This is a genomic window from Kaistella rhinocerotis (assembly GCF_030243905.1).
Taxonomy (GTDB): Bacteria; Bacteroidota; Bacteroidia; order Flavobacteriales; family Weeksellaceae; genus Kaistella; species Kaistella rhinocerotis.
Window position 1 is genome coordinate 288,357 of record NZ_JASSYY010000002.1, and the last position, 115,343, is coordinate 403,699.

Consider the following 115,343-nt stretch of genomic DNA (forward strand, 5'->3'; position numbering starts at 1 on the left):
GTTTCTTTACCAAAGCCTACATAGCCGCGCTGGCCACCGATTCCGGGGATCTCGTACTTCTGCTTAGTCTCTACAGGAAGGTCGAAAAAATTCTTCACTTCGCTGTAGAGTTCATCCACCAACTCTTCGTCCAGAAAGTGACCTTTCAGGGCAACAAAGCCGATTTCTTCGTATGCTTTTCCGATTTCATTTACAAATTTTTGCTTGCGTTCCGGGTCACCCGAAAGGAAATCACGCAAATCCACACTGGGAATCTGTTTCATTTTGTTTGGATTAAAAATTGTCCCGCTAAATTAGGATTTTTTGCTTTATATCTTTCGCCTGCTCTTTGCTACATAATATTATCTTTAAATTTGCATACAGTCCACATCCAAACATGAAACAATACTCTTCTAAGCGAAGCATCCAGATCCTGACGCACCTTTTGAAAGAATACGGAATTTATAATATCGTCATCTCGCCGGGCTCTCGTAACGCACCGCTCGCCATCCATTTTTCGGAAACCGACGAACTGAACTGTTACAGCATTGTGGACGAAAGAAGCGCGGGGTTTGTAGGTCTCGGCATGGCCAAAAGTGAGAAAAAACCAGTCGCAGTGACGTGTACAAGCGGGTCAGCTGCAGCGAATTATTATCCGGCGGTGACGGAAGGTTTTTATTCAAATATTCCACTTTTGTTGCTTACAGCAGACCGGCCTGCGGATTTTGTGGATATTTTCGATGGGCAGACGATTCGCCAGAAAGACCTTTTCCAGCAACATTCCTACGGTGACTTTCAATTATTGGAAGACGATGAAGAAAACGCCGATGAAGAAAATTTTGCCCGAATCAAGAAAGCGATTGAAATCTGCATTGAAAAACAGGGCCCTGTCCATATCAATATCCCTTTGCAGGAACCTTTGTACGAACTTGTTTCGGAACTGCCGCTTTTTCCTTCCGTCGAAAAAACCTTTGCAAAAAAGAAGTTCGACCTTTCACCTACACTGCTTTCCGACTGGAATTCTTCGAAACGCGTAATGATACTCGTCGGGACGCGCGAACACAGTGAAGAACTTGAAATGCAGCTTTCGCAACTGGTGAAAAACCACAGCGCCGTTATATTTACCGAAGTCACCTCGAATCTTCATCATCCAAAATTCTTCGGGCATATCGACAGGTATATTTTTAATTTTACTGAAGATGATTTCAGGCATTTTGCACCGGATCTCTTAATAACAATCGGGCAAAATGTGGTTTCAAAGAAAATAAAGCAGTTTCTGCGTAAGGCAAAACTTAAAAACCATTGGCACATCCACGAAGTTTGGCAACCAGATACTTTCTTCGCTTTAACTCAGAAATTAGAAACACGTCCTGAAGTTTTCTTTGCTAAACTTCTAAGCCAAATCACTCCGGAACCACAATCTTATTTTAATCTTTGGGATGTTCTGCGCAATAAACAGGACGTACGTCATGACGAATATTGCCTCAAAGTGCCTTTCTCAGATTTTAAATTCTTCGAAGTTTTAGCCGGAAAACTGCCGGCAGATATCAATCTGCATTTCAGCAATTCTTCGGCAATCAGATACGCGCAATTGTTTGAATTTAATTCAAAAAACATTCACTGTAACCGCGGAACGAGCGGCATTGACGGATCTACGTCGACCGCGATGGGATATGCGATGCGCAATACAAACCAAACCGTACTTGTAACCGGCGATGTGAGTTTCCTCTACGACATCAATGGTTTGTGGAATGCTTACATTCCGCCATACACACGGATCATCCTGTTCAATAATGGCGGAGGTGACATATTTAAAATCATTCCGGGTCCGGAATCTACGAACGCTTTGGATGAATTTATCCTGACGCGTCATCACAAAAATGCGGAATTTTTAGCCAGACATTTTGGTTTCGGTTATACGAAAGTCGATGATGAGGATACACTGTCGCGTGTGCTTGACAATTTTTTCAGGCATGATGAAAAACCTAAAATCCTGGAAGTGGACACGCAGGAAATAGAGAACGCAGCGGTGCTGAAAAAGTATTTTGAATATTTAAAAAACTAGTTTCAATTCTTTTAAAATCAAAATGGTAATGTATTTGTTGAAGCTTTATTTAAATAATCATTAAATAAACTTCAACATGAAAAAATACGGAATTATGGCTGCAATAGGCTTGATCATGGCCAGCTGCTCACAGACCGAAACGAAAACGGAAACGATTAAAAATCCGGACGGAACTACTTCCGTAAAGACCATTGAGACGGAAAAGACCTCCGCGCTTGATTCTGCCACCATTCAGAACACGGTAAATACTGCCAAAGAAAAGCTGAATGTTGCCGGGGAAAAACTAGATGAAGCTGCAGACAACGTTCGGGAAGATTTACGCACCAAAAAAAGAGATACAGTTCGCTGATTTTACGCGTTCATTTCCAGTAGCGGCTCGATATACTCGCGGTCGTTACTCAGTCGCGGCACTTTATTCTGTCCGCCAAGCTTTCCGCGGGAAGACATCCAGTTATAAAACAAATCTGGTTTCGCCACGTGAACAACGGGTCTTTTCAAGGTCATGTTGTTGTAGCGTTTTGCCTCATAATCAGAGTTTAATGACTTTAAAGTATCGTCAAAAACATCAGTAAACTGTTCAAGGTCTGAAGGATTTTGGGAAAATTCAAATATCCATTCATGTGCGCCACTTTCCCCTTCTTTCATGAAGACGGGCGCGCCGGTGAAATCGGTTACGGTAGCTCCAGTCTCATCACAAGCTTTTGCCAACGCGTTTTCCACATTATCAATCATCAGTTCTTCTCCGAAAGCGTTGATATAATGCTTTGTACGTCCTGAAATTCTAATTCGGAAAGGCGAGATCGAGGTAAATTTCACCGTATCACCTATAAGATAGCGCCATAAACCACTGTTTGTAGTAATCACGAGCGCATAATTTTTGCCCAGTTCCACTTCTTCCAACGGTATTGCCTGTCGGTTTGGCGAATGGAAAGTGTCCATCGGGATGAACTCATAGAAAATTCCGTAATCGAGCATCAGCAACATCTCATCGCTGCCGTGACGGTCCTGTATCGCAAAGAAACCTTCAGAAGCGTTGTAAATCTCGTAGTAATTGATGTCTTTGCCAATCAACTTACGGTACTGCTCTTTGTAAGGCTTAAAACTGATTCCGCCGTGGAAAAAGACTTCGAGATTAGGCCAAAGTTCCGAAATCGTTGCATGGCCGGTTTCCTTCAAAGTGCGCTGAAGCAACACCATCATCCAACTCGGGACGCCGGTGATGCTGCCTACATCTTCATTTTTCACCTCGGTGACTATCGCTTTCAGTTTGCTTTCCCACTCAGACATCAGCGAGACTTTTTTGCTTGGCGTCGTGGTGATTTCTACCCAAAATGGCAGGTTTTCGATCATTATTGCTGACAGGTCACCAAATTTGGTATTGAAATCTTCGTACAGTTCTGAGCTTCCCCCCAGCCTCAGATTTTTATTCAAAAACAGCGTATTTTCAGGATGATTGTTGGCATAAATAGATAGCAGGTCTTTTCCGGCTTTGAAATGGCAGTCTTCCAGACATTCTTCGGAAATAGGAATGAACTTGCTTTTAGCATTGGTGGTTCCGGATGATTTCGCGAATTTCCGGATATATCCCGGCCAGAAAACATCGGGTGCACCACGGCGCGCCTTCTCGATAAACGGCTCGAAATCTTCATACGTAACCACAGGAACATTCCGCTGAAAATCTTCGTAATCTGATATCGAACTGAAGCCGTGAATCTTACCGTAATCGGTATTCTCGGCGTGGTAAAGTTGGGAAAAAAGTACACCCTTTTGTGTTTCGATCGGATTTTTGATGAAATTCTCAATCTGATCAATCCTTTGCCGTATGAACCAGTTTACTACTGTATTAAAAAGTGTTTTCGTTGCCATCAGTCACAAATATAATGTTTTTGACCAAAAGCTCCGGTTTGGCTCAAATAAAAAAATTCCGCTGAAAAGCGGAATTTTATATGAACTAAAGTGATCGTTAGCAATACTCGTCGTAAGCGGCCTGGAGGTTCGCAGCTATTGCTCCTGCCGGATTTCCTTCAATGTGATGTCTTTCGAGCATGTGAACCAACTCGCCATCTTTGAAAAGGGCTACACTGGGAGAGCTCGGTGGAAAAGGCGCCATAAATCTACGTGCTTCTGCAACGGCATCTTTATCGAAACCTGCGAAAACAGTTACCAAATTATCGGGTTTTTTGTCACCTGTAAGTGAAAAAACAACTCCCGGACGTGCCGCACCGGCCGCGCAACCGCAAACCGAATTCACCACTACAAGCGTGGTTCCGCTTTTGCCAATCGCTTCCGCAACTTCCTGCGGTGTACGAAGATCCACAAATCCTTTATCTGTAAGTTCAGCCTTCATTGGCAATACTAATTCTTCTGGATACATATCTGAAAACTTTAAAAATTAAAATTAAATTATTCCACAAATTTACGAAATTTTATGTCAAATATTTACCGGCAGTCCAGTGCGGAGATGCGCCGTCCTGTCAGTTGGCAAAATCGGGAGTTAAAGTTTTAAGGATGAAAGAAGCAGCCGCCATCATCTGATGATAAAGAAAATGCTGGATGCCGCGTGTGTACTGGATAAAGTATTCTGTTTCGGGTCGTTTGTAGGCGGGAGACTTTCGTTTCGGCCGGAATCACCGCTGCGGTAAATTCGGGAACGGGATTGGCATTTGGGCCAAACCTCTGCGGTGTGTGATGGATCAGAACCTGCGAACTGGCGGGGAAACTGTACAGCAAAACGATAATTATGAATTTTGCCAGAACGTAATTTTTATCATCGGAATTTATGTTTCTGAAGACAAAAAAGCCCCGGACAAGAATTGTCGCGGGACTTCAAATCAAATCGATATGCAAAGGTTGGATATCCAATTAAAATAACTGCGGATATCTGTGCAAAAAGCAATCACCGCAGTCTGTGCAGCTTAGGAAAGCAGTTTTTTGGCCATTTCGGAAATCGACTTACCGTCGCTTTTTCCCGCCAAGGTTTTGCTGGCTGTGCCCATAACTTTTCCTAAATCTTTCATGTCCGCAGCGCCGGTGTCAGCGATAATCTTTGCGATTTCCACTTCCAGTTCCTCTGAGGTCAGCTGTTTCGGCAAATATTGCTCAATCACTTTCATCTGTGCCGCTTCCACATCCGCCAAGTCGCTTCTGTTCTGTGCGGTGAACTGCTCCATTGAATCTTTGCGCTGCTTGATCATACGCTGAAGAATAGCGATTTCCTGCTCTGCGCTTACTTCGGCACCTTTGGCTTCGGTTTTAAGAAGAAGAATCTGCGCTTTCACGGCTCTTAAAGAGTCTAACGCAACTTTATCTTTCTCACGCATAGCGGTTTTTATCGCTTCGCTTATGGTATCTTCTAAACTCATAATTGTAAGTTTTAAATAATTAGATTTCGGCAGATGGTTTGAATATCCACCGAAATTTTTAGTCTACATCTTTGTTCAGGAATCTGTTTTCACGTACCTGCACTCTTCCGTTTTCATCGCTCAAGAAGCTGCTGATGCGCTGCTCAGATGGTTTGCTGGCCTCAATCGAAATGTTTTTGCGGCGGAAAGCCGGTATTTTTTCGAAATCATTGTCGGCTTCAGCGGTCTGGTAGCGGGAATTAAATTCTTTAAGTTTATTTCTTCTTTCAGTCACCTTTTCGCTTGATGCGGGCTTGGTGATAAACGTAAAATCGTCCTCAATCTCGAATTTCTCTACTTCAGCGCTTTTCTCTTCTGTCTTTTCTACGATAGCTTCAGAAGCGGGAACCGGCTGCACGCTGGCTTGTGCTTTCGGCTGTGCAATTTCAGCTTTCGGCTCATCAGTCGGTTCGTTTACGAAAAAATTGATTTCGTTTTTCTCTTCTACTTTAAAGAAGCCTGCCTCATCGTCTGCCGGCTTTGTATCGAATTCAAACGTGATCGCCTGAGATTCCGGAAAATCATTGTTCTGGTCAAATGAAAACAAGTCCACAGGGCGCTCCGGCGTATTCAGGTTGAAAGTTTGTTCCGGAAGTTCTGTCTCCGTCAGGCTGAAGAACTGTGCCTCCGAAGATTGCGTCTTTCCTGAGGTAGCACGTGCTTCCGGCGTTCTTGAACCTGAGCTTGGTGCCGGAGCATCATCTTCATCATCCAGCACAAAAAGTCCTTTTCGTTCTTCGCGTTTCATTTCTTCACGGCTGTCGCGGTAGTTGAACGGAGATTCCAGATGGCCTTTAGGTGAAATGGTATCAGATAGGGAAATCTTAATTTTCTCTGAAATACCTGAATGTTTTTCGTGCTCTTTAGCAAAACCCGTTGCAATCACCAATACGCTCACTGCATCGCCCAATTCTTCATCAGTACCCACACCGAAAATAATGTCAGCTGTGTTGCCGGCCTCTTTCTGGATGTGATCCATGATCACGCCTATTTCGTCCATCGTCACTTCCTCAGAACCACTGCGGATGAGAAGAAGCACGTTGCGTGCACCGGTAATCTTATTGTCATTAAGCAAAGGAGAATCCAGCGCTTTTTTCACCGCTTCTTCGGCTTTGTTTTCGCCTGAGGCGATACCGTTTGACATCAGTGCAGTTCCGGAATTCGCCAATACAGATTTGGCATCACGGAAGTCAATATTCACATCGAAATAACCGGTAATAACTTCAGCCATACCTTTTGCGGCATTCGTAAGCACCTCATCGGCTTTTGAAAATCCGGATTTGAAACCCAGATTTCCGTATTGTTGGCGAAGTTTGTCGTTATTAATGACAATCAGCGAGTCTACATTATTTCTTAATTTATCAAGACCTAATTCTGCCTGTTCCAGACGTCTTTTACCTTCGAAGCTGAACGGCACAGTAACGATTCCCACCGTAAGAATACCCATATCTTTGGCCACTTTCGCGATCACAGGCGCGGCACCTGTTCCGGTTCCACCGCCCATTCCGGCAGTAATAAACACCATTTTCGTATTCTGGCCCATCGCGGCCTTAATGTCTTCTATACTTTCTATTGCTGCTTTTTCGCCCACTTCCGGATCGGCACCTGCGCCCAGACCTTCGGTGATGGTAACGCCCAACTGCACTTTGTTGGCCACCGGGTTGTTATCCAAAGTCTGCGCATCTGTGTTGCAGATCACGAAATCTACGCCGTGGATACCACGCTCGTACATGTGTTTCAGCGCATTGTTTCCGCCGCCCCCTACACCGATCACTTTTATAATTGAAGAATTGCCTTTTGGTAAATCAAAGGAGAATCCTGCGGTATTCATGTTTTCCATAACTTAATTTTTTTTTGATAATGATTGATGGTGATGAAATCAATTATCATTCATCAGATGTTTCTTAATTTATTCTACCTCCTCAAAGAATTTTTTCACGCTTTCCATGATCTTTTCGCCAATCGTCAGCTTCTTGCGGCGCTTCTCGGCCGGCGATTTCTCCTGTGTCTCTTCCGCGGAATTTTCCAATATTTCTGCTGAAGTTTCTGCTGCAGCCTGGGGGGTAACCTCCATTTCCTGTTCCGGAACGCTGCCCGGTTTTTTGTCGCGGATCTTTAAACTTTCCATCAAAAGCCCGATGGATGTGGCGAATTCAGGACCTTTCAGCGACTGGTTTTTATCATTGGCGATGTACTCATTGGCAAAACCGATGCGGCTGTCGAAACCGGTGGTGTAGTTTGCCAGCTGACGTAGATTCTTCAGGTTTGAACCACCACCTGTAAGCACGATGCCGGCGATCAGTTTTTTCTTCTGTTCAAAGGCTCCGTAGGCTTTCAGTTCAGTGTTTACCATCTCCAGGATCTCTTCCACGCGCGCGTTCACTACCTGCGCAAGTGTCTTTAATGAAATTTCCTTATCCGGACGGCCATGAAGTCCCGGAATGGTAACGAAAGTGCTGTCTCTTTCAAGTTCTGGCACCGCAGATCCGAATTTTACTTTCAGTTGCTCAGCATGCGCTTCAATGATCGAGCATCCTTCTTTGATATCTTCTGTGATGATGCCGCCACCGTAAGGAATCACGCAAGTGTGACGGATAATATTGTCTTTAAAGATGGCGATATCTGTAGTTCCGCCACCGATATCTACGATCGCAACGCCGGCTTCTTTTTCTTCCTTTGTTAAAACGGCCTCCGATGACGCAAGCGGCTCCAGAGTTAAGGCTTCCATCTCGAGGCCCGCTTCTTTTACGCAGCGCGCAATATTCCGGATGCTGCCCATCTGACCCACCACCACGTGAAAGTTGGCTTCCAAACGTTTTCCGTGCATGCCGATAGGTTCATGGATTTCACCTTCTGAATCGATCTTATATTCCTGAGGGAGCACGTGAATAATTTCTTCGCCCGGGAGCATGACCAACTTTTTTACCTGCTCTTTCAGTTTCTCGATGTCGTCTTCTGTGATGTACTGGTCTGGGTTTTCGCGCATGATATAGTCGGAATGCTGCAGCGAACGGATGTGTTTGCCGGCAATACCTACAGTGACTTTGCGGATCTCTACTCCAGAACTGGCCTGTGCCTGCATCACTGCTGCCCTGATTGACTGAATTGTCTGCGAAATATTGTTCACAATACCTTTGTGAACCCCAAGACTTCTTGCTGTGCCCACACCCAGCACATCTATTTTACCGTGTGTGTTTCGGCGCCCGACGATGGCCACAATCTTTGTGGTACCGATGTCGAGGCCTACTGAATACTCGTGATTTTCCATTTTATGCCGATTTGATTTTTTTTAATTATTTAAATTTTATTCATCATGTGTTCGATTTCTTTTCCTTCGCTTTTGAAGCGCTGCTTTCCGGCTTTTTTTCCCGGCCTGAATTCGCTGCAGGCTGTACCGGAATCTTTGCAAGTTCGCGGTTGCCCACTTTCAGGATGCTGTCGTTTTCCGCGAAGTGCGGGTTCAGCGTCGTTACAATTTGGTTACTGTATTTTACCGAAACCCTCGTGTATTTTTCAGGTTGCTGATAAACCAAAAACTTTTCTACAAATGCTTTAAAACCTTTCACTTTCAAAGGAATATTATCAAGGTCACCAATCTCAACCTTATAGTTGCCCTGGCTTGTCAGCAGATTATAACCGCCTTTTTCTTTTGATATCCCGATGAAAAACTTTTTCCCGAATGGGTCTTTATCAATGGTCTGCACCAGTTCTGCAATACTTGTATAGTCTTCACGCGGCACATTACCGGTAACAAGCATGCACGGAAAGGAGTAGTTTTTCGATATCGGAAACTCCACACCGTTCTCATCCACATAGAAATCCTCATCACCTTTGGTGAGTCTGAAGGCCGGAACCTTCTGTTTGATGTCCAAATTCAGGTTTCCGTTCAGATTTAAATATACATTAGCGCTGTCCACAGCCGGCAAACTGTTGAGTTTCTTCTCGAGTTCCGGAATATTGATCTCACCTACGATGCCGGAAGGATTAGATTTCCGCACGATTTCGCGCACGTCCTTCTCATCGATGAAATACACGGGTTGCGAAGTTTTGATCAGATTTACCGCAACTTTTTCCATCGGTTTGCTGTTGAATCTCTTCAGTGAAAAGCTCAGCAAAAATCCGAAGATGATTACGGTGATCAATATCTTTAATATTCTGAACTTCTTTTTCATCCGTTTGTGTCAACTTTAGACAGACTATTCTGCCAGTTTACTATGTCATCATACAGCGTATCTATGTTTCCGGCGCCCACTGTAAGCAGCACGTCGAAATCTTTTTCTTTTATTTTTTCAAATGTTTCGGCGAGGCTGACCACCTGTTTTTCATTAATCTTGATCCTTTCCGCCAGCCAGTTTGATGTTACTCCCTGGTAATTTTCCTGCAGTTCACGCGCCGGATAGATATCCAGCAGTAAAAGTTCGTCTGCAGCTTCCAGACTTGCGGCGAAAGCGTCAGCAAAATCACGTGTACGGCTGAAAAGATGCGGCTGGAATACCACCAGAAGTTTCTTCTCAGGATAGAAAGTCTTTATCGAACCAATCACCGCTTTCAGCTCCGTTGGGTGGTGCGCATAATCATCGATGTAGATTTTGCCATTCGAAAATCTGTGTTTTGTATAACGGCGTTTTATTCCTTTAAAACTGGAAATTCCAAGCTGCAAAACTTCAGTTGATACGCCGTAAGTCTGGAGCAATGCGATAGCAGCCGTAGCGTTTTCCACATTGTGAATCCCCGGGATTTCCCATTCGAAAGTGGTCACCGCGGAATTTTTGGAATGAAAATCAAACGAAATCCTGTCGCCAACTTCGCGGATGTTGTCTGAGTAAAAATCTGCAGGCTCATTTACCGCATAGGTCACCGCAGGCCGACCGATATCGATGCCTTTCCGTACAAAAACCTGCCGGTCACTTTCCACCAGCGCCGCAAAATCGCGAAAGCCCTGTTCTATCGTGGCCGTATCGCCATAAATATCGAGATGATCTGCATCAATAGATGTGATCACGGCCCAATCCGGCGACAACTGAAGGAAACTGCGGTCATATTCATCGGCTTCCATCACGGAAATTTCGGTTCCGTTGTAGGCGAAATTTGATTTAAAATTCTCAGCGATGCCACCCAGGAAGGCAGAAAACGGCAAATCAGCCACTTTGCACAAATGCGCCATCAGCGAAGATGTAGTAGTCTTCCCGTGTGTTCCGGCCACGGCGATACTGACGGTATTTTCTGTTATCAGCCCTAAAACTTTAGCTCTTTTAAGAACCGTGAAACCATTTGCATTAAAATAATCTAAAATGCCAAGTTTTTTAATCGCCGGCGTGTAGATCACCAACGTATTTTCAGGATTCAACGCGCGAATATCATCACCAATTTCATCCACAAAAGAAATAGTGATACCTTCTGATACCAGTGTTTCCGTGAGTTTTGTTACCGTTCGATCATAGCCCAAAACCCTGTTGCCAGCCGCGTGGAAATAGCGCGACAGTGCACTCATGCCGATGCCGCCGATGCCGACAAAGTAAAAATTCTGGTATGATTCTAAAGTTTTCATTTCAGTTCTTAAGCTCTAATTTGTAGTGATGACAATACTTCGTCAACTATTTGCTCTGTAGCATTTGGTTTTGCAAAAAACGCGATGTTCTCAGCCATTTCGCGGCGTAGATTTTCATTTTCGGCAATTTCGGTCACCGTTGACCAAAATTTGGCCTCCATCTCTGAATCTTTTACCATTCGTGCGGCGTTTTTTTCTACCAACGTCTGCGCATTTTTCGTCTGATGATCTTCCGCGGCATACGGAAACGGCACCAACAGCACAGCTTTGCCGGCCATCGCCAGTTCAGAAATCGAGATTGCACCCGCGCGCGAAACGATAACATCAGCAGCCGAATACGCAAGATGCATGTTGCTGATGAATTCTGCGATTTGCAGATTACGGCACTGGCGGCTTTCGGTTTCGTGATATATCGTTTGATAGTCGGTCTTTCCGGTTTGCCAGATCAGTTGATAATCTTTATCGAGTATTTTCTGAAGATTGGCTTTCCAGGCATTATTCAATGTACGCGAACCCAATGAACCACCGACCGAAAGTATCGTGAGTTTGTGTGGATCCAAACCTAGTTTTTCTTTGGCCGTCGCAGAATCAATAAAATCCTGCACGATTGAATTTCTGATAGGATTTCCGAGGAATAAAGTTTTGGTTCCGGAGAAAAACTTTTCCATGTTTGGATAGGCTGTGAATACTGCGTGGGCTTTTTTAGCTAAAAACATATTCGTTTTGCCCGGGAGCGAATTCTGCTCCTGCAGGAAGATGGGTGCACCCGAAAACGCCGCTGCAAACAGGGCCGGACCACTTGCAAATCCTCCGGTTCCGATTGCAAAATCAGGTTTGAAAACCTTGATGATATGCCTCATCTTCACCAGCGCGGATACAATCTTAAATGGCAGATTGACATTTTTAAGCAGATTTCCGCGGTCAAAGCCCGAAATATTAAGGCCAAGAATCCGGTAGCCTGCCTGCGGAACTTTTTCCATCTCCATCTTGCCGTTTGCGCCAATGAACAGAAACTCGGCATCCGGAAATCTCTTTCGGAGTTCGTCAGCAATGGCAATCGCGGGAAAGATGTGTCCACCTGTTCCGCCGCCGCTCACTAATATTTTCAGTTTTCTGTTCATAATTCCGGCTTTTCGCCTTAATTTAAAATTTATGCGATATCGTTGATCTCTGCTATATTCTGCTTTTTGCCCATGCCTTCTTCATCGTAAATCTGTATTCTGGAACTTACGGTAAGGATGATTCCGAGCTGGATGTAAGTTACCAGCATCGAGGTTCCACCGTAACTTATTAACGGCAATGGCTGACCCGTCACCGGAATGAGGTTTACGGCTACAGCTATATTAACCGCGAGCTGTACGAAAATCATTATACCTAAACTCAGCACGAGCAGGCTGCCGAAAAATGCCGGCATCTTACTCGCGATCATTACAATTCGGATGATCATTATTAAATATAATCCGATGAGTACGAATGCACCGATAAAACCATATTCTTCTACGATGATTGCGAAAATAAAGTCGGAGGCCGATTGCGGAAGCATTTGCTTCAGCGCGCTTTTACCCGGACCCATACCGGCAATTCCGCCATGTACGATCGCGGCTTTCGCCTGCATTACCTGATAATTTTTGGCTTTATCTACTTCACTTTCGATCTGGTTAGGCTGTTTTGAGTTCATGAAAACTTCCACACGGCTCATCCAGGTATGTACACGGTTGTTTTCAATTAAATCTGTCTTTAATGCGACAAACATAAAAACCGCAATAGCTAACGTGGAGATTCCGACAAAACCGAAAATGTACTTTTTATTGAGCTGACCGATCAGCATTACAGCTAGTGAAACTATTAAAATCATTAAAGCCGTAGAACCGTTGTCTTTAGCTACAAGTCCGAAAACCAGCAGCACCGGCCCGAAAATGAACAGCAGGTTTTCCCAGGTCTGACGCTCTCTTTTAATTTTTTTGGTGAGGTAACGGCACAGATAAATGATGAGGAAAAGATACGCGAAAGACGACGGCTGGAACGAGATCGGCGTGCCGGGAATTTTCAGCCATCGTGAAGCCGATGCTCCGTCAATGGTCTGACCGGTAAAAAGCGTGACTCCCAAAAGCACGACCATGGCCACCAGCCCGATGCTGCTGAGTTTACCGAGATATTCGTATTTGAAAGACCCCATCATCCGCATTATCGCAAGACCCATGACCACGAAACCCGCATGCTTGATGAGGTGCGAAGTCGTGGTTCCGCTGTTTACGATATACTCCAAATTAGAACTCGCCGAATACACGGGAAACACCGAGAAGAACGAGATCAGCAGGATCACGCTCCACAGCACTTTGTCGCCTTTCAGCAGTTCATATTTGTTTTCTTTTTCCTGCATGTCGTTAGTTTGCGGCCTTTTCTATTTTTAATACTTCATTTTTAAACTGGTTGCCGCGGTCTTCATAGTTCTCAAAAAGATCAAAACTCGCACAGCACGGCGAAAGCAACACCGCATCACCTTTCTGAGCCAGCGAATGGGCAATATCCACAGCTTTTTCCATACTCGAAGAACTGTAAATGAGTTCTTTTTTATCTTTAAAGAAATCAATGATCTTCTGGTTATCTAGACCCAGACACACGATTGCCTTCACCTTCTTTTTTACGAGGTCTTCTATCTCCGAATAATCATTTCCTTTATCCACACCGCCAACAATCCACACGGTTGGCTGCTTCATGCTTTCGAGCGCATAATAAGCGGCATTTACGTTTGTGGCTTTGCTGTCATTGATGTATTTCACGCCGCCAAAATCTGCAACCTGCTCCAAACGGTGCTCCACCGCCTGAAAAGTCATCAGCGAATGGCGGATGCTTTCATTGCGGATATTCAGAATCTTTCCGGCGATCGACGCGGCAAGGCTGTTCGCTACATTGTGATTTCCTACGAGCGATAGTTCCGAGATATCCATCACAAACTCATCTTCAAGCCTCACCACCATTTTTTGGTTGGTAAGATAACCACCTTCACGCATTTTTTCCTTGATTGAAAACGGAATCATCCTGGCCTTGATTTCGAGCTTCTGCAGAAGATTCTGGCTCATCTCATCATCTTTATTATAGATGAAGAAATTGTCGTTTTCCTGATTTTCAGTTATTCTGAATTTTGCCAGCGCATACTCTTCATAATTGTAGTTGTACTGATCGAGATGATCCTGGCTTAAATTTAAAAGCAGTGAAATATACGGTCTGAAATTCTGCACATCATCGAGCTGGAAAGAGCTTACTTCGAGCACATAATAGTCGAAATTTTCATCCGCGACCTGTTTTGCAAAGCTTTGTCCGATATTTCCGCCCAAACCTACTTTCAAATCGTCATTTTTCAGGATATGATAAATGAGCGATGTTGTCGTAGTCTTTCCGTTTGAACCCGTGATCGCAATGATCTTTGCCTCAGTAAATTCAGCAGCAAATTCAATTTCGGAGGAAACGCGAATGCCTTTTTGGTGAATCTTATGCATGATTGCTGCCTTTTTCGGAATTCCTGGCGACTTGATGATCCAGTCTGCGGACAGAATTCTTTCTTCGTCATGCGTTCTTTCTTCGAATTCGATTCCGGATTCCGCCAAAAACGTTCTGTAGTTTTCTTTAATGGTGCCTTTATCGGACAGGAAGACGTCCAGCCCTTTCTTCTGAGCTAAATATGCCGCGCCACAACCGCTTTCTCCGCCGCCTAAAACTACAATCTTCATCTTATTTTTATCCTTTTTATCCACCGTTATTGCTTCTTGTTTCTTAACGTACTTTAAGCGTTATCAGACAGATAATTGCCAGCAAAACCCCCATGATGATCATGCGGTTCACGATCTTGCTTTCGTGGTAACCTTCTTTTTGGTAATGGTGATGGAGCGGCGCCATTTTGAACAGTCTGTTGTTCTGCGCATACTCCAGCCCATATTTTCTTTTTCTGTATTTGAAGACGGCCACCTGCAGCATCACCGAAATATTCTCAATGAGGAAAATTCCGCACAACACCGGGATCATCAGTTCTTTTCTTAAAATGATAGCCAGCACAGCGATGACACCGCCCAGCATCAAACTTCCGGTATCGCCCATGAAAACCTGCGCCGGGTAGGTGTTATACCAGAAGAAACCTATCACCGCACCCACGAGTGCAAGTGCAAAAATGGTAGTTTCGCCCATGTTTGGCAGAAACATAATATTCAGATAGTCTGCGAAAATAATGTTACCGGAAAGGTAGGCGAAGAAGGCAAGCGCAAGCAGAATGACCACACTCGCACCGGCCGCCAAACCATCGATTCCGTCGGCAATGTTGGCTCCGTTCGAAACCGCGGTTACGATAAAGATCACGAACGGGATAAAAACAATCCACGACCATTCCTCGGCTTCCTGGGGAGACATCCAAAAGAGCAATCCACTGTAATCGAACTCATTATTTTTCACAAAAGGCACGGTAGAAACTGTCGATTTTTCGGTTGGAAGGAAATTTTTCTCCACATTGTTTCGGCTCACTTCCCGAGCATCTGCATATTTTCTCTTCACGGTAATATCCGAATGGAAAAACATCGTAATGCCGACGATGAGACCCAAACCTACCTGCCCGATTATCTTGAACTTACCGCTGAGACCGTCTTTATTCTGCTTGATTTTCTTTAAATAATCATCTATAAAACCAATTGCACCCATCCAAATCACAGAAATAATAAGCAATACAATGTAGATATTAAGAACCCTCGTGAAAAGAATCACTGGAATGAGTGTTGCGAGTATGATGATGAGACCACCCATCGTCGGGGTGCCTTCTTTCTGCTTCTGGCCATCAAGACCCAAATCCCTTACCTGCTCACCCATCTGCTTGCGGCGCAGGAAATTGATGATTTTCTTACCGAACACCAATGCGATCACCAGCGACAGCAAAACTGCCATGCCTGCACGAAAAGAGATGAAACGGAACATACCGAGTCCCGGAACGTGAATTCCGTGGCTGGTGAGATATTCGTAGAGGTAATATAACATCGGTTTGTTTTTATTAAATATTTTACTTGGACATCATGCGTGCGAGTTCGAGCACGGTTTCTTTGTCATCAAAATGAACGCGTTCGCCATTGATTTCCTGATAATTCTCGTGGCCTTTGCCCGCAACCAGGATGATATCTTTAGGCTCAGCGAATTTTATCGCCATCTTGATTGCGTCTCTTCGGTCCGGAATCGAGGTGTACTTGCTGTAATTTTGCGGTTCTACACCGGCTTCTATTTCTTTGATGATATCTTCCGGCTTTTCTGTCCGTGGATTGTCTGAGGTAATGATCGCAAGTGTAGATTTCCGGGTAGCAATCTTCCCCATTTCGGGACGTTTTTCATGATCGCGGTCACCGCCACAACCGAAGACAGTAATTAACCTTTCGTTTTTTGTTCGGATCTCGTTGATGGATTCCAGAATATTGTCGAGTGCGTCGGGCGTATGTGCATAATCGATGACGAAAAAGATTCCGCCGTCTGATTTCAGTGTTTCAAACCTTCCTTTTACACGGCTTAAAGTGGATATTGCTTTAAGCACATCTTCCGTATCGAAACCGCATTCCACCGCCACGGCGTACGCCAGGAGAAGATTGTATGCATTGAATTTCCCGCTAAAAGTCGTACAGAACTCCCTGCCCTGAAAGTTCATCAGCATCCCATTAAAATCTGCTTCGATTACTTTCCCATGATAATCTGCCATTGTTTTCAGCGCATAGGATTTCTTTTTGGCCTTCGTATTTTGCAACATTACCGATCCGTTTTTATCATCTAGATTGGTGATGGCTACAGCATCAGGCGAGAGGTTATCGAAAAACTGTTTTTTGGTTTTAAGATATTCGCTGAAAGTATGGTGATAATCTAGATGATCATGTGAAATATTGGTAAAACCGGCGACTTTAAAATTTAAACCTTCCGTTCTGCGCTGATGAATGCCGTGCGAGGAAACTTCCATAAATGCATATTCACAGCCTGCATCTACAGCCTGCGAAAGCAGTTTATTTAAAGTGATAACATCCGGCGTGGTGTGTGTAGATGGCAGTATTTTGTCCGCAATTCTATATTCTACTGTTGAGATAAGGGCGGATTTAAAGCCTAAATTTTTAAAAATATCAAACAGCATCGTGGTGACCGATGTCTTTCCATTTGTACCGGTGATGCCGATCAGACTCAGTTTTTCCGATGGATTTCCGTAAAAATTAGCTGCAAGTTTGCCCAAAGCCCTGGCGCTGTCCTGCACAAGGATGTACGTCACGTCAGCATTGATTTCGCCCGGAAGTTTTTCACAGACAATGACCTCCGCACCTTTATCTGCAGCTGCATCAATATAATCATGTCCGTCCGCAAGCGTGCCTTGCACTGCCACATACAACGACGCCGGACCTGCCTGGCGACTGTCTGAAACGAGCGCTGCGATCTCCCGCTCCGTTTTAGCAACGATCTCGAGATACGGAACCTGTATTATTAATTGGTCTAATGTCATTATATCTGTATGCGGGCTTTAATTCTGTAAACTGAGGTAAATTTTCTGGTCTTTCTTGATGACAGTTCCTTCAAGCGGAAACTGCTCCATGATTCTTCCGACGCCTTTATAATCAACTCTATAGCCCAAATTTTCAAGTTGTGGAATGACATTTTTACCTATAAGTCCGACGACGCGGGGCATTTGCTTTCCGCGCACGGCTACTTTCACATTTGGCGCAACCATGCGGCTCAGATCCACTTTTTTGTCAACAAGAAGCTCCGGCTCTACATTCTGTGGCGTTTTCAGGAATGTTTTACCCGCTATTTCCTTAAATACTGGCGCTGCCACCGTGGATCCGTAAAAACTTTTCGAATTGTCCGGCTGATTGATCATGACAATACACGTATATTTCGGGTTGTCTGCAGGATAAAATCCGGCGAAACTCGCCTGATATTTCGGAGGGCCCGGTTTCCAGTATTCAAAACGTGCGGTTCCGGTTTTACCCGCCATTTTCAGGTTTGGTGTGAAGATACTTTTTGCCGTTCCTTTCTCCACCGCCTTTGTCAACGCACCTGTCATCATTGCAATCGCTTCTTTTGAAGCCATTTTTTTTACCATTACTTCCGGTTTAGCGACATAAAGCTGCTGTCCGTCTTTCAGAATCTTATCGATGAACAAAGGCTTCAGCATCGTTCCGTTGTTGGCGATCCCGTTATAAAAAGTGGTAAGCTGCAGAAGATTAAACCTCGAAGAATAGCCATACGCCAGTGATGCCAGGGTAGCGGCATTCCAACGTTTATTTTCAGGTGTTACGATGTAAGGTTTGGTAATTCCCGGCAGTTCAATGTCCATTTTATCAAACATTTTCCAACGCTTGAGATGATCAAGGAAAACCTGAGGTTTATCCGCATAATATTGAGTGATAAGTTTTGCCGAACCTACGTTACTCGATTTCGCCAGGACGTCTGCAATCTCATATTCGCCACCGCCATGTCCGTCGGAAATACGCTGCTTTGCGTAAGTCCATACGCCGTTGCCCACGTTCACAGTAGTTTTGTCATCAATAAAACCATCATCCATTGCCGCCAGAAGCGAAACTGTTTTAAATGTAGAACCTGGTTCAGTGGCGTCTTTCAGTGCATAATTGTAAGAATCTACGTACATTCCGGGCTCGGTGCGCTTCAGATTTACCATCGCTTTCACTTTACCTGTCGCCACTTCCATCACGAGCACGCAGCCGTGATCAGCATCGAAATTGATGAGTTGCTTCTCGAGTGCGGAATGTGCGATATCCTGAATTCGAAGATCAATTGTTGTATAAACGTCCTGTCCGTCAACAGGTTCTTTTACCTTCCAATAATCGATTGGTTTCCATTGGCTTGAGTTCACACGCTGTTCGAGCCGGGTCCCGTCTGTGCCGCGGAGATATTTCGAAAACGCGCCTTCAAGACCAGATTGCGAAACGCCATTGTCCATGCCTATGGTGCCTGCCCCGATTTGGGTGGTTGCAAGTTCCCGTTTGAAGTTCCGGTCAACGATGAATCCTCCTTTATTTTTACCTTTTTTGAAAATCGGGAATTTTCGGATGCGGTCATATTCATCAAAATCAAGACCTTTTACTAGTGAATAGTACTGATTTTGAGCTTTTCTCTGCTGATCGAGCCGGTCACGAAAATAGCTTCTGGGCTTTCCGAACATTGTGGAAAGTGAATCTGTAAGTGGACCGATATTATTGGTATAAGCGGTGTCTTTTATAGTTTTGAAATCAATATAGACATCATATCGCATCACCGTAGTTGCAAGGATAGAACCGTCCGCAGCGTAAAGGTTTCCGCGCGCAGCCATGAGCTTTGCTTCACGGTAATTTTTGCTGATATAATCGTCTTTGATGGCCTGCACATTGGTATTCTGCAGAACCAAAATCCTGGCGAGGAAAACCACAAATACGATAATTGCCACCGCCGCAAAGAGGTAGCCCCAACGCAATGTTTTGGAGCGCTTAGCTTCGAATTCATTCTGTATCGCCATCTGTACTGTCGAGTTTGATCAAAAGTTTATGCGGATGGTTTTCGAGAGACAGCAGTGAGTCCTGCACCATTTCTTTACCTAATTCAGATTCTAGTTTTACCTTGATAAGCCTGCTTTGGGCGTAGGCATTTCGGGATTTATACTCCTCCGTTTGTTCCTTCAGGTCATTTACCTGTTCTATCTTTTGGCTTACGAGGTGGTTGCTATAGATCATAATCATCAGCAGGACAAAAACCAGCAGGAAATAGCGATAGTGAATTTTCACCTCATCGCGGTTCAGGAAGTTCCCCTTCACAATATCAATGAAGGTGAGTCTCTTAGGGGCTTTGTATGTGCCTTTTTTAGCCAAAATTTATATTAAAATTAAATCTTAAAGTTTAGTTCCCACACGCATTTTCGCGCTTCTTGCACGGGAATTCTGTTCTATTTCGTCGTTATCCGGAACGAAAGCCTTGCTTTGCAGAAGCTCAAATGTTTTGCTGAAGTTGCCATAAATATCACGTGACGGCTCGCCTTCAAACATTCCGTTTTTCAGGAACCGCTTTACCAGCCGGTCCTCAAGCGAATGGTATGAAATCACTACAAGTCTTCCGCCCGGTTTCAAAATTCTGTGAGCTTGTACCAGCATCTCTTTCAGCGCTTCAAGCTCCTGGTTTACTTCAATTCGGATAGCCTGAAACACCTGCGCAAAAAATTTGTTCTGCTTAAATTGCGGAATATAACTGAACAGATTTTTTAGCTCGCCTGTTGTGTTAATGGGATTTAGCTTACGGTGATGAACGATCTCCCGAGCCAGTTTGCGGGCTTCACGCAGTTCGCCATAATAATAAAACAGGTCAGCGAGCTGCTCCTCCTCATATTCATTAATGACTTTTTTAGCATCAATCGATTGCTGCACGTTCATCCGCATATCCAGCGGAGCATCACTCCGCGTGGAAAACCCGCGTTCGGCTGCATCAAACTGATGTGAAGAAACACCAAGATCTGCCAAAACACCGTCCACCTGATTTACACCATACATTAATAAGGAGTTCTCTAAAAAACGGAAATTTTGGTTCACAAGCGTAAACCGCTGGTCTGCGATGGTATTTTTTAGCGCATCCAAATCCTGGTCAAAACTAAAAAGCCGACCTTCCGGCTTCAGCCTGCGCAGGATCTCGCCCGAATGGCCACCACCACCGAAAGTGACGTCCACGTAAGTACCCGCGGGATTCGTCACCAAATCATCCACACTTTTCGTCAGCAAAACCGGGTTGTGATACATTCTTACTATTTTTTTTAAAGAAGCCGTATTTTACAGCTATATTTGGTCATCAGCGAAACTAATGTCGCCCATGACGTCTTCTGCAAGTTTGGCAAAATCTTCTTCCGAGGTCGCAATCACACTTTCATAAGTGTCTTTATCCCAAATTTCGAAGAGTTCACCCGCGCTTGTGATGACGATTTCTTTTCTAAGTGAAGCAAAATTGATCAGGTCTTTCGGAATCTGAAGTCTTCCTGCATTGTCAGGCTCCACGATTTTTAAACCTGCCGTGAACTGCCTGATAAAATCTGCGTTTCTCTTCTGGAAGCGGTTCAGCCTGTTAATTTTTTCCATCAGTTTTTCCCAACCTGACATCGGATACACTTCCAAACATGATTGAAAAACTGAACGTTTCACCACATAAGTTGCACTTCCAAAGTTCTCCATCTGTTTTACCAGGGAGGATGGAAGTTTAAGACGGCCTTTATCGTCTATTTTGCATTCATATGTACCGATGAAATTCTTCATTTGGGACAAATTTATATAAAAAATTCTAAAAGCTCCCACTTTTTCCCACTTTTTGACTTAATGTTAATAAGTTTTACTTTACGGTTTAAAATATTGAATTCAAAGCACTTAAGGCAAACATGGAACGAGTGGATTTTTCGCTTAGCCAAATTCCGGAGTGGCTACTTTTTTATAATATTTCAATGATTAATTGACGACATAAATTTTATGGTCTTTAATTTGTATTTTTGCAAGGCTTAGGAAGCAACTTTATGAGATTCATTACGAAAAAAGAAAAAAAATTCTCTTTCATCGAGGCTGGAGAAGGGCATCCGCTGATTTTGCTGCATGGTCTGATGGGCGGTTTAAGTAACTTTGACAAGACGGTAAAATTCTTCTCGGAAAAAGGTTACCGTGTCCTGGTACCCGTACTCCCGATCTACGACTTGCCTGTTCTGCACACGAATCTTACAACTATTGCGAAATACGTTGCTAAATTCATTGATGAAAAATGCACTGAACCCGCCACCATCGTCGGCAATTCTATGGGAGGCCACATAGGTCTCATCCTCACGCTGGCGCGCCCCGACCTTGTGAAGAATCTGGTTCTGACCGGAAGTTCCGGGCTTTACGAACGTACTTTTGGCGACAGTTTCCCGCGGAAATCTGACAAAAGCTACATCCGAAAAAAAACTGAAGAAGTTTTCTATGACCCGATAGTAGCCACAGATGAGTTGGTGGACGAAGTTTTCGGCGTAGTGAATGACAGGATGAAAGGCATAAAGACCGTAATGCTGGCCCGAAGCGCAATCAAACATAACATGCTGAATGATTTGCCTAAAATCACCGCACCGGTTTGCCTGATCTGGGGGAAACAGGATAATGTGACGCCGCCGGAAGTGGCTGACGATATGCATAAATCTTTACCGAATTCCAGCCTGTACTGGATTGACAAGTGTGGACATGCCGCAATGATGGAAAAACCTGAAGAATTCAACCAGATTTTGTATGACTGGCTTCAGCAGAATGAGAAAAAATAAGGAAGCGATTGCTTCCTTTTTTGTTTAATACAAGTAATAAAATACCATGATAATAAAAACCGCTGAATTCTTAAAAAGCAGCTCGAAATGGCAGGAATGTCCAGAACCAACACTTCCCGAATACGCCTTCATCGGCAGATCAAACGTAGGAAAATCCTCGCTTATCAACGGAATGCTGAACCACAAGGACCTCGCAAAAACATCTCAAACCCCGGGTAAAACGCAGTTAATCAACCATTTTTTAATCAATGAAAACTGGTATCTGACTGATTTACCGGGTTATGGCTACGCACGTGTATCAAAAAGTATGCGGAAAGATTTCGAGAAACTGATCACTAACTATATTCTTAACCGGAAAAACCTGGTCAATCTTTTTGTTCTGGTAGACTCAAGACATACTCCGCAGAAAATTGATTTGGAATTCATCGGTTGGTGTGGCGAGAACGGCGTTCCATTTTCGATCGTTTTCACAAAAGCCGACAAGTTGAAACCCAATGCAGCCATCGACAATGTAGAAAATTACAAAAAGGAGTTACTTGAAACGTGGGAAGAATTGCCAGAAATATTTCTCACTTCAGCCGAAAAACGAACCGGTACAGACGACATATTAAAACTCATAACAACCACTAATGAGTTTTTGCAGAAAAATAAAGTAAACTTAGGCTAATGTTTTGTTCTGTATGGAAGATTAAAGAGTTCCCGGAGCTTTCCACTTCCGAATTGTATGAAATTTTGAAAGTCCGCCAGGAGGTCTTTGTGGTGGAACAGACCTGTCATTATTTAGATGCGGATGGCCGTGATGAAGCGGCAATCCATATCTGGTGCAAAACTGAAGGAAAAATTTCAGCCTACTGTCGCATTTTCCCGCCGGGACTTAAATATGAGGAGGCCTCGATTGGAAGAGTGCTGACGCACCCGGATTTCCGCGGAAAGAATTTGGGCCGGAGCTTACTTCAAATTGCACTTGATGCAATCGAAACACGCTTTGGTGCAGCCGGTATCAGAATTTCAGCGCAGGATTATCTTTTAAAGTTTTACAGTGAATTTGGCTTTGTAGATACTGGACACAAATATTTAGAAGACGACATTCCACATACTGAAATGTATAAACGCGGAAACTAAGGCTATATCGAGCTTTACAGCGATAACCGCCGAATTCCGCATTATACATGAAATATGAATATTTGATGAAAAAATAATAAAATAAGTTGCGTAATAGTCTTTAATTATATAATTTTACCGAAAATCATTCAATTTAAAAGATTATGAAAAAACTTTTACTTACTGGCTTAGCGCTAGTTTCTATGGCTGCCCAGGCACAAACCTGGGTGCCACAAGGCACAAAATTCCCCGCAAATTTTGGGGTTGACGAGATTGATATCGTAGACGCGAATACTGTTTGGACATTCGCTTACGACGGATCAGGAGCTGGAACTTATCCAAAAGTTGTTTCACGTACAACTGACGGAGGTGCTACCTGGACTGCAACAACTGTTGCCGGACCTGGTTCCAACGCACTTATTTCTGATATTTCGGCTTTGGATGCCAACACTGCATGGATCATCACTGCTCCGCATACTGCAGGAACTAATGCAAACAGAATCTGGAAAACAACTAACGGTGGCGCAAACTGGACCCAGCAGACGTCTGGTTATACATCAGGTTCATTCGGTAACCAGATCTATTTCTGGGATGCGAACGAAGGATGGACTGCCGGTGACCCAATAGGTGGCTTCTTCGAAATGTACAAAACCAGCAATGGCGGTACTACCTGGACATTAGTACCGGGAAGACCAGCTGCTTTGGGTGATTTCGGTTATGTAGCTCTAAAAGAAGTAGTAGGAGATAACATCTGGATCGGTACTGACATCGGTAGAATTCTTAGATCAACAGACAGAGGCGCAACTTGGACAGCTTCATTCAGCCCTGTACTTGACTTTGGTGGTGTTACAACTTCAGGATCTTCAGGTGCTTTTGCATTCAAAGATGCAAACAACGGTCTTCTGATCGCTGTAGATGGTGCAGACTCTCCGGGAACTACCACTGCCAGCCTTTATTCATCTGACGACGGCGGTGCTAACTGGGATCCTGTTGCCAGCACAGGTACCTGGTATTTTGGCGACATCACTTATGTTCCGGGAACTGCGAACACTTATGTTTCTACAGGTATCAATTCAGGTGATCCAAGCTGGATGGGTTCTTCTTATTCAACTGATGGAGGTGTTACCTGGGTGAGCATCGACACTGGCAGCCAGCGCGGTAAAGTTCAGTTCCTTAACCCTACAACAGGATGGGCAGGACAGTTCAGCGACGGACCAACAGGTTCTACAGGTATTCTGAAATTCAGCGGTAACCTTGCACTTGGAACTTCAGATAACGCAGTGAAATCTTCACTTAAAGTGTATCCTAACCCAGCAACTGATATCGTAACTGTATCTGCTGACAGAAAAATCGAAAACATTACAGTAATCGATATGTCAGGTAAAAAAGTTCAGTCTTTCAAAGCTGACAAGCAAATCAACGTATCCGCATTGGCAAAAGGAACTTACATCCTTCAGGTTTATTATGGCGGTGGCGCGGTAGAAAATACCAAGCTTATCAAAAAGTAATACTTTAAAGGTGACAACTTAATGGATGGGTGAAAAGGTCATCCATTTTTTTATGCCAAAAATGCAGATTTGAAAAGGTTTTTCTTAATTTAGCCCTCATTAAATAATTTATCAATGAAAAAAGTATTTTTACTGCTCACCTTTATGATGAGCTTTCTGCAGCTGAAAGCCGATGAGGGTATGTGGCTGATGACCATGATCAAAAGACTGAATGGTACAGACCTTCAGAAACAGGGGTTGAAACTCACACCTGAAGAGATATATTCTGTAAATCAATCCAGCCTTAAAGACGCCATCGTGCAGTTTGGCGGCGGATGTACTGCCGAAATGGTTTCTAAAGAAGGATTACTTTTTACAAATCACCACTGTGGATACGGACAGATCGCAGCACTTTCAACACCTCAGAAAGACCATCTTACGAACGGCTTCTGGGCAATGAAAAAAAGCGAAGAACTTCCGGCACCGGGACTTTCAGTTCGCTTTCTGGTAAGAATGGATGATGCTACAAGCCGCATCAATGCGAAACTGAATAACAACATGACTGCCGAGCAAAGAAAATCGGTGATTGATGCAGAATATAAAGCAATCCAGACAGAGAACTCTGAAAACGGAAAATACACCGTGGTTGTAAGAGATTTCTTTAACGGAAATGAATTCTACTACTTTGTATACCAAGATTTTAAAGATGTAAGATTGGTAGGAACACCTCCAAACGCGCTAGGTAAATTCGGTGGTGATACCGATAACTGGGAGTGGCCACGTCATACAGCAGATTTCTCTGTTTTCCGTGTGTATGCTGATGCAAACGGAAACCCAGCTGAATATTCGCCGACCAACGTTCCAATGAAGCCTAAGCATGCACTTCCGATTTCTCTTAAAGGTTATCAGCCTGGTGATTTTACTATGATCGTAGGTTTCCCTGGCCGTACTAACCGTTACCTTACTTCTTTCGGTATAGAGCAAATGGTGCAGAAAGATTATCCGGCTTGGGTGGAAGCGTCGAAAGTAGCGATGGACGTGATGAAAAAATACATGGACACAGACCAAGCCACGAAGCTTGACTATGCTTCACAGTACGCCTCTGTTGCAAACTATTGGAAAAACCGTCAGGGAACTATCGATGCGGTAAATAAAAACGGTACGATCGCTGACAAAAAGCGTCTAGAAGACAAGTTCCTCGTGTGGGCGCTTCTTCCGGAAAACGAAAAGATGTACGGCAGCGTTCTTAATGATTTAAAAGCCAATTACACGCAGTTCTCAAGCCGAAACGTGGAGCGTAACTATTCTTCACAGCTTCAGCGTAACGCAAAATACATCATGATTGCTTACCAACTTGGCTCCATGCTGAAATCGTATGCTGATCAGGATGCTGCAGGACAAGCTGCAATGAAACCTAAGGTGACTGAAGCAATCGACAGAATGTACGATGGTTTCAATACCAAGCTTGAAGGCGAGATGCTGAATTCAATGGTTGCACTTTATCAGCAGCGTGTGAAAAAAGAAGACGCATCACCATCTTTGATGGCAGTAGATGCCAAAACGCTTTCAAACACAGCTTACGCCTCGGTTTTTGCGACTAAAGAATCTGCAATGAATTTCCTTAACAACCCGGACAGACTGAAAATCGATGCAGATCCAATGATGAAAATTGCAAACGGTTTCGTAAACGACCAGAAACTTGCTGGCGAGAAATATGCAAAAGTAGATGAGGCATTCGCTAAGAACAGCCGCATATTTTTAGATGGTTTAAGAAAATCTCAGCCGGAAAAAGCGTTCTATCCGGATGCAAACTCTACGATGAGACTTACCACAGGTACAGTACAGACTTTGCCGGTACGTAACGACAGAAATTATTTCGGAATCAACCAAAAGAACAACTATTACACAGATATCAACGGAATGGTTGCCAAATACAAAAAAGGAGATGAGGAATTTGATCTTCCGCAGGATTTCCTTGATTTGGTAAAACGTAAAGATTTTGGTCAGTACAAAGACAAGAAAGGTTTCATGCCTGTAAATTTCCTTTCAGATAATGACATTACAGGTGGAAACTCAGGTTCGCCGATTCTTGATGGAAACGGACACCTTTTAGGTCTTGCATTCGACGGAAACAGTGAAGCATTGAGCGGCGATATCATCTTCGACCCGAAATTGCAGAAAACGATCAACGTTGACGTAAGAATGGTTCTGTGGATCATCGAAAAATATGGTAAAGCAGGTCACCTGATCAGTGAAATGACGTTAGTGAAATAATTAATTTTTAGACAATTATTCAGCCCACCGAAGTCTTTTGGTGGGTTTTTTATGAACGAAATTGATCTATATTTGAATAAGAAAAAAAATATATGTATTTCGAAAACTTTGAAAAGGAAGATAAAATTATTGATTTGATGAAAGCCAATCTGGTTTCAATTAAATTTCTCGTATTATTTACTGTAATCTTTGCAGTGCCATTTTTCATCATATGGCAGAACAGTTTTTCCGGTAATTTATTCGACAGCGATCATATTTTTGTGAATTTATTTTCACCTGTTGTCGGGATGATTATAGGAATCATAGTTCACGAATTAATCCACGGTATTTTTTTTTGCCATGTATGCGCGAAAGGGTCTTAAATCTGTAAAATTCGGAATTCTGTGGAAAATGCTCACACCTTATTGCCATTGCAAAGAACCTCTGAAAATCCGGCATTATATCATCGCTTTACTGGCTCCGTTCATTATATTGGGTATTATTCCGGGAATCATCAGTTTATTCACTGGAAATCTTATTCTACTCGTTTTCGGAATTGTATTTTCAGGTGCTGCGGCAGGTGATCTAATGATTTATCAGTTAATCAAAAAAGAAAATCCCGACGATTTTGTTCAGGATCATCCTACGGAAGCCGGTTACACGATTTTCAAACAAAAATAAAGCGGAGAAAATTCTCCGCTGTTTTTTATTGTTCATTTTCCGGTTCCAGCATGCCAAGTTCGCCGTAATGTTTTTTGAATTTGGCGATTTTCGGACCAACCACCGCGCTGCAGTAAGGCTGATTCGGGTTTGCGTTATAATAACCCTGGTGATACTGTTCCGCCGGCCAGAACTTCTCAAACTTTGTGATTTCAGTTACATATTTACCATTCCATCTTCCGGAGGCCTCAGAGGCTTTCATCGCAGCTTCAGCTTTCTCTTTTTCAGTCTCATCTTTATAGAAAATCACGGAGCGGTACTGCGTTCCGATATCATTTCCCTGACGGTTCAGTTGCGTAGGATCGTGAAGGAAGAAAAATACGTCCATCAGTTGTTCGTAAGAAATTATTTTAGGGTCGTAGGCTATTTCCACCACTTCAGCATGGCCGGTCTCGCCGGTGCAAACTTCTTCGTAGGCGGGATTCGCTTTGTGGCCGCCAGAGTAGCCGGATACCGCTGCATCTACACCTTTCAGCATATTAAAGCAGCTTTCCACGCACCAGAAGCATCCGCCACCAAAAGTGATATATTCCAAATTGTCTTTATCCATTTTCGGGGTTTTATTTAAAGGTTTTTTCGCCTCCTGACCGTTACATGAGGTCAGAATTAATGACATCAAAAATACTAAAATGTTTTTCATACTGTGATAACGGTTATCTATACTTAAAATTTTAAAAATTGTTCTTTTTTCCGATGACAGCGGATACTTGCATCATTCAGAAACAAAAATGAACATCTTAATGATGTTCATTTGTTATTTTTAAATCTCTACTTTTCCCAAACCAAAGCACTTGCACCCAGGATCGCGGCATCCGCTTCATCCAGTTCGCTGAACACGAGCCGCACTTTATTACGGAAAATAGGCAACAGGTTGCGCTCCATGTGCAGCTTTGTAGGTTTTAGTATGAAATCTTCTGCCTTGATCACGCCACCAAACAACAAGATCGCTTCCGGTGAAGAAAACATGACGAAATTTGCCAATGCTTCACCGAGCTTCTGGCCAGTATATCTGAATACCTCAATTGCTGTAGGATCGCCTTTCTTTGCACATTCGTGTACTACTTTAGAATTGATTGCCTCCTCCGGATAATCATTCAGCATTGAATCGGGGAATTCTGCGCGCATCTTTTTGGCAGTGATCGCGATTCCGGTTGCAGAAGCATACGCTTCCAAAGAACCTTCAGAACCAGTACTCCAATGTTTCCGGCCGCCCGGTTTTACAATCGTATGTCCGAGTTCACCGGCAAAACCATCGTGACCGTAGATAAGTTTTCCGCCAGAGATTATTCCGCTGCCCACACCGGTTCCCAAGGTCATCATGATGAAATCTTTCATGCCGCGCGCCGCTCCAAACATCATTTCACCGTAAGCCGCTGCATTGGCGTCATTAGTCATCTTGCAAGGAACACCGAACTTTTTCGTTATCAGTTCAGCAAATGGAATGACACCTTTCCAACGGAGATTCGGTGCCTGTTCGATCGTTCCTTTATAATAATTGGCATTCGGAGCACCCACGCCAATGCCGTCAAATTGCTTTTGGCTGGAATGTTTCGCAAGATGAGGGCTTACAGCCTCATACAGCGCATCGATAAAGTCTTCGGGATGTTCGAAACTGTCCGTGCGCATCCTCCCTTTCTCAAGGATTTCGCCACGATGGTTTACGATGCCGAATTTGGTGTTTGTACCGCCAATATCAACGCCTAATGCAACTTGCTTCGACAAATCTACTAATGCCATCCAATAATTATTAAGACACTAAAAATACGAAAAATTCATATTATGTTTAAAAAAACTTCACCATGCAATGCATGATGAAGTCGTTTAAATTAGTTGTTATGTACTGATTTTATGCGGGAATTTCGCCTTTGTAAAGGAACGAAACAATTTCCTTATTCACTTTTTCTACCATTTCGCTGAAGAGGTAGAAAGACTCTTGCTTATAAATTACCAAAGGATCTTTTTGCTCATAAACGGCACCTTGTGAAGAACGTCTCAGGTCGTCCATTTCTCTGAGGTGAAGTTTCCAGTTTTCGTCAATGATCGCCAATGAGATGTTTTTCTCGAAATCGTTTATCAGTGATTCACATTTAGTTTCGAATGCTTCTTTCAGGTCTGTAACCACGGTCATCGTCTTTATTCCGTCTGAAAACGGTACCTGAATCATCTTGAAGAGTGATCCCTGATTTTGGTATACATTCTCAATGATCGGGAACGATTTTTCTTTCAACAGATCCAGTTTCATCCGGTAATCTTCTGTAGCTGCCTTGAATACGATGTTTGCAAGTTCCGGAACCTGTTTTGTCTTAAAGTCGTTTTCAGAAACCGGCGCTTCCATGGTGAAATGTTTGATGATCTCATATTCAAACTCTTTGTAGTCGTTCTCCAGTTTTGTCTTTGTAACGATGGATTGTGACACATCAAAGATCATATTGGAGATGTCATATTTAAGATGATCACCAAAAAGTGCATTCTTTCTTCGCTTGTAGATCACATCGCGCTGCTTGTTCATCACATCATCATACTCCAAAAGTCTCTTACGGATCCCGAAGTTGTTCTCTTCCACTTTTTTCTGCGCGCGCTCAATGGATTTAGAAATCATGCTGTGTTGGATGACCTCGCCTTCCTTATGACCCATTCTGTCCATCATTTTCGCAATTCTTTCGGAACCGAAAAGACGCATCAAATTATCTTCAAGCGACACGTAAAACTGCGAACTACCTGGGTCTCCCTGTCTTCCAGCTCTACCACGAAGCTGACGGTCAACACGACGGGAATCGTGTCTTTCAGTACCGATGATCGCAAGACCACCGTTGGCTTTCACCTCACCCTGAAGCTTGATGTCTGTACCACGTCCTGCCATGTTGGTCGCGATTGTCACAACGCCAGGTCCACCGGCCATTGCTACGATTTCCGCTTCCTTTGCATGGAGTTTCGCGTTCAGTACGTTATGCTGAATCTTTCTTAACTGTAACGCTCTGGAAAGCAACTGCGAGATTTCAACCGAGGTAGTTCCCACAAGAACCGGTCTTCCGGCAGCTGTAAGCCTTTCGATTTCTTCAATTACAGCGTTATACTTTTCACGGTTGGTCTTGAAAACCAAATCCTGTCTGTCATCACGGATAATCGGCTTGTTGGTCGGAATTACTACTACATCAAGTTTGTAAATCTGCCAAAGTTCGCTTGCTTCTGTTTCCGCAGTACCCGTCATACCCGCAAGCTTGTTGTACATACGGAAGTAGTTCTGAAGTGTGATCGTAGCGAAAGTCTGCGTCGCAGCTTCAATCTTCACATTCTCCTTAGCTTCAATAGCCTGATGTAAACCATCAGAATATCTTCGACCTTCCATGATACGGCCCGTCTGCTCATCTACGATTTTCACCTCTCCGTCGATCACCACATACTCATCGTCTTTTTCGAAGAGTGTATAAGCTTTCAGAAGCTGGCTTAATGTATGTACGCGTTCAGATTTTACGGCAAAATCGCTGAAAAGTTTTTCCTTAGCTTCAAATTCTTCTTCTTTAGTTAAATTTTTAGCCTCCAGTTCAGCGATTTCGGTGGCGATGTCATTAAGGACGAAGAAATCTTTGTCTTCGTTGCCTGCTGACATATATTCCACACCTCTGTCGGTAAGGTCGATTTGGTTATTTTTTTCGTCGATTACAAAGTATAGATCTTTGTCAACCTTCGGCATTTCTTTGTTGTTGTCGGCCATGTACTGGCCTTCGGTTTTCTGAAGAAGTGCTTTGTTTCCGCTTTCAGAAAGAAATTTGATCAGAGGACGTGATTTTGGTAAACCGCGATACGCCTGAAGTAATTTGAAACCACCTTCTTTGGTGTTTCCGTTCGCGATTAATTTTTTGGCTTCATTAAATATAGCAGATACTGTTTTCTTCTGGATTTCTACAATTCTGTCTACAGAAGGCTTCAGCACATCATATTCCTGACGGTCTCCCTGAGGAACCGGACCTGAAATAATTAGCGGTGTACGCGCATCATCTACCAAAACGGAGTCTACCTCATCCACAATTGCAAAATTCAGCTCACCCTGAACGAGTTCTGTAGGTGAAGTCACCATATTGTCCCGCAGGTAATCGAACCCAAATTCGTTATTGGTTCCATAGGTGATGCTGCACTGATATGCTTTTCGGCGTGCATCAGAATTAGGTTGATGACGGTCAATACAGTCGATCGTCATGCCGTGGAACTGATATAGTGGACCCATCCATGCGGAGTCACGTTTAGCTAGGTAGTCATTCACGGTTACTACGTGAACCCCACGGCCGGTAAGTGCATTAAGATAAATAGGTAAAGTTCCGACAAGCGTTTTACCTTCACCGGTAGCCATTTCGGCAATTTTTCCGCTGTGCAGCACTACTCCACCGATGAACTGAACATCATAATGAACCATATCCCAAACTACCGGAGTCCCGGCAGCATCCCATTTGTTCTTCCAAACAGCGGTCTCACCCTCCAGTACGACGAAATCTTTAGTTGCCGCAAGTTCACGGTCAAGTTCGGTTGCACTTACTCGGATCTCGCCGTTCTGAGCAAGTCTTCTTGAGGTTTCTTTCACCAATGCAAAAGCCTCAGGAAGAATCTCATTTAAAATCTTTTCTTCGATCTGATATGAATCTTTCTTGAGTTGTTCAACCTTCGTGAACAGTTCTTCTTTCTCATCTACATTGGAAGAATTCTTAATCTGCTCCTGTACCTGCTCAATCTGAGTGGCGATGGAAGCTGTAGCTGTCTTAATTTTTTCTTTGAATTCTGCCGTCTTTCCACGTAACCCGTCATCGGTAAGTTCCTGAATCTTTGGTTCAACCAGCTTTATCTTTTGAACAACTTTTTTTACTTCTTTAAGGTCAGTTGCATTCTTATCGCCGAGAAAACCTTTCAGAACTGTATCTATAAAACCCATATGTCTGTCGCTTTGTGTCTGCCAAACCTGGCAAAAATGGTGGCACCGCAGTGCCTCATGTTAATAAAATAGGGCTATAGTAATTGCCTAAAGCCCTGAGAAAATTTAGTATTCGTCTTCATTCCAGAGGAAATCGTCATCGGTAGGGTAATCACTCCATACTTCTTCTATGGATTCATAGATTTCACCCTCGTCTTCAATCGCCTGAAGATTTTCCACCACTTCCATAGGTGCACCTGTGCGGATTGCATAATCAATCAATTCCGCTTTGGTCATCGGCCAGGGCGCATCGCTCAGGTATGAAGCCAGTTCTAATGTCCAATACATATCAAATAATTTTTTGCAAAAGTAAAAAAATAGGCGACATAAAAAAGTTTTTGTCGCTGATTTCCAATAATATTTGCGTGGTTTTTATTAATTTTTCACGATCCGTTTCTCAAAAACCATTCCACAAACTTTTTTATGCCAAAATGGAAATCTGTGGTCGGCCGATAGTGGAAAAGTGCGCGTGCTTTGGCGATATCTGCATTGGTTCGCAACACATCGCCAGGCTGCATCGGAAGCAACTCTCTTTTAGCATTGATGCTCAGATTTTCCTCAATGGTAGAAAGCATTTCATTTAAAGAGACCATGCGGCTCTCCCCCAGGTTAACGATCTCATAAACACCGGTATTGCGCTCCAGATAATGCATTGCGCCAGTCACTCCGGCAATGATGTCATCTATATAAGTATAATCCCGCGCTGTAGTGCCGTCCCCAAAAAATGGTACTGACTCTCTGCTGCTTATGAGTTTTGCGAACTTATGAATTGCAAGATCAGGTCTTTGCCGCGGACCGTAAACTGTGAAGAATCTAAGATGAATCATATCTATATGATAAAGATGATGATAAACATGACCTAAAATTTCGGCAGATCTCTTAGTGGCAGCGTAAGGTGAAACCGGCTGATCCACAGAATCCGTTTCGGTAAAGGGAATTTTTTCATTATTTCCGTAAACGCTTGAGCTTGAAGCGCATATCACTTTATTTACATTAAATTCAGCACAGATTTCCCACAGATTTATACTTCCGTTTACATTGACCTCACCATATCTGCCGGGCTGTTCGATTGATGGTCTTACACCGGCCAGTGCCGCCAGATGTACTACCATATCTATTTTATGTTTCCGGAAAATCTTCCGAAGTCCTTCAGCATCGCGAATGTCCTGATAATAAAGCCGGTAGCGGTCTGATTCGGTTTCGAAAATGAGTTTCTGAATATCATGTTCCTTTTCATTAAACGGGAATTCGAAACTTTTACCCACAGACTCCAGTGTGTTGCGGATTTTGATTCGATAATTATAAAAATCATCAAAGTTGTCAACATTAATGACAGAATGTCCGCTATGTAAAAGACACTCTACTAAATGCGACCCTATGAAACCGCTGCCGCCGGTGATCAGATAATTCATCTACTGTTTTTTGTGACAGACAAATTTAATTAAAAGCAAATCATTATTTTTACTGAAACAATAATGTTATGCAGTTTAGCGGCCAACTCCTAAAGATGTTCACGCAGAACGGAAAACCGATACAATATTTCCTTAATCTTTCACATGACCTCATCAACCTGAATCAGGTTATAGGAAAAAACCTAACGATAAAACATGTTGGATATGAGTGTGTATCGTGCCGCAGCGACGAAAAAATATACCGCATGGGCTTCTGCAAACGCTGCTTTTTCGAAAGTCCCTACGCCAGCGACACCATCATCCGGCCTGAACTTTCTACTGCGCATCTCGGCATCGGGGAGCGGGATCTGGAGGTTGAACAGCAAATTCAGCTGGCGCCGCACATCGTGTATCTGGCTTATACAGGCGAAGTAAAAGTTGGCGTCACGCGTGAATCACAACTGCCGACGCGCTGGATCGACCAAGGTGCTACATTCGCACTTCCGATTGCCAAAACAACGAACCGATACGAAGCCGGAATGATCGAAGTTGCGCTGAAAGAACATATCGCAGACAAAACCAACTGGAAAAAGATGCTCGAAGACGATTTCGAGGACGATCTCGATCTGGTGGATTTCCGCGAACGCATAAAACATCATTTCCCCGAAAATTTCGAGAATTTCTATACGATGGAGCGCGAGATGCTCCGCCTCGACTATCCTTATGAAGCTCCGGAAAAAATTTCATCCTGCACGCTAGATAAAAATCCGGAGGTTGGAGGCATCCTGAGAGGGATCAAAGGGCAGTATTTAAGTTTTGAGGGCGGAAATTTCATCAATGTGAGAGCACATGAGGGTTATGTAGTGGAAATTTCGATCACAAAGCCAGAAGAGACGTTGGCATAGTATTTTAATCAGCAAGCTGATGAAAAAAAAATACTTTCGGCTCGCTTCCATAATCCTCGCGGTAATAGTACTTATTACGCTGGTCATCAATTTTGGCGCTAATTTCTGGCTCCGAAATAATCTTGGGGGTTACATTAAAAAAAATTCGGATTACCAGATAGCCTATAAGTCGCTCAACGTCGACCTTTTCAGCGGTGATATTCTTGCGACCGAAGTAGAAATCGAAAACAAAAAAAGCGATGACCTCAATGTCATCGGGATTAAAGGAAAGGTCGATACCCTTTCAATCAGCCGCCTGGGCATCTACAGCGCACTTTTCAAAAAAGTTATCAGTTCAGATAACCTTTTGCTTGTCAATCCGGATTTGCAGATAAGACTTGCGAAACCTGTCGACGATAAAACAGGTAAAAAGCGAAATCCGGTCTCCATTGAAAACTTAAATATCCAAAACGGAAATATTGCAGTGACCCGGCATTCCGGCCAAAAGTTTATTTCGGTAAAAGATCTTGCGCTGAATGTAGAAAACATACAGATGAGCGAGGAAAGCGTCGAACGAATGCTGCCGCTTATCTTCGACCGTTACGACATACGTGGAAAAGAGTTTTTTTTCAGTCCAACGGAAGTTTACGCAATAACGGCGGAAACAATCACTACGGAAAATGCTAAAATGAGCGTGAGGAATTTCGCTGTGACGCCGCTTATTTCATTCCCAAATTTTGCCCGAACGCATCCAAACCAAAAAAATCTTTACCGTTTCAAGGCTGCTGAAATGAACTTCAAAGATATCGCACTTAGCGAAGAGAAAATTGCTTTGAGCAATGCAAATTTCGACAGTCCTGACCTTCAGATTTTCACCACAAACTCTAAAGCCGTCTCGAAAAAGAAAAATTTCAACCTTACGGTAAATATGGAAGATGTTCAGTTTAAAAATGCAAAAATCAGCGTTCTGCAGCCCAATGGCACACCAAAACTGAGCGCAGGAAACCTCAACGTCAACATCAATAAGTTTCTAATGAACAGCGAGACTTCAAAGTCTACGCTGCCATTCGAGTATGCAGATTTCAGTGTGGCGGGACGGCAAATCAGCTTCGTTTCCGAAAATCAAAATATCACGCTCGCAGCGTTAGCTTTAAACCCGAAATCTGCGGACGTAAGAAATATCCGTCTGAGTCCGGTTTCTGCCAACCGTTCGAAAACCGTAATGGACCTTGATGCGGAAAGGATTCAAGTAAAAATAAATGAACTGAAATTCATCGAACAAAAACTTAAACTCGATGTCGGCAATGTGCTTGTAAATTCGGTGAAGGGAAAAATATTAACCGCTAAAAATCAAGACAAAAAGAACGGATATTCCGGCATACAGTTTCCGCTGAAAATCGGCAATGTAGCACTACGCAACAGCAACATCATCATCGATGACGGAAAATCGCCGGTTGATTTCAGGTCTTTAAATGCCAATATCAGGAATATTGAAATGAATTCTTCGACGGTAAAAAACCGTTTTCCATTTAAATTCGGTGCCTACGATGTTACAACGCAGCACTTTGTTTACAATACAGAGTTCTATAATATTAAAGGTGACCGGTTCAAATTCACTAACAAATCCGTACAGATGTCGAATTTTGCCGCAACGCCCAAGCTTTCAAGCGCACAGTTCATCCGCCGAATTCCCGCCGAAAAAGACTTGTATGATATTAAAGTAAAGCAGGTTTCAGCAAGCGGAACGTGGGATTTTCTGTCTGAAAATAAATTTATGGACGCTTCACAAATCACTTTAAACGGGGTGAATGCCAACATTTTCCGCAGTAAGATTCCAAAAGATGACCTGACCGAAAAATTATTGTACTCTTCATTACTTCGAAATATGAAACTGCCGATGTATGTACAGAATCTGGAGGTGAAAAATTCGGTGCTCGAGTATGAAGAAGACACGAAAAAGAGCGATGGGCCGGGAAAACTTACGTTCGGAAACTTCAATATGAACGTGAAAAACATAAATTCCGGCAAGATGAAGGGAAAACCGACGCAGGTTTTAATCACGATAAACTGCCGGTTTATGAACGCCTCACCGATGAATGTAAAATGGAATTTTGATGTTTTGAATAAAACTGACGCGTTCTCCATCGCAGGAAACGTAGCGGACCTGCCGGCATCACGGGTGAATCCGTTCATCGAACCTTATCTGAAAGTGCGCGCAACGGGATTGATTTCCGATTTGATTTTTAATTTTAAAGGCAATTACAATGGCCTTGACGGCACATTAAATCTTAAACATCACGACCTGAAAGTCGCACTGCTGAAAGAAGACGGTGAAAAAAACAAACTTTTAAGTGCAGTAGCGAATATATTCGTGCGGTCAGATTCAGGGAAATATCCGGAGTCGGTACAGGTAGAAAACGTGGTTCGGGACCAAACCAAATCATTCTTTAATATGTTCTGGAAGGGGATTGAACAAGGTCTGAAGAAAACGTTGCTCGGCAACAATGCCGAAAAAACCGAGCAGGCCATGAAAAACACCGTTCAGAATACGAAAAACGCGCTCGAAGAAAACAAGGACGACCTGAAGAAAAGCAAGGAAGCGGTTTCAGAAAAAGTGCAGGATACAAAAGAAAAAGTCTCCGGGAAAACCAAAGGACTCAAAAATCTGTTCAGAAAAAAATCCGATTAAGAAAACCGGATTTTTTTTATTTTAGTTATCAAAATTATACCTTTCGTCCTCCTCCACAGGGATTTCACGGATAAAATTATCAAAGTCGGCACCTTCATAATTACTTTGCGCACCGTAAGAATCGATAATAATCCCAATATTTCCGTCTGTAGCCTGAGCTACATAAAGCACAGCATTGTCTTCAGGGCTACTGTCCGCCTCAAAGCGGTATGAGCGCAGTATTTTTAAATCTTGTGGCTGATAAGTTTCGCCATTATCCATCAGTTTCATTTCACCCGCCTCATTCATACAGAATTCGCGCGTCACGTCTTTTGCGGCGAGTTTGGCCAGTACCTGGCTTAGCGTAAGCATTGGTTTCGGTTGCATAATTTATTTTTTTGCTGTAACAACAAATATTGTGCAATCGTGTTCCCTTTTGTTTCAGAAGAGCCGAAAAACACCGCCATAAAGCACAAAAAAAAACGCTGGAAAAAATTTCAGCGTTTTTTTTAAGTACCTCGGACGGGACTTGAACCCGTACATCCTTGCGGATACAGGATTTTAAGTCCTGCGTGTCTACCAGTTCCACCACCAAGGCAGGTAGATAAATCTGAGCGAAAAACGGGATTCGAACCCGCGACCCCGACCTTGGCAAGGTCGTGCTCTACCAGCTGAGCTATTTTCGCAATATAGTGCGGATGAAGGGACTCGAACCCCCACGCCTCACGGCACCAGATCCTAAGTCTGGCGTGGCTACCAATTACACCACATCCGCATTAATTAAGAACTTCTTTTCTTTTTTTTGGTGAGTGCAAATATATAGACTTTTTACATTTGGTGCAAAAGAAATTTCGAATTTTTTTTATTTCTAATTTTTTCAGGCCTGCCATTTCTTTTACTCCTTTAATTTATTACTTTTACATTTTAATAATATAAGACAATGGAACTACAGGGAACAATAAAGAAAATAACTGACGTACAGACATTTGCGAGCGGTTTTCAGAAAAGAGAAATGATCATCCTTACTGAAGAGCAGTATCCACAGCCGATAAGCGTGGAATTTTTGCAGGACAAAGCAGACCTTCTGAATAACTACAGCGAGGGTGATAAAGTGAAAGTAAGCATCAATATTCGTGGCCGCGAGTGGACATCTCCACAAAATGAAGTGAAATATTTCAACTCAATCGTTGGTTGGAGAGTGGAGAAACTTGCAGAAGGTGGTTTCGAGAATGAACCTGTACAGGCCAGACCTCAGCAAAACGCTTCACAGAGCACACCTTCAGCGGGAACAGACGTTTTCGCGGAAGATGATGATGATTTGCCATTCTAATTTTTGGCTGACAGATAAAACAAAATCCTGCTTTCAGAAAGCAGGATTTTTAAATTTGAGCCTATGATTTACCTCAGTGCCGACGAAATTTCGTTTCCGGACCCTGAACTTTTAGATTCTGAAAGTGGCTTAATGGCAATTGGCGGCGATTTGTCACCTGAGCGGCTCCTTTTTGCGTATCAGCTGGGGCTGTTTCCGTGGTTCAATGAAGGTGAAGAAATTCTTTGGTGGTGCCCTGACCCGCGGTTTGTGCTGTTTCCGTCTGAAGTGAAAGTCAGCAAATCTATGCGGAAAATCTTAAATTCCGCGCAGTTTGTATTTACACAAAACAAGTGTTTTGAAGAGGTGATGCGACAGTGCCGAAGCGTTTACCGTAAAGATCAAGAGGGCACGTGGATTTCCGAAGCACTCATCAGGTCATTCAGTGTCCTGCATAAATTCGGGTACGCGAAAAGTTTTGAAGTGTGGCAAGATGAAGACTTGGTCGGTGGATTTTATGGGATCCAGATCGGACGTGTTTTTTGCGGTGAAAGTATGTTTTCGAAAGTGAGCAACGCCTCCAAAGCCGGTTTCCTGAATTTTGCATTAAATGCGCCGAATATCGAACTTATTGATTGCCAGGTACATTCAGACCATCTTGAGAGCCTGGGCGCAAAAATGATTTCAAAACACGAATTTTTAAAAATTTTAAAACAGAACAATGAATCCTGAAAAAGAAAAATGGATTTTACTGGTGGTCCTCTCTGTCATTTGGGGTTCTTCATTTATACTCATCAAAAAATCGCTGGAGCACTTCAATCCATACGAGGTTGGCGCATTACGTGTTCTGATCGCGGGCTTATTGTTGCTTCCGGTTGCCGTTCTGAATATCAAGAAATTCCCGCGCAAACATCTGAAATGGCTTATTCTGGCTGCAGTGACCGGAAATTTCATTCCGATGTTCCTTTTCCCAATCGCCGAAACCGCCATCAGCAGTAGTATCGCTGGCATCATTAATTCTATGATGCCCATCTTTGTAATCGTTGTTGGAGCATTAGTATGGAAATTTGAGACGACAAAACGACAAATCATCGGCGTGATGATCAGTTTTACGGGCGCGTGCATCCTGGCATTTTCGGGCGGCGAAGGCGGCGAATTCAAACTCATTCCTATTTTATTACTATTGCTTGCCACGTTTTGCTACGCAATCAGCACCACCACGGTGAAATCAAAACTCGGCAATATTCCCGCGAAAATCCTTTCAGCATTTGTATTTTCATTTGTGTTGATCATTCCATCAGCTGTCTCACTTGTTTTCGCTGGCTTTTTTAATGATTTTAAAAATGACGTCAATCTTTGGGCAGGTCTCGGCTTTGTGAGTTTACTCTCCATTTTCGGCACAGGCCTGGCGATGATGCTGAATTACAGACTTTTAAATATTTCCACACCGCTTTTCGCATCTACCGTGACCTTGCTGATGCCCGTGGTCGCCATAATCTGGGGCGTAATAGATGGCGAGACACTTACTTTATTGCAATGCATCGGCGCGCTGATTATCCTGGCCGGACTGATATTTTTAAGACAAAAATCGAGCGTGACAGCATTAAAAAAATTAAAAAAGTAAAACAGCTCAAAATAGGTTGCCAAGCGTAATTATTTTTAAATATTACCCGCTTTTTCTTTTTTTAATATTTCCTAAATTAGCCTAATGTTTATTACAGACTACATTTCCAAAGATTACCCCGCCTTCAACACGGGCGATTCTATAGAGGAAGCTAATGAAGTCGCAAAAGAATTTGGCTATTCACACGTCTTCATCAAGAAAAAAGGCATCTATCAGGGTGCACTGAGTCAACCGTTTCTGGAGGAAAGCCCGGACGGCACTTTAGCCTCATTAGCCATTCATTATGAAAAATTTGCGATCACTGAAGACAGCAATCTGCTTGATTCTATAAAGCTTTTTCACACGTTTAATTCCAATGTAGTTCCGGTCATCAATACAACTGAAAAATATTTGGGTTACCTATCGTGTGATGATATTTTCAATGAATTTTCAAAGTATCCACTTTTCTCGGAAAATGGCGCGGTGATGATCGTTCAGACGAGCGGGCGGCACTATTCTTTGTCTGAAGTTTGCCGAATTGTAGAATCGAACAACGGAAAGATTTACGGCTGCTTCATCAGCGCGGTGAGTGATGATTATATTCAGATTACTTTAAAATTCAATGCCGAAAACACCAGCTCGATAGATGAAACCTTCGAGCGGTACGGCTACAGCGTTGTGCAAAAATTCTATGATGATGAAAAAGAAGACCTGCTGAAAGACAGATTTGGTTTCTTAGGGAAATATCTTCAATTTTAAGCGCATGAAGGCAGCGATCTATTCTCAAAAAAGTGATCTGGACACCTTTCTATACCTGAGCAGATTTGTGTCTGAGCTTGAAAAACGCGGCATACAGTCTATTTTGTTCGAAGAAATGGCGAGTGCGATGGAATTTTCGAAGATCTTCGAAACTTTTTCGCGGAAGGAAGATCTTCAGGAACAGAAAGTGGACTGGTTTTTTACCTTCGGTGGCGACGGTACCATCGTAAATTCACTGCTATTCGTGCAGGATCTAGAGATACCTGTTGTTGGTGTGAACACGGGCCGGCTCGGATTTCTTTCCAGTTTTACAAAGGAAGAAGTTTTCCTTAAACTCGATGATATCATAAAAGGCAATGTAAACGTCAGCAGACGTTCCGTGATCGAAATCGTTTCGCCGGGGAAATCGATGTTTTTTCCGTTTGCCTTGAATGACATCACCATCTCACGCAAGGAAACCACGGCGATGATCACAGTAGATTCTTATATCGACGGTGAATTTCTGAATATTTTCTGGGGCGATGGTGTCATAATCTCCACCCCGACAGGTTCTACGGCCTACTCGCTGAGTTGCGGTGGACCCATCATTACACCGAACAATAATACTTTTGTCATCACGCCGATAGCACCGCACAACCTGAATGTGCGTCCGCTTATCGTGAATGATGATGTGGAAATCCGCCTGAAGGTTGAAAGCCGTGTTCCGCAATACTCGCTGTCTTTGGATTCGAGGCTGGTTCATATGCAGACCGACGTAGAAATCGTGCTTCGTAAAGCCCGATTCGAGATTTTGCTGATACACCCGAAAGACCTGAGTTTTTACGAAACCATTCGGCAAAAACTGCTTTGGGGCAAGGACAAGAGAAACTAAAGCTTTACCATAAAATTCTTAACTTTACAGACCTTTTTTAAGTACAATTATTCCTAAAAAAACAAATTATGAGCAGACGTTTCCCGGCAGGTGTTGCCACAGGCGATTTAGTGACCGAAATCTTCGAATATGCGAAGCAAAACAATTTCGCTCTTCCGGCGGTAAATGTAATTGGTTCAAGTAATGTGAACGCGGTTCTGGAAACGGCCGCGAAGCTGAACTCACCTGTCATCATTCAGTTTTCTAATGGTGGCGCGGCTTACAATGCAGGAAAAGGCCTTAGCAACGATGGCCAGAAAGCTGCAATTGCGGGTGCGGTTGCGGGTGCTAAACATATCCATACTTTAGCCGAAGCGTATGGCGCAACTGTGATTTTGCATACAGATCACTGTGCAAAAAAACTTTTACCATGGGTTGACGGTTTGATGGACGCAAACGAAGAATTCTATGCTCAAACAGGAAAATCGCTCTATTCATCACACATGCTTGATTTGTCTGAAGAACCGATTGAGGAAAACCTTGATATTTCTTGCAAATATTTCGAAAGAATGGCCAAAATGGGCATGACGCTTGAGATCGAACTCGGTGTAACTGGTGGAGAAGAAGACGGCGTAGACAACTCCGGTGTGGATTCATCTAAACTTTATACGCAGCCTGACGAGGTGGCTTATGCCTATGAAAGACTGAATGCAATATCTCCGAATTTTACCATCGCGGCAGCTTTCGGCAATGTTCACGGCGTCTACAAACCTGGTAATGTGAAACTTACTCCTAAGATTCTCGACAATTCCCAGAAATATGTTCAGAAAAAATTTGGAACATCAGATAAGCCTGTAAACTTTGTTTTCCATGGCGGATCGGGTTCTACTGTTGAAGAAATTCGTGAAGCGATTGGCTACGGTGCAATCAAAATGAATATTGATACCGATCTACAGTTCGCTTATACCGAAGGCATCAGAGATTACATGACCGGAAATATCGAGTATCTGAAAACACAGATCGGAAATCCTGAAGGTGATGATAAACCGAACAAAAAGTTCTATGACCCTAGGGTTTGGGTACGAAAAGGTGAAGAAACTTTCATGAAGCGATTAGTTCAGGCATTTGAAGATCTGAACAACGTAAATACACTTTAAAATATACTTTTTAAGTTTCTGAATTAAATTTAAGCTGCAAAAGTTGCCGTTTTTAAATTTAAATCTGGAACCTGAAAACCTAAAATTATACGAATGGCATTTGACTGGTTTAAAAGAAAAGCTAAAAACATAACCACTTCAACAGAGGACAAAAAAGATGTCCCGCGTGGGCTCTGGCACCAGACACCGACAGGCAAGATCATCGAGCATGAGGAACTGAAAGCAAACAACTATGTTTCGCCTGAAGACGGATTCCATGTAAGGATTGGAAGCCGCGAATTTTTCTCAATCCTTTTTGATGACAACAAGTACACAGAGCTCGACGCTAATGTAGAGAGCGTTGATATGCTGAACTTTAAAGACACCAAATCTTACACAGACCGTTTGAAGGAGGTGAAAGCCAAAACGAAACTCACAGATTCTATACGGAATGCTGTAGGAACAGTGAACGGCGAAAAAATAGTGATATCGTGTATGGATTTTGCATTTATCGGCGGGTCTCTCGGCTCGGTGATGGGCGAAAAAATTCGCCGCGCAGTAGATTACTGTATTGCAAATAAACTTCCGTACATGATCATTTGCCAATCTGGTGGTGCGCGTATGCAGGAAGCCACTTACTCGCTGATGCAGCTTGCCAAAGTTCAGGCAAAACTTGCCCAACTTTCAGAAGCAGGCTTGCTTTACATCGCCTATCTGTGCGATCCAACTTTCGGAGGAATCACGGCTTCATTCGCGATGACCGCAGACATTATCATGGCTGAGCCGGGCGCGCTGATCGGATTTGCGGGACCAAGGGTAATCCGTGAAACTATTGGTAAAGATCTGCCGGAAGGTTTCCAGACATCTGAGTTCCTTCAGGAAAAAGGTTTCGTAGATTTCATTGTAAAACGAACAGAAATCAAAGAAAAGGTATCGAAAACCGTGCGGCTTTTGGTTCACTAACAAACCATTAAAATTTACAGTCTCTCCTTTTCTAAAGGAGAGATTTCTTTATGAGAAAAACTTTACGCGTTTTTTACAATACTCTGAAAACCCTGAGCTTCACCAAGTTGCTGCGGATTCTCAAGTTGTGCCTTCCTAATCCGTTACTCACTATACTTGCGACTTACGCTACGCTGAGGAGCTTTGTACTGGCACAGAAGTTTTTCCCAAAGACCAGTTCAACTAATGGCGTCGGGAATGCGTTCCGCCATGCACTTTGGTGCTGCCTTATCATGATGTACTGCTGCAAGATCACATCGCCCGAAAAAGCGCTGAGTTTCTGTAAAAAACTTACGGATCTGCACGAAGAACTATTTCCGAATGAGCCACTGGAAAGACAAATGGACCTGCATAACAATGAGATTGGAATGCAGCTTTTCATGGAACTTTTGCCGGGCATTCACCGTCAGTTTTTCGAGAGCAGTTTTTTTATCGAGAAGCTTTTGGTAAAAATAAAAACCGCCAAAATCCTTTCAGATCCTGGCGGTGACTATAGTGGAAATTTGGTTTATCTTAAAAAATAGTGGCGCTTAGTTTTTCTTAATTCTGTAAAGTTTACCACTGTCTGAGATAGCATACAGGTTTCCGTCTTTAGCACTGTGCACATCGCGGATCCTGTCATTCTGATCAGTCATTAGCCATTCTTCGCCTACTACTTTATTATTCTCAATGACGAGTCGGATAATTTTCTGTCCGCTCAGGCAACCCACCATCAGATTATTCTTCCATTCATCGATGTTTCCTTTGTAGAAATCCATTCCACTCATTGAAATCGAAGGATCCCAATAATACACTGGCTGCTCAGTGCCCGCCTTCTGTGTGGTTCCATTATTGATTTTTTTTCCGCTGTACTCTATGCCGTAGGTTACATCGCCCCAACCATAATTCTTTCCAGGTTGAATCAGGTTGATTTCATCGCCACCTTTCGGCCCCATCTCCCCGTCCCAAAGCTGGCCTTTATGATCGAGCGCCAACCCTTGAGGATTACGAATCCCCGTCGCGTAAATCTCCGGTTTCCAGCCTGAAATTTTTGGATTACCAGGCGCAGGTTTACCATCGGTAGTGAGCTTAAGAACTTTACCTAAATACGCATCCTGACGCTGAGCATACGGCCGCATTTCCATATCTGACCGTTCACCGGTACTTACAAAAAGATGTCCGTCACGATCGAATACGAGGCGGCTGCCGAAATGTTTATCGCCATCATAAGTAGGTGTGGCGCGGAAAATTACGCTTGCATTCTCGATATTTTTTTCGTCCATTGAAAGTTTTCCTTTCGCAACAGCAGTATGATTTCCACTGGAAACAGGTTCAGAAAAGGACCAGTAGATCATTCGGTTTGATGCAAAATTCGGGTCCAGCGCCACGTCGAGGAGTCCGCCCTGCCCTTTTGAATCCACTTTAGGCAAACCTTCAACTTTCATTACGTTCTGTCCGTCAGCTGAAACGATACTCATGTAACCGGTTTTTGAAGTGATCAGCAAACGGCCATCCGGCAATGTGGTCATACCCCACGGCTTTTCAAGGCTTGAATTGATTACTTCCACTTTGTAAGGTGTATTGGTTTTAACGCCGGCAATGCGGGTCTGCCCTTCAAATGCAGGTTGATATTCCGGTGAATTTTTAGCGGCGGTTTCGGGATTGCTAAGGGTTCCGTTTGGCTGCGTTTTAGGTTCCTGATAGGAGTTGTGGTTGGTACCGCCACACGAACTTAGAAAAACGAGACCGCAAACGGGTAATACTTTCAGTAAATAAGTGATCATGATATAATTTTTTGCGCTTCGTAATGCAATAATTGTTCCGTGAAACATCTGGAAAGTTTAACTTATTTCTTTAAATATGAACAGGACGCAGATATACTTTTTCGTGCTGATAATGAAAGTGGTACAGTTATTCGGCACCAATTTTCGTATTTTTGCAGATTGGAAGAATATTTGTTCTTTCTTGAGATATATTATGAAATTTAAATTAAAATCTGAATTCAAACCCACCGGTGACCAGCCACAAGCCATTGAGAAACTGGTGAAAGGTCTTGAAATCGGCGAAAAATATCAAACATTACTCGGCGTTACCGGTTCGGGTAAAACCTTTACTGTAGCTAATGTTGTGAATGAAGTTCAAAAACCTACTTTGGTTTTGGCTCATAACAAGACGCTTGCTGCCCAGCTTTTTATGGAATTCAAAGAATTCTTCCCCGAAAATGCGGTAGAGTACTTTGTGAGCTACTATGATTATTACCAGCCCGAGGCATTTATCGCGTCCACAAATACCTACATTGAAAAAGATTTATCCATCAATGAAGAAGTTGAGAAACTAAGACTTTCGGCCTCTGCGAGTTTGCTTTCGGGCAGACGTGATGTACTAATCGTAGCCTCGGTTTCCTGTATCTATGGTATCGGTAATCCGACAGAATTCAATAAATCTTTAATCGAGCTGAAGAAAAGCAGCAAGATTACACGGACAGATTTTTTACACAAATTAGTCAATGCACTGTATGCAAGGACATTAAATGAGTTTACACGCGGTACTTTCAGGGTGAAAGGCGACGTGATCGATGTGTATCCGGCATATGCTGATAATGCGGTGCGCGTGCAGTTTTTCGGTGACGAAATAGAGAAAATCCACAGTTTCAATCCGCTTACCGGAAATGTGATGTCGGAGTTTGACGAAATTAATATCTATCCCGCCAACCTTTTTGTGACCTCGAAAGAAACCCAGCACAGCGCCATCCGGGAGATTCAGGACGATATGGTGAAGCAGGTCGACTTTTTTAATTCGATTGAAAAACCATTTGAAGCAAAACGACTGCAGGAAAGAACCGAACTTGACCTCGAAATGATGAAAGAACTCGGCTACTGCAGCGGAATTGAAAACTATTCGCGTTATTTTGACCGCAGATTGCCCGGTACCAGACCTTTCTGTTTGTTAGATTATTTTCCGAAGGATTTCCTAATGGTGATTGATGAAAGTCACGTTACGGTGCCGCAGGTCCACGCAATGTACGGCGGAGACCGCAGCCGTAAAGAAGTGTTGGTAGAGCACGGTTTCCGGCTTCCCGCCGCCATGGATAACCGTCCGCTGAAATTTGAGGAGTTTGAGGCGATGCAAAATCAGGTGATTTATGTCTCAGCCACGCCGGCAGACTATGAACTTGAAAAAAGTGGCGGCGAATATGTAGAACAGATCATACGGCCGACCGGACTTTTGGATCCCGTTATCGACATCAGACCGACGATCAATCAGATTGATGACCTCATCGAGGAGATCCAAAAGCGTACGGAACTGGACGAAAGGGTTTTGGTGACCACTTTAACCAAAAAAATGGCCGAGGAACTGACCAAATATTTCACACGGTTTGGCATCCGCACCAGATACATTCACTCCGATGTGGAAACGCTGGAGCGAATCCAGATCATGCAGGACCTTCGTGTGGGGCTTTTTGATGTGCTGGTGGGCGTCAACCTTCTCCGTGAGGGTCTCGATTTACCTGAAGTTTCACTGGTTGCGATTTTGGATGCTGATAAGGAAGGAATGTTGCGTTCACGCCGCTCATTAGTTCAAACGATTGGGCGTGCGGCAAGAAATGTGAACGGAAAAGCCATACTTTACGCTGATAAAATGACCGGTTCCATGCAGCGCGCGATTGATGAAACCAACTACAGACGTCAGAAACAGATGGAGTATAATGAGAAGAACGGATTGGTTCCGACCTCTTTAAACAAGAAAATTTCCGAAGTTTTGGTTGGTCGCAGCAAAGATTTTCCGGATCCTAAATACACGCAGAAGGAAATCCTTAAACAGGTTGCTGAAGACAAAGCCAATTTTGGCAAAGACGCCACCGTTCTGATTGCAGAAAAACAAAAAGCGATGGAGGCGGCCGCGCGGAACCTGGATTTTATAAAAGCAGCTAAATTAAGGGACGAAATCGCTGCGCTGAAGGCGTGATCAATAATTCAGAACTGATTCTTTGAAACTTAATCAGTTGGGATTAAGGTTATTGTTGCGGGAATAAAATTTAGATCTAAAACTTATAAACCTTATTTTTTGAAGTGGCAAAATTCACCTTTCCGCGAATCGGAATCAGCAAATCCATCAACCCGTTCACTTTTATCTCATAAATCGTACTCAGCTGCATGCCCAGCTTACCTTTTGGCATTCCCTGGCGGTGCATCCACTCCAGGTAATGCACCGGAATATCAGCAATTACAACGTCTTTATACTTGCCAAAAGGCATTTTCTGGATGCAGATTTCCTCCAGGATCTGCGGATTCATCATGTCCATCATCAGATAGTTAGGTCTATTTTTTCTTCAATTTCTTTAGGTTCAGGCATAATGAGTTCATTGTCTTCATCCGAAAACTCATCGCGGTAAACCTGAATCAGCATTACAGTGATGGAAACCATTATCGGCCCGAAAATAAGGCCCATAAACCCAAAGATATTCATCCCGGCAATGATGCCGAAAACGGTGTTCAGAGGATGAATGTTTTCGAGCCTTTTTAAAAGTGTAAAGCGTAAAAGATTATCAGTAAGTCCTACAGCGATCAGGCAATAGACTGCTAAACCCAGTCCCGGGCCTAAATTACCCTCCGCGATCATGAAAATGCAGACCGGCACAAAAACGATCGCGCCGCCCACAATCGGGATCATCGACGTCACTGCGGTAAGTGCAAATAAAAGAACCGGACTTGGCGCATCGAAAATAAAATAACCGATCAAAGCTACAATTCCCTGACCCAGCGCAACCACCGGTATTCCGATAGCGTTTGCAATCACCATATTCCTGAATTTATCGCCTAAAAGATTAACATTCGATTTTTTCAAAGGGGCTGAACTTTTTACCAACTTTTCGAAAAATCGCGGTCTTTCGAGCATGAAATAGAGGATAAAATACATCGACAGCACGACGGTAAGTGTATTGAAAGTACCGCTCAGCGCCGATGTGGAATATTTACCGACAGAATCTTTCAGTTTATCAAGGTTTTCTTTGCTCAGCAAATCCACTTTGGTTTTGGCATAAACGAAATCGTGAATCTTATCTACAAAAACATTGAATTTCTGCATGTATACCGACGCATTTCCGAGTTTCTCCAGCAGCAAGTCCGCGATGAAATATACCGGCAGAATAAGGATAACGAGCGTCGCAAAAATGATGACTGCCGATGCCTGCCACGGTTTCCATTCGCGTTCTTCCTGCAGATACAGATTGTATTTGCGGGATATGATGTATAGTGTTATCGCGCCGAGCAGCGACGGAATAAACAGAGAAAGATTATAACAGATCAAACCCGCCAAAATCAGGATGACCGCGAGCAGGAAGATCTGTTTGATTTTTACCTCGCTGATCTGTTCTTTTTTATTTGGCATTGGTTTTCTTTAATTTTTATTAATGCTCGCCCTAATGAAAATATGAAGCCAATATCATCAGGCATTAAGGCCCAATTGTCTTGGAGCGCCGCAGAACGCGCAATACGCCGCATACATCACTGTCATATAAAACGGAAATGATGCTATAACGCCAATTCCGCAGAGCAAAATACCCGCAATGCTGATTAAGAATCCGATGAAGGATACCAACAAAAATGTACCGTAATTGTCTTTTGCGATTTTAAATGATTTGCTGATCGCATCCGTGAAGCTTGCATTCTCAAACAACAGGATGGGATAACCCAACAGGAACAAAGGCATCACAAAAAATGCCGGAAGAAAACATAACGCAAACGAAATGGCCACGATCACCGTACTTATTAAGGTGTAAATCACGATGTTTACAAAATTTTGGCGGTAGCCGATGAACAGGTCATTCACGCGCAGCGGTTGGTTATAATGGTAGCGGTTTGCGAGGTATAAAATTCCTACATAAAGCGGTGCAAGCAACAGACTCAATATTCCCGAAAGTCCGTAGTAAAGCCGGAAACCGGGTACAGACCATACATCTATGTCACCAAAATCTCCGTCGGCGCTTATTATTTCATCTGAAAGTGTCTGTGAACTGAAACCGGTGACCGGCTGCAGCACCATCGATACGCCGAAATATATAATCATCGCCAATATACCGTACAGAAAGATTCCCTTATAAAGATCGAACGCGTGAGAAATGATATCGCTCCAGTTCTTTGATCGGTTTGTCTCGCTGAATTCCTGAAATGTGCTCATAAGTTTAGTTTTTTAATGTAACTCAAATTTAAAGTAAAAAGGAGAATATCACATTTAAAAAAAACAACAGTTACTTCACTTCATTGAAATATTGTCGGTAAAGCGTGTAGATCATCGCATGTATGAACGGGAAAGTGAAGAATATCCCAAAACCGCACAGCAGGAACCCGCTGAGTCCGAAGATGAGCGCCACCGCCATAGAGATGAAAATAACCGCGAAATTTTTCTTCAAAACTTTGAACGTCAGAGAAATCCCTTCAAAAGCCCGAATTTGCATGAAAAACATAAGCGGAATACTGAACAGTGTTACAAAATACCAAACTATTCCCAGTAGCAGAAGCGCGTTCGCATAAGTGAAAATGATAATCCAAAAAAGGTGGAACGCAAAAAAATTGAAGAAAGCAAATCCCTGATAACCTGCGAACACATCTGTAAAATTGATTTTTTCCTTAAGATCAATCTTACGGTAAATGGCATACAACCCCACCGCCAGCGGATTGATAAGCGCCATCAGAAACAGAAATGCAAGTGCGAAATTACGCGCCTGAGGCAAACGTGAGATCTCTTCCACTTTTTTGTTGAATGCGGCAATATCGGTCTGAACCAATTCTTTGTGTTCCATAAAAAGGTCCCATAAACCAAAATGCTGCAAAAGATACCAGTAGCCCACGAAAAAAAGCAGGAAATACCAAAAACTGAACATCAGCTGATACAGGAGCGTGCGGTTCCAATAGCTGAATGCTGTGCGAAGTGTGTAAGACAGGCCGTTGTCGGGCCTTTTAGAATTTTGCATGCGCAAAAATAGGACTTTAAGTATAAAAGCAGAAGTACAATTTCGTGCTGGCCGCGTTTTCAGTATTTTTGTGCCGATGTTTCCCGCTGCACATGCTCAATTCGATAAAATGGATCAACTGTCACAACAGCAGATTCCGTTTTTCTATATCATTGATTTTGAGGTTGAAAATATTGAAATATTTCGTGAAGATGAATTGCTATTTTCAGGCTTAATGATTGACTTTGAATACATTAAAACACCCAAACCACGACTTGATTTGGCGCGAAACTTTAAATTCAAATCAAACCCGGCAAGTCTTGAAGATTATGAAAAGGGCTTTCAACATATACAGAAACACCTGAAAGAAGGCTACAGCTACCTCGCAAATTATACCTGCAGCACAAAAATTGAAACCAACCTTTCTGCGGAAGAGATATTTGCGCGTGCAGAAGCCAAATACAAAGTATTTTACCCTGGAAAGTTTGTATTCTTCTCACCTGAGACCTTTGTGGAAACAGACGGGAATAAGATTAAAACGCACCCGATGAAGGGAACGATCGATGCAGCGGTAGAAAATGGGGCTGAACTTCTGAGAAAAGACCCCAAAGAGCAGGCGGAACATTACACCGTGGTCGATTTGCTTCGGAATGACCTCAGCATGGTAGCGGAACGAGTATGTGTGGATGAATTTCAACGCGTCGACCTTATAAGAACCAACAAAAAAAATCTGTACGCGATGAGTTCTGAGATTTCAGGAACACTGAAACCGGAATTTCGGGGAAAAGTTGGCAGTATCATGCGCACGCTTTTACCGGCTGGATCAATTTTAGGCGCTCCAAAAAAGAAAACTTCAGAGATTATCCTCGAAGCTGAAAACCACAAAAGAGGATTCTACACGGGTGTTTGTGGCTATTTCGACGGGAAAAACCTTGATTCCTGCGTGATGATCCGCTTCATCGAACTCCAGGGCGAAAAAATGTTTTTTAAAAGTGGTGGTGGCATCACACATTTAAGTAAATTGCCCGATGAATACGAAGAGATGAAAAACAAGATTTATGTCCCAATTTATTGAAAGCATCAGGGTTGAAGACCGAAAACTTCACCTGCCTGACCTGCACCAGCAACGCGTGAAACGCACATTCGAGCATTTTGGGAAAGAAAACCCAATAGATATTTCGAAAATTTACAGGGACCTTCATCATGATGGCGAAGGGCTGTTCAAGCTTCGGATCGTTTACGATTTTGAAAAGGTTTTACAGACTCAGCTAATTCCTTACGCGATTTCGGAACTGCACTCTGTGCGTCTTGTGGAAAATAATCTGTACGATTATGCTTTTAAATTCGCCGACCGAACAACCCTTGAAAACATGCGGCGCGAGGCAAAAAGTGATGAGATAATCATTGTAAAAAACAATCGTATCACCGATACTTCGTTCTCGAACTTACTGTTTAAAAAGGGTAAGACCTGGTACACGCCTTCTACTTTCCTGCTCAATGGCGTGCAGCGCCAGCATCTTTTGAAGACAAAAAAAATAAAAGAAACGGAAATCACTGTTCAAAATCTGCGGGAATTCTCTCACTTTCAAATCATTAACGCGATGAATGATTTCGATGATATGTTCATCTATCCATTAAGCATAATTCAAAATCTTCCTTAAAACACAGCCGTTTAAAACATTGATTTCCACTATTTAAGGTTGTTTTTGCTCTTCGTTTTTCTGCTCTGTTTTAGTTTCATTTTGCGCCGCCTTCTTTTTCTCTGCTGATTTGGCTTCTGCTTCCTTAGCTTTTTTAAGCTGTTCGGCCTGCGCAGCCTCGTTCTTTGCCTTATTTAATGAATCCTGATATTTTAATGATGATCTTCGGATCTGTGCAGCAATATCAACTGACGTAGCGCCCGTTGAAAACGAGTCTACCGCAATGGTGTCATACGGAGCAGCCTCCGAAATTTCGCGCTCGGTTTGCTGCTCGGCGAGCTTTTTATCACCACAGGAAATATTTAAAACCAAAAGGAATAGAAGTAGATATTTCATATTATTCTATTTTAAATTCCGCAATCGCAGGGTAATGATCAGACAGTTTTTTTCGCCGGTCCACACGGTAAGAAACGGGAATAATTTCAGGTGAACAGAAAATATAATCAATACGGATCGGCACTTTATAATCATGGAAACTGGTCGCATTTCCGCGGCCTACTTCCGCAAAAACGTCTTTCAATCCTTCAGAAAGCTGATAGTATTCGTAAGAATTCGGTACCGCATTGAAATCACCGGCTAAGATGACAGGGTACGGCGAATCTTTAATGGTTTTTTGAATGACTTCAATTTCACGCTGATGCGCCTTGAAGGTCGGAATCAGAGTTTTGCCAATATAGCGGAGTTTCTGAATGTTTGTATTATAATCTTCCGCAGGTTTCACTTTACTTTTATCAAAAGAAAACGGATTTAAGTATACATTGATAAAACGAATTATTTTTCCTTCAATCTTAATATCTGCAAAAAAAGCTTCGCCATTTTCAGAGGTCGGAATTTTTTCCTGATGAATGATTTCTGTTTTTGAATTTAGTGCCAGCAAATCGAAATTGCTTTTATAGCGGTAGCCAGGGACGTCAAAAAGCCCTAAATGCTCCTGTGCCATAGCGACTTGCGCCCTTGACTCCTCTATGTACCGGTAAATGGAGGGCCGGCCGTAAGTACCGCCTTTAATATTCATCGTCAAAACCTTTAGATTGGCTTTTTCTTCACTTGCAGGACTATAGTTCACCCATCGCCGAATCGGATTTATCATTAAAAGTGTCAGAACCAAAAACAAAATTGCGCGCTTTTTCCGCATGATAATCCAGATGATGATCAAAATTATGTTTAAAATCATCAGCGCCGGAAACGTAAGCGAAAGTATATTAAGCCATGGGAAGGTCTGCGGCGCAATAACCGAATTCAGCGTTGTTCCCGCAAGCAGTGCCAGGATAAAGAAGTGCGCAAGCGTGGAAATTGAGCGAATGATTTTCACGGTTTCGTATTAATTGAACCTGTACAGATGCTTTCGCCAAATGCGTGCTAAGATGAATCCTACCAGCGCGCCACCCACGTGTGCCAGATGCGCGATTCCGCCCACATTTCCGGAAACTCCCAGGTAGATGGAAACAAGGATGACGATGGGCATCAAATATTTAACTTTAATCGGAACCGGAATAAACATCAGCCCGATTTTAGCGTCCGGATAAAGGGTAGCGAAAGCTGCGATAACACCGAAAATCGCACCTGAAGCGCCAACCATCGGGATGGTGATGATGTTTCGCAATGAATTTACGAGCACTTGCTGTTCAGCCACTGCAGCCGCGTTGCCGGGAAAAGAGACGCTTTCGCCGGACAAAAACCCGTCCAGATCAAAGCCAAATGCGGTAAGCGATGATTTTATTTGTTCAATTTCAATGAAATTCCAGAGATTAAAGAGGAAAAATGCACCCAAACCACTAAGGAAATAGAGCAGCAAATATTTTTTGTCGCCCAAAACCTGCTCCAGCACCGGTCCGAAACTGAAAAGCGTCATCATATTAAACAAAATATGAAAAAAGCTTCCGTGCATAAACATGTGTGTAATGACTTGCCACGAATGGAAATAAGGCGAAAACGGATAAAAGGCCGCCAAGTTCATCGTAAGCTGATCGTTTTGCAAAAGCTGCACGAGTAAAAAGACTACAACATTCAGTATGATGATATTGCGGGTAAGCGGCGGTATGGTGTTGAACATTTTTTAAAATTTATTTTTAAGGTCATCCAGCGGAAGTTCTATATAGCAACGCTTTCCAGACGGTAGATACTCCGGAAAACCGAGCGCCGAAAAGTCTTTGATAAGCTGCTCAGCATCTGCTTTGTACAGGAAATCAAATCGCGATTTGCTGTGAATTTTGTTCCATTGGTTTTGGTAGAACTGCATGAATTCGTCTTCCGTCCTGTACTCCAGAATCTCAAAGAGCTGCTCCATGAACTTCATCACCTGAGATTCCTTAAGGCCTTCCGGAACGGCATCTATCCGCAGCACATTGTCATTGGCAATTATCATTTCAAAACCCAGCGCGGGCAGAAACTTCTTTATCGAACGGAACTTATTTTTCTCGGTTTCGTTCATGTGATACTCCAGTGAAAACAGCAACGTGTGCCGCTCGGTATTCTTAGTGAATTTTTGGTTGCGTTCCGAGACTACCAACCGGTGCATCCGTCCCAAATCGAGCATCAGCGTCTTGCCGTTCTTATTGTAAAGCCAGTATCCATTGGGCAAGCGCATAAGGTCCTCATCAAAATCTTCTTCTTCAAAAAGATTGATTTTTGAGGGTTCTGCGGAAGCAGTTGGCTGATACATTTCTAGCAGTGCGGCCTGTTCGCCCGGCACAATGCGCTCCTCAAGAAAAGGATTATAATCTCTGTCAACCGTTATTTCCGGCGCGCGGAAAATGGCGCTGCTTCCATTTTTTTGCTGCACAAAGGCTTCAAGACTCACATCTTTCTCAAAATCAAGGCTAGGCGCCACGTTGTAAATGCCTAAAGCTTTCTTAATGGTGGAACGCAGCAACGCAAAGATCAGGTTTTCATCCTCAAATTTTACTTCAGTTTTTTGTGGATGAATATTGACGTCCACCTTCTCTGGATCGAGTTCCAGAAAAAGGAAAAAAGTCGGAATATAACCAGGCAACAGAAGTCCCTCAAAAGCTTCCTGAACAGCTTTATTAAAATACGGACTGCGGAAATAGCGGCCATTCACGAAGAAAAACTGCTCACCACGGACTTTCTTGGCACCTTCGGGTTTGGCGGCAAATCCGCTGAGTTTCACCCAACCTAAATCTTCCTTAATCGGCACAAGAAGCGGATGCAGTTTGCGTCCGAAAATCTCAACGATCCGTTGTAGCAATCCCGATTTGCGTAATCTGAAAATCAAGTCATCGTTATGGAACAGTTCGAAATCTACGTTTTCATGCGCGAGCGCAACACGCTGGAATTCATCAATGATATGCCGGAATTCAACATTGTTATTTTTAAGGAATTTGCGGCGTGCAGGTACATTATAAAAAAGGTTTTTAACTAAAAAATTAGATCCAACAGCCGTCTGTATAGGTTCCTGAAACTGAAAACCGCCGCCTTCGATGTAGATATTGGTGCCCGTAAGTGATTCTGCGGTTTTGGTGCGGAGCTCAACCTGTGCTACCGCAGCAATTGAAGCTAATGCTTCGCCGCGGAAACCTTTGGTTGATATCCGGAAAATATCCTCAGTGCAGTGAATCTTTGAGGTTGCATGACGCTCAAATGCCAGACGCGCATCGGTGTCGCTCATGCCGCTGCCGTTATCTACCACCTGAATAAGGTTTTTACCTGCATCGCGGATGATAAGCTCAATCTTCGTGGCGTGCGCATCGATGGCGTTCTCCATCAGTTCTTTTACAATGGAGGCAGGCCGCTGCACCACTTCGCCGGCGGCAATCTGGTTCGCAACGTGATCGGGCAAAAGTTTAATTATATCTGACATCTAAAAATCTACAATGGCACAAAAATAACGATTAGATTTGGGATTAAATATTTAATGAATTGCTTTTAAAAGTTTAGACAAACACATGAGGTTGATAAGCATCGCAACAAAAAAGCTTCCCGACTAAAGCCGGAAAGCTTTTAATTATGACAAAATATTTATTTCTTCAAAGTCTTAAAGCCCATTTCATAGAGCGCAAAACTTAAAAGATCAGCATTTTCTCCGATTACCTGCTCGGTACTGCGCCCTGCGCCATGGCCGGCATTTACCTCAATTCTAACCAGCACCGGATTGCTGCACGACTGTTTTTCCTGAAGTTCAGCCCCAAACTTGAATGAATGCGCGGGAACTACACGGTCATCATGATCGCTGGTGATGATCATCGTCGAAGGATAGCAAACTCCTTTTCTAACATTGTGTACAGGCGAGTAAGATTTCAGATAATCGAACATTTCGCGGCTGTCCTCGGCAGTTCCGTAATCGTAGCTCCAGCCTGCACCCGCCGTAAATTTGTTATACCTCAGCATATCCAGAACGCCTACACCCGGGAAGGCAACTTTAGCCAGATCCGGACGCATCGTCATCGTAGCTCCTACGAGCAGACCACCATTCGATCGGCCGGAAAGCGCCATGTACTCAGGAGAAGTATATCCTTTTTGCTGCAGATACTCACCGGCTTCGATGAAGTCATCAAATACATTTTTCTTCTGCATTTTCGTACCCGCATCATGCCATTTTTTGCCGTATTCGCCACCACCGCGGATGTTCGGCACGGCGTAGATTCCACCATTTTCCATCCATATTGCATTCACAACCGAGAAACCTGGCTGCAGGCTGATATTGAAACCACCGTAAGAATAAAGGATGGTCGGGTTTTTACCGTCAAGCTTGATCCCTTTTTTGTAATTGATCATCATCGGGATCTTCGTGCCGTCTTTTGATGTGTAAAAAACCTGTTCTGAGACATAATTTTCAGGACTGAATTTTACGTTCGGTTTCTGGTAAATTTCAGATTTACCGCTTTCCAAATTGTATTTATAGATCGTTCCCGGCGTAATGTAATTCGTGTAAGAGAAATAAAGATCCTTGTCACCGTCTTTTCCGCTAAATCCAGACGCTGTACCAACACCCGGAAGTTCGATGGTGCGGACGAGTTTTCCGTCATAATCCATTTGGCGGACAGAAGTCACTGCATCTTTCATGTATTTGGCAAAGATGTATCCGCCTCCTGTGGAAACGCTGAGCACTTCTTCAGACTCCGGAATCACGTCCGTCCACACCGAAGGATTTTTGATGTCGAACTTCACCAAACGCATATTCGGCGCATCGCGGTCTGTAAGTGCGTAGATGATATCACCTTTTGAATCTATGAAATCGGTGTTGTGGCTATACCCTTTCTGGATCGGAATAAAATCTGTCTTATTTTTTAAATCTTTAATATAAAGCTCATTTCCGTTAGTCGCTTCAGACGCGCTGAGAATCTCGTAACGCTGGTCATCAGACACACCAACACCCATGTAGCGGCGCTTGAAACTGTCGCCACCGATCACAAGCCTGTCCTGAGACTGTTTGGTACCGAGCTTATGGAAATACACCTTGTGCGTATCTGTTTTTGCTGAAAGTTCGCTGCCGGTAGGTTTGTCGTAGCTTGAATAATAAAAACCTTCATCGCCGGACCACGAAACGCCTGAGAATTTCACGTCTTTAATGGTCTCATCGATGATGTGCTTGGTTTCGGCATCCATGATGATGATTTTGTTCCAGTCGCTGCCGCCTTCAGAAATAGAATAGGTAAGCAAATTGCCTTTTTTGTTGAATGAAATACCTGCGAGGGAAGTTGTTCCTTTTTCTGAAAATTTATTAGGATCTAAAAACACCTCCGTCTTCCCGTTTTTATCGGTTCTATATAGTACAGACTGTGCCTGAAGACCATCATTTTTGTAGAAATAGGTATAGTTTCCTTCCTTGAAAGGCGCGCCAATCTTCTCGTAATTCCAAATATTTTTTAGCTGCGAACGGATTTCTTCGCGAAACGGGATCTGCTCCAGATAATTATTGGTAAAAGCTACCTCGCGCTGCACCCAGTCTTTGGTATCATCTGCGCGGTCATCTTCTAGCCAGCGGTACGGATCCTCTACTTTCTGGCCGAAATATTCATCTGTGTGGGCAATTTTCTTTGTTTCGGGATAGATGCGGTTTTGTGTCATTTTTTGAGGTGAGCAGGCTGCAAGAAAAACAGCACCGGTCAAGATAAGTCCGTTCGCTTTCATTAAAAATCTGTTTTTTTCAAATTTATTAAATTATAATCAGTCGGTACCCTAAACATTTAATATTAACAAACTTTAAACTTTGATTTAGATTTTAAGGTACGCATTTTGCTAAAATCTTTTTGTTCTAACTATATTATTATGAAAAGAGAAACCGGAATTTTAGTTGCAAGCAGTTTGGGCTTGCTTGTTGGATTGGGAGTATATGGTTTTAAGTTATTCTTGAATAAAAAAGATACAGATTATAAAGCGTATTACGGAGATTATCACCGCCATTTTGATGACGGTTCCTATGATGATCACCACGGCGTAGAGCTTTATGCCATGCAATAACTCTGGAAAATTGTACATTTTCTTTCCTGTGTTCATTTGAAGACAGGATTTTTTTGTTTAAATATTTAATGCTGGCGAGCTAAAAATGCGGTTTTACCGTTGAATAAATATGGACAAAAACTTTATCAAAGGACAGGGCGCGCAGCGGAACGAACACAACCGTTTCGACCGTTTCAGCTGGGAACCTGAAGATGAGGAGCCTGAATCTCTAAAGGTCACTTTTACCGAAGTTTTTCCTAAAACCATAGTAAATGCGGTAAACAGCCCGGATATGCGGATGGATTATTCACTCAATCCGTATCAGGGTTGCGAGCACGGCTGCTCCTATTGTTTCGCGCGGCCGACGCATGAGTTCTGGGGTTACTCTGCGGGAGTTGACTTTGAACGCAAGATTATGGTCAAGAAAAACGCGCCCGAACTTCTGGAGAAATTTTTCCGGAAAAAAGGCTATACGCCAAAAACGATTTCGCTGTCCGGAAATACAGATTGCTACCAACCCACCGAGCGTAAATTTGAAATCACGCGTAAGCTGCTTCAGCTTTGTCTAGATTACCGTCATCCTGTTTCCATTCTCACCAAAAATGCGTTGGTACTGCGCGATCTCGATATTCTAAAACCTCTGGCCGAACAAGATCTCGTAACGGTTTCGTTCAGCATTCCCACCATTAATGAAGAAATCAGACGGAAAATGGAACCTCGCACTTCTTCTGTAAATAATAAACTTAAAGCCATTGAAACCCTGTCGCAGAACGGAATTGCCGTTGGTGTGATGGTAGCGCCGGTAATTCCCGGACTTACGAGCGATGAAAGCCTCCCGATCGTAAAAGCTATTGCTGACGCCGGTGCGAAAAGTTTCAGCTACGTCATTGTAAGGCTGAACGACACGGTGGAACCGGTTTTTGTGAACTGGATCAACGCTCATTTCCCTGACCGCGCACAGAAAGTTCTGAATCTAATCCGTTCGATGCGCGGCGGCAGTCTGGGTGAAAAGAGATTTCACGAGCGCTATAAAGGTGAAGGAAATATTGCTGAACTCATCCACAATACTTTTGCTCTTGCAAAACGGAAGTATTTCGCCGACCGTGAAATGCCGGTGTTAACTGCAGAAAACTTTACCGGAACACGCGCGCAGCAGCTTCGGTTGTTTTAAAGTTACCCGCACATTCGCTTAGATTCAAAAATATTTTGGAAGCAAGTTTTTGATTACTTTTAACAAAATTTTTTTCGATGGTTTTAAGCAGAATATGGAGTGCCTTTATTATTGTGGCCATTCTGGTAGCAAGTTTCAAATATTTATTCTCTGATCATTATAAAGCGATTTACAATGATATGGTGGTCGGCAAAAGCGGTGACACCATTCAGATTGCGACCAAAACTACAGGCGAACTCTCTACCAATGTGCAAAAAACATTGTTGCTAAAACCCGAAACCGAGGAAAACCGGATTCATTACCGCAAAGATTCCGCGACAAGCAACGTGAACGTTTACCGCGTACAGGGCAGCGACGGTGTGATCGGCACTTCGGAAACCGCTGTGAAGATATGTCTAGGTCTTATCGGTATCATGACGCTGTTTATGGGCTTTATGAGCATTGCTGAAAAAGCCGGTGGCATCAATCTGCTGTCGCGGATGATCCAGCCGTTTTTTTCGCGCCTTTTCCCCGAGATTCCGAAAAATCATCCGTCATTCGGGCATATGCTGCTGAATTTTTCAGCGAACCTCCTTGGTCTTGATAACGCTGCGACACCTTTCGGATTGAAAGCGATGGAAAGTCTGCAGACACTTAACGTTGATAAAGACCGCGCCAGCAACTCGCAGATCATGTTTCTGTGCCTTCATGCCGGCGGTCTCACACTGATTCCGGTTTCTATCATTGCAATTCGCGCATCGATGGGTTCAGAAACGCCTACAGACATTTTCCTGCCGTGCATGATCGCCACTTTTGCGGCTACGATGGCTGCGATGATCATCGTTTCGCTTTATCAAAAGATCAATCTGCTTCAGCCAGCTGTAATCGCTTACGTTGGCGGTATCTCCGCAATCGTCGGGTTATTAGTCGTTTACCTGGTAAATTTATCTAAAGAAGGCATTGACAATTTCTCTATGCTCCTCAGCAACGGAATTATCTTGCTGATTTTCTTTGCGATTGTTCTGGGCGGTGTTTATAAAAAAATAAATGTGTTCGACGCCTTTATCGATGGCGCGAAAGAAGGGTTCTGGACTTGTGTGAAAATCATTCCGTATCTGGTTGGGATGTTGATCGCCATCTCATTGCTGCGGACTTCCGGCGTTTTTGATGTGCTGATTGATGGAATGAAATGGTTTGCCGCGGTTGCCGGCTTTGACACCGGATTTGTGGATGGTTTACCTACGGCGCTCATCAAACCGCTGTCCGGATCAGGCGCACGCGGGATGATGGTGGATACGATGCAGACCTTTGGTGCCGACAGTTTCCAGGGCAGGCTGGCAGCGGTGCTCCAGGGAAGTTCCGATACTACATTCTACGTCATCGCGGTATATTTCGGCGCGGTGGGTATCAGAAACACACGCTACACCGTCACGGCCATGTTACTTGCGGACCTCGTGGGCATCATCACTTCGGTTATTTTGGCGTATATTTTCTTTGCTTAAATAATTTTAGTTCTAATTATTTTTGAACAATCAAACCCTTTTAACAACTTGAACATTGAACCCTTTGAACCCATTTAAATAAACCCATGATCCACGACAAAGATTACATCATAAGAATCGTAAAACAGTTTTCTGAATTTTTAGGCAAAATGATTCTGGGCGGCAAAAATGACGGCGACTCCACAGAACTTCAGCGCATCTTTGATACAAATATGAATGACACGTTCAAGATGACTTTTGAAAAGCTTGCCGAAAAAGACACGGCGAAAATCACTGGACTCATCGAAGCGAAAGAGCCCGCACACCAAGTTGCTTTTTACGAACTTCTTGGGCACCTTTTTTACTTTAAATTTAAGGAAGAGGAAACGCCCGGTTTTGCTGAAAAGTCAATTGTATTTTATGAACTGTTCCTTCAAAAGAGCGGTATCTTTTCTATGCCGATTGTTTCGCGGATCAGCGAACTGAAAGCCAACGTGTAACATTTAAAAAAAATTGCCGTCTTATTAATTAAAATTAATAATGAAGAAATCTGCTGCAGTTTTACTGGTTTTGTTCTCTGTCACCGCTTTTTCGCAGAAAAAATGGACGCTGCAGGAATGTGTAAATTATGCGTTGGAGAATAATCTGACCGTAATTCAGAATACTTTAAACACGCGGATCCAGGATAAATCGCTCGAAATTGCGAAGCGCGAATATTTACCATCAGTTTCCGGAAACATCAGCAACAGCGCTAGTTTTGGTCAGGGCCGAGATATTTTTGGGACCACGGACCGGAATGATAATTTCAACAACAATGCAAGCGTCGGCGCAGACATCCTTCTTTTCAATAAGGGACGTCTTGAAAAAAATATCCGCCGTACGGAATTTGAAGTCGCGGCTACAAAATACGATACCGAAAGAATAAAAAACGATATCTCGCTTCAGATTGCGCAGCAATATCTGTCTGTGCTTCTCAACCGTGAGATTGCTAAGATTTCCGCCAGCGCGCTCGAAAATGCAGACAGACTTTACCAGCGTGCAAAGATCACCACCGACGTCGGAACCACCGCCCGGACGGTATTAGCTGAAGCAGAAGCGGCACTGGCGCGTGAAAAACAGAACGTGGAAACCGCGCGTATCAATACTAACAGAAGTCTTTTTGCACTGGCAATGCTTCTTCAGCTCGAAGAATACAAAAACTTTGACATTCAGGATGTTCCGGTGGACGATACACTGGGAGCGCCACTTTTCACAGCTGAAAATATCATTGAAAAAGCATACGAAAACCAACCTCAAATAAAAGCGGCTGAGAGCCGAGTACAGGCCGCGGAGGCACAAACCCAAGTTACCGAAACTGCATTCTGGCCGGTGGTAAGCGCCAGCGCGGGTATTGGGACATCGTATTTTAATTCATTGGTAACCAATTACGCAGGTGCCGACATCAATGGAAACCCAATTCGTGAAAGTGGCTTTTTTAAGCAGTACAAAGATAATTTCGGGCAGCAGCTCGGGTTATCGGCCAACATCCCGATTTTCAACAAAGGAATTACAAAACTGCAAGTGGAGCAGGCTAAAATAAACGAAGATATTGCAAAAACGACCTTCCGGCAGCAGCGGCAGCAGGTGCTGCAGAATGTTCAGCAGGCGCAGTTTGACGCCGAAAGTAATTTCGCGGCTTTTTCAGCGGCCCGTGAGGCTGAACGCAGTGCGGAACTTGCACTCAATTTTGCCGAGAAAAGCTTTGCAGCAGGCCGTTCTACCGTGTATGACCTTAATGCAGCCCGAAACAATTATGCCAATGCGCAGGGATCTGTAGCTCAGGCAAAATACAACTATCTTTTCAGCCTGAAACTGCTTAATTTTTATGCAGGGATACCTTTAAGTCTTTAAATAATCATTGAATGCCGATCACTAATCTTGAAAGGTTTTTGCCTGAAGGCACGCTGCCTTTTCTGAAAACCTGGTTTGGTGAGCACATTATTCACATCAAAATTACGCGCAAGCGACAATCAAAGCTTGGGGATTACCGGAAAATGCCGGACGGTTCACATCAGATTACGGTGAACGGCACCCTACAACCTGAACTTTTCTTCTTTGTCCTCACGCACGAACTGGCGCACCTTATTGCATTTCAGGAATTCGGTTACCGCATTTCGCCGCACGGCCAAGAGTGGAAGCAAACGTTCCGAATGATGCTTGTGGACAGCAGTTCGGTGTATGCCAATGATCTGAAGCCCATCATATTAAAATTTGCAAAAGCGCCGAAAGCTAACTTTATGTCCAGCCCGGACCTTGTAAAATATTTCCATATAGAAGATTGCGAAGACGAGAGTTTATACATCGAAGATTTGGCTGATGGTGACCTTTTCATCTACCGCAATGAACGGTACTCCCTCGATGGAAAGCGGAAAAAGAACTATCTTTGCACCAACCTCGAAAACACGAAAAAATATATTTTCAGGCCGTTGGCGAGGGTAGAAAAAATCAGTTAAATAATATGTCCCAATCAAATAATTACTGCGTGATAATGGCCGGAGGAATCGGCAGCAGATTCTGGCCTCTGAGTACACAAAAATACCCCAAACAGTTTCAGGACATTTTAGGCACCGGCCGAACCATGATACAGCAGACCTATGACCGTATCAGCCAGATCGTACCGGCAGAAAACATCTACGTCATCACTAACAGCGAATATGTATCGCTCACCGAACAACAGCTGCCTGAACTTGACCTGGCCAATATCGTTGGAGAACCGATGATGAAAAACACTGCAGCATGTAATATCTACATGGCTAATAAAATTGCGGCCAAAAACCCGAATGCTAATATGATCGTGCTACCCGCAGATCATTTGATCCTTAAAGAAAAAACATTTCTCGAAAAGGTGGAATTGGCTTTCAGTTTGGCATCCCAAAACGATTTTCTCATCACGCTTGGTATCACACCAACACGTCCGGACACCGGTTTCGGCTATATTCAGTTCCTCGAAACAGAGAATTCAGATTATTTTAAAGTAAAAACCTTTACCGAAAAACCTGATCTCGAAATTGCAGAAAGTTTCCTCGAAAGTGGTGATTTTCTATGGAATGCAGGCATTTTTATCTGGAACACAAAATCGATTTTAGCCGCATTTGAAGAGTATCTGCAAGACATGTCGCAGCAGTTTATCAGTTGTGAATACAATACGGATGAGGAAGCAACATGCATCGAAACCATTTACCCGAAAGTTGCAAAAATATCCATTGATAACGGAATTCTAGAGAAGGCCCAAAATGTTTATGTAATACCCGCAGATTTGGGTTGGAGTGACCTTGGCACCTGGACTTCAGTTTTTGAAAACTCTAAAAAGGACGAGAATAAGAACGCAATTCAGTCCAAAAATGTGTTGACCTATCACACGCAGGGCAACATTATACAGATTAAAAACAAGAATAAAGCAGCAATAATCGACGGACTTAAAGATTACATCATTGTGGATACTGATAAGGCTCTGCTAATCTGCCCGCGTAAGAATGACCAGCGCATCAAAGAATACATCCACGATTTAAAAAGCACTAAAAAAGGCGACAAATTCCTCTAGAAAGTTTAGATTTGCGATTTTAAATTTTTGAGGTTATCTGCTGAATATCAACCTCGTGCAGACACGCCCAGTCACCACGGTAGCAGGGTTTATCTCCGAAGACCGAACATGGTCGGCAGGTAAGGTCCTTTACCTGCACCACATCTGCTTCCGCTTGTCCGTACCCCAAAAAACCCGCATAGGGATGTGTGGAACCCCACACTGAGATACAGCGCGTACCCACTAAACTTGCTAAATGCATATTCGCGGAATCCATCGAAATCATTACTTTCAGACGGGCAATTTGGTCGAGCTCTTCGGTTAACGATAGTTTTCCGGCCATATTCACGGAATTTGGGATTTGCGAAACCCATTTATCGAGTACTTCAATCTCCGTACTGCCACCTCCAAAAAAATAAACTTTGTCTTTTTGTGCAAGCAATCTGGCGAGTTCAAATGATTTCTCGAGCGGTAACATTTTCCCCGTATGCTGCGCGAAAGGCGCGAAACCAATTCCGGCTTTGTTGTCCGACAGAGTTCGGTAGGTGTGCGAAAGCTCAACGGTAAAACCCATTTTACGGAAAACATCGGCATACCGCTCGGTGTTAGGTTTCAGCGGCCCTTTTTCGATGTTCCAAATGTCTGTGAGATGATCTTTCGCGTCTTTGCCCTTGTCGATTATATGCACGGGAAAGCCTTTGCGGCGGAAGGCGCGACTCAAAATCTTCGTTCGGATCACATCGTGAAAATCCGCAACGTAATCAGGTGTGAATTCGGCATTAAGCTCTTTTGCGAGCTTCCGCATTCCCAGAAAACCTTTATAATCGTTGATGTCGACACCTTTAAATATAAAGTTCGGTAAACCTTTGAAAAGATCCCGAAAGTTGGCGCGGGAGAGAAAAACGATCTGTACGTAAGGATTCTGTTCCAGAAATTCGGTGAAAACGGGCACCGTCATTGCCACGTCACCAAACGCTGAGAAACGGTAAGCTAAGATGGTCGTCATTTTTTCAGTTGGAAAGCCACGGCATAGAACTTTATTTGCTTGGTCATCGCCATAAGGCCGTTGGCCCGTGAGGGCGAGAGAAATTCCTGCAGGCCAATTTCAGAGATAAAATCAAAATCAGAATCCAGGATTTCCTGTGTGCTGTGTCCGCTGTAGATGGAAACGAGCAGCGAAACAATGCCTTTAGGCAAAATACCGTCTGAATCGGCATCGAAATATAGCTTTCCGTCGCGGAAATCGGCATCAATCCATACCTGAGACTGGCATCCTTTGATAAGATTTGAATCGGTTTTCCGGTCTTCGGGCAAACCTTTCAGCTCTTTTCCGAGATCGATTATGTACTCGTATTTCTGTTCCCAATCTTCCAGAAAGGCGAATTCTTCTACAATTTCCTGCTGTTTTTCCTTGATTGTCATCTGCTCGCTTCAATTTGCACAAAGATAACGATTTCGGTTTTAGAAATTTGCGGCAGTTACTTTTGCGAACAAATCTGTGATTTTGTCTTCCTCGTTTTCCCAGCAAAGTTCAGTGGCGGCACGCTCAAGTTCGGGTTGGTAATGGGCACGTCCGTTCTGAAGAACGGTTTTTATTGCAGCAGCAATCGTTTCAGGCTCGTGATTTTCTACGATTTCCCCAATTTTAAAATCGCTGTAAACGCGCATCATCTCAGGGAAATTAATCATAACCAACGGTACGCGCGCCTGGATGCAGTCGGCAACTTTATTCGGCAGCGAGTAGAGATAACTCACACCACCGTTTTCTTCAAGACTTACGGCTACATCTGCGGTGCGAGTCACTTTTCGGAGTTCTGTAGGAATGAGCTTGCCTAAAAATTTTACTTTGTTTGATAGATTTTCACTGATAACCAACGCTTTGTATTCATTAATTTTAGGTCCGTCACCGGCAATTTTAAAGATAACACCTTCAAGATGTTTCATGGCTAAAATCGCCTGGCTGATACCGCGCGACTGATTGATAGCTCCCTGATACAACACAATTTTCGGCTGGTTTTCGGGGAATGTTTCGGGTTGCTTTAATTTTTTCGGAATATTTCGGATGACGACAGGATTCACACCATATTTTTCCGAAAACCACTGCGCATAACTCTCGCTTTCGGTCATCATATACTCAATTTTCGGCAGCAGGAAAGATTCCAGTTGGCGCCAGACTTTCTGTGTAAAACGGCCCTGAATAGCGGGCATTTCGGTGAAAATCTCGTGGCTGTCGAAAATCAGAGGTATTTTTAATGATTTTGAAACTAAATAATTCGGCAAAAGTGCATCGAGATCATTTGCGAGAAAGATGGTTTCGCTGTCAACGTTTTTCTTTAATTCAAAAAAGAGCTTCCAGTTAAATTCCGGATAGGCAAGTTTAAGCGATAAAGATTTTTGTTTAATGATTTTCACCGGATATGGCCGGCTGATCTCGCCGCTACCTCCATAATCATTACCGATTAAGATCACCTTGTAGCCTGCATTCCACAGTGTATCGCACACTTTCTCGATCCTTTGATCGGTATACAGATTGCTGAACGCAGAGACTACAACTTTCATTTCGGTCTTATGATTTCTTCAGCAGATGGTACACCTGGATAAAGCACAAAATGGCATTCGGAATAATGATTGGCCAAAGATAGTCGCTGAAAACACCATAAACTACAAACAGGATGCAGCCGATAAGGTTCACAATGCGGATTTTGGTAATATCTTTAAGTACAAAACTCAGCACGATAAAAAGCGAAGCGCCATAGCCAACAAAATTTGTAATTTCCGGGGTCATAAATGTAAATTAAAAGGGCACAAACCTACATATTTTCAATGAGATGCGAAAACTTTTTCCTGCCAATACGTCATTAAATGATTTTGGTCAAGTATTTGTAACTTTGATTGGCACTGGAAATCAAGAGTGATTTTCACTAAATTTTTCACAAATATTGAACAATTATATGGACCATAAATTTTCAAACGGTTTAGATCAGGTCTTCCAGCAAAGTAAAAGCGAGGCAAAACGCTTACAAAGCGAGTTCCTTAATACCGAACACTTTCTGCTGGGCATGATAAAAACCGAGAATTCCGCAAAGGAAATTCTGCAAAGTTTAGGCGCAGATCTTACGCAGATCCGCCGAAAAATAGAAAATATGTCAGCCGCAGGAATCAATCCGTTTGCAGCTGATACAGGGAAGATTTCATTTACTAAAATGGCTGACCAAGCCGTGAAACGTTCTGAACTGGAGTGCAGACAATACCAAAGTTCAGAGATCAACACAGTACACCTGCTTTTGGGTATGCTTTATAAAGCAGACGACCCTACTACTAGCATTTTAAGTTCTTATGACATTGATTATGAGCGCGTAACTGCAGAATACAGATTGCTGCTGAAAAACTCAGGTCAGGACCCAAAAATGAGCGCCTATGACGATGATGAAGAGCGCGAAGAATACAGCCAAATGCGTAAACCTACCGGAAACATCGGATCTGGTAAAAGCAAGACGCCCACCCTCGATAATTTTGGGCGTGACCTTACCTCTCTTGCAAAAGACGGGAAACTTGATCCCGTTATCGGCCGTGAAAAAGAGATTGAACGTGTTTCACAGATCCTGTCGCGAAGAAAAAAGAACAATCCACTCTTAATCGGTGAACCGGGAGTTGGTAAATCTGCTATTGCAGAAGGTTTGGCTTTACGAATCCAGCAGAAAAAGGTTTCACGTGTTCTTTACGGAAAACGTGTCATCACACTTGATCTGGCGAGTCTTGTTGCCGGTACAAAATACCGCGGACAGTTTGAGGAACGCATGAAAGCCATCATGACAGAACTTGAGAAAAACCGCGATGTGATCTTATTTATAGACGAGCTTCACACCATTGTGGGTGCCGGCAGTTCTACCGGAAGCCTTGATGCCTCAAATATGTTCAAACCTGCGCTCGCACGCGGCGAGATTCAATGCATCGGTGCTACAACGCTGGATGAATATCGCCAGTACATCGAGAAAGACGGCGCGCTGGAGAGACGTTTCCAAAAAGTGATGGTAGAGCCTACTTCGGTAGAAGAAACCGTGCAAATCCTTAATCAGATCAAAGACAAATACGAAGATCACCACAATGTAACGTATACCGACGAAGCCATCAATGCCTGTGTAAATCTCACGGCGAGATATATCACAGACCGTTTTTTACCGGATAAAGCGATCGACGCGATGGATGAGGCCGGATCCCGTGTCTACATCAAGAACATGAAAGTTCCGACTGAAATCATTGAGCATGAAAAACAGATTGAACTCATTAAAGATCAAAAGCAGAAAGCGGTAAAACGTCAGGATTACCTTGAAGCAAGAAAACTGAAAGATGAGGAAGAAAGGTTACAGATAGAACTGAACATCGCGCAGGAAAACTGGGATAAAAATGTAAAGGAAAAAAAAGAGGAAGTAACAGAAGAAAGCGTGGCAGAAGTAGTGTCAATGATGAGCGGAATTCCGGTGACGAAAGTGGGCAAAAATGAGCTCGACAAACTTTCGAATATGGATGAAATGATGAACGGAAAAGTCATCGGTCAGGAAGAAGCGGTGCGGAAAGTGGTGAAAGCCATACAGCGAAACCGTGCGGGCCTTAAAGATCCGAACCGACCAATTGGAACCTTCATTTTCCTTGGAACTACCGGTGTAGGTAAAACCGAACTTGCAAAAGTGATGGCGCGCGAATTATTTGATTCCGATGAAGCACTCATTAGAATCGATATGAGCGAATACATGGAAAAATTTGCAGTGTCAAGGCTCGTAGGTGCGCCTCCAGGATATGTAGGTTACGAAGAAGGTGGCCAGCTAACCGAAGCAATTCGCAGAAAGCCGTATGCAGTGGTGCTTTTAGATGAGATCGAGAAAGCGCATCCGGATGTATTTAATATCCTGCTTCAGATCTTAGATGAAGGTTTCGTCACAGATTCACTCGGTAGAAAGATTGATTTCAGAAATACGATCATCATTCTCACGTCGAATATCGGTACACGTGACCTTAAAGATTTCGGTGATGGTGTAGGTTTCGGTACATCTGCCAAAAAGTCCACCAGCGATGCACGCGCGAGAAGCACAATAGAAAATGCATTGAAGAAAGCCTTTGCGCCAGAATTTTTGAACCGTATCGATGATATCGTGATTTTCAACAATCTTGAAAAAGATCATATTTCGAAAATTATTGATCTTGAACTTAATAAGTTGTATCAAAGACTTGAAAAACTTAACTATAAGGTTGAACTTACGCAGGATGCGAAAGACTTTATTGCAGAGAAAGGCTGGGATAAAGATTTCGGTGCAAGACCGCTGAAGCGTGCCATCCAGAAATATATCGAAGATTTGCTTGCCGAAATGCTGGTAAACAAACAGCTTGCAGAAGGCGGAACGCTGGTCCTCACTGTAAATGAAAACCGTGACGGCCTTGTAGGCGAACCTGCGAAGAAAAAGCAAAGCGTTTAAACTAAATCATTAGAAGCAAAAAACCCTGTCTAAACTGACAGGGTTTTTTATTTGCTTTATTTCTTCTTAGTCTTCTCGCGTTCGGCTTCTTCACGCAGGAAAGGATACTTCTGTTTCATGTCTTCCAGCAGCTGCGGATCCAGCTTAAGGGCTTTTGCAAGTGCTGTACGGCCGCTTTTAGGATTGTTTATATGGAAATAGCAGTTGCTTAGCTGATAGAAGATTTCTGCACGGTTATGGAGCTTTGTGGCATTATTCAATACAACGACAGCTTCATCAAAATCGCCCGTAAGCATTAAAACTTCTGCATACGCATACCAGTTGTAAAAACGCGTTGGTTCTGTATCTACCAGTTTCTTCAGCGCAACCAAACTCTCCTCAAAACGACCGGAATCGATATATAAATAAGCCAGCCTCTTTTGGTAATCGAGGTTTGAATCATTCATCAGTACAGCTTCACGCGCAAAGTGCAGCGCCTCTTTCATGCCGCCCATCTCTTCATAAATGTAAGATTGCTCCATCATCGAAAGATAGAACTGAGGATCGTCCCGCAAAGATTTCTGGAAAGCCTGCAGAGCCAGCGCAAGCTGCTTGTTCTCCTTATAACACAGACCAATCTTGTAGTAGGTAAAAGATTTGGTATATTCAAGCACCAGCATTTCCTCATAAACCTCTACCGCTTTCAGCCACTCGCCCATCGCTTCATAGCACGCAGCTTTGTTGGCATAAACGCCCACGGATTGCGGATTGATTGCGAGCAGATAATCGAAACCACGGATCGCTTCATCGTAGTTCTTGCGGTTGAAATAAAACTGTCCATATTCATACCATGCGGTTTCCGAAAAGGCGAATTTATCAAGATAACCGTTCAAGAATTCGATAGCTTCATCCGTACGTTTGAGCTGATTGTAGCAAAACATAATGTTCTCCAGCGAATATTCGTCCTGTTGATCGAATGTAAGCGCCAATTTATAGTGTTTCAGCGCATTAAAAGGATCTTCAAGGTTCACAAACTCATCAGCGATGAAATTGTGCAGGAAATTTTCTTCTTCTTCCAGTTCCAGCGCTTTTTCGCAATATTCAATTGCCCGGCGCGGGTTTCCAAGATTAGAATAATATTTTGCGCAGCACACAAGAAAATCAGTGCTTTCCATTGAAGCTTCCTTCAACTCCATCATAAGTTCCTTTGCAGGCGCATAATTTTCAAGCTCCAGATAAACCTCGAATTTCTTTATCTTCAGTTCCAGTGAATTGGGGTGCAACTTCATTGCAAAATTGGTCGCCATTTCCGCAAAGGTAATGTCGCCCATTTCAAGGTAGTGAATGATGATCTCCTCGTACTCTTCAGTTTCGAAGTAGAGTTCATCATTGTTTTCTACCATTTCTTCGAACTTCTTTACAAGCTCGTTTTCAAAAAATTCTTCCAATATATTTTCTCAGTGTTATTTCCAATGTTTGAATTTTACTTACAAACCCCGAAAAAACTTTTTTATAAAATTTGTGCGGTTTTAAATCCAGTTTCGCGCCTTTATGTGTTTTAATCAACCATCTGACGCATTTAATAATGATATTTAAAAAATAATTTTACTAAAGTTCGCAAATCCGGCGGAATTGCACTTCAGTAATCCGCATTTTTATTGCAGACTTTTAATTTTAAGTATCATCTCATCTCCCAGACCATCCGCTTCGGTCTGTGAAAACGCTTCCGTGTAGATCCGGATAATCGGCTCAGTATTCGATTTTCTTAAATGAACCCAGTTCTCTTTGAAATCAATTTTTACACCGTCTACAGTAGAAACCTCATCATTTGGATACAAATCTTTCATCTTTGTTAAAATTCCGTCTACATCAATATCCGGCGTAAGCTCGATTTTCTTTTTCCCCATGAAATAATCCGGATAACTTGCCCGCAACTCAGAAACCGTCTTGTTTTCAAGCGCCAGATGACTCAGGAACAAGGCAATCCCAACCAGTGAATCGCGCCCGTAATGCAGTTCAGGATAGATAATTCCACCGTTTCCTTCTCCTCCGATCACCGCGTTTTTTTCTTTCATTACATTTACCACGTTCACCTCGCCTACTGCACTCGCAAAATAAGTAGATTCGTGTCTTGTGGCTACATCGCGAAGAGCACGACTCGAAGAAAGATTCGAAACTGCAACGCCAGGCTTATTTTTCAGGATATAATCGGCAACCGCCACCAGTGTGTATTCTTCGCCGAACAGATCACCGTTTTCATCCACGAGGGCAAGACGGTCTACATCAGGATCTACTACAATTCCCATATCAGCTTTTTCACTCTTCACGAGCTCACAAATATCTCCCAGATGTTCCTTTAAAGGCTCCGGATTGTGTGGAAAATGCCCGTTTGGTTCGCAATAGAGTTCCACCACTTCGCAACCGAGTTTTTCGAGAAGCATCGGTACGGCGATTCCACCCGTAGAATTCACCGCGTCTAGTACTATTTTAAATTTTTTCTGTTTGATGGCTTCAGCATCTACCATCGGCAAATCCAGAATTTTCTGGATGTGGATGTCAAAACCGTCTTCCTGCGTAGTGTAAGTTCCGAGTTCATCCACTTCAGCAAAATTAAAGTCGGCAGTTTCGGCAATTTTAAGAACTTCTGTGCCGTCTTCTCCGCTGATAAACTCACCTTTTCGGTTGAGCAGTTTCAAGGCATTCCATTGTTTCGGGTTGTGTGACGCCGTAAGAATTATGCCGCCATCAGTATTAAGTTCTGGCACCATCACCTCCACGGTTGGCGTGGTAGAAAGTCCGAGATCGATAACATTAATCCCCAAACCCTGCAAAGTGGCGGTAACAAGAGAGTTGACCATCTTACCTGAAATCCTGGCATCACGCCCGATTACAAGTGTTAAATCTTTGCGGTTTTCTGTTTTTTGGAGCCAGTATCCGAAAGCGGATGTGAATTTTACAATATCAATCGGCGTCAGGTTGTCATCAACTTTTCCACCGATGGTTCCGCGGATTCCGGAAATACTTTTAATTAGAGCCATACTTTCTTAAATACAAATTAAACAAGTGTTTACCTTTTTTTCGATGCGGCAAATTTACGGAAAATTAAGATGGCGGTAAATGACTGAAAACCCTTAATCTAAAGGTTTAGAATTTAACCAGGATTGGAAATTATTAACAGACGAAGCCAGTAGATGACATCATCCGCAGCCACAGTCTGAATCACAACCGGGCTTACCACTCTTGAATTTGCCGGGTGAAAAGGTTTTGCGCAGAATCCGGATGAGATACCACACCGCGAAACCCACGAGGAGTGCAACAATCAAATATTGAATAAGTGCTGAATTTACCATTATTGAAGAATTTGAAAGGCAAACAGTGCCGCCACGTACGCCAAACCTGTCATCCCGAATAGCTGCGCCACCGTCCATTTCCATGATTTAGTCTCTTTGTAAACCACCGCTAGTGTAGATGCGCACTGCATCGCAAAGGCATAAAACACCAGGATAGAAATTCCGGTCGCGAAGCTGAAGACTTTCTGGCCATTTGGCTTTACATCGTTCCGCATCTTATCGATAATCCGGTCTTCGGGTGCTTCCTCGTCAAGGCTGTAAAGCGTAGAAAGCGTGCCTACGAACACCTCGCGCGCTACAAAACTCGTCAGTACGCCGACGCCCATCTTCCAGTCATATCCCAGTGGTGCTATTGCCGGTTCTATAGCCTTACCCATCTTTGCCAGATAGGAGTTTTCTAATTTCACGTCCGTTGCGACATACTGATCTGTTTCAGTTTTTGGTCCAAAGTAGCTGAAAAGCCAAATGATGATACTGAAAAAGAAGATTATTTTACCCGCACCCGTGATAAACTCCCAGACTTTACCCAAGACCAGTTTAAAATCGTAACCGAAAAGCGGTGTTTTATACGCCGGTAAATCCATTACGAGGAAAGATTTGGATTTATTCTTAATGATTGTCTTAAGTAAGAGTGCAGTAGCAAGCGCAGCAAAGAAGCCCAGAAAGTACATCGCCATCAGCGTCAATGCCTTGTAACTGATACCGCCAAAAGATCCGTCTGGGATTATAAGTGAAATAATGATACTGTAAACCGGCAGCCGTGCAGAACAGGTCATAAACGGCGTTACCAGAATGGTGATGAGTCTTTCTTTCACATTTTCAATGTTCCGGGTAGACATCACCGCCGGAATGGCACACGCGGTACCGGAAACAAGTGGGACGATACTTTTCCCATTCAGCCCGAAAGGTTTCAGGAAGCGGTCCATCAGGAAAATGACACGCGCCATGTAACCAGAATCTTCGAGTAAGTAGAGAAAATAAAGGAGTATACCAATTTGTGGCGCGAACATCGCTATTCCACCGATTCCGGGAATTATTCCGTTCGCTATCAGGGAGTTGAGCGGACCTCCGGGCATATGTGTTCCGACAAATGTAGACAGCCAGAAGAAAGCGTCCGCAATCCAGTTCATCGGATATTCCGCGAGCCAGAAGACACTTTGAAAAATCATCAGCAGTACCAAACCAAAAACGATGTATCCCCAAAACTGGTGCACGAGGATTTTATCGAGCTTTTCGGTAAGAAGTTCTTTAAACTGAGGTTTTTTAGCGATTACTTTGCCAATGATGCGGTCAATATTCTGGTATCGCCGAACGGTTTCCTGCGTCTGAAGTCTTTTTGGGACCAGACATTTTACTTCATCGGCGTTCAGTTGCTCGTGTACGCTTTCCAGCTTGCCAAGATAGGTTTCAGAGGCAAGCAGTGTCCAGATCCGGTACTGATTGTTTTCTTTGGTTTCCTGAAGTATCTTAAATACCAGCCCTTTCTGTTCTACGGGAATTTCAAATGTGATATTCTCAGAAACTTTAAAACTATTATTAAAAACGGCGCCGCGAATATCTTCAATACCAAGATTTTTCTTCGCATTCGACTGTAGAACAGGAACGCCAAGCGCGGCTGACAGGGTATTGACGTCAATATTAATTCCGCGTCTTTCGGCCTGATCTATTTGATTGACCACTACCAGAACCGGAATCCCAAGATCCTGGATTTGCTGGAAAAGCAAAAGCCCGCGTTTGATGCTCAGTGCTTCCAGAATGTACACCACGCCGGCATAGTTCTGCTGTTCATCAATAAGAAATTTTGAAAAAATGGCTTCGTCTTCGGAGCCCGGATAAATGCTGTAAGAGCCGGGTAAATCGATAACTTCAACGGTTTCACCCTGATATTCGTAGGTACCCGAATGGCTCGCTACCGTGACACCGGCGTAGTTTCCGGTTTTTTGCTGTCTGTTGCACAGCAGGTTGAAAATAGTGGATTTTCCCACATTGGGATTTCCGACCAATAAAATCTGTTTGCTTTTTGATACGTTCTGCATCTTCACCTCCTCTTATTTATACCCAACTTCACCTTGTCTTCTACACCGCTGTTTCTACGATGATGAATCTCGCTTCTTCTTCGCGCAATGCAATTCGGCTTTTTTCATCGCCAAACTCTACGTAAAGCGGTCCGCGGAACGGTGCCTGATACAGAATCCTGAAAACCGTGTCCGGCAATAAACCCATTTCTATTATCTTGTTGGGCATGTTCAGGTCGTCATTTTGGTAACCTACTATTCTGCCAATTTCTGATTTGGGAAAGCAGCACAACTTATCTGATTTTAATTTTCTCAACTCTAAAAATTTTCAGCACAAATATACGTTATTTAAATTTAATCTAAATAAGGAAAGTTCTCTCTTAAGACTTACAAAAAAACCTTAAAGCCAAAGGCCTTAAGGTTTCCAAATATAACTTAGTGTAGTGAATGTTATTTCTTAGGTTTTGCCAGCGGCAAAGTGATTTCTATTGGGTTACTGTTCGCCCCATAAAATTCTTTCACCATTTTTTCCTGCTGCTTCAATGTTTCACCGATTGTGGCATCGCTACCCGGCATTTTCTGAGAAAGCATTTCCGGCTTCAGCATCGGACGCATCGAGGCGAACGGGTCTTTTTTGTAATCTGCAAAGGTTTTTTCGAATTTCTCGCGTGAAACTACCTGCACTTTTCCACCATTTCCACCGGGAGCGATGGTTTCCATATACGTCGTTTCAGAAAAGTTCGGCACTTTGCGGTTACCTTTCAATTCCCACGAATAATTTTTTTCTGCATCTTCTACCTTTACGATCAGGCCAGGCAAACCGTGAAACTTGTAAGGTCCGTCCTGAAGCGGAATATCTGCTGCAAACCACGCTACCCACTGTCGCCCGCCAAATTCGGTGGTCGCTTTTTGGGTATTATAACTTCCGATCTTCGCCTTTTCGGCAGATATGTTCCAGTTCATTTTTGATTCATCATCATACCCGATGTTCACCGGCGTGAAGCCGCTTGAGATGCGCTCCACGTACTGAATTTTCATATCAGGATAGAATTTGTACACCTTTTCCGAAAATTTTGGCATTGTAACCATTTTCGAAAAATCTTTGTACACGCCCGATTTCATCATCTGCTCAAACTGTATTTTAAGGATAGAATCCTGCGCTACCATAGTATAATCCCGGTAGATGGATTTGTCTTTTGTCACATCCAGAATCATCATCACTTTCTCTACTTTGGCCGAATCTTTTCGGGGCTTGTATGAAAGTTCATAGAAAAACCTGTTGGCAGTTTCCTGTGCGTTTACTGCCATGAAGGCCGTAAGCAGAAACAGGGCGAAAAACTTTTTCATATTTAATATTTTAATGATTAGTAAAGAAGCTGAAATAATTGTTACAGTTTTAGAGGATATTTTTAATGTTAAAATTATATTGCAGAATTGTGCGCTTGCGTAACTTTATACAAAATTTAAAAACCTATGGAAACATTACCTAACCTCAGAAAAGAATTCGAAAATGAGTACCAGATTACCAAACAGTTTTTTGAAGTGTACGATGACAGCCTGAATGACTATGCACCACACGAAAAAAGCATGAAAATGATGCCGCTCGCCACGCACATCGCCGAGATTTTCGGCTGGCCGGAAATCATCATGAAAACTGAAAACCTCGATTTTTCTGCCGGAGATTACAAGCCTACCTTTTTGAACACCAAAGAAGAACTTCAGCAAAAATTTGAGGAAGATTACAGCAAGACCAAAACTGTGTTCAGCGCAATGCAGGAAGCAGAACTTGACGGAAAGTGGAGCATGTCAATGGGCGAGCAAATCCTGGCAGATTTTACCAAATACAGCGCAATGCGCCACGCATTAGACCAAATCACCCATCACCGCGCACAGCTCGGCGTTTATTACCGCTTAAACAACATTCCGGTGCCGCCAAGTTACGGCCCAAGTGCTGATACTTCAGATTATTAATAATAAATCCCGCCAAAAGGTGGGATTTATTTTTTTAAGGTTCCAATTCTATCTTATTGTTGTTGCGGGCTATTTCTTCGCGCGCGTTTCGTTCCATCGTGCGCAGAATCTCGGCAGGATCTGAAATTTCCTTGCCGTTCATATTGATTTTCACCTTCGAATTCGGTCTCGCAAGAAGTTCGCGCATTCCCTGTACGGGATCGTTTTCGTACTGCTTAAGCTTTTGGGCATATTGTTTACGGTTTACTTCAATGGGTTTGCGCCGAGTAAACGGTATATCGCGACCCTGCGTGTCAACTTCGGTGGAGGAAGTTTGCGTTATTTTCTTTAGACCTTTCAATTCAATGCTGTGGCTGCCGCTGCGGTCTGCTACAGAAACAATTAAACCCGGCAATCCCGAAAATTTGTAAGGACCGTCCTGAATAGGAACATCGGGCGTGAACCACGCTTCCCAACTTCTGCCGGCAAAATCGGTCACCGCTTTCTGAGCCATGAACTCCCCGATTTTTTTCTTTTCAGGCTGAATTTTCCAAACAGGTGTTCTGTCTTCGGCAACTTTATAGCTGTCATTGCCAATGGACGCAGTGAGAAAAGTTTGATATCCGGGATACAGCTTCTCCACTTCATAACTGATCTCGATGCCGTTGCGCTGGCGTGAGACGGCTATGTTTCGGCTGCCGGATGCCATTTGTTTTTTAATGCTTTCGGCGACAATAGAATCGTTTTCGAAGGCTTTTTTACTGTAATATTTCGAACCGTTCTTAGAGATGTCAAGATACATCCATTCGGTTTTCAGACTGTCGGTCTTCGAAGAATCGGGCCGGAATGTATATTCGTAAATCACTCTGTTGTTCTGTGCCGAAACCATCAGCCCGAACAATAAAAACAGTGCGGTAATCTTTTTCATTTTATTTAAAATTAAATTTAACCGTAAACATCACCTGGCTCGGGCGGATTCGGACACTGTTTACCGAGGTCAATAAAAGTGTTGGGTCGTAGCTGATTCGCTCGAAGACATCGGTATTGGCGATATTCAGCCACTTCACTTCAAAATCGATCTTCTTCTTTGCCCAAGTGTACTGGTACGAAAGATCAAAGAAGGCATTGCTGAAGTTCTGCTCGCGTACGCTGGTGTGCAGTTCGTCCCAGAAAAATCCTATGGTGTGATTTTCAATTGGGTAAATATAAGCGGCCAGGTTGTGGTTCCAGCCTGAACTTTTCGTCACGCGATTCTGGCTCGCATTTTTCTGCGCAGACCAGTTCATCGAGATGTTATAGTCTACACTTAAGAATGAAAAATAGGTGTTATTAAACTTAAATCCGAAATTCTGACGGCTCACTTTAGATTCCTGTAACGCATTAAAATAAGAAAATCCGTTCGAATCGGTATTTGAAAAGTTCAGGGACGCATTAGTCTTGAACTTCGGGAAATATTTACCAATTTCAGCACTTTCTGTCTGTGATGAAGTAGTATTTTCGAGCTCAATCAAACTGAGTGTTGAATTAAATGCATCTCCGCTAAACTGCTCGATGAGATTTCTGCGGTTGGTATTGTAGCCGTAACGCACATTGAAAAACAGATTGTTCAGCGGATTGCGGTATTCAAGGCGAGTACCGATATTTCGGTTCAGGTTTTCCGGCATCCGGTTGTAACGTTCGCGAAGTGAAACCGGGGAAGTGAAAATCTGGCCCTCATAAAAAGACCCAAAGTTGCCAAAATCATAAGACTGGCCTGCAAAAGCCCAAATCTTGAAGAATGACGCAAAATCCAGGCTCGCAAAAAGGTTTGGCTCGAGCACCGCCTTTCTGGTTTCCTGATAGGAGTTGCGGAAATTGTCCCGATAAGTGATGTCATAGAAATTCAGCGGAAGATTCATGCTCAGATTAAGACGGTTTGATTTAAAATTCACACCTACCTGAGTGTATGGAATCACTTCGTTCCATTCATTATCATTGCGGTAATCAATTCCAAAATCGGTAAATGCAGATCCGTTTGCGCCGGCAAGATTCGACTGTAATTTATTGAAGCTTAAATTCAATCCGAGTTCCGGAGTGAAAGTCCATTTTTTGTAACTGAAACCTACGGATGCAGAATGATTTGCATTGAAACTTTCTGAAGATGCGTTTTGTCTCAAACGGTCATAAAGCGCCGCCGCAGGAAAATTACCCGTAGAATTTACGTAGCTGCCGGGCAGAATATCCAGGGTCTGACGGTCTTTCTGGTAGCTGATATAGCTCATCACGTTGAAGAGTTTTTCCTTCCATGGCAAAATGGTGCTGAGTGAGTTCTGAAAAACTCCTGAAGGTGAATTCAGGAACTGGTCACCGGAGATATAATTGACATTATTAGTCCCGAAAACCGGCAAAACATTATCGATTGCGGCATTCGTTTCATTCCAGTAGCCATTCCAGGTGGTGGTGTTTTTAAAGAAGCCCTTCTTCGCATTTTTAGTTATGATCAATTCACCTTTTGTGGCGTTGGTGTAGAAGTTATTTGCGCTTTCCGAGATGTAAATTCCTCCGTTCGGCACTGTGGTAGAACCGGCCTCATAAGTATCCGTATTGCGGTCGCTGCGTTCGATGGCGTTGTTTGTATAGCTGGCGCTGGCCTTCAGTTCCCATTCTTTGCTTTTGAAGGGTGTAGTGAGCACATTTGCGGAAAAGAAATGTACATTGTTCATCAGGTACCGTTTCTCCGGAATATCCGGTGTGCCGGCGGTTTCCACATTCAGCCAGCTTTTTTGGCCGGCCTGGCCTCTCCTGCCCTCCCAGCGGTTTCCGAAGCCCAAAAGGTTGCCTTCTTTTTCCACACTTTCACCGTTATTGTTGGCTTTATAATTCACCACCCACTGGTTTTTCTGTCCGAAAAACATCGGTGTGAGTTTTACATTCCAAAGCAGCGGATCCATGCCAAGCCCTACTTCGCCGCGGCCCGTCATGGTAACAGATTTCTTTAAAACCACGTTTAAACCTGCGTTTTCAGATGGCACTTTATCCTGCAGGATCTTCACCGGCTGATGGTTTTCAAGGACTTCCACTTTCTGAACGGCATCTTTAGGTAAAGAATTGTTCACCGTGCCGTAGCCGCCTTCCATCAGGTCTTTTCCGTTCACATAAAATTTATTGATCGGTTCACCCTGATAAAGTACAGAACCGTCACCATTCACCTCAATGCCCGGAATTTTCTTTAAGACATCCGCCAGCGTACGGTCTGCCTTGCTTTCAAAAGCCTTTAAATCATAAGTGATCGTGTCACCTTTCTTTGTAATCATGCGGGTTTTCAGCTTTACTTCCTGAATCTCCGTCGCGTCAGATTCAAGACTGAAATTGAGCGTTTGGTTCTGATTTTTAATATTTCTGAATACCGGCTTTTGGTTAAATGCTTTAATTTTAAGGTCCACGGTTTCGCCGGCGGACGTGAAAGTGACCTTATATTCACCTTTTGCGTTAGAGATAGAAAACGCCATGATTGCGTCTTTTCCCGGCTCTTCTATTGTGACACTGGCGCTGGGAACCGGCTGACCATCGGCATCGGTAATCTTACCGGAAACCGTGGTTTGCGCGTTTGCAGCAATTGACATCATTAAACCAAAAAAGAAGAGCAGAACTTGTTTCATTAGACTATTTTTAAGAATTAGTAAAGGTGCGGCATCAATTGTTACAATCCGGCTTATGCGTGCGGGATCTGCACGTGAAATTTAGACTCGAAGGAATGTTTTTTATTAAATTTGTTTAAGCAAAATAAAATTATGGGACTTCATTTAACTCCGATTGATGTGGTAGAGGACATTTCGCAGGAAGACTTCCGCGACAAGTACCTAAAGCCACGCAAACCTGTGGTCATCCGCAACATGGCGAAAAACTGGCCGGCATACCAAAAATGGACTTTGGAGTACATGAAGGAGGTTGTGGGTGATGTGGAAGTTCCACTCTACGATTCCTCAAAAGCTGATCCGGCTGCACCCATCAATTCGGCAGCGGCAAAAATGAAATTCGGCGATTATGTTGATCTCATACAGCGCGAACCCACGGATTTGCGCATTTTTCTGTTCGATCCGATAAAATCTGCACCCAAACTACTGGAAGATTATCTGGCACCAAAAGAGCTGATGGGCGGCTTTCTGGACAAATATCCTAATATGTTTTTCGGCGGGAAAGGTTCGGAGACATTCCTGCATTATGACATCGATATGGCGCATATCTTCCACACGCATTTTAACGGACGCAAACATATCCTGCTGTTCGATTACAAATGGAAAGAGCGTCTATACCGAATTCCGTATGCTACTTATGCGCTGGAAGATTACAATATTTCGGATCCCGATTTTGAAAAGTTTCCCGCGCTTGAAGGCGTAGAAGGCGTAGAATGTTTCCTCGAGCACGGTGACACACTCTTCATGCCGACCGGCTGGTGGCACTGGATGAAGTATCTGGACGGCAGTTTCTCTATTTCCCTCCGTGCTTGGGACAAATCTTTTGCAGTGAAAGCGCATTCTTTATGGAATCTTACGGTACAGCGGAATTTCGATAATTTCATGAAGGCGAGATTCAAAAAACGTTATATGGACTGGAAAGAGAAAATTGCCGTGGAAAGAGCAGAATATGCACTGAGAAAAGGATTGCCAAGATAATAATCTGCCATTTAAAATAAATAACCCTTCCGGTTCTTGTGGACTGAATGGGTTTTTTGGTTTTGGAAAGTATTATAAAATTCGGAAAATCGGATATAAACCGACTGTTCCCTCATAATACGGTGAGTTTCGGTAGAGCCATTCCAATTGCCTGTCGCCGTCCTTCGCAAAAGCCGGATCAGCGGTTTTTTGCAGTTCGAAAGCGGTCTTCAAAGCGGTATTGGTCCGTAATAGTTCGGCCGCTGTATCCTCAAAAACATAATCTGAATAATATTCTTTCTGGCCTAAAATAGAATCAAAGAAATTCCAGTTGAAGAACGAATCCGTAGCTTCGGGTTCCAGGGTTTCGAGCAGATATTTAACTCCCGGCTGAGTGGTATGAATAAGGAAATCGCCTTTCGTCAGGCTAACGCTTTTAGTTTCGGGTCTTACGGTAGTTTCATAATGCAGATAGTGGCCTTCGTACGGATTTTTTACTGTCTTGAAGTCCACAATCTGATACCTTTCTACCGTTGCTGCGGAATCACGCCCGAGTTCTTTCATTTGAATCCGGTTTCGCTTTAGGTGTTCCAGGACTTTTCGCTCTGATTTTGGTACCACGTAATATTTGGGGATTGTAATGTCTTTAGTTGATCTATAGCTGTCAAAGAACTTCACTTTGCGGCTGAAAGGTTTAGTGCGGTCATAGTAAAGCCGCGGTTTTCCAGAGACTTCGCTAGGTTTTTTGCCGGCTTCATACCCTTTGAAATCAAGAAGCTGAAACTGAGCACTATCGAGTTTCCATTGGATTGAGTACTTGTTTCCTGGTTTTAATTCAACCAAACTTGAAGACATCAACTGTTGAATTTCTGCGGTGTTTTTCGCAACATAATTAATCGAAGCTAACATATAGTCATAAGTCGCACGAACACGTTCAGGATACGGCTTCAGCATGTGCGTTTCGGCCACAGTTCCGAGCGTATTGAACAAGGTTGTATAGCCGGTCGCATAGCGTGGCGAATCCATAAATGCGGGAAAACCATCATCTGGAGAATCACCGTGGATATTTACGTAAGGTGTTGACAGTACGCTGTTTTTTTCGATGTTTTGCAGGATTTCCGGCTGCATTTTCTGATTGAAATAATCGCCCAGTTTCTTGCCTAAACGCTCTTTGTTCGTCGAAATATAGGTAAATAAATACTGGTAATCAGCACCATTGCTAACATGATTGTCGATGAAGTAAACCGGCTTGTAATGATGGAAAATCTGTTGGAAAGCTTTAGCGTTTTCGGTATCGTTTTTAATGAAATCACGGTTCAGATCGAAGTTTCGCGCGTTGCCACGGAAACCGTATTCTTCCGGTCCGTTCTGGTTGGCACGACTATACTTTCCGCGGCGTAGCATCCCCGATATATTGTAAGCCTGCACAGCAGCAATCTGTAATTCTCCTGATGAAATTTTACCGGTAGCCAAGTCTCTCATCAACATCATAGTCGCGTCGATTCCGTCGGGTTCTCCGGGGTGGATCCCGTTGTTGATAAGGATTGAAGGTGTGTTTTTCTTTTTATTTGGATTAAAGACCACCACCTTTATCGGCTCGCCATTATCATCCTGACCGAAATCCTGAATTGAAACGGTCTTGAATTTTTTATCGAGCTGTTCATAATATTTCAGCATTTCCTTATACGTAACGGTTTGGTTGCCGTTGCCTTTCTCATAAGAAGTCTGAAACGTTTGCTGGGCTGAAACTGCAATAATTGAAGTATATGCAAATGACAGTAATAGTAGCAACCTGTTAAAAATCATATTAATATTATTAAATATTGTTAATAAATTGTTAATTTCACATCCTTAATTTCAAACAAACTATATGAAAAAAATCGCTTTATTAGCGTCAGGACTTAGTCTTGCGTCTTGTGCTACCATTATAAGTGGTACCAATGAAAAAATCGCTTTCACATCTGAGCCTTCAGGCGCCAAAGTGCTATACAAAGGTCAGGAAAAATGTACTACACCATGCGTTGCCACATTCAATAAATCCCTTTCTGCGGTAAATGTTGAATACAGACACTCAGACTTCCCTGCTAAAAATGTTGATCTGAACCGTAGTTTCAATGGTGTTACAGTTCTGAATGTACTTTTGGGCGGCATCATCGGTATCGGAATAGACGTTGCTACCGGTTCTGTGATGAATTATACTGACAATTCCTATTTTGTAAATTTCAATGATGATTCTGTAGCAGCTAAAAAGGTAAAAAAAGAAGAAGTAAATGCCACCGGAACAGCCGTGCCAGCGGCCGGGTCTGTCGCTACTAAACTTTAACTGCAAACGCTTAAAAAATTAAACCTCGGGATTAATATCGCGAGGTTTTTTTTGTTTAATCATTCAGTTTCAATACTGCCATGAACGCTGATTGTGGCACTTCTACCCTGCCGATCTGCTTCATCTTTTTCTTTCCTTCTTTCTGCTTCTCGAGGAGTTTACGCTTACGCGAAATATCGCCACCATAACATTTCGCGGTAACGTCTTTTCTTAAAGCTTTAATCGTTTCCCGCGCGATAACTTTCGTGCCCAAAGCCGCCTGTACTGCAATGTCAAACTGCTGACGCGGGATAAGTTCACGCAGCTTCTCACACATTCTTTTACCAATATAATATGCATTGCTCTCGTGAATAAGCGAGGAAAGCGCATCTACCATGTCGCCATTGATCAGGATGTCCATCTTCACCAGTTTGGAAGCACGGAAACCGATCGGATGGTAATCGAATGAGGCATATCCTTTTGAAATTGATTTCAGGCGGTCATAAAAGTCGAACACAACTTCCGCCAAAGGCATGTTGAAGACCATTTCTACACGGTCGGCAGTGAGATAATTCTGAGTTACAATTTCGCCGCGCTTTTCAATGCAGAGGGTCATCACCGGACCTACGAAATCGGATTTCGTGATGATCGAAGCCTTGATGAATGGTTCTTCTACCCGATCCATCGTGGTGGGATCCATCATTTCGGACGGGTTGTTGATAAGGATCGCGGTTTCAGGCTCACGTTTCGAGTAGCCGTGGTAAGAAACGTTCGGTACAGTGGTGATGACGTTCATATCGAACTCACGGTCAAGCCTTTCCTGCACGATTTCCATGTGCAGCATGCCGAGGAAACCACAACGGAAGCCGAAACCAAGTGCGGCCGAAGATTCCGGTTCGAAAACAAGTGATGCGTCATTCAGACGAAGTTTCTCGAGTGAAAAACGAAGTTCCTCAAAATCCTCAGATTCGATCGGATAAATGCCCGCGAAAACCATTGGTTTTACTTCTTCAAATCCTTCGATGGGGCTTGGCGCGCCATTCTCAAAACTCGTAATGGTATCTCCTACCTTTACTTCACGCGCATCTTTGATGCCGGAAATGATGTAACCTACGTCGCCGGTCTTTATTTCGGTTTTTGGAGCCTGTTTCAGTTTCAATGTACCTACCTCATCGGCTTCGTACATCTTTTCTGTTGCCATAAATTTGATACGCTGACCTTTTTTGATGCTGCCATTCACCACTTTGAAATAAGCCTCAATGCCGCGGAACGGATTGTACACCGAGTCAAAAACCAAAGCCTGTAGCGGGGCATCAGGATCGCCCTGTGGGGCAGGAATCCGCTTTACGATCTGTTCTAAAAGATCATGAACGCCTTCGCCGGTCTTGCCTGAAACGCGAAGTACGTCTTCATAATCACATCCGATAAGGTTCATGATCTCATCCGTTACTTCCTCAGGGTTTGCCGAAGGAAGATCGATTTTATTAAGAATCGGTATAATCGTAAGGTCATTTTCAAGCGCAAGATAAAGATTGCTTATCGTCTGTGCCTGAATGCTTTGCGCGGCATCCACAATGAGAAGCGCACCTTCACAAGCCGCGATGGAGCGCGACACTTCGTAAGAGAAATCTACGTGTCCCGGTGTATCGATAAGGTTCAGTATATATTTTTCGCCATCGAGTTCGTAATCCATCTGGATCGCGTGGGATTTGATGGTGATTCCGCGTTCTTTCTCGAGGTCCATATCATCTAGGGTCTGAGACTGAAGTTCGCGCTGCGTTACGGTGCCGGTATATTCGAGCAGACGGTCAGCGAGCGTGGACTTTCCATGGTCTATATGTGCGATGATGCAGAAGTTTCGTATGTTTTTCATTTAAAATAGGAGAATAGTGCGCAAATTTAGTGTTTTTTTGCTGGAATTTGTTGATTAATTGCGGTGTACCGCGATAGGGATAGAAACGGAAACCCCGCAGGCGCGGACGCCAGTCTGCGCCGAGGAGTTGCAGTGGATAGCCCGGCCGCCAGCGCGGGAAAATGCTGCTGCAAGCGGATCGCCATAAAAAAGAACGACCTCTGCAAAATAAATTGTAGAGGTCGCTCAAACATTAAAAAAATAAACTATTATGGTCGCCTGCGCTGCGGGCTCTGTTGCCCGTCTTTTTTGTCTAATATTTTTGTCCGCATCTTGCCTTCTGTCTGGAACATCTGCAGTACCTGCTGTGGCTTGATGACTTTCATGAATTTTTCTGCGTATTGCCTGCGGTTGTCTAAAAGCTGCTGGCCGATCTCGAAACTTTCATTTACCTGTTTCCGGGCTTCATCATCAGTCATCTTATCATAATCTTCGGCCGGTTTAAACTTGCTTTTTATGGCATTCTGCTTTTCCTGATATTCTGAATAGAGGTTCTTGAACTCTGCCTGATCATCTTGCGGAACCTCCAGTTCTGAGATCATCATATTCTCGCGAAACTGCTTCAGGAGCATCATTCGCTGCTCAGGCTTCATCTGTTGGATGAGTTCTTTGCGCTGCTCGGGCCTCATTGTTTTCCAGTCATATCTCAGTTCCTGTGCGCTGCCCAATGTTACGATGGCTATGGCTGCGAGTGTTAATAACCTCTTTTTCATTTCTGTTTTCATTTTAATAATACAAATCGAGATATACATCCTGCTCTGCATTTTTCCCCAGATCTGCGAGTTCTGCCATTGAAATGTTGGCTAAAATCTGGTCTACCTGAACTTCCGGGCTTACCGCGGTGCTTTTCGCCACTTCAATCTTTTCGCTTTTCTGTTTCGCGGCTATCATTGTCGGAGCCGGTACATCTTTTTGATTATCTGTTTCCACTGAAGTTAAATCTTCTTCAAATGTTTGGTAAGCAAGGGTTGCTTCCGGTACGGTTTCTTCAATAATAGGTGCAGATGGCGGCGGTGATACTTGCTGTTCGTTTTGCACTATCTGTGGTTCTGCCTCATGCTGGTTCATCATGAAGGTCACTCCAAATATTGTAGCAACCGCTGCTGCCGCTGCATAAGCCCAGTTGAGACTTATTACTTTCGCCTGGGGAGCAGGCGCCGCTTCACGCAATACATTGGCCTGCATATCCGCAAAGAAATTGTCGGGTGTCCGGTAAATGTTCTTACGCTCCAGTTTTTCTATATCAAAATCTTTCATTTTCTACTTCTGTTCTGAGATTTCCGCTTTACGGATTCTCGTTGTAATTCTGTTTTATAAAATCTTCTACCTTCTGCTTTGCATAGTGATAGTTTGTCTTAAGTGTGCCGACAGACATATCCAATATCTTCGATAATTCCTCATATGGCAGGTCATCATAATACCTCATCGTAAAAACCAATTTCTGCTTTTCGGGCAGTGAGTGTATGGCTTTCTGAAGAAGGATCTGAATGTCTTCCGCATCAGGAGCCGCATTGTCGGCTACCATGTTCTGCAGGTGATAATCGGGATCTTCATCGGTTTTCTGCATCCTTTTCAGTTTGTTAAGCTGCTGCAGCGACTCGTTTGTGGCGATGCGATAGAGCCAGGTGTAAAGCTGACTGTCTTGCTTGAACTGATGGAAATTCTGATAAGCTTTGATGAAGGTGTCCTGCAGCACATCCTGTGCGAGATTGTGATCTACAATGATACGCCGGATATGCCAATACAACCTGCTCTGATACGCATCCATCATCAGGCGAACGCCCTTTTCCCGGGACTTTTCGCTCGACATCAGCCTGATAATTTCTTCCTCCTTTATCTTCATTGAGATGCGTTCGGTGTTTTGATGTGGTTTAGAAGTGAAAGTTAAAGATAGTCTTTCAATTTTTAGTCCAAACCAAATGGATTATATTTGTTAGATATTAAAAGATTAATGAAGATCGTAATTCTCGGTTCCGGAAATGTAGCATTTCATCTGGCTAAAGCCCTTCATCAAAATCAGATTCCCGTTGCGCAGGTTTTCGGCAGAAATGAAGAAGCGCTCGCGCAGATTTCCGTTCTTTTTAATGTTCCTTTCTCTACTGAAAACATCGGCGACGCTGATCTGTACCTGATTGCGGTGAACGACGATTCTATATCAGATATTTCGACAAAAATAACTAAAAAAGACTGCATTGTGGCGCACACTTCAGGTTCCTTACCGATTGATGTATTGACTGGAAGTTACCGAAAAGCAAGTTTTTATCCGCTTCAGACCTTTTCAAAATCAAAATCTTTGAATTATTCTGAAATTCCGTTTTTTGTGGAATGTGAAAATGCGGACGACCAGAAAACACTTGAAAATTTAGCACATAAAATATCGGAAAAAGTGATGTCTTCCGATTTCGAAAAGCGAAAATACATCCATCTCACCGCAGTTTTTTCCTGCAATTTCGTAAATCATCTTTTTGCACGTGCCAGAGAGATTTCAGACGCGCAGAATATTCCGTTCGACTATTTTCTGCCTTTAATAGAAGAAACGACTTCAAAAATTCGGGAATTGGAGCCAAAAGCCGCACAAACCGGCCCCGCAGTGCGGAACGACACACGTATTCTTGAGATTCATGAAAGCCTGATTACAAATCCTGAACAATTGCAGATTTACCGCACGATGAACGCATCTATAAAAAAAATGTATGAGTTATAAATCAAAATTAAAAAATATAAAAGCGTTCGTATTCGACGTTGACGGCGTTTTCACAGACGGACGTGTCTACCTGATGCCAGACAACAGCATGTGCCGCGCGATGAACGTCCTCGATGGATATGCCGTGGTGAAAGCCATTAAATACAATTATAAGATTTGTGTGATCACCGGTGGCGATGACCCCGCTGTGAGAAACCGTATCAACTATCTTGGAATTACGGATTACTATGCGAAAATCTCAGACAAGTTTGAGAAATACGAGGAATTCAGGCTGAAATACGGTCTTGAAAATGAGGAAATCCTTACGATGGGCGACGACTTACCGGATCTGAAAATAATGCAACCATCCGCAATAGCGACCTGCCCTGAAAATGCGGTACCGGAAGTGAAGGCAGTTTCAGACTACATTTCGCCGGTTTCTGGTGGTAAAGGTGCGGTACGCGATGTGATCGAGCAGGTGATGAAAATCCAGGGAAACTGGCATCTTGATAATACCAAAAGCGTCTAACCCGGAATTTCCTATGAAAATATTATTAGCAAGCAATTCGCCGCGGAGAAGAGAGTTACTGCAAAATCTTGGCTATGATTTCGACGTTGTAAGTGTAGAATGTCTTGAAGTCTTTCCGGATCAGATGCCTGCCAAAGAGGTTGCGGAGTATCTTTCTGTCTTAAAATCGGATGCCTACAACTTGCTTGAAAAGGATGAAATCCTGATCACCGCCGATACTACAGTAGTTCTTGGCGAAGAAATATTGGGAAAACCAGCGGATGAAGAGGACGCGAGATTGATGCTAAAAAAACTTTCCGACAAAACGCATCAGGTTTACACGGGCATTACCATCCGAAGCATCGATAAAATAATTAGTGCGACTGATGTTGCAGATGTGGATTTTGACATTTTAAATGATGATGAAATAAATTATTACATCAAAAATTTTAAGCCCTACGACAAGGCCGGCAGCTATGGTGTACAGGAATGGCTTGGGATGGCAAAGATCAGGCAGATTCGCGGGAGTTTTTATACCGTGATGGGTCTGCCTACGCATTTGGTTTACCGGTTACTAAAGGAATTTGAGAAATAAACTCAAACCCAAAAAATCAGTATTTTTACCATAATTAATTTAGGTTATCATAATAAACTGAAGAATTGAAAGTTATATGCACATAATGAAAAAATCTATATTTTTCCTGGTGATATGTTTGTTTTTTGTCTCGTGTTCTACACAGAAAAAATCAGCTGGGTCACCTTTCATGAAAGGCTTTTACGCATACTACAATACGCTTTTCAACAGCAAGGATGCACTGGAGACCGAACTTCGGTCACGTGACAAAGCGCATGTCGACAATTTCTATGCGCCTTACATACAGTTGCTGACCTACGATGAACAGCCCATGGGGGCAGACCTGCAGGGCAGCGATATGTTTTCCGATGATAACGCACCTGGTGCTTTCAATGGTCCTGGCGTTCCGGGCTCACCGGGCGCTCCCGGAATGGCGACAAACAACCGTATTGCCGGAAGTGGTGCGTCGGTTCTGCAGATCTCGGAAGCAAAAGCCCTGAAAGCTATTGCGAATTATTCGGTAATGAAAAGCGGCGAGGAAAAGAATAAGAAAATCTTCGATGCGAATATTCTGCTCGCGCAGTCGCGGATTTATCAGAACAAACCGCTTGAGGCGCTTGACGGTCTCAATTATATATTCGCCAACATGAGAAACGACAAACGTCTTCCCTTGGCCAGGATTTATCAGGGTTTAGCGTATTCTAAAATGGGCGATTATTACCGTGCTGAAGAAGCTTTTGCTGATCTGAAACAAAGCAGCAAACTCAAGAAGGACCATAAAAAACTACTCAGTCTTTATTATTCCGAAATGTTGCTGATGGCGGGTAAAAAAGAGAATGCGGTGAGTGAACTGGAAGATGCCTATGCGATAAACAAAAACCGTAAACTTCGGAGCCGAATTGCTTTCCTGCGAGGCCAGATTTTGGCGTCTTTAGGCAAAAATGAGGATGCGCGCGAGAGTTTTGTCTCTGCATACAAAAATGCAAATGATTTTGAATTTGAAGTGAAATCTCAGATTGAAATCGCAAAAACTTATAACGGCAAAAACGATGATTACGAAGGTGCACGCGAATACCTCGAAAAAATCAGCAAAAAGGGGACTTATGCGTCCCGAAAAAATGAGTTTTACTACGGTTTAGGTTTAATGGCTAGCCGCGCGGGTAAAAAAGAGGAAGCAAAAGCATTTTTTGCGCAGTCTTTAAAGGAAAAGATGTCTGATCCACAGATTCGCGGACTCAATTATTATGAGATCGGCAGGGGCTTTTTTGAAGACAGCGATTATCTGGCGGCGGGCGCTTATTATGATTCCGCACTCACTGTGATGACTTATCAACCTTCGAAAATTCTGCTTCAGCAGCAGTCTGAAAACATTAAGCAGGTATCTGCGAACTATTATTTAATTAAGAAAAATGATAGTATCCTCGCGCTTGTCAATATGCCGGAGCAGGAGCGTATTGCTTATTTCAATAAATACATCGACGGCATAAAAGCCAAAGAAGCACAAGAAGAACTGCAGCGCAAACGTGATGAACGCAGCAAAGGTTTTGATGGTGGAGATTACTCTGCGAATTCCATTTTTGCCGGCAACACCGGCGGTTTTCAGGATTTTGGTGACAATAAAGGCGGATTCTATTTCGCCAACCAAAGTACCGTGGCAAGAGGTGAAGCGAGCTTCAGACAGCTTTGGGGCAACCGCTCTTTAAGTGACAACTGGCGGACCTCAGCGCGCGGCAGCAGCATCGAAGATTTGAGAAATGAAGCGATGGGTCTTGCCACAGCTCCGGACCCCAGAAGACTCGAAACTGCATTCTACATTGAAAAAATTCCGGTGAACCGGGAAGAAATATTAACGCTGAAAAAAGCACGTGACACAGCGACGCTGGGCTTGGGAAGAATGTACGAAACCTATTTTTCTGATACACCTTTAGCCACAAAAACGCTCTACACACTGGTGGATACAAACCCGGAAGAGGAAACAAAACTGCAGGCGCTTTACAGTATTTTCGCATTCAATTATGAGAAAAATCCGGCAGCGGCCGAACGTGCCAAGCAAATGATCCTCGCGGAATTTCCTTACACTTCCTATGCTGAATTCGTGAAAAACCCGCGCGATAATACGTTCACAAAATCTTCTGAAGAAGTTGAAAAACTTTATTCAACAGCCTTTGAACTTTACAGCGATGATAAATTCGAAGACAGCCAAAAGACGATTGCGGACGCTTTGGAGAGATATCCCAAAGATGCGTTGGTGCCTAAATTTGCTTTGTTAAATGCTTTCAATTCAGGCAAAACGGCAGGGAAAGAAATTATGATCCTGCAACTTGAGCAGATCGCACTGAATTATGCCAAGACCGCGGAAGGTGAAAAAGCACGCGAGATGCTGAATTATCTGAAAAGTGAGCTGAGTATAGAAATGACCGACGAAAGCGGGAATGTAACCAATCCTGCACAACCCGTGAACGCTGCACCTGTAGAAGATGCACGTACACGGCCGCAGGCACCGGCCCGGCCCGATGCTTCAACGCGCATAAGACAGAACGAAACGCGGACACCACGCCCGCGCCGAAACGGAAACTCGTCGCCACAGATGAACAACACAGCTGTCCCGCCGCAAGAAGCTGTTATCAGATAAAGAAAAACCGAAGTTAATCTTCGGTTTTTTTCTTTTTCACGCCCTGAAATTCTTTAAGGTAGAAGGGTTCAAAATAGGCGACGTCTTCAAACTGCTGCACATTGAATTTTTGCACTGCACTTTTAATCAAATACTTTGCGGATGGATAAACAGAAGCATTATAAACCGCATCAGGTAAATTCAAGATTTCCTGTGCTTTTGCAGCGCCGTCACCTACAAAAATCACTTTATTATGTGAATAGTCTGCAAATGAGTCGCCGTCCAGAATCTTTGCTTCGGTTTGGGTGACAGGTTCACCCGTTTTACCGTCAAAAACTGCGGTATAAACCTCCATTCGGCGTGCATCTATCATCGGTATGATAAAATCTGAATTTTGGTCTAAAAAAGGCTCTATCATAGTCTCCAATGAATTGATGGCAATCAAAGGAATATTTAAACCAAAACAGAAACCTTTAGCAGCCGAAACACCGATCCTCAAACCTGTGTAAGAGCCAGGTCCCATACCAACCGAGACGGCATCAAGGTCTTTCAATTCAATCTCAGCGCCCTCAAGCGCCCATTTTACAAAGGTGTGGAGATTTTCCGACTGTTTATAGTTTTCGCTGGTCTCTTCGCACAGACAAAGCAGTTTTTCACCATCTGAAATAGCAACAGAACAGTTTTTTGACGAAGTTTCAATGTGCAGGATTTTCATTGAATAAAAATTTAGTTTTCTAAAGATTTATAAACAGTTCGCGGCTCACTTTGGGCACTTGGGTAAATGGTAAGGTCTGAAATGGCCACGTGTGAAGGTGCATTGACACAATATGAAATAGCATCGGCGATATCTTTCGCTTCAAGCGCTTTGTATCCGGTGTAAACGGATTTTGCACGGTCTTCGTCGCCCTTAAACCTTACTTTAGAAAAATCCGTTTCTACAAGTCCGGGTTGGATGTTGGTGACTTTAATTCCAAATTCTGTAAGTTCAAGCCTTAAACCTTCCGAAATAACGTCCACCGCACGTTTGGAAGCGCAATACACCACACCGTTGACATAAGTTTGTCGTGCAGCAACCGAAGAAATATTCACGATATGACCCGATTTCCGCTGCTTCATTCCGGGAATGATCAGTTTCGAAACGTAGAGAATGCCTTTGACGTTACCGTCCATCATCGCATCCCAATCCTCAATGGATCCGTTTTCCACCGTATCCAGGCCGTGCGCATTGCCGGCATTATTGACGAGGACATCGATGTTCTTCCACTCACCAGGTAAAGAATTCAGCGCGGTCTCAATCTGGTTGAATTCCCGCTGGTCAAAAACTAAACTAATAACTTCGGTTTGTTTTGAAAGTTCGTCTTTCAACTTGTCTAAAACTGCACTTCTGCGGCCACACACAATGAGCCGGAAACCCTGTGTTGCAAAGAGTTCTGCAGTAGCTTTTCCGATTCCAGAGGTAGCGCCGGTGATCAAGGCTGTTTTCATTTAAATTTTAATTTTTTAATTAGCATCAAAGCTTTGAAATGCATCTTCAATATGTTCAAGCTGTAAAACACCGTCACTATCGGGCAAAACCGTTATGATATCAAATCTGACCTCGGTGTTTAAATTATTTTCCTGCATGAAAAAATCGGCACACAGCACGATGGACTTTATTTTTTTCTTCGTTACCGCTTCCTGGGGTTCTATTACGGTGTTATAACTTCGTGCTTTCACTTCCACAACCACCGTAAGGCCGTTAAATGCTGCGATGATATCAATTTCAGCTTTCTGGTACCGAAAGTTTCTGGCGAGGATATTATAATGCTTTTTCTGCAGGTATTCGGTAGCCACATTTTCCGCCAAAGTTCCGAAATCATTATGCTCAGCCATCGTATTTAAGATTTAATGCTCAAAATTCAAGTGTGCATTCATCGCCCACGTTCATCTGCACATTTGCGCCGATAATGAGCGGGCGGTTGTCAAAAATATGCCCGTTGGGAAAACCAAACATCACCGGAAAATCGTAATTTGAAATACGTTCAGCAATAAGCTGATAGGCAAATGTATCAAAACTGCTGTTGTATTCGGGGTTTTTAGCCTCGTCTTCCATGAGTGTCATTCCACCCAGGATCAGTCCGCTGATGTGCTTAAAGACGCCTGACAGCTCGAGTGCCATCAGCATCCTGTCAAGCGCATAAAATTTTTCGCCGATTTCTTCAATAAAAAGCACCGCATCTTTGAAAACGAAAGAGTAGGGCGTAGCGAGAAGCGCGTAGATAAGGGCCAGATTTCCGCCAATCATATGTCCGGAAGCAGCACCATTTCGATTCAGGCTATGACGATTTACTGCATATATCGGCACGCTGCCTTGCATTATATTTAAAGTCAGACCATAACCTTCTGTGCAGACTCCAAAATCAGCAGTTTTCAGTGTTTGCCCGTGAATACTGGCAAAACCATGTCGGTAAAGATAACTTTGAATTACCGTATTATCGGAGTAGCCGACAAACCATTTTGGAGATTTTTTAAAACCTTCAAGATTAATTCCGGGAACCAAATGCTGGCAACCGTAACCGCCACGTGAAGTCCAGACCGCAGAAATTTCGGGATCATTCAGCGCCCAGTTCAGGTCTGAAAGTCTCGCCTCTTCTGTACCTGAGTAAGAATATCCATGCACATGAGAACCATATAGATGTTTGCCCAACACGGCTTCGTAACCATTTGATTCTAAAATTGCCAGACCTTTTTCAAGCTGTTCCGGCAATACCGAGCCGGCGGGCGAAATGACCGCAATCTTATCGCCTTTTTTAAGGCTTGGGGGAAAAATCTTACTTTGCATCAGCGATGGATTTTCTTCTCTGTCCGTTCGGCTTCTTCGAGTTTTTTATCGAATTGATTAAACTTCTTGAAACTTTGCATAAATATAAATACACTGAATATCAGCAATATAAAACCAACTACATTCCTGATCCGCGTTGCGAGTATATCCGTGAGTTTATAATGAAACTGCTTGGCGAGATATATTTTAATAAAATCGATGAACAAATAAGTTGCAACTACAAGTGCCATATAAAGCAGAAATTCATCCAGATCCGGATAAGCATTGCGCACAGAAATTACGGTCACCAGCCAGAAAAGTACTACGCCGATATTCAAAATATTAAAGAAAAAACCATTAAGAAAAGTCCTGAAATAATTTTGACTGATGAGCTTTTCTTCACCCGGTAGATGCATTTTTGTCTTCGAAACCATCATGTAAATGGCGTAAACCAGAATAATTAGCGCAGTAATCCTATAAAATCCCGGATGTTTATCGATAAGTTGCACCAAATCACCACTTGCGAAAAAGGCTGCTGCGATGCAGAGAATATCCGCAGCTATGACACCCAAATCCAATGCAATAGCGTGGCGCGGACCACGACAAAAACTGGTTTCGATAAGTAGAAAAAAAATCGGGCCGATGAATACCAGACTTAGCATGATGCCCAGTCCCACGGCCGATAAAATAAGTTCTATCATAAGTTAATTATGCTGCAGAACTGAGTCTAAAAATGCCTCAGATCCTGCTAATCATTAATGATCTTGAAATCAAGCTGTTTCTGGATAAGGTTTGCCTTCATCACCCTGATTCGTACTTGGTCGCCAAGCTGGTATTGGTTTCCTGTTCTGGCACCCTGTACGAGGTGATTTTTGGAGTCGTAGGAATAAGAATCGTCCATCAGATCGCGCAGTTTGATGAGTCCTTCAGCACCGTTTTCAGGAATCTGCACCCAGAAGCCAAAGTCTGCCACACCCGAAATCACACCCTGGAAATCCTGTCCAACATGCTTTTCCATAAATTTCACCTGCATGAACTTGATAGAATCGCGCTCTGCATCAGCAGCCAGGCGTTCCATCGCACTGCAATGTTTACTTTTTTCCTCATAATCATTCTTATTCGGAGATTTTCCGCCATCTAGGTAATGCTGCAAGAGCCTGTGCGCAATAAGATCGGGATATCGGCGAATCGGGGATGTGAAATGCGAATAGTAATCGAAGCCAAGACCGTAATGACCGATCGGATTGGTAGAGTAGACCGCTTTACTCATCGATCTCATCGCGAGGGTCTCGATCATATTCTCCTCGCCTTTACCTTTCACATCGTGTAAGAGCTGGTTGAGCGAATCCGCAACTTTCTTGGAATTTGCAAGGTCCATTTTATAACCAAAGGTAGAGACGAAATCCCGCAAAGCCTCAAGTTTTGTAGGATCGGGATCATCGTGAATCCTGTAAATAAATGTATTTCCGGTTGGTTCACCCCGTCTGTTAAGTGATATGAATTCAGAAACTTTGCGGTTGGCAAGCAGCATAAATTCTTCAATAAGATGATTTGAATCTTTGCTTACTTTAAAATAAACCCCGATTGGTTCGCTGTTTTCATCAAGATTAAAGCGTACTTCACTGCGATCAAAAGTAATGGCACCGTTCCGGATGCGTTCTCTTCTCAGAATTTTCGCGAGTCTGTCCAGCGTAAGAATTTCCTCCGACAGGTCACCTTCGCCGCTCTCAATTCTTTCCTGCGCTTCTTCGTAAGAAAAACGACGGTCTGAATGAATTACCGTACGGCCAAACCACTGATTGACCAAATCTGCATTCTCATCCATTTCAAAAACGGCTGAAAATGTAAATTTATCCTCATTCGGGCGAAGTGAACAAACGTCATTACTCAAAACTTCTGGAAGCATAGGTACCACACGGTCAACCAGATAGACTGAAGTTGCGCGGTCATAAGCTTCATCATCTAGCAGGGTTCCGGGGCGCACATAATGTGACACATCTGCGATGTGAACACCGATTTCGTAATTCCCGTTGTCAAGTTTTTGGATAGAAAGTGCATCATCAAAATCCTTCGCATCCTTTGGATCGATTGTGAAGGTGCAGATATCGCGCATGTCACGGCGCTTTGCTACCTCAGAATCATTAATGGAACGGTCAATCTTCTCTGCTTCGTTTTCCACATCCTCCGGGAAAGAGTAGGGAAGTCCGTATTCTGCGAGGATAGAGTGGATCTCAGTTTCGTGCTCACCCGGAGCGCCTAATACTTTAACGATCTCACCTTCCGGATTTTTCTCGCCGGCGCGCCACTCAACCATCTTCACGACCACTTTGTCGCCGTCTGAGGCACCGCCAATTTTTCCTTTTGGTACAAAAATATCCGTATTGATCGTCTTTTTGTCGCATACAACGAAGCCAAAATCCTTATGATTGATTAGTTGAAAAGTTCCGACAAACTCCTCACGGTTTCTTTTAAGCACCTCGAGTACCGAGCCTTCAAGTTTTTTTCCTTTAAAATGGTAAGTTACTACCAGTACTTCATCGCCCTGCAGCGCATCTTTCACGTTTTTTGAGTGGATGAAGATGTCATCTTCAAGTTCCGGAACATTTACGTAAGCGTTGCCTGCCTGATTGAAGTCTATAATTCCGGTTACGGTACCTTCAATATTGAGATTAAGGATGTATTTTCCTTTTTCTGATTCTTTTATCTGCTGCTCTGCCAGCAATTTGTGCAAAGCTTGGATAACAAGCTCACGCTGGCGCGGGTTCCGGTAGTCTATTCCGTCAGCAATCTGCTTATAGTTATAGACTTTGCCGGACTGGCGGTTCATAAAACGGAGTATGAGCCTGCCTATTTCCTGCAGTTTATGGTTGTTTTTATGAGAAACAAATTTGCTTTTTTTAGCCATAGTTTAATTTTAAATTGTTGATTAGCACGGGATCTTGTTGACCCTCAGCTGATGTCTTCCACCTTCAAAAGGGGTAGCTAGAAATTTCTCGATGATCTCTATCGCCAGTTCGGCAGCGATGAAACGTGCGGGAATCGCGATCATATTTGCATCGTTATGTTTCCGCGCTAGTTCTGCAAGTTCGGGCATCCAGCATAGCGCACAACGGACGTTCCGGTGTTTGTTTGCAGCTATTTGCACGCCGTTTCCGCTTCCGCAGATTAAAATTCCGAGTTCGTTGCTTCCATTCTCGACGGAATCTGCGCTTGGGTGCACGAAATCGGGATAGTCTACAGAATCTTCGGAATTTGTGCCGAAATCTTCAAATTCAACGCGGCCGCTGAAGTGTTGTTTGATGATTTCCTTATAACGGTAGCCGGCGTGATCTGCGGCAATGCTAATCTTTTTCATTCGTTTATCTTCTGAATTCTTACAAATTTAAGATTTAATAAATAAAAAAGTGCGGTAAAACCGCCTCTGTGTATTATATCTATGTTTTGTAATTTGCATTAAACCGCGTGAGCGATGGAAGCGGCTACCCCGCAGGCACGCCCGGTGAGGGCGCGCCGAGGAGTAGTAGCGGACAGCGCGGCCCGGCGCCGGCAAAAGCGGCTGTGGGGACACGCCCTACATGATTGGGGAATAAATGCTAATTGCATCTTAAAAAATGTTAATAAGTGTTTAAAAGAATCTCTTTGCGAATCCATTTTTATTTCCTAATGCACAAAAAATGTGATGACGCCGAAAATCTTTACGGGAAAGTTCGCGTGAGTTTGACCGGTGGTTTTCCATAGTGATGAACTGAACAAAACACTTGACGGAAAGATATCAACAAATGAGGATAAGTATATTAATTACCTGATTAACAGCATGCTTAAAATGTGAATAAATGCGGTACTAAAACCGATCCCATGTGGTGAAATAAATACGGAAATATTATCCCCAAAACCGTGTGCTACAACAACACCTGTCATTTATTTTTATTAATTAAAAAAGAATTTGTTGGGAAAGTAGGAGAGTGGGGTCTTGTGGAAATTCGGTTTGAAAATAGTTTCCGTTGCGGCGAATAAATGTTAAATTTGTGATATCCAAAAAACGAATATGAAGACAATCAACGATTATAATTTTAAAGATAAAAAGGCACTGGTTCGCGTGGATTTCAACGTTCCGCAAAGTGCCGACCTGAAGGTGACGGATAACACGAGAATTGAGGCGGTGAAGCCCACGATCGATAAGATCCTGGCGGACGGTGGTTCTGTGATTCTGATGACGCATCTCGGCAGGCCGAAAGGGAAGGTGTCTGAAGAGTTTTCACTTAAAAATATAGTTGATGAGATCAGTTCGGTTTTGGGACACGAAGTAAAATTTTGCCCCGACTGCATCGGAGACGATGCCACAAACATGACCGGGAGCCAAAAGCCAGGTGAGATTTTGCTGCTGGAAAACCTCAGATTCTATAATGAGGAGGAAGCCGGCGACGTGGATTTTGCAGAGAAACTTTCAAAATATGCAGATGCGTATGTGAATGATGCTTTCGGTACAGCGCACAGAGAACATGCATCAACAGCTGTAATTGCGCAGTTTTTTCCAGAAACTAAATTCTTCGGTTTATTAATGGCGAAAGAGCTTGAAGCCGTGGAGAAAGTGCTCGGCAAAGGCGAAAAACCTGTTACTGCAATACTTGGAGGCAGCAAAGTATCAACAAAAATTACAATTATAGAAAATATTCTTCCGGCTATTGATAACCTAATCATTGGTGGTGGCATGGCCTTCACATTTATCCGTGCGTTGGGTGGAAACATCGGAGATTCCCTGCTTGAGGAAGATAAAATGAGCCTTGCACTTGAAATTTTAGGTAAAGCTGAAGCGATGAACGTGAAAGTTTACTTACCGACGGACTCAATAATTGCTGATGAGTTCAGTAATGAGGCGCAGCGCAATGAAGTTGATATTTATGATATTCCGGACGGTTGGATGGGTATGGACGTTGGACCCAGAACCCGGGATCTATATCATGATGTCCTGATGAATTCGCGTACGATATTGTGGAATGGGCCAATTGGTGTTTTTGAAATGCCAAATTTTGCTGCCGGAACTGTTGCATTAGGTGACAGTATTGCGAAAGCGACAAGTTTGGGTGCGTTCTCGCTTGTAGGCGGCGGCGACAGTGTAGCATTTGTGAAACAGTTTGGCTATGATGATAAGGTGAGCTATGTTTCTACCGGAGGTGGGGCGATGCTTGAAAGTTTGGAAGGAAAAGAGCTTCCCGGCGTGAAAGCGATAAATTCATAAATAACGAATTAAACTAAAAAAGCCTGAAAATTATTTTTCAGGTTTTTTTTGTTTGTAAGGTTTGTTCAGTAAAATTTTGGCTATCATAGCAGAAAATCGACTCGCAGAAACCTATCAAAAATCGATTTTCTCATTTTTTCTGATCACATATATCAGGCTGGAAAATTCGCCCGTTTTTATGGCTTTAAAATTAGAAATAGCTCCGTAAATGAAGCCTGAAAGCCAAAAAATTGGATTTTTCTTATATTTTTCGCTTAGCATTGAAATGTAGAACGCATCGAAGAGGAGGGGTCGCGTATATTTCAAATTCCATTTTTTATTTTTCATGAGACGCTGCATCCCCGATTTTGAAAAATGGTAGATATGTCGTGGAACATCATAAGCGGCCCAATACTCGCGATATTTTTTAGCATCGTAAGAAGTGTGGTTTGGTACTGCGATAACGAGTAATCCGTTCGGCTTAAGTTTTTGCGCTATCAGATTCAAAATTTCGTCCTGATTCGGGATATGCTCAAGTACGTGCCACATTGTGACAGCATCCAGCGATTCATTCTCCAATTGCGCAATATTGTCAATTATTGTGGTTGACGAGAATTTTTTAGCTGCGAAATTACGTGCATCGGCATTAGGTTCATAGCCGAATGTGGTGAAATCAGATTCAATGAATTTTAAAAATTCTCCTGCGCCACAGCCATAATCTAATACTTTAGCCTTGTTAAACAGCTCCTTTGCAAGCAGATTTCTTTTGAAATTAAGATTCAGTTGTTGAACCTTTTTATAAATGAATTCTTTAATGCCACCTTTATCCTGATGGTGAGAAATATATTCCTGCGACTCATAATATTTTTCAAGGTCAGCAGGAATAGGATTTGTTTTAAGAATACCGGGTGTATCGGTAGGTTCTATGTCGAAATATTCCTGTGCGAGGAAATGGTCTTTAACTTTCATTAAATCTTTATGAAATCGGTTAATGTTTCACGTGAAACATTTGGCTTTACTTATTTAAATATATCAGCAGCACATTCATATCTGATGGAGATACACCACTAATTCTGCTTGCCTGCGCAATTGTTTTTGGCCGAATTTTATTCAGTTTCTGACGGGATTCTGACGATAGTGAATTGATTTTTGAATAATCGAAATCTTCAGGGATGCGAATGGTCTCAAGTTTCAGCATCTTTGCCACGCTCTCACGTTCTTTGTCGATGTAGCCGCGGTATTTTATATTAATCTCTGCCTGTTCACGAACTTCGTCAGTATATTGAGATGTGTGCTCTCCTAAATCGTCGATTTTGTCGAGCATTTTCAGCGTCATATTTGGACGGGTGAGTATCTGGGCAGCACGATATGCCTGATCAACCGGCGCTGAATCTATCTCCTGTAAAATAGGATTAATTATAGCAGGTTTTAGTGAGGTTTCTTTCAACAAATTTTCGAGCTCGGTGCTTTTAGCAATTTTTTCTTCAACTTTTTGAAGTCGTTCCTGTGAAGCTAGACCAATATTAAATCCTTTTTCTGTAAGCCTAATATCCGCATTATCCTGGCGGAGTAATAATCGATATTCAGCTCTCGAAGTGAACATTCGATAGGGTTCTTCGGTACCTTTGGTAATCAGGTCGTCAATCAGAACGCCGATGTATGCTTCATCTCGATTCAATACGAAGTCCTCCTTTCCATGCACTTTGTTGTGTGCATTGATGCCTGCCATCAAACCTTGTCCAGCAGCTTCTTCATAACCTGTAGTACCGTTTATTTGACCCGCAAAGTACAGGTTATCAATAAGTTTCGTTTCTAAGGTATGATGGAGTTGGGTAGGAGGGAAGTAGTCGTATTCTATTGCGTAACCTGGACGGAAGACTTTCACATTCTCAAATCCAGGAATGTGGCGCATCGCCTTAATCTGGACATCTTCAGGCAACGAAGAAGAAAATCCATTCACGTAAATTTCGACTGTCCGCCAACCTTCGGGTTCTACAAATAATTGATGCCGTGTTCGCTCAGCAAAACGGTTTACCTTGTCTTCTATACTCGGACAGTATCGCGGTCCGATACTTTGGATGGTGCCATTAAACATCGGGCTTCGATCAAAACCTTCTCGTAAGATCTCGTGTACAGTTTCATTGGTGTACACAATGTGACAGCTTAGTTGTTTTGTAAGCGGCGGCGTATCCGTAAATGAGAATTTTTGGGGGTTTTCGTCACCTTTCTGCTCTTCCATTTTCGAATAATCAAGGCTTCGGCCATCTACTCTTGGAGGTGTACCGGTTTTCATCCGGCCTGATTCGAAACCTAGTGAAACCAATTGTTCGGTGATGCCAAATGCGCGTGGTTCGCCCATTCTGCCACCTCCCAGTTGTTTGTCACCAACGTGAATAAGTCCGTTCAGAAATGTTCCGTTGGTCAGTACTACTGCATTTGCGCGGATATTTATACCGAGTGAAGTTACGACGCCACAAACTTTATTGTTTTCAATTATAAGGCTTTTCACCATATCCTGAAAAAAATCAAGATTTGGGGTATTTTCGAGTGCGATTCGCCATTCTTCAGCAAATAACATGCGGTCATTCTGGGTTCTTGGTGACCACATTGCAGGACCTTTAGATAAGTTGAGCATCTTGAACTGAATTGCAGACTTGTCTGCAACTATCCCGGAATAGCCTCCCAGAGCGTCTATTTCACGCACTATTTGCCCTTTAGCGATTCCACCCATAGCAGGATTGCAGGACATTTGACCGATGGTCTGCATGTTCATCGTGATGAGCAAGGTTTTTGAGCCCATATTAGCAGCCGCAGCCGCAGCTTCACTGCCGGCGTGACCTGCACCGACCACAATAACATCGTATATCTGAGATATCATCTTTAAAATTTAGTGTGATGTTTCACGTGAAACATTTAAAATATAATCTTTAAAATTTCAGAAATTTTGGTAAAATAGATTGATATAATGATCTTCCTTTTGCGTCATCAAATCCTGTTCATGATCAAGTTTATCACTATAGCCACAAAGATGCAGAACACCGTGGGCTAAGACCCTTAGCAGCTCACTTTCAAAGTTTGTTTGATGATCATGAGCATTTTCTAAAATTCGGGGCAAAGATACGAAAATATCACCGCTGATGATTTTACCCTTCACGTAGTCGAAAGTGATGATATCAGTATAATAGTCATGCGAAAGATACCGCTGATTAATCTTTAGTAGATATTCATCACTACAGAATATGTAGGTGATTGGCCCGAGCTTTTTTCCTTCACAAATAATTAAATTCTCTAGCCATTCCTCCGCATTAGCCGGTAGCTCAATTTGGTCTACATCTTCAAATATAAATTCAATCATAATATCAGAACCAGTGGCCCAAAATAACATTAAAGGCGCTGGAATTTGTGTTTAAGGATTTGCTGAAATTCAGTTTTAAAGGTCCGAAAGGAGATTTATAACCCAGAGTCAAACCTATGGCGGATCGAGATATATCAAGAATTTCATCTACCACGATCTTGTCAAACTGATTTGCAATATTAAAATCTGCTACTATAAAGTAGTTCTTAAATAGATTCGCCTGGAGCGCGGTGCGGGCAATAAGCAGATTTTTAGAGTGCAGTTCGGCAAACTTACTACCCGGTAAGTGGGTGAAATTAATTACATTTTGCTCAAATATACCACCCGCTCTGTAATGGTAATACTCAGACGTCGAATCTCCTAGCGTAAATCCTCCAAAAACACCAAACCTTACCGTCAACATTGGTTTTACCGGCAGATTTATTTGTGTATCGACTTTACTTTGGAAAGTACGCGAATCTCCGTATGAATTAAATAAATCGAGAAATTTACCTTCGGCGCTTAACACAAATCCGCGGGTAGGGAAGTTTTTGTCATCCTGCGTATCGCTTTTAATGAAAACATAAGGATTCACGAAATTCTGCGGATTTCCAAAAATTGCTTCACCGATGGAGATCGATTCGAAATAATCATGACTAAATCCTCCACCCACAGCAAATCTGTCCCGCCAAACTGACTGTATAAAAACTTCGTTTCGAAACCAATTCCACCTTTGGGCAACATTGTTGTTTGCATCCCGCAAATCCAGTTGCATACCCGCCGCATAGACACCGAATCCGGGTATATAACCATTATCTATGAAGTAATTGAGGTAATAACGTGGTTTATCGCCTACCACCGCATCGAGTGATACCGTAGAGTTGCGGAAGAGCAGGCGTTTGGCGGTGATATTAAGAAGTAATCCTGTTTTAAAAACTTCGTCATAATGCAATCCAAACTTCAGAAAAAACCTCGTATCGTCTTCCGTAACGGCCAAATTGAGGATATTTTTATTTTCCTGATGAGAAATGTCGTAGTTGATAAGCGTATAATTATTGGTAGAGTAAAGTTTCTCCACTTTTTTATTTATTCCGCCATAGGTTTCCAGCGCGGGAAGTCTGAGATTCATTTTCCCGAGGACGTAGTTTTCAGAAAAAATGTGATTATTCGTAAGATTTAGACTGTCGATTTTATACACATTGGTATAAATGCTGTTAATTGGCGCCCGCAGCATCTTTCGTTCGCGTTTGGGCAGAAGCGAGAGCGGCTCAGTATATTTTTTGGCCTCTACAAAACCGGAGTCCAGGATCGACTTCTTAGAGCCGTAACTTGTCGCGGTATATCCCAAAAGGTTGGGTTTAATATTAATATCCGTGTATTGGTACTGATTCTTGGTTTCTTTCTGAATCCCAAAGTCAATCACTTGGTTTAAAATGTCTATAGCACTGCTGAGTTTCTCGCGGCCCGCAAGTCCCTGATTCAAGTCCACACCGATCACAATGTCTATTCCTTTATCCTTCAGTGGTTTACTTGGGTAATTAATGGTAAGCGCACCATCTACATATAATGAATCATTTATTTTCACAGGATCGATGAGGGATGGAAAGGCAGAACTGGCCATCACAGCGCTTACGAGATCGCCTTTTTCAAAGATTTTAATCTGGCCATTCTCCAGGTTTGTGGCTATGCACATAAACGGGATTGGGAGCTTGGAAAAATCATCTACTGAGGCCACATTCTTAAGCAGTTCGCGGAGCAGGTAAATGTTCTTCTGGCCGGTAGAAATGGCTTTCGGCAAAACATTTATTTTCCCGTTTTTTACAGGTAGCGTCAGGATATACTTGTCCACGGATTTATTGAAAAAAGTGCCTTCCTGCCGGCTTTTTTCGTTCGCTAAAACGTCGTAAAAGTCAGTATCAAGTACTATTTTTTCAATTTCCTTGCCGGTATAGCCTGCGGCATACAAGCTTCCAACTACCGCACCCATGCTGGTTCCCGAAATATAATCGATCCGAACGCCTAGAGAATCAAGTACTTTTAGGACGCCAACATGGGCGAATCCTTTCGCACCACCGCCTGAAAGCGACAAACCGATCCGTGGTTTCTTTTGTAGCACCATATCACTCCGCACCTGAGACTTTAAAAAAAGGCTCAGCAACAGAAATATTATGATGACAGTTCTTGACATTTAATCTTTAATATAAATTCTTTTTACGCGTCTTGATACTGATGTCAAAACTTCGTAAGGAATTGTTTGACAGTAATTTGCGAACAATTCAAGACTTGGATTCGAATTGAACAAGGTAACGCTTTCTCCTTCCTGCACATTTGCATTACCGACGTCAACCATCAGCATATCCATGCAAACATTGCCCACAATCGGGTACAAATTGCCGCCTATCCCTACTTTTCCTACGCCATTTCCGATAAGTCGGGGTACGCCATCGGCGTAGCCGACGGGTATCGTAGCAATCCGTGTGTCAATTTCCGGCATATACCGTCGGTTATACCCGACTGACGAACCGGCGCTTACGGTTGATATTTGGGAAATTACGGTTTTAAATGCTACGGCACTTCGCAGTTGTTTCTTAATTTCAGGGTCGGGTGATACTCCGATCATCCCAATTCCAATCCGGACCATATCAAACTGATAATCACTGTATTTCGTGATTCCGGAAGAGTTTAAAATATGTCTTACAGGCAAGTAGCCCAATTTAGCAGCCAGTTTTTTAGATACCGCATCAAATGTTTCAATTTGATTTTTTGTGTAAATATCTTCATCAGGGTCGTCAGCTGAGGATAAATGACTGAAAACTGAAGCTACCTTCACCTTCATTTTTGCCAGACGAGCCGCAAGTTCATCAATTTCAACTTCGGTAAATCCGAGGCGGTTCATTCCTGTTTCAATCTTGAGATGAATTGGATAATCTTCCTCGGCACCTTTCCGGATAAGATTGGAATAGAAAAGGTCTAACACCCGGAAACTGTAAATTTCGGGCTCAAGATCAAAATCAATGATGATTTCATAGCTGTGCTGTTCCGGATTCATCACCATTATTGGCGTGGAAATTCCGTTTTTTCTTAGTTCGACACCTTCATCAGCATACGCAACACCCAGATAATCAATATGATGATGTTGCAGGAATTCAGCGATTTCATATCCGCCGAGTCCGTAAGAATAGGCTTTTACCATGGCCATCACTTTAGTTTGTGGCTTCAGGAAAGTTCGGTGGACATTGATATTTTGCAGAATCGCATTCAGGTGTACTTCTAAGACGGTGTCGTGTTTCTGGAGTTCCAGATGGTCTTTAATTTTTTCAATTTCAAATTTTCTCGCACCTTTTAAAAGAATCAAGTTGTTTTCAATCGTGTTTAATGAGTGACTTTCAATGAGTTGCGTGCTTGAATCGAAGGTTGAAACCTTGGCATTAAATAATTCCTTGAACCTTACAATGTCGTTTCCAATCAGTATGACATGTCCGAAATTCTGTTGGTTGGTAAGTTCGGCGACGTGCTGATAAAGTGTTTCTAAATTTTTGCTTTCAATGAAATCCGTTAAAACCAGCGTTTTCTCGGTTTTATTATATTCATTGATAAATTGAAAAGCAATCTTAAGCGAATCGAGGTCCAGATTATAATAATCATTGATTATGAGGTTATTGCGTAGGCCATTCACGCTTTCCAACCGCATTTCCACGGGCTTCAGCGCATTGATTTTCTGGATTATTGTTTCCGTTGAATATCCGAGTAACTTCAGGACAGCCGCTACGCAAAGCGCATTGTTTAAAGTGGCGTCATCACGCTGCTGTGCGGGAAGCAGAAACTCTTCGTCAAAATATTTGATCTTAACCTCAGTTTTATTACCGAATGTCTGGACCGAAATGTCATTATGAATCTTTAAGCCGTACGAAATTAAATTTTTGCCTGAATAAACTGAATTTATCGCATTGCTAACCAAATGGTTATCACCATTAAAGATAATGGTTTCTGATTGCGAAAAGAGTTTGATTTTTTCTGCGATGATTTGCGACTGGCTTTCAAAATTAGACTCATGCGCAGATCCAATATGCGTAAGGATGCCGATTTTCGGTGAGAAAATATCAACCATCGTTGCCATTTCGCCGGGTTTTGAAACACCAACTTCGAAAATTCCAATTTCATGCTCAGCTTTTGTTTTCAGTAGAGAAAGCGGCAAACCCAACTGCGAATTGAAGCTTTTCGGACTTTTTACGGTGTTGTACTCCGAATACAGACTTTGATAGAGCCATTCTTTCACTACGGTTTTGCCGTTGCTTCCGGTAACGCCGATAGTTTTAAGATGAAATTTTTGCAAGTGATGCTTGGCTAAAGTCTGAATGAACTTTAAGGAATCATTTACGATAATCCACGTAACGCCATCGAGTTCAGAAAGTTTGGTTTGTGAGATGATTATCCCGATTCCTTTTTCTACCGCATGCTGTATATATTTTTCACCGCTGTTTTTGGCGGTGTTGAGTGCTAAAAATGCTGTTCCTGTGGCAGAAAAAATATTGCGGGAGTCAAATGCGATTGCTGTAACCTGCAAATCTGGATTTCCGAAAATTTCCGAATCCGTTATTGCAGCCAGTTCGCCTGTTGTATAGTTCACTTTAGTTTATTTAAAAATTCGTCATTGAAGACCTTGCGGCTTACGGCTTCATAGCTTTCGGTTTCACCCAGCTGCACCAAATCGTTATTTGAAGTCGTGCGCATAGAATGGTTAGCCAAATTTCCGGTCCGGCGGCAGATTGCGTGTACTTTGGTGACATACTCCGCGGTGGCCATCAGATTGGGCATCGGCCCGAAGGGTCTTCCCATAAAATCCATATCCAAACCAGCTATCACAACCCTTATACCGCTATTAGCCAACTGATTAGCTACTTCTACAATGCTTTCATCGAAGAATTGTGCTTCGTCAATCCCAACCACATGACAGTTTGAACCGAGCAGTAAAATCTCGCTGGGGCTTTCTACCGGTGTGCTGCGAATTTTGTTCTGGTTGTGCGAGACCACCTCATCCTCGGCGTAGCGCGTATCTAGTTTTGGCTTAAAGATTTCAACATTTTGGCCTGCCATTTCAGCGCGCCTCAGCCGGCGGATCAATTCCTCGGTTTTCCCTGAAAACATGGAGCCGCAGATAACTTCCATCCAGCCGCTTTGTTTTGCGTGATTTATTGTGTTTTCTAAAAACATTTGTTAATTTAGCCGTGATATAGCGACCTCAAAATTACGCAATTTAATAGATTTCATCATGCCGAATTTTCACGATATCCAACACAAAGTGTTTTTCGAAGTGCAGACTATTCTGGATTCGTTATCTAAAATTTCTTCGGCTGACGAGTTGCTCAATAAGCAGGATCTATTCTCAGAACTTTCAGACAGGGTTTCATTTCTTCGGATCCTTGATAAGAACAAAGAATATTATCCTGACGATTTTGCGGACTATAATACTGATAATCTCGACATTAGTGCTCTAAATGTTAATGATGATTTTGCGGCGGAAGTTTCCGCAGATGAAGATGTTTTGGGAGTAGATGGCATTGAAGAAGAGGTTTTGTTTACTACAGAACTGAATGAACTTGACGAAGTGGAAAACACTGAATCAGAGGCCAGCCCTGCCGAACCTGAAATAATGGAGGAAATTCTGACGGAATCCGCTCAGGATGTGGCGTATGAAGAGCGCGTTGCTCAGAAAGAGCATGAGTTCCGGGAAATGGAGGCACGCCGCAGGCAAATTGTAGAAATTAATAAAGAACATACACAGCACACTGTGCCGGACAAAGAGGTAGAATCAGAAAAACCCCAATCTGCCGAACGGAAGTTTAAACTCGCACATATCAAAGGTCTAAAGGCGATGCAGAATCTGTTCGATGATGATCCCCTCGAAAAATTGGCGAACGAAGATCAGGATCGGCCTTCTGAGCCGGGAAGTTTGCTTAAAAGCAACATGTCAACCGATTTTATGGAAGCGGAAAAGAAGAGACCTGAATTCCGGTTGGATCTAAATGATAAAGTGGCATTTACCAAACTTTTATTTAAAGGTGATGCGGATGAACTTTCCAAAACTATTACAAAACTGAACACCTTTGATAACATCGAAGACGCACGCCAGTATCTCAGCGAACTTTATTACGATAAAGATTGGAAAAAAGCTGATGAATACGCACAGCGACTCTGGAGCCTTGTAGAAAACAAATTTTTGTAAATTTTTATATTAGGCTTGAATGATAAATACAGTCGAAGACTTTAATGAAGTTTTTTTTATTGGTATCGCAGGTGTGGGCATGAGCGCGTTAGCGCAGTATCTGCAAGGTATTGGCAAGAATGTATCTGGCAGTGACCGGTATTTTTTGTCAGACGAACCTAACAAGACAAGGTCTCAACTAGAGGCCGAAGGAATTAAATGTTTCGTTCAGGATGGTAGTGGTATTACGAGCAATACACAGCTCGTTGTAGTCTCCACCGCGATTGAAGATACGGTTCCTGAAGTCTTGAAAGCTAAAAGTTTATCAATCCCTATCATCCGGAGAAGCGAGTTACTGTCCATTATTGCAAAAAGCAAAAAAACAGTCGCGCTAGCCGGAACATCCGGAAAATCTACCACGGCGGCAATGCTTTATCATATGCTCGAGAAAGCCAATCTTCAGCCCAGCATCATATCGGGCGCAGGTCTTACATCTTTAATAAAACAGAATAAAATTGGTAACGCGGCAGTTGGTAGTGGTGACTGGTTAATCATCGAGGCCGATGAAAGTGACGGTTCGATTGTTCAGTACAAACCTGAAATCGGGGTGTTGCTCAACATTGATAAAGATCACCAGGAAATAGCAGAACTTCTCGATCTCTTTGGTGTTTTTAAAAATAATACAAATAGCTTATTCATTGTAAATCAATCCAATAGGCAGGCGAAAACGATGTCCACGAACGCAAATTCGGATTTCGGTTTTGAAGCAGAAAATTGCGGTTATTCAGTAGAAAATTTCAAGCAGGACGGTCTCGAACTTTCATTTACCATTAAAGATCAGCCTTTTGGTATGACCTCGCTCGGCAGACACAGTGCTGAAAATGCTGCTGCGGCAGTTGCAGTTGCCCACCAAATCGGTGTTGATTTAGCGGTTTGCGCCGAAAGTCTCCGCACATATGAGGGAATTTACCGCCGGCATCAGGTTTTAGGCCGGAAAAATGGTGTGTGGGTGATCGACGATTACGCTCACAATCCGGCCAAATGCGCTGCTTCAATCCGCGCCTGCCAACCTCTTGCGGATAAAGTGGTAGCATGGTTTCAGCCACATGGTTACGGACCCACAAGATTCCTTAAAGATGATTTTATCCAGGAAATTTCCGACGCGCTGCGTCCCGAGGATGAGATTTACATGAGCGAGATTTTCTACGCAGGCGGAACGGCTGTGAAAGACATTTCCGCCAATGATTTGATAGAAGGCATTAAAAATAAAGGCAAAAAAGCTTTTTTCGTCGAAAACCGCGATGATTTACTTGAAATCATCCGCCCAAAGCTAACCGTAGATACGTTGCTGCTTCTTATGGGAGCGCGGGATCCGGGTCTTGAAACCTTTAGTAAAAACCTTTTCGAAAAGCTGTAGATGACTGGAATACTCTATTTTGTTCCAACTCCGGTCGGAAACTTGGACGACATGACTTTCAGGGCCATAAAAGTGCTGAGAGAGGTAGATTATATCCTGTGTGAGGACACGCGGACATCCGGTGTTCTTTTAAAACACTTCGAGATTTCAAAACCGCTTAAATCTTATCATCTGCACAACGAGCATCAAATGACAGAGCGTATAGTGGATGATTTGAAAAACGGCCAGAACATCGCAATTATCACAGATGCCGGAACTCCCGGGATTTCGGATCCAGGATTTTTACTGTCTAAGGCTGGTGCGGACGCCGAAATTGAGATGATATGTTTGCCCGGTGCTACAGCTTTTGTACCTGCGCTGGTCGTTTCAGGTTTACCGAACAATGAATTTTTATTCGCCGGCTTTCTCCCGCAGAAAAAAGGTCGGCAGACAAAACTGAAGCAGCTGGCTGCAGAAAAAAAAACGGTGGTTCTTTATGAAAGCCCGCACAAAATAAATACGACTTTAGAACAGATCAAAGAATTCTTTGGCGAAGATGCACGCATCAGTCTCAGTCGGGAAATTTCCAAAAAATTTGAGGAAACTAAACGGGGTAGTATCAACGAGTTAATTGATTTCTCTAAAAGTAAAACTTTAAAAGGAGAAATAGTTTTGGTTATCAATAATGCAGACATGGCCAAAGGCTCGGCAGATGAGAAGCCAACATCAACCAACAAATATAAATAACGAGATATGGGATTATTAACAGGAAAAGTAGCCCTCATCACCGGCGCTACACGCGGAATCGGACGCGGCATTGCTGAGGTTTTTGCGAAGGAAGGTGCACACGTTGCATTCACTTACGCTGGCTCAGTAGAAAAGGCTAAAGAATTAGAAGCAGAATTAAGTAAAGTCACGCAAATAAAAGGATATCAGTCCGATGCATCAGATTTTGATGCCGCGCAAAAATTGGTAGATGACGTAATTGCTGAATTTGGAAAAATCGATATCCTGATCAACAATGCAGGGATTACCAAAGATAATTTGCTGATGCGCATGTCCAAAGAAGATTGGGATACGATCATCAAAGTGAACCTTGATTCGGTTTTCAACCTTACAAAAGCGGTTATCAAACCAATGATGAAGGCGCGCGCGGGTTCGATCATCAATATGACCTCGGTTGTGGGCGTAAAAGGGAACGCTGGGCAGGCAAATTATGCGGCTTCAAAAGCGGGCGTTATCGGCTTCACTAAATCAGTGGCGCTGGAATTAGGCTCCAGAAACATCCGTTGCAACGCGATTGCTCCTGGCTTCATTGAAACTGAGATGACCGCAGCTCTTGACGAAAAAACCGTGCAGGGGTGGAGAGAAGGCATTCCATTGAAACGCGGTGGCCAGCCAGAAGATGTGGCTAATGCGTGCGTATTTTTAGGTAGCGAAATGTCATCGTACATTTCGGGCCAGGTACTGAACGTAGATGGCGGAATGCTCACTTAGAGCCGGAGATTTACGTTTTTTCCGAGAACTCTACCCGCTGTCCGCTGTATCTTTTTCTTTTTGCAAAAGAAAAAGGATGCCGCTTCCATCGGGGCTAGAAAAAAAGTTTCTCTTCTTTCAAAAAAAACTCTCTTCATCATTTGAAGAGAGTTTTTGTAAAATTTAGAACGAGTGTTTGTCGCAATTACTTGTTTTTCAATATTTTATTAAAACAAACCGAAGTCTGCACATCTCTGTACTGTCCGTAATTTTCAATTTGTTCATAGGTCTTTTCATATAGCTTAATAGCTTCCGTTTGCTTGGTTCCGGTCTCAAGAATTACCGAGTCATAACTAAGTTCTCTTGCCCAATTTTCCAGTTCATTTAGAATCGCGGAAGCATAACCCTTTCCCCGGCTTACCGGTCGCACGAACATCCGTTTGATTTCTGCAGATTCCTCATCATAACCTTTAAGTGCACCACAACCAACCGGATTTTCATCCTCGAAAAGCACAATACAGTGCTGCAGCGCATCTATTTTGTTGAATTGGTCGTAAAAGGTGTGATCATCGCCATCCACAATCGCCAGATATTCATCCAGCAACTTCACCAGTTCTTTAAAGTTTGGATTTTCGGAGGTAGTTCTAAGGATTTTCAAAATTCTCGTGTAAGATTAAATATCAATTTCCGAAAACCTCATTATGCTGCTCCGCCACACGGATAAACGTGGTTCTTTTCGACAGTTCGCGCAGTTCGGACGCCCCTACATAAGTACATGTAGACCGCACACCGCCCAGAATATCTTTTATGGTCTCAGAAACCGGCCCTTTATACGAAACTTTCACGGTTTTTCCTTCTGACGCCCGGTATTCTGCAACGCCACCCGCGTGTTTATCCATCGCGGTTTGCGAACTCATTCCATAAAAAAGTCTGAATTTTTTTCCGTTTTCTTCCACGATATCGCCGCCACTTTCATCATGTCCGGCGAACATTCCGCCCAGCATCACAAAATCGGCACCGCCGCCAAATGCTTTTGCCACATCACCGGGGATTTTACAGCCGCCATCGGAAATAATATGTCCGCCAAGGCCGTGTGCGGCATCTGCACATTCAATAATCGCTGAAAGTTGTGGATATCCCACACCGGTCTTAATCCGTGTTGTGCATACCGATCCCGGCCCAATTCCCACTTTGATTATATCGGCACCGGCAAGAATAAGTTCTTCCACCATTTCGCCGGTAACCACGTTGCCTGCGATAATTGTTTTATCGGGGAAATTGGCCCGGGCCTGCTTTACAAATTCAACAAAA

Annotated in this window: 107 protein-coding genes and 3 tRNA genes (2 of these 110 cut by a window edge); 41 read left to right on the top strand and 69 right to left on the bottom strand. The window is 43.2% G+C overall.

Going from position 1 to position 115,343, the window contains the following annotated elements; all coding sequences use genetic code 11:
- Positions 1 to 263, bottom strand: the 5' portion of a protein-coding gene (locus QEP06_RS06535) for an isopenicillin N synthase family dioxygenase (RefSeq protein WP_251832658.1). Its footprint begins 685 nt before the window's first position; 263 of the gene's 948 nt are visible here — the first part of the coding sequence; its start codon is at positions 261 to 263; the stop codon falls past the left edge of the window.
- Positions 264 to 376: 113 nt separating this feature from the next.
- Between QEP06_RS06535 and menD the strand changes: the two genes are divergently transcribed.
- Together menD and QEP06_RS06545 are read left to right on the top strand one after the other, a co-directional pair.
- Complete coding sequence (gene menD, locus QEP06_RS06540) at positions 377 to 2,044, top strand: 2-succinyl-5-enolpyruvyl-6-hydroxy-3-cyclohexene-1-carboxylic-acid synthase (RefSeq protein ID WP_285269585.1); 1,668 nt, start codon at positions 377 to 379, stop codon at positions 2,042 to 2,044.
- 76 nt (positions 2,045 to 2,120) lie between these two features.
- Positions 2,121 to 2,393: a hypothetical protein gene (locus QEP06_RS06545; RefSeq protein ID WP_285269586.1), complete on the top strand. Its 273-nt coding sequence runs from the start codon at positions 2,121 to 2,123 to the stop codon at positions 2,391 to 2,393.
- A 2-nt stretch (positions 2,394 to 2,395) separates the two neighbouring features.
- Here the strand turns inward: QEP06_RS06545 and QEP06_RS06550 are convergent, their stop codons facing one another.
- The 17 genes from QEP06_RS06550 to mraZ all read right to left on the bottom strand — a co-directional run bounded on the left by QEP06_RS06550 (position 2,396) and on the right by mraZ (position 21,270).
- Positions 2,396 to 3,910: a GH3 auxin-responsive promoter family protein gene (locus tag QEP06_RS06550; RefSeq protein WP_285269587.1), complete on the bottom strand. Its 1,515-nt coding sequence runs from the start codon at positions 3,908 to 3,910 to the stop codon at positions 2,396 to 2,398.
- A gap of 97 nt (positions 3,911 to 4,007) precedes the next feature.
- Positions 4,008 to 4,418 carry a BrxA/BrxB family bacilliredoxin gene (locus QEP06_RS06555; protein ID WP_285269588.1) on the bottom strand — a complete coding sequence of 137 codons (411 nt, stop codon included), beginning with the start codon at positions 4,416 to 4,418 and terminating at the stop codon, positions 4,008 to 4,010.
- Positions 4,419 to 4,546: 128 nt separating this feature from the next.
- Entirely contained in the window at positions 4,547 to 4,774 is a 228-nt protein-coding gene (locus tag QEP06_RS06560) for a hypothetical protein (RefSeq protein WP_285269589.1), read from the bottom strand.
- A 185-nt stretch (positions 4,775 to 4,959) separates the two neighbouring features.
- A complete protein-coding gene (locus QEP06_RS06565) occupies positions 4,960 to 5,406 on the bottom strand; it encodes a GatB/YqeY domain-containing protein (RefSeq protein WP_285269590.1) in 447 nt (148 codons plus the stop codon).
- A 58-nt stretch (positions 5,407 to 5,464) separates the two neighbouring features.
- Positions 5,465 to 7,285 carry a cell division protein FtsZ gene (ftsZ, locus tag QEP06_RS06570; protein ID WP_285269591.1) on the bottom strand — a complete coding sequence of 607 codons (1,821 nt, stop codon included), beginning with the start codon at positions 7,283 to 7,285 and terminating at the stop codon, positions 5,465 to 5,467.
- 69 nt (positions 7,286 to 7,354) lie between these two features.
- Positions 7,355 to 8,713 (bottom strand): cell division protein FtsA, encoded by a 1,359-nt coding sequence (gene ftsA, locus QEP06_RS06575; protein WP_285269592.1) that lies wholly within the window; start codon positions 8,711 to 8,713, stop codon positions 7,355 to 7,357.
- A gap of 43 nt (positions 8,714 to 8,756) precedes the next feature.
- Entirely contained in the window at positions 8,757 to 9,617 is an 861-nt protein-coding gene (locus tag QEP06_RS06580; RefSeq protein WP_251832649.1) for a cell division protein FtsQ/DivIB, read from the bottom strand.
- The gene (gene murC / locus QEP06_RS06585; protein ID WP_285269593.1) at positions 9,614 to 10,993 is read right to left on the bottom strand and encodes a UDP-N-acetylmuramate--L-alanine ligase; all 1,380 of its coding nucleotides are present in this window, start codon (positions 10,991 to 10,993) and stop codon (positions 9,614 to 9,616) included. Before murC ends, QEP06_RS06580 begins: the two co-directional genes overlap by 4 nt.
- Before the next feature lie 8 nt (positions 10,994 to 11,001).
- On the bottom strand, positions 11,002 to 12,114 hold the full coding sequence (murG, locus tag QEP06_RS06590) for an undecaprenyldiphospho-muramoylpentapeptide beta-N-acetylglucosaminyltransferase (RefSeq protein ID WP_285269594.1): 1,113 nt from the start codon (positions 12,112 to 12,114) through the stop codon (positions 11,002 to 11,004).
- 29 nt (positions 12,115 to 12,143) lie between these two features.
- Entirely contained in the window at positions 12,144 to 13,373 is a 1,230-nt protein-coding gene (locus QEP06_RS06595) for an FtsW/RodA/SpoVE family cell cycle protein (protein ID WP_251832646.1), read from the bottom strand.
- 4 nt (positions 13,374 to 13,377) lie between these two features.
- The gene (murD, locus tag QEP06_RS06600; protein ID WP_285269595.1) at positions 13,378 to 14,721 is read right to left on the bottom strand and encodes a UDP-N-acetylmuramoyl-L-alanine--D-glutamate ligase; all 1,344 of its coding nucleotides are present in this window, start codon (positions 14,719 to 14,721) and stop codon (positions 13,378 to 13,380) included.
- A 43-nt stretch (positions 14,722 to 14,764) separates the two neighbouring features.
- Positions 14,765 to 16,006 carry a phospho-N-acetylmuramoyl-pentapeptide-transferase gene (mraY, locus tag QEP06_RS06605; protein ID WP_285269596.1) on the bottom strand — a complete coding sequence of 414 codons (1,242 nt, stop codon included), beginning with the start codon at positions 16,004 to 16,006 and terminating at the stop codon, positions 14,765 to 14,767.
- A 22-nt stretch (positions 16,007 to 16,028) separates the two neighbouring features.
- Positions 16,029 to 17,489, bottom strand: a complete 1,461-nt coding sequence (locus tag QEP06_RS06610; RefSeq protein WP_285269597.1) for a UDP-N-acetylmuramoyl-L-alanyl-D-glutamate--2,6-diaminopimelate ligase — start codon at positions 17,487 to 17,489, stop codon at positions 16,029 to 16,031.
- Positions 17,490 to 17,507: 18 nt separating this feature from the next.
- Positions 17,508 to 19,499: a penicillin-binding transpeptidase domain-containing protein gene (locus QEP06_RS06615; RefSeq protein WP_285269598.1), complete on the bottom strand. Its 1,992-nt coding sequence runs from the start codon at positions 19,497 to 19,499 to the stop codon at positions 17,508 to 17,510.
- Entirely contained in the window at positions 19,483 to 19,848 is a 366-nt protein-coding gene (locus tag QEP06_RS06620) for an FtsL-like putative cell division protein (RefSeq protein ID WP_285269599.1), read from the bottom strand. The genes QEP06_RS06615 and QEP06_RS06620 overlap by 17 nt, the downstream gene beginning before the upstream one ends.
- Positions 19,849 to 19,869: 21 nt before the next feature.
- A complete protein-coding gene (rsmH, locus tag QEP06_RS06625; RefSeq protein WP_285269600.1) occupies positions 19,870 to 20,763 on the bottom strand; it encodes a 16S rRNA (cytosine(1402)-N(4))-methyltransferase RsmH in 894 nt (297 codons plus the stop codon).
- Between the two features lie 36 nt (positions 20,764 to 20,799).
- Positions 20,800 to 21,270 carry a division/cell wall cluster transcriptional repressor MraZ gene (mraZ, locus tag QEP06_RS06630; protein WP_285269601.1) on the bottom strand — a complete coding sequence of 157 codons (471 nt, stop codon included), beginning with the start codon at positions 21,268 to 21,270 and terminating at the stop codon, positions 20,800 to 20,802.
- A 251-nt stretch (positions 21,271 to 21,521) separates the two neighbouring features.
- Here mraZ and QEP06_RS06635 point away from each other — a divergent pair, with 251 nt between their 5' ends.
- From QEP06_RS06635 to QEP06_RS06660, 6 genes are all read left to right on the top strand, one after another.
- Positions 21,522 to 22,289 carry an alpha/beta fold hydrolase gene (locus QEP06_RS06635; protein WP_251832638.1) on the top strand — a complete coding sequence of 256 codons (768 nt, stop codon included), beginning with the start codon at positions 21,522 to 21,524 and terminating at the stop codon, positions 22,287 to 22,289.
- A 46-nt stretch (positions 22,290 to 22,335) separates the two neighbouring features.
- Positions 22,336 to 22,956, top strand: a complete 621-nt coding sequence (gene yihA, locus QEP06_RS06640; RefSeq protein WP_285269602.1) for a ribosome biogenesis GTP-binding protein YihA/YsxC — start codon at positions 22,336 to 22,338, stop codon at positions 22,954 to 22,956.
- The gene (locus QEP06_RS06645) at positions 22,956 to 23,411 is read left to right on the top strand and encodes a GNAT family N-acetyltransferase (protein WP_285269603.1); all 456 of its coding nucleotides are present in this window, start codon (positions 22,956 to 22,958) and stop codon (positions 23,409 to 23,411) included. Before yihA ends, QEP06_RS06645 begins: the two co-directional genes overlap by 1 nt.
- Before the next feature lie 143 nt (positions 23,412 to 23,554).
- Complete coding sequence (locus tag QEP06_RS06650; protein WP_285269604.1) at positions 23,555 to 24,898, top strand: T9SS type A sorting domain-containing protein; 1,344 nt, start codon at positions 23,555 to 23,557, stop codon at positions 24,896 to 24,898.
- A gap of 114 nt (positions 24,899 to 25,012) precedes the next feature.
- Positions 25,013 to 27,151: a S46 family peptidase gene (locus QEP06_RS06655; protein WP_251832634.1), complete on the top strand. Its 2,139-nt coding sequence runs from the start codon at positions 25,013 to 25,015 to the stop codon at positions 27,149 to 27,151.
- A gap of 339 nt (positions 27,152 to 27,490) precedes the next feature.
- Entirely contained in the window at positions 27,491 to 27,811 is a 321-nt protein-coding gene (locus tag QEP06_RS06660; protein ID WP_285269605.1) for a DUF3267 domain-containing protein, read from the top strand.
- Positions 27,812 to 27,836: 25 nt separating this feature from the next.
- On the opposite strand, the gene msrA is transcribed toward QEP06_RS06660, so the two are convergent.
- The 5 genes from msrA to QEP06_RS06685 form a co-directional block, all read right to left on the bottom strand.
- A complete protein-coding gene (msrA, locus tag QEP06_RS06665; protein WP_285269606.1) occupies positions 27,837 to 28,490 on the bottom strand; it encodes a peptide-methionine (S)-S-oxide reductase MsrA in 654 nt (217 codons plus the stop codon).
- Positions 28,491 to 28,618: 128 nt separating this feature from the next.
- Positions 28,619 to 29,587, bottom strand: coding sequence for an ROK family protein (locus QEP06_RS06670; protein WP_285269607.1), 969 nt, complete (start codon positions 29,585 to 29,587; stop codon positions 28,619 to 28,621).
- 109 nt (positions 29,588 to 29,696) lie between these two features.
- Positions 29,697 to 32,768 carry a preprotein translocase subunit SecA gene (secA, locus tag QEP06_RS06675; RefSeq protein ID WP_251832630.1) on the bottom strand — a complete coding sequence of 1,024 codons (3,072 nt, stop codon included), beginning with the start codon at positions 32,766 to 32,768 and terminating at the stop codon, positions 29,697 to 29,699.
- 105 nt (positions 32,769 to 32,873) lie between these two features.
- Positions 32,874 to 33,095 (bottom strand): DUF2795 domain-containing protein, encoded by a 222-nt coding sequence (locus QEP06_RS06680; RefSeq protein ID WP_015807225.1) that lies wholly within the window; start codon positions 33,093 to 33,095, stop codon positions 32,874 to 32,876.
- A gap of 95 nt (positions 33,096 to 33,190) precedes the next feature.
- Positions 33,191 to 34,219, bottom strand: coding sequence for a GDP-mannose 4,6-dehydratase (locus tag QEP06_RS06685; protein ID WP_285269608.1), 1,029 nt, complete (start codon positions 34,217 to 34,219; stop codon positions 33,191 to 33,193).
- Positions 34,220 to 34,287: 68 nt separating this feature from the next.
- Between QEP06_RS06685 and QEP06_RS06690 the strand changes: the two genes are divergently transcribed.
- A complete protein-coding gene (locus QEP06_RS06690; protein ID WP_285269609.1) occupies positions 34,288 to 35,103 on the top strand; it encodes a DUF2797 domain-containing protein in 816 nt (271 codons plus the stop codon).
- Between the two features lie 19 nt (positions 35,104 to 35,122).
- Positions 35,123 to 37,771, top strand: coding sequence for an AsmA family protein (locus QEP06_RS06695; RefSeq protein WP_285269610.1), 2,649 nt, complete (start codon positions 35,123 to 35,125; stop codon positions 37,769 to 37,771).
- 21 nt (positions 37,772 to 37,792) lie between these two features.
- Here the strand turns inward: QEP06_RS06695 and QEP06_RS06700 are convergent, their stop codons facing one another.
- The 4 genes from QEP06_RS06700 to QEP06_RS06715 all read right to left on the bottom strand — a co-directional run bounded on the left by QEP06_RS06700 (position 37,793) and on the right by QEP06_RS06715 (position 38,525).
- Positions 37,793 to 38,137 carry a hypothetical protein gene (locus QEP06_RS06700; protein ID WP_251832626.1) on the bottom strand — a complete coding sequence of 115 codons (345 nt, stop codon included), beginning with the start codon at positions 38,135 to 38,137 and terminating at the stop codon, positions 37,793 to 37,795.
- A gap of 127 nt (positions 38,138 to 38,264) precedes the next feature.
- Positions 38,265 to 38,348, bottom strand: a tRNA-Leu gene (locus QEP06_RS06705).
- A gap of 15 nt (positions 38,349 to 38,363) precedes the next feature.
- A tRNA-Gly gene (locus QEP06_RS06710) sits at positions 38,364 to 38,436 on the bottom strand.
- A gap of 7 nt (positions 38,437 to 38,443) precedes the next feature.
- Positions 38,444 to 38,525 (bottom strand) — tRNA-Leu (locus QEP06_RS06715).
- A gap of 165 nt (positions 38,526 to 38,690) precedes the next feature.
- On the opposite strand from QEP06_RS06715, the gene QEP06_RS06720 reads away from it, so the two are divergent.
- The 8 genes from QEP06_RS06720 (at position 38,691) to QEP06_RS06755 (ending at position 44,933) form a co-directional block, all read left to right on the top strand.
- The gene (locus QEP06_RS06720) at positions 38,691 to 39,080 is read left to right on the top strand and encodes a DUF3127 domain-containing protein (protein WP_251832625.1); all 390 of its coding nucleotides are present in this window, start codon (positions 38,691 to 38,693) and stop codon (positions 39,078 to 39,080) included.
- A gap of 63 nt (positions 39,081 to 39,143) precedes the next feature.
- Positions 39,144 to 39,791, top strand: a complete 648-nt coding sequence (gene aat / locus QEP06_RS06725; protein WP_285269611.1) for a leucyl/phenylalanyl-tRNA--protein transferase — start codon at positions 39,144 to 39,146, stop codon at positions 39,789 to 39,791.
- A complete protein-coding gene (locus tag QEP06_RS06730; protein ID WP_285269612.1) occupies positions 39,781 to 40,683 on the top strand; it encodes a DMT family transporter in 903 nt (300 codons plus the stop codon). Before aat ends, QEP06_RS06730 begins: the two co-directional genes overlap by 11 nt.
- Positions 40,684 to 40,767: 84 nt before the next feature.
- Entirely contained in the window at positions 40,768 to 41,421 is a 654-nt protein-coding gene (locus QEP06_RS06735) for a CBS domain-containing protein (RefSeq protein WP_251832622.1), read from the top strand.
- 4 nt (positions 41,422 to 41,425) lie between these two features.
- Complete coding sequence (locus QEP06_RS06740; protein WP_285269613.1) at positions 41,426 to 42,292, top strand: NAD kinase; 867 nt, start codon at positions 41,426 to 41,428, stop codon at positions 42,290 to 42,292.
- Between the two features lie 68 nt (positions 42,293 to 42,360).
- Entirely contained in the window at positions 42,361 to 43,428 is a 1,068-nt protein-coding gene (gene fbaA, locus QEP06_RS06745) for a class II fructose-bisphosphate aldolase (protein WP_285269614.1), read from the top strand.
- 93 nt (positions 43,429 to 43,521) lie between these two features.
- The gene (gene accD / locus QEP06_RS06750) at positions 43,522 to 44,370 is read left to right on the top strand and encodes an acetyl-CoA carboxylase, carboxyltransferase subunit beta (RefSeq protein WP_285269615.1); all 849 of its coding nucleotides are present in this window, start codon (positions 43,522 to 43,524) and stop codon (positions 44,368 to 44,370) included.
- A gap of 50 nt (positions 44,371 to 44,420) precedes the next feature.
- On the top strand, positions 44,421 to 44,933 hold the full coding sequence (locus tag QEP06_RS06755; protein ID WP_251832618.1) for a DUF6973 domain-containing protein: 513 nt from the start codon (positions 44,421 to 44,423) through the stop codon (positions 44,931 to 44,933).
- Between the two features lie 6 nt (positions 44,934 to 44,939).
- Here QEP06_RS06755 and QEP06_RS06760 read toward each other — a convergent pair whose 3' ends face one another.
- Positions 44,940 to 46,172, bottom strand: a complete 1,233-nt coding sequence (locus tag QEP06_RS06760) for a PQQ-dependent sugar dehydrogenase (RefSeq protein ID WP_285269616.1) — start codon at positions 46,170 to 46,172, stop codon at positions 44,940 to 44,942.
- A 193-nt stretch (positions 46,173 to 46,365) separates the two neighbouring features.
- On the opposite strand from QEP06_RS06760, the gene uvrB reads away from it, so the two are divergent.
- Positions 46,366 to 48,354 (top strand): excinuclease ABC subunit UvrB, encoded by a 1,989-nt coding sequence (gene uvrB / locus QEP06_RS06765; RefSeq protein WP_285269617.1) that lies wholly within the window; start codon positions 46,366 to 46,368, stop codon positions 48,352 to 48,354.
- A 76-nt stretch (positions 48,355 to 48,430) separates the two neighbouring features.
- Here the strand turns inward: uvrB and QEP06_RS06770 are convergent, their stop codons facing one another.
- The 4 genes from QEP06_RS06770 to QEP06_RS06785 all read right to left on the bottom strand — a co-directional run bounded on the left by QEP06_RS06770 (position 48,431) and on the right by QEP06_RS06785 (position 51,358).
- Positions 48,431 to 48,682, bottom strand: a complete 252-nt coding sequence (locus tag QEP06_RS06770) for a DUF3820 family protein (protein ID WP_285270072.1) — start codon at positions 48,680 to 48,682, stop codon at positions 48,431 to 48,433.
- An 11-nt stretch (positions 48,683 to 48,693) separates the two neighbouring features.
- Positions 48,694 to 49,776 (bottom strand): AI-2E family transporter, encoded by a 1,083-nt coding sequence (locus tag QEP06_RS06775; protein WP_285269618.1) that lies wholly within the window; start codon positions 49,774 to 49,776, stop codon positions 48,694 to 48,696.
- A 57-nt stretch (positions 49,777 to 49,833) separates the two neighbouring features.
- A complete protein-coding gene (locus QEP06_RS06780; RefSeq protein WP_285269619.1) occupies positions 49,834 to 50,565 on the bottom strand; it encodes a beta-carotene 15,15'-monooxygenase in 732 nt (243 codons plus the stop codon).
- Positions 50,566 to 50,635: 70 nt separating this feature from the next.
- Complete coding sequence (locus QEP06_RS06785; protein ID WP_285269620.1) at positions 50,636 to 51,358, bottom strand: DUF2189 domain-containing protein; 723 nt, start codon at positions 51,356 to 51,358, stop codon at positions 50,636 to 50,638.
- Between the two features lie 109 nt (positions 51,359 to 51,467).
- On the opposite strand from QEP06_RS06785, the gene QEP06_RS06790 reads away from it, so the two are divergent.
- Both QEP06_RS06790 and QEP06_RS06795 read left to right on the top strand, forming a co-directional pair.
- Positions 51,468 to 52,412: an aminodeoxychorismate synthase component I gene (locus QEP06_RS06790; RefSeq protein WP_425256190.1), complete on the top strand. Its 945-nt coding sequence runs from the start codon at positions 51,468 to 51,470 to the stop codon at positions 52,410 to 52,412.
- Positions 52,396 to 52,998, top strand: coding sequence for an aminotransferase class IV (locus QEP06_RS06795; RefSeq protein WP_285269622.1), 603 nt, complete (start codon positions 52,396 to 52,398; stop codon positions 52,996 to 52,998). The genes QEP06_RS06790 and QEP06_RS06795 overlap by 17 nt, the downstream gene beginning before the upstream one ends.
- 33 nt (positions 52,999 to 53,031) lie before the next feature.
- On the opposite strand, the gene QEP06_RS06800 is transcribed toward QEP06_RS06795, so the two are convergent.
- The 5 genes from QEP06_RS06800 to QEP06_RS06820 form a co-directional block, all read right to left on the bottom strand.
- Positions 53,032 to 53,373 carry a hypothetical protein gene (locus QEP06_RS06800; RefSeq protein ID WP_285269623.1) on the bottom strand — a complete coding sequence of 114 codons (342 nt, stop codon included), beginning with the start codon at positions 53,371 to 53,373 and terminating at the stop codon, positions 53,032 to 53,034.
- A gap of 1 nt (position 53,374) precedes the next feature.
- On the bottom strand, positions 53,375 to 54,349 hold the full coding sequence (locus tag QEP06_RS06805) for an endonuclease/exonuclease/phosphatase family protein (RefSeq protein WP_285269624.1): 975 nt from the start codon (positions 54,347 to 54,349) through the stop codon (positions 53,375 to 53,377).
- A gap of 9 nt (positions 54,350 to 54,358) precedes the next feature.
- A complete protein-coding gene (locus tag QEP06_RS06810) occupies positions 54,359 to 55,090 on the bottom strand; it encodes a rhomboid family intramembrane serine protease (protein WP_285269625.1) in 732 nt (243 codons plus the stop codon).
- 3 nt (positions 55,091 to 55,093) lie between these two features.
- Positions 55,094 to 56,857, bottom strand: coding sequence for a DNA mismatch repair endonuclease MutL (mutL, locus tag QEP06_RS06815; RefSeq protein ID WP_285269626.1), 1,764 nt, complete (start codon positions 56,855 to 56,857; stop codon positions 55,094 to 55,096).
- A 158-nt stretch (positions 56,858 to 57,015) separates the two neighbouring features.
- Positions 57,016 to 59,127 (bottom strand): prolyl oligopeptidase family serine peptidase, encoded by a 2,112-nt coding sequence (locus QEP06_RS06820; RefSeq protein WP_285269627.1) that lies wholly within the window; start codon positions 59,125 to 59,127, stop codon positions 57,016 to 57,018.
- Between the two features lie 138 nt (positions 59,128 to 59,265).
- Between QEP06_RS06820 and QEP06_RS06825 the strand changes: the two genes are divergently transcribed.
- From QEP06_RS06825 to QEP06_RS06855, 7 genes are all read left to right on the top strand, one after another.
- Positions 59,266 to 59,457, top strand: a complete 192-nt coding sequence (locus tag QEP06_RS06825; RefSeq protein WP_251832605.1) for a hypothetical protein — start codon at positions 59,266 to 59,268, stop codon at positions 59,455 to 59,457.
- A gap of 109 nt (positions 59,458 to 59,566) precedes the next feature.
- Complete coding sequence (locus QEP06_RS06830; protein ID WP_285269628.1) at positions 59,567 to 60,607, top strand: PA0069 family radical SAM protein; 1,041 nt, start codon at positions 59,567 to 59,569, stop codon at positions 60,605 to 60,607.
- Between the two features lie 77 nt (positions 60,608 to 60,684).
- The gene (locus QEP06_RS06835) at positions 60,685 to 62,088 is read left to right on the top strand and encodes a nucleoside recognition domain-containing protein (protein ID WP_285269629.1); all 1,404 of its coding nucleotides are present in this window, start codon (positions 60,685 to 60,687) and stop codon (positions 62,086 to 62,088) included.
- A gap of 86 nt (positions 62,089 to 62,174) precedes the next feature.
- Positions 62,175 to 62,567, top strand: a complete 393-nt coding sequence (locus QEP06_RS06840; RefSeq protein ID WP_251832602.1) for a hypothetical protein — start codon at positions 62,175 to 62,177, stop codon at positions 62,565 to 62,567.
- Positions 62,568 to 62,607: 40 nt separating this feature from the next.
- A complete protein-coding gene (locus QEP06_RS06845) occupies positions 62,608 to 63,957 on the top strand; it encodes a TolC family protein (protein ID WP_285269630.1) in 1,350 nt (449 codons plus the stop codon).
- An 11-nt stretch (positions 63,958 to 63,968) separates the two neighbouring features.
- Positions 63,969 to 64,559, top strand: a complete 591-nt coding sequence (locus tag QEP06_RS06850; protein WP_285269631.1) for a SprT-like domain-containing protein — start codon at positions 63,969 to 63,971, stop codon at positions 64,557 to 64,559.
- A 35-nt stretch (positions 64,560 to 64,594) separates the two neighbouring features.
- Positions 64,595 to 65,647: a mannose-1-phosphate guanylyltransferase gene (locus QEP06_RS06855; protein ID WP_285269632.1), complete on the top strand. Its 1,053-nt coding sequence runs from the start codon at positions 64,595 to 64,597 to the stop codon at positions 65,645 to 65,647.
- 19 nt (positions 65,648 to 65,666) lie between these two features.
- Here QEP06_RS06855 and QEP06_RS06860 read toward each other — a convergent pair whose 3' ends face one another.
- From QEP06_RS06860 to QEP06_RS06875, 4 genes are read right to left on the bottom strand one after another with little or no spacing between them, the layout of a single operon-like run.
- Positions 65,667 to 66,632 (bottom strand): glycosyltransferase family 9 protein, encoded by a 966-nt coding sequence (locus QEP06_RS06860; RefSeq protein WP_285269633.1) that lies wholly within the window; start codon positions 66,630 to 66,632, stop codon positions 65,667 to 65,669.
- Positions 66,629 to 67,048, bottom strand: a complete 420-nt coding sequence (locus tag QEP06_RS06865; protein WP_251832597.1) for a SufE family protein — start codon at positions 67,046 to 67,048, stop codon at positions 66,629 to 66,631. The genes QEP06_RS06860 and QEP06_RS06865 overlap by 4 nt, the downstream gene beginning before the upstream one ends.
- A 39-nt stretch (positions 67,049 to 67,087) precedes the next feature.
- Positions 67,088 to 68,185 (bottom strand): glycosyltransferase, encoded by a 1,098-nt coding sequence (locus tag QEP06_RS06870; RefSeq protein ID WP_285269634.1) that lies wholly within the window; start codon positions 68,183 to 68,185, stop codon positions 67,088 to 67,090.
- A 7-nt stretch (positions 68,186 to 68,192) separates the two neighbouring features.
- On the bottom strand, positions 68,193 to 68,411 hold the full coding sequence (locus tag QEP06_RS06875) for a uroporphyrinogen decarboxylase (protein WP_251832595.1): 219 nt from the start codon (positions 68,409 to 68,411) through the stop codon (positions 68,193 to 68,195).
- 166 nt (positions 68,412 to 68,577) lie between these two features.
- Here QEP06_RS06875 and QEP06_RS06880 point away from each other — a divergent pair, with 166 nt between their 5' ends.
- The gene (locus QEP06_RS06880; RefSeq protein WP_251832594.1) at positions 68,578 to 71,094 is read left to right on the top strand and encodes an ATP-dependent Clp protease ATP-binding subunit; all 2,517 of its coding nucleotides are present in this window, start codon (positions 68,578 to 68,580) and stop codon (positions 71,092 to 71,094) included.
- Between the two features lie 56 nt (positions 71,095 to 71,150).
- On the opposite strand, the gene QEP06_RS06885 is transcribed toward QEP06_RS06880, so the two are convergent.
- The 6 genes from QEP06_RS06885 to QEP06_RS06910 form a co-directional block, all read right to left on the bottom strand.
- Complete coding sequence (locus QEP06_RS06885) at positions 71,151 to 72,521, bottom strand: tetratricopeptide repeat protein (RefSeq protein ID WP_285269635.1); 1,371 nt, start codon at positions 72,519 to 72,521, stop codon at positions 71,151 to 71,153.
- Positions 72,522 to 72,728: 207 nt separating this feature from the next.
- Positions 72,729 to 74,111, bottom strand: coding sequence for a phosphoglucosamine mutase (gene glmM, locus QEP06_RS06890; protein ID WP_285269636.1), 1,383 nt, complete (start codon positions 74,109 to 74,111; stop codon positions 72,729 to 72,731).
- Positions 74,112 to 74,270: 159 nt separating this feature from the next.
- Positions 74,271 to 74,423, bottom strand: coding sequence for a hypothetical protein (locus QEP06_RS06895; protein WP_285269637.1), 153 nt, complete (start codon positions 74,421 to 74,423; stop codon positions 74,271 to 74,273).
- Positions 74,423 to 76,459 (bottom strand): ferrous iron transport protein B, encoded by a 2,037-nt coding sequence (gene feoB, locus QEP06_RS06900; RefSeq protein ID WP_285269638.1) that lies wholly within the window; start codon positions 76,457 to 76,459, stop codon positions 74,423 to 74,425. Before feoB ends, QEP06_RS06895 begins: the two co-directional genes overlap by 1 nt.
- Before the next feature lie 40 nt (positions 76,460 to 76,499).
- Positions 76,500 to 76,754: a FeoA family protein gene (locus tag QEP06_RS06905; protein ID WP_251832589.1), complete on the bottom strand. Its 255-nt coding sequence runs from the start codon at positions 76,752 to 76,754 to the stop codon at positions 76,500 to 76,502.
- 134 nt (positions 76,755 to 76,888) lie between these two features.
- A complete protein-coding gene (locus tag QEP06_RS06910; RefSeq protein WP_285269639.1) occupies positions 76,889 to 77,785 on the bottom strand; it encodes a GLPGLI family protein in 897 nt (298 codons plus the stop codon).
- Between the two features lie 126 nt (positions 77,786 to 77,911).
- Between QEP06_RS06910 and QEP06_RS06915 the strand changes: the two genes are divergently transcribed.
- Entirely contained in the window at positions 77,912 to 78,409 is a 498-nt protein-coding gene (locus tag QEP06_RS06915; protein ID WP_285269640.1) for a DinB family protein, read from the top strand.
- Between the two features lie 34 nt (positions 78,410 to 78,443).
- Here the strand turns inward: QEP06_RS06915 and QEP06_RS06920 are convergent, their stop codons facing one another.
- Together QEP06_RS06920 and QEP06_RS06925 are read right to left on the bottom strand one after the other, a co-directional pair.
- Positions 78,444 to 79,316 carry a GLPGLI family protein gene (locus QEP06_RS06920; RefSeq protein ID WP_285269641.1) on the bottom strand — a complete coding sequence of 291 codons (873 nt, stop codon included), beginning with the start codon at positions 79,314 to 79,316 and terminating at the stop codon, positions 78,444 to 78,446.
- Between the two features lies 1 nt (position 79,317).
- Positions 79,318 to 82,026 carry a carboxypeptidase regulatory-like domain-containing protein gene (locus QEP06_RS06925; protein WP_285269642.1) on the bottom strand — a complete coding sequence of 903 codons (2,709 nt, stop codon included), beginning with the start codon at positions 82,024 to 82,026 and terminating at the stop codon, positions 79,318 to 79,320.
- A gap of 132 nt (positions 82,027 to 82,158) precedes the next feature.
- On the opposite strand from QEP06_RS06925, the gene QEP06_RS06930 reads away from it, so the two are divergent.
- Positions 82,159 to 83,040: a cupin-like domain-containing protein gene (locus tag QEP06_RS06930; protein ID WP_285269643.1), complete on the top strand. Its 882-nt coding sequence runs from the start codon at positions 82,159 to 82,161 to the stop codon at positions 83,038 to 83,040.
- A 72-nt stretch (positions 83,041 to 83,112) separates the two neighbouring features.
- Here QEP06_RS06930 and QEP06_RS06935 read toward each other — a convergent pair whose 3' ends face one another.
- The gene (locus tag QEP06_RS06935) at positions 83,113 to 84,825 is read right to left on the bottom strand and encodes a M14 family zinc carboxypeptidase (protein WP_285269644.1); all 1,713 of its coding nucleotides are present in this window, start codon (positions 84,823 to 84,825) and stop codon (positions 83,113 to 83,115) included.
- 64 nt (positions 84,826 to 84,889) lie between these two features.
- Here QEP06_RS06935 and QEP06_RS06940 point away from each other — a divergent pair, with 64 nt between their 5' ends.
- The gene (locus QEP06_RS06940) at positions 84,890 to 85,342 is read left to right on the top strand and encodes a hypothetical protein (protein ID WP_285269645.1); all 453 of its coding nucleotides are present in this window, start codon (positions 84,890 to 84,892) and stop codon (positions 85,340 to 85,342) included.
- A gap of 55 nt (positions 85,343 to 85,397) precedes the next feature.
- Here QEP06_RS06940 and lepA read toward each other — a convergent pair whose 3' ends face one another.
- The 4 genes from lepA to QEP06_RS06960 form a co-directional block, all read right to left on the bottom strand.
- Positions 85,398 to 87,194, bottom strand: a complete 1,797-nt coding sequence (gene lepA, locus QEP06_RS06945; protein WP_285269646.1) for a translation elongation factor 4 — start codon at positions 87,192 to 87,194, stop codon at positions 85,398 to 85,400.
- Positions 87,195 to 87,442: 248 nt separating this feature from the next.
- On the bottom strand, positions 87,443 to 87,946 hold the full coding sequence (locus QEP06_RS06950) for a hypothetical protein (RefSeq protein ID WP_285269647.1): 504 nt from the start codon (positions 87,944 to 87,946) through the stop codon (positions 87,443 to 87,445).
- Positions 87,947 to 87,959: 13 nt separating this feature from the next.
- Positions 87,960 to 88,490, bottom strand: coding sequence for a hypothetical protein (locus tag QEP06_RS06955; protein ID WP_285269648.1), 531 nt, complete (start codon positions 88,488 to 88,490; stop codon positions 87,960 to 87,962).
- 28 nt (positions 88,491 to 88,518) lie between these two features.
- Positions 88,519 to 89,076, bottom strand: coding sequence for an RNA polymerase sigma factor (locus QEP06_RS06960; RefSeq protein ID WP_251832579.1), 558 nt, complete (start codon positions 89,074 to 89,076; stop codon positions 88,519 to 88,521).
- A gap of 108 nt (positions 89,077 to 89,184) precedes the next feature.
- Between QEP06_RS06960 and QEP06_RS06965 the strand changes: the two genes are divergently transcribed.
- From QEP06_RS06965 to porW, 4 genes are all read left to right on the top strand, one after another.
- Positions 89,185 to 89,937, top strand: a complete 753-nt coding sequence (locus QEP06_RS06965) for a Rossmann-like and DUF2520 domain-containing protein (RefSeq protein ID WP_285269649.1) — start codon at positions 89,185 to 89,187, stop codon at positions 89,935 to 89,937.
- Positions 89,927 to 90,445 (top strand): KdsC family phosphatase, encoded by a 519-nt coding sequence (locus QEP06_RS06970; protein WP_285269650.1) that lies wholly within the window; start codon positions 89,927 to 89,929, stop codon positions 90,443 to 90,445. The genes QEP06_RS06965 and QEP06_RS06970 overlap by 11 nt, the downstream gene beginning before the upstream one ends.
- 13 nt (positions 90,446 to 90,458) lie before the next feature.
- Positions 90,459 to 91,019 carry a Maf family nucleotide pyrophosphatase gene (locus QEP06_RS06975; protein ID WP_285269651.1) on the top strand — a complete coding sequence of 187 codons (561 nt, stop codon included), beginning with the start codon at positions 90,459 to 90,461 and terminating at the stop codon, positions 91,017 to 91,019.
- Positions 91,020 to 91,104: 85 nt separating this feature from the next.
- Positions 91,105 to 93,630: a type IX secretion system periplasmic lipoprotein PorW/SprE gene (gene porW, locus QEP06_RS06980; protein WP_285269652.1), complete on the top strand. Its 2,526-nt coding sequence runs from the start codon at positions 91,105 to 91,107 to the stop codon at positions 93,628 to 93,630.
- 13 nt (positions 93,631 to 93,643) lie between these two features.
- Here the strand turns inward: porW and tsaB are convergent, their stop codons facing one another.
- Genes tsaB through QEP06_RS07015 form a run of 7 tightly spaced genes read right to left on the bottom strand, consistent with a single transcriptional unit; the run spans position 93,644 to position 99,764 of the window.
- Entirely contained in the window at positions 93,644 to 94,324 is a 681-nt protein-coding gene (gene tsaB / locus QEP06_RS06985) for a tRNA (adenosine(37)-N6)-threonylcarbamoyltransferase complex dimerization subunit type 1 TsaB (protein WP_285269653.1), read from the bottom strand.
- An 11-nt stretch (positions 94,325 to 94,335) separates the two neighbouring features.
- Positions 94,336 to 95,094 (bottom strand): SDR family NAD(P)-dependent oxidoreductase, encoded by a 759-nt coding sequence (locus QEP06_RS06990; protein ID WP_285269654.1) that lies wholly within the window; start codon positions 95,092 to 95,094, stop codon positions 94,336 to 94,338.
- Positions 95,095 to 95,109: 15 nt separating this feature from the next.
- Positions 95,110 to 95,481, bottom strand: coding sequence for a YraN family protein (locus tag QEP06_RS06995; protein ID WP_251832572.1), 372 nt, complete (start codon positions 95,479 to 95,481; stop codon positions 95,110 to 95,112).
- 19 nt (positions 95,482 to 95,500) lie between these two features.
- Entirely contained in the window at positions 95,501 to 96,430 is a 930-nt protein-coding gene (locus QEP06_RS07000) for a S66 peptidase family protein (protein ID WP_285269655.1), read from the bottom strand.
- Positions 96,430 to 97,110 (bottom strand): LysE family translocator, encoded by a 681-nt coding sequence (locus QEP06_RS07005; protein WP_285269656.1) that lies wholly within the window; start codon positions 97,108 to 97,110, stop codon positions 96,430 to 96,432. Before QEP06_RS07005 ends, QEP06_RS07000 begins: the two co-directional genes overlap by 1 nt.
- A 47-nt stretch (positions 97,111 to 97,157) precedes the next feature.
- Positions 97,158 to 99,314, bottom strand: coding sequence for a ribonuclease R (gene rnr / locus QEP06_RS07010; protein ID WP_285269657.1), 2,157 nt, complete (start codon positions 99,312 to 99,314; stop codon positions 97,158 to 97,160).
- A gap of 21 nt (positions 99,315 to 99,335) precedes the next feature.
- Positions 99,336 to 99,764, bottom strand: a complete 429-nt coding sequence (locus tag QEP06_RS07015; RefSeq protein ID WP_285269658.1) for an RpiB/LacA/LacB family sugar-phosphate isomerase — start codon at positions 99,762 to 99,764, stop codon at positions 99,336 to 99,338.
- 690 nt (positions 99,765 to 100,454) lie between these two features.
- Between QEP06_RS07015 and QEP06_RS07020 the strand changes: the two genes are divergently transcribed.
- Positions 100,455 to 101,645 (top strand): phosphoglycerate kinase, encoded by a 1,191-nt coding sequence (locus QEP06_RS07020; RefSeq protein WP_285269659.1) that lies wholly within the window; start codon positions 100,455 to 100,457, stop codon positions 101,643 to 101,645.
- 114 nt (positions 101,646 to 101,759) lie between these two features.
- On the opposite strand, the gene QEP06_RS07025 is transcribed toward QEP06_RS07020, so the two are convergent.
- From QEP06_RS07025 to QEP06_RS07050, 6 genes are read right to left on the bottom strand one after another with little or no spacing between them, the layout of a single operon-like run.
- Positions 101,760 to 102,593 carry a class I SAM-dependent methyltransferase gene (locus QEP06_RS07025; RefSeq protein ID WP_285269660.1) on the bottom strand — a complete coding sequence of 278 codons (834 nt, stop codon included), beginning with the start codon at positions 102,591 to 102,593 and terminating at the stop codon, positions 101,760 to 101,762.
- A gap of 46 nt (positions 102,594 to 102,639) precedes the next feature.
- Positions 102,640 to 104,502 carry a tRNA uridine-5-carboxymethylaminomethyl(34) synthesis enzyme MnmG gene (mnmG, locus tag QEP06_RS07030; RefSeq protein WP_251832565.1) on the bottom strand — a complete coding sequence of 621 codons (1,863 nt, stop codon included), beginning with the start codon at positions 104,500 to 104,502 and terminating at the stop codon, positions 102,640 to 102,642.
- Positions 104,503 to 104,559: 57 nt separating this feature from the next.
- Positions 104,560 to 104,979, bottom strand: a complete 420-nt coding sequence (gene ybeY / locus QEP06_RS07035) for an rRNA maturation RNase YbeY (RefSeq protein WP_251832564.1) — start codon at positions 104,977 to 104,979, stop codon at positions 104,560 to 104,562.
- A 4-nt stretch (positions 104,980 to 104,983) separates the two neighbouring features.
- Positions 104,984 to 107,146, bottom strand: a complete 2,163-nt coding sequence (locus QEP06_RS07040) for a patatin-like phospholipase family protein (protein WP_285269661.1) — start codon at positions 107,144 to 107,146, stop codon at positions 104,984 to 104,986.
- Positions 107,147 to 109,585 carry a bifunctional UDP-N-acetylmuramoyl-tripeptide:D-alanyl-D-alanine ligase/alanine racemase gene (locus tag QEP06_RS07045; protein WP_285269662.1) on the bottom strand — a complete coding sequence of 813 codons (2,439 nt, stop codon included), beginning with the start codon at positions 109,583 to 109,585 and terminating at the stop codon, positions 107,147 to 107,149. It lies immediately after the preceding gene.
- Positions 109,582 to 110,169: a thymidine kinase gene (locus QEP06_RS07050; protein WP_251832561.1), complete on the bottom strand. Its 588-nt coding sequence runs from the start codon at positions 110,167 to 110,169 to the stop codon at positions 109,582 to 109,584. Before QEP06_RS07050 ends, QEP06_RS07045 begins: the two co-directional genes overlap by 4 nt.
- A gap of 58 nt (positions 110,170 to 110,227) precedes the next feature.
- On the opposite strand from QEP06_RS07050, the gene QEP06_RS07055 reads away from it, so the two are divergent.
- Genes QEP06_RS07055 through fabG form a run of 4 tightly spaced genes read left to right on the top strand, consistent with a single transcriptional unit; the run spans position 110,228 to position 114,053 of the window.
- Positions 110,228 to 111,181 (top strand): hypothetical protein, encoded by a 954-nt coding sequence (locus tag QEP06_RS07055; RefSeq protein ID WP_285269663.1) that lies wholly within the window; start codon positions 110,228 to 110,230, stop codon positions 111,179 to 111,181.
- A gap of 19 nt (positions 111,182 to 111,200) precedes the next feature.
- Positions 111,201 to 112,577, top strand: a complete 1,377-nt coding sequence (locus tag QEP06_RS07060) for a UDP-N-acetylmuramate--L-alanine ligase (RefSeq protein ID WP_285269664.1) — start codon at positions 111,201 to 111,203, stop codon at positions 112,575 to 112,577.
- The gene (gene rsmI / locus QEP06_RS07065) at positions 112,578 to 113,303 is read left to right on the top strand and encodes a 16S rRNA (cytidine(1402)-2'-O)-methyltransferase (protein WP_285269665.1); all 726 of its coding nucleotides are present in this window, start codon (positions 112,578 to 112,580) and stop codon (positions 113,301 to 113,303) included.
- 6 nt (positions 113,304 to 113,309) lie between these two features.
- Positions 113,310 to 114,053, top strand: a complete 744-nt coding sequence (gene fabG / locus QEP06_RS07070) for a 3-oxoacyl-[acyl-carrier-protein] reductase (RefSeq protein WP_251832557.1) — start codon at positions 113,310 to 113,312, stop codon at positions 114,051 to 114,053.
- 184 nt (positions 114,054 to 114,237) lie between these two features.
- On the opposite strand, the gene QEP06_RS07075 is transcribed toward fabG, so the two are convergent.
- A complete protein-coding gene (locus QEP06_RS07075; protein ID WP_341850010.1) occupies positions 114,238 to 114,690 on the bottom strand; it encodes a GNAT family N-acetyltransferase in 453 nt (150 codons plus the stop codon).
- 22 nt (positions 114,691 to 114,712) lie between these two features.
- Positions 114,713 to 115,343, bottom strand: the 3' portion of a protein-coding gene (locus QEP06_RS07080) for a GMP reductase (RefSeq protein WP_285269666.1). Its footprint extends 410 nt past the window's final position; only the last 631 of its 1,041 coding nucleotides appear in the window; the start codon falls outside the window, past its right edge; its stop codon occupies positions 114,713 to 114,715.

Excerpts from the sequence above, each read along its gene's own strand:
- QEP06_RS06660 (WP_285269605.1), top strand. The coding sequence starts at position 27,491 with ATGTATGCGCGAAAGGGTCTTAAATCTGTAAAATTCGGAATTCTGTGG.
- lepA (WP_285269646.1), bottom strand. The coding sequence starts at position 87,194 with ATGAAAAACATACGAAACTTCTGCATCATCGCACATATAGACCATGGA.
- QEP06_RS07000 (WP_285269655.1), bottom strand. The coding sequence starts at position 96,430 with ATGCAAAGTAAGATTTTTCCCCCAAGCCTTAAAAAAGGCGATAAGATT.
- QEP06_RS06580 (WP_251832649.1), bottom strand. The coding sequence starts at position 9,617 with ATGAAAAAGAAGTTCAGAATATTAAAGATATTGATCACCGTAATCATC.
- mraY (WP_285269596.1), bottom strand. The coding sequence starts at position 16,006 with ATGTTATATTACCTCTACGAATATCTCACCAGCCACGGAATTCACGTT.
- QEP06_RS06865 (WP_251832597.1), bottom strand. The coding sequence starts at position 67,048 with ATGACAATCAAGGAAAAACAGCAGGAAATTGTAGAAGAATTCGCCTTT.
- QEP06_RS06740 (WP_285269613.1), top strand. The coding sequence starts at position 41,426 with ATGAAGGCAGCGATCTATTCTCAAAAAAGTGATCTGGACACCTTTCTA.
- QEP06_RS06910 (WP_285269639.1), bottom strand. The coding sequence starts at position 77,785 with ATGAAAAAGTTTTTCGCCCTGTTTCTGCTTACGGCCTTCATGGCAGTA.
- fabG (WP_251832557.1), top strand. The coding sequence starts at position 113,310 with ATGGGATTATTAACAGGAAAAGTAGCCCTCATCACCGGCGCTACACGC.
- QEP06_RS06870 (WP_285269634.1), bottom strand. The coding sequence starts at position 68,185 with ATGAAAGTTGTAGTCTCTGCGTTCAGCAATCTGTATACCGATCAAAGG.
- mutL (WP_285269626.1), bottom strand. The coding sequence starts at position 56,857 with ATGTCAGATATAATTAAACTTTTGCCCGATCACGTTGCGAACCAGATT.
- murD (WP_285269595.1), bottom strand. The coding sequence starts at position 14,721 with ATGAAGATTGTAGTTTTAGGCGGCGGAGAAAGCGGTTGTGGCGCGGCA.
- QEP06_RS06925 (WP_285269642.1), bottom strand. The coding sequence starts at position 82,026 with ATGAAACAAGTTCTGCTCTTCTTTTTTGGTTTAATGATGTCAATTGCT.
- QEP06_RS07025 (WP_285269660.1), bottom strand. The coding sequence starts at position 102,593 with ATGAAAGTTAAAGACCATTTCCTCGCACAGGAATATTTCGACATAGAA.
- QEP06_RS06545 (WP_285269586.1), top strand. The coding sequence starts at position 2,121 with ATGAAAAAATACGGAATTATGGCTGCAATAGGCTTGATCATGGCCAGC.
- QEP06_RS06895 (WP_285269637.1), bottom strand. The coding sequence starts at position 74,423 with ATGGTAAATTCAGCACTTATTCAATATTTGATTGTTGCACTCCTCGTG.
- QEP06_RS06950 (WP_285269647.1), bottom strand. The coding sequence starts at position 87,946 with ATGAAAAAGAGGTTATTAACACTCGCAGCCATAGCCATCGTAACATTG.
- QEP06_RS06690 (WP_285269609.1), top strand. The coding sequence starts at position 34,288 with ATGCAGTTTAGCGGCCAACTCCTAAAGATGTTCACGCAGAACGGAAAA.
- QEP06_RS06775 (WP_285269618.1), bottom strand. The coding sequence starts at position 49,776 with ATGCCAAATAAAAAAGAACAGATCAGCGAGGTAAAAATCAAACAGATC.
- QEP06_RS06830 (WP_285269628.1), top strand. The coding sequence starts at position 59,567 with ATGGACAAAAACTTTATCAAAGGACAGGGCGCGCAGCGGAACGAACAC.
- murG (WP_285269594.1), bottom strand. The coding sequence starts at position 12,114 with ATGAACAGAAAACTGAAAATATTAGTGAGCGGCGGCGGAACAGGTGGA.
- rsmI (WP_285269665.1), top strand. The coding sequence starts at position 112,578 with ATGACTGGAATACTCTATTTTGTTCCAACTCCGGTCGGAAACTTGGAC.
- QEP06_RS06735 (WP_251832622.1), top strand. The coding sequence starts at position 40,768 with ATGTTTATTACAGACTACATTTCCAAAGATTACCCCGCCTTCAACACG.
- QEP06_RS06850 (WP_285269631.1), top strand. The coding sequence starts at position 63,969 with ATGCCGATCACTAATCTTGAAAGGTTTTTGCCTGAAGGCACGCTGCCT.
- menD (WP_285269585.1), top strand. The coding sequence starts at position 377 with ATGAAACAATACTCTTCTAAGCGAAGCATCCAGATCCTGACGCACCTT.
- mnmG (WP_251832565.1), bottom strand. The coding sequence starts at position 104,502 with ATGATATCTCAGATATACGATGTTATTGTGGTCGGTGCAGGTCACGCC.
- QEP06_RS06755 (WP_251832618.1), top strand. The coding sequence starts at position 44,421 with ATGAGAAAAACTTTACGCGTTTTTTACAATACTCTGAAAACCCTGAGC.
- QEP06_RS06595 (WP_251832646.1), bottom strand. The coding sequence starts at position 13,373 with ATGCAGGAAAAAGAAAACAAATATGAACTGCTGAAAGGCGACAAAGTG.
- glmM (WP_285269636.1), bottom strand. The coding sequence starts at position 74,111 with ATGGCTCTAATTAAAAGTATTTCCGGAATCCGCGGAACCATCGGTGGA.
- ftsZ (WP_285269591.1), bottom strand. The coding sequence starts at position 7,285 with ATGGAAAACATGAATACCGCAGGATTCTCCTTTGATTTACCAAAAGGC.
- QEP06_RS06635 (WP_251832638.1), top strand. The coding sequence starts at position 21,522 with ATGAGATTCATTACGAAAAAAGAAAAAAAATTCTCTTTCATCGAGGCT.
- ftsA (WP_285269592.1), bottom strand. The coding sequence starts at position 8,713 with ATGGAAAATCACGAGTATTCAGTAGGCCTCGACATCGGTACCACAAAG.
- QEP06_RS06825 (WP_251832605.1), top strand. The coding sequence starts at position 59,266 with ATGAAAAGAGAAACCGGAATTTTAGTTGCAAGCAGTTTGGGCTTGCTT.
- feoB (WP_285269638.1), bottom strand. The coding sequence starts at position 76,459 with ATGCAGAACGTATCAAAAAGCAAACAGATTTTATTGGTCGGAAATCCC.
- QEP06_RS06955 (WP_285269648.1), bottom strand. The coding sequence starts at position 88,490 with ATGAAAGATTTTGATATAGAAAAACTGGAGCGTAAGAACATTTACCGG.
- QEP06_RS06785 (WP_285269620.1), bottom strand. The coding sequence starts at position 51,358 with ATGCAAAATTCTAAAAGGCCCGACAACGGCCTGTCTTACACACTTCGC.
- QEP06_RS06920 (WP_285269641.1), bottom strand. The coding sequence starts at position 79,316 with ATGAAAAAGATTACCGCACTGTTTTTATTGTTCGGGCTGATGGTTTCG.
- QEP06_RS06650 (WP_285269604.1), top strand. The coding sequence starts at position 23,555 with ATGAAAAAACTTTTACTTACTGGCTTAGCGCTAGTTTCTATGGCTGCC.
- secA (WP_251832630.1), bottom strand. The coding sequence starts at position 32,768 with ATGGGTTTTATAGATACAGTTCTGAAAGGTTTTCTCGGCGATAAGAAT.
- fbaA (WP_285269614.1), top strand. The coding sequence starts at position 42,361 with ATGAGCAGACGTTTCCCGGCAGGTGTTGCCACAGGCGATTTAGTGACC.
- QEP06_RS06645 (WP_285269603.1), top strand. The coding sequence starts at position 22,956 with ATGTTTTGTTCTGTATGGAAGATTAAAGAGTTCCCGGAGCTTTCCACT.
- QEP06_RS07015 (WP_285269658.1), bottom strand. The coding sequence starts at position 99,764 with ATGAAAAAGATTAGCATTGCCGCAGATCACGCCGGCTACCGTTATAAG.
- rnr (WP_285269657.1), bottom strand. The coding sequence starts at position 99,314 with ATGGCTAAAAAAAGCAAATTTGTTTCTCATAAAAACAACCATAAACTG.
- QEP06_RS06790 (WP_425256190.1), top strand. The coding sequence starts at position 51,468 with ATGGATCAACTGTCACAACAGCAGATTCCGTTTTTCTATATCATTGAT.
- QEP06_RS06610 (WP_285269597.1), bottom strand. The coding sequence starts at position 17,489 with ATGACATTAGACCAATTAATAATACAGGTTCCGTATCTCGAGATCGTT.
- QEP06_RS06820 (WP_285269627.1), bottom strand. The coding sequence starts at position 59,127 with ATGAAAGCGAACGGACTTATCTTGACCGGTGCTGTTTTTCTTGCAGCC.
- QEP06_RS06760 (WP_285269616.1), bottom strand. The coding sequence starts at position 46,172 with ATGATCACTTATTTACTGAAAGTATTACCCGTTTGCGGTCTCGTTTTT.
- yihA (WP_285269602.1), top strand. The coding sequence starts at position 22,336 with ATGATAATAAAAACCGCTGAATTCTTAAAAAGCAGCTCGAAATGGCAG.
- QEP06_RS07020 (WP_285269659.1), top strand. The coding sequence starts at position 100,455 with ATGAAGACAATCAACGATTATAATTTTAAAGATAAAAAGGCACTGGTT.
- QEP06_RS07055 (WP_285269663.1), top strand. The coding sequence starts at position 110,228 with ATGCCGAATTTTCACGATATCCAACACAAAGTGTTTTTCGAAGTGCAG.
- QEP06_RS06730 (WP_285269612.1), top strand. The coding sequence starts at position 39,781 with ATGAATCCTGAAAAAGAAAAATGGATTTTACTGGTGGTCCTCTCTGTC.
- tsaB (WP_285269653.1), bottom strand. The coding sequence starts at position 94,324 with ATGAAAATCCTGCACATTGAAACTTCGTCAAAAAACTGTTCTGTTGCT.
- QEP06_RS06860 (WP_285269633.1), bottom strand. The coding sequence starts at position 66,632 with ATGACGACCATCTTAGCTTACCGTTTCTCAGCGTTTGGTGACGTGGCA.
- ybeY (WP_251832564.1), bottom strand. The coding sequence starts at position 104,979 with ATGATTGAATTTATATTTGAAGATGTAGACCAAATTGAGCTACCGGCT.
- QEP06_RS06960 (WP_251832579.1), bottom strand. The coding sequence starts at position 89,076 with ATGAAGATAAAGGAGGAAGAAATTATCAGGCTGATGTCGAGCGAAAAG.
- QEP06_RS06555 (WP_285269588.1), bottom strand. The coding sequence starts at position 4,418 with ATGTATCCAGAAGAATTAGTATTGCCAATGAAGGCTGAACTTACAGAT.
- QEP06_RS06655 (WP_251832634.1), top strand. The coding sequence starts at position 25,013 with ATGAAAAAAGTATTTTTACTGCTCACCTTTATGATGAGCTTTCTGCAG.
- QEP06_RS06700 (WP_251832626.1), bottom strand. The coding sequence starts at position 38,137 with ATGCAACCGAAACCAATGCTTACGCTAAGCCAGGTACTGGCCAAACTC.
- QEP06_RS06845 (WP_285269630.1), top strand. The coding sequence starts at position 62,608 with ATGAAGAAATCTGCTGCAGTTTTACTGGTTTTGTTCTCTGTCACCGCT.
- QEP06_RS06970 (WP_285269650.1), top strand. The coding sequence starts at position 89,927 with ATGAGTTATAAATCAAAATTAAAAAATATAAAAGCGTTCGTATTCGAC.
- QEP06_RS06795 (WP_285269622.1), top strand. The coding sequence starts at position 52,396 with ATGTCCCAATTTATTGAAAGCATCAGGGTTGAAGACCGAAAACTTCAC.
- QEP06_RS06680 (WP_015807225.1), bottom strand. The coding sequence starts at position 33,095 with ATGTATTGGACATTAGAACTGGCTTCATACCTGAGCGATGCGCCCTGG.
- QEP06_RS06915 (WP_285269640.1), top strand. The coding sequence starts at position 77,912 with ATGGAAACATTACCTAACCTCAGAAAAGAATTCGAAAATGAGTACCAG.
- QEP06_RS06880 (WP_251832594.1), top strand. The coding sequence starts at position 68,578 with ATGGACCATAAATTTTCAAACGGTTTAGATCAGGTCTTCCAGCAAAGT.
- aat (WP_285269611.1), top strand. The coding sequence starts at position 39,144 with ATGATTTACCTCAGTGCCGACGAAATTTCGTTTCCGGACCCTGAACTT.
- QEP06_RS06935 (WP_285269644.1), bottom strand. The coding sequence starts at position 84,825 with ATGATTTTTAACAGGTTGCTACTATTACTGTCATTTGCATATACTTCA.
- QEP06_RS06990 (WP_285269654.1), bottom strand. The coding sequence starts at position 95,094 with ATGAAAACAGCCTTGATCACCGGCGCTACCTCTGGAATCGGAAAAGCT.
- QEP06_RS06940 (WP_285269645.1), top strand. The coding sequence starts at position 84,890 with ATGAAAAAAATCGCTTTATTAGCGTCAGGACTTAGTCTTGCGTCTTGT.
- QEP06_RS06855 (WP_285269632.1), top strand. The coding sequence starts at position 64,595 with ATGGCCGGAGGAATCGGCAGCAGATTCTGGCCTCTGAGTACACAAAAA.
- QEP06_RS06565 (WP_285269590.1), bottom strand. The coding sequence starts at position 5,406 with ATGAGTTTAGAAGATACCATAAGCGAAGCGATAAAAACCGCTATGCGT.
- QEP06_RS06720 (WP_251832625.1), top strand. The coding sequence starts at position 38,691 with ATGGAACTACAGGGAACAATAAAGAAAATAACTGACGTACAGACATTT.
- QEP06_RS06835 (WP_285269629.1), top strand. The coding sequence starts at position 60,685 with ATGGTTTTAAGCAGAATATGGAGTGCCTTTATTATTGTGGCCATTCTG.
- QEP06_RS06615 (WP_285269598.1), bottom strand. The coding sequence starts at position 19,499 with ATGGCGATACAGAATGAATTCGAAGCTAAGCGCTCCAAAACATTGCGT.
- QEP06_RS06685 (WP_285269608.1), bottom strand. The coding sequence starts at position 34,219 with ATGAATTATCTGATCACCGGCGGCAGCGGTTTCATAGGGTCGCATTTA.
- murC (WP_285269593.1), bottom strand. The coding sequence starts at position 10,993 with ATGAAAACTTTAGAATCATACCAGAATTTTTACTTTGTCGGCATCGGC.
- QEP06_RS06770 (WP_285270072.1), bottom strand. The coding sequence starts at position 48,682 with ATGAATCCGCAGATCCTGGAGGAAATCTGCATCCAGAAAATGCCTTTT.
- QEP06_RS06995 (WP_251832572.1), bottom strand. The coding sequence starts at position 95,481 with ATGGCTGAGCATAATGATTTCGGAACTTTGGCGGAAAATGTGGCTACC.
- porW (WP_285269652.1), top strand. The coding sequence starts at position 91,105 with ATGAAAAAATCTATATTTTTCCTGGTGATATGTTTGTTTTTTGTCTCG.
- QEP06_RS06695 (WP_285269610.1), top strand. The coding sequence starts at position 35,123 with ATGAAAAAAAAATACTTTCGGCTCGCTTCCATAATCCTCGCGGTAATA.
- QEP06_RS06670 (WP_285269607.1), bottom strand. The coding sequence starts at position 29,587 with ATGGCATTAGTAGATTTGTCGAAGCAAGTTGCATTAGGCGTTGATATT.
- QEP06_RS06930 (WP_285269643.1), top strand. The coding sequence starts at position 82,159 with ATGGGACTTCATTTAACTCCGATTGATGTGGTAGAGGACATTTCGCAG.
- QEP06_RS07050 (WP_251832561.1), bottom strand. The coding sequence starts at position 110,169 with ATGTTTTTAGAAAACACAATAAATCACGCAAAACAAAGCGGCTGGATG.
- QEP06_RS06965 (WP_285269649.1), top strand. The coding sequence starts at position 89,185 with ATGAAGATCGTAATTCTCGGTTCCGGAAATGTAGCATTTCATCTGGCT.
- QEP06_RS07060 (WP_285269664.1), top strand. The coding sequence starts at position 111,201 with ATGATAAATACAGTCGAAGACTTTAATGAAGTTTTTTTTATTGGTATC.
- QEP06_RS06975 (WP_285269651.1), top strand. The coding sequence starts at position 90,459 with ATGAAAATATTATTAGCAAGCAATTCGCCGCGGAGAAGAGAGTTACTG.
- QEP06_RS07005 (WP_285269656.1), bottom strand. The coding sequence starts at position 97,110 with ATGATAGAACTTATTTTATCGGCCGTGGGACTGGGCATCATGCTAAGT.
- QEP06_RS07040 (WP_285269661.1), bottom strand. The coding sequence starts at position 107,146 with ATGTCAAGAACTGTCATCATAATATTTCTGTTGCTGAGCCTTTTTTTA.
- QEP06_RS06810 (WP_285269625.1), bottom strand. The coding sequence starts at position 55,090 with ATGTTCAACACCATACCGCCGCTTACCCGCAATATCATCATACTGAAT.
- QEP06_RS06875 (WP_251832595.1), bottom strand. The coding sequence starts at position 68,411 with ATGACCCCGGAAATTACAAATTTTGTTGGCTATGGCGCTTCGCTTTTT.
- mraZ (WP_285269601.1), bottom strand. The coding sequence starts at position 21,270 with ATGAAGAATTTCATCGGTACATATGAATGCAAAATAGACGATAAAGGC.
- QEP06_RS06780 (WP_285269619.1), bottom strand. The coding sequence starts at position 50,565 with ATGAGCACATTTCAGGAATTCAGCGAGACAAACCGATCAAAGAACTGG.
- QEP06_RS06550 (WP_285269587.1), bottom strand. The coding sequence starts at position 3,910 with ATGGCAACGAAAACACTTTTTAATACAGTAGTAAACTGGTTCATACGG.
- accD (WP_285269615.1), top strand. The coding sequence starts at position 43,522 with ATGGCATTTGACTGGTTTAAAAGAAAAGCTAAAAACATAACCACTTCA.
- QEP06_RS06800 (WP_285269623.1), bottom strand. The coding sequence starts at position 53,373 with ATGAAATATCTACTTCTATTCCTTTTGGTTTTAAATATTTCCTGTGGT.
- rsmH (WP_285269600.1), bottom strand. The coding sequence starts at position 20,763 with ATGTATCACAACCCGGTTTTGCTGACGAAAAGTGTGGATGATTTGGTG.
- msrA (WP_285269606.1), bottom strand. The coding sequence starts at position 28,490 with ATGAAAAACATTTTAGTATTTTTGATGTCATTAATTCTGACCTCATGT.
- uvrB (WP_285269617.1), top strand. The coding sequence starts at position 46,366 with ATGAAATTTAAATTAAAATCTGAATTCAAACCCACCGGTGACCAGCCA.
- QEP06_RS06840 (WP_251832602.1), top strand. The coding sequence starts at position 62,175 with ATGATCCACGACAAAGATTACATCATAAGAATCGTAAAACAGTTTTCT.